This is a genomic window from Streptomyces sp. RLA012, assembly GCF_056270325.1.
In genome coordinates this window covers 4,809,303-4,922,536 of record NZ_JBWDPA010000002.1, presented here as the reverse complement: position 1 = coordinate 4,922,536, position 113,234 = coordinate 4,809,303, and the positions used below count along the sequence as shown (strand labels likewise).

The 113,234-nt window shown below is 70.1% G+C and carries 108 protein-coding genes, 6 pseudogenes and 1 riboswitch (1 of these 115 only partly in view); of the genes and pseudogenes, 66 read left to right on the top strand and 48 right to left on the bottom strand.

Features of this window, described 5'->3' with window-relative positions; translation table 11 throughout:
* On the bottom strand, positions 1–354 hold the start of the coding sequence (locus tag RV986_RS22395; RefSeq protein ID WP_475919103.1) for an NAD(P)-dependent oxidoreductase. The gene continues 510 nt to the left of window position 1, outside the view; 354 of the gene's 864 nt are visible here — the first part of the coding sequence; its start codon is at positions 352–354; its stop codon lies beyond the left edge, outside the window.
* Between the two features lie 183 nt (positions 355–537).
* Here RV986_RS22395 and RV986_RS22390 point away from each other — a divergent pair, with 183 nt between their 5' ends.
* Positions 538–1,374, top strand: coding sequence for a helix-turn-helix domain-containing protein (locus RV986_RS22390; protein ID WP_475919102.1), 837 nt, complete (start codon positions 538–540; stop codon positions 1,372–1,374).
* Here the strand turns inward: RV986_RS22390 and RV986_RS22385 are convergent.
* Positions 1,337–1,534, bottom strand: a complete 198-nt coding sequence (locus tag RV986_RS22385) for a DUF397 domain-containing protein (protein WP_475919101.1) — start codon at positions 1,532–1,534, stop codon at positions 1,337–1,339. The two genes, RV986_RS22390 and RV986_RS22385, sit on opposite strands and share 38 nt — an antisense overlap.
* Positions 1,535–1,544: 10 nt before the next feature.
* Positions 1,545–2,390 carry a helix-turn-helix domain-containing protein gene (locus tag RV986_RS22380; RefSeq protein WP_475919100.1) on the bottom strand — a complete coding sequence of 282 codons (846 nt, stop codon included), beginning with the start codon at positions 2,388–2,390 and terminating at the stop codon, positions 1,545–1,547.
* Positions 2,391–2,674: 284 nt separating this feature from the next.
* Here RV986_RS22380 and RV986_RS22375 point away from each other — a divergent pair, with 284 nt between their 5' ends.
* A complete protein-coding gene (locus tag RV986_RS22375; protein ID WP_475919099.1) occupies positions 2,675–3,085 on the top strand; it encodes an ATP-binding protein in 411 nt (136 codons plus the stop codon).
* Positions 3,086–3,572: 487 nt separating this feature from the next.
* Positions 3,573–5,291 carry a multicopper oxidase family protein gene (locus RV986_RS22370; RefSeq protein WP_475919098.1) on the top strand — a complete coding sequence of 573 codons (1,719 nt, stop codon included), beginning with the start codon at positions 3,573–3,575 and terminating at the stop codon, positions 5,289–5,291.
* 99 nt (positions 5,292–5,390) lie between these two features.
* Here the strand turns inward: RV986_RS22370 and RV986_RS22365 are convergent, their stop codons facing one another.
* Both RV986_RS22365 and RV986_RS22360 read right to left on the bottom strand, forming a co-directional pair.
* Positions 5,391–6,062: a class F sortase gene (locus RV986_RS22365; protein WP_475919097.1), complete on the bottom strand. Its 672-nt coding sequence runs from the start codon at positions 6,060–6,062 to the stop codon at positions 5,391–5,393.
* Between the two features lie 236 nt (positions 6,063–6,298).
* Positions 6,299–7,120 (bottom strand): hypothetical protein, encoded by an 822-nt coding sequence (locus RV986_RS22360; protein ID WP_475919096.1) that lies wholly within the window; start codon positions 7,118–7,120, stop codon positions 6,299–6,301.
* 495 nt (positions 7,121–7,615) lie between these two features.
* Here RV986_RS22360 and RV986_RS22355 point away from each other — a divergent pair, with 495 nt between their 5' ends.
* Positions 7,616–9,430: an APC family permease gene (locus RV986_RS22355; protein WP_475919095.1), complete on the top strand. Its 1,815-nt coding sequence runs from the start codon at positions 7,616–7,618 to the stop codon at positions 9,428–9,430.
* A 34-nt stretch (positions 9,431–9,464) separates the two neighbouring features.
* Here RV986_RS22355 and lysA read toward each other — a convergent pair whose 3' ends face one another.
* The 3 genes from lysA to RV986_RS22340 form a co-directional block, all read right to left on the bottom strand.
* Positions 9,465–10,880, bottom strand: coding sequence for a diaminopimelate decarboxylase (lysA, locus tag RV986_RS22350; protein ID WP_475919094.1), 1,416 nt, complete (start codon positions 10,878–10,880; stop codon positions 9,465–9,467).
* Between the two features lie 8 nt (positions 10,881–10,888).
* Positions 10,889–11,251, bottom strand: a complete 363-nt coding sequence (locus tag RV986_RS22345; protein ID WP_475919093.1) for an SAV_915 family protein — start codon at positions 11,249–11,251, stop codon at positions 10,889–10,891.
* 210 nt (positions 11,252–11,461) lie between these two features.
* A complete protein-coding gene (locus RV986_RS22340) occupies positions 11,462–12,004 on the bottom strand; it encodes a universal stress protein (protein ID WP_475919092.1) in 543 nt (180 codons plus the stop codon).
* A gap of 233 nt (positions 12,005–12,237) precedes the next feature.
* Between RV986_RS22340 and RV986_RS22335 the strand changes: the two genes are divergently transcribed.
* On the top strand, positions 12,238–13,347 hold the full coding sequence (locus RV986_RS22335) for a magnesium and cobalt transport protein CorA (RefSeq protein ID WP_475919091.1): 1,110 nt from the start codon (positions 12,238–12,240) through the stop codon (positions 13,345–13,347).
* A 56-nt stretch (positions 13,348–13,403) separates the two neighbouring features.
* On the opposite strand, the pseudogene RV986_RS22330 reads toward RV986_RS22335, so the two are convergent.
* Positions 13,404–13,929 (bottom strand): annotated as a pseudogene (locus tag RV986_RS22330) (flavin reductase family protein).
* Between the two features lie 134 nt (positions 13,930–14,063).
* The gene (locus RV986_RS22325) at positions 14,064–14,501 is read right to left on the bottom strand and encodes a hypothetical protein (protein ID WP_003974483.1); all 438 of its coding nucleotides are present in this window, start codon (positions 14,499–14,501) and stop codon (positions 14,064–14,066) included.
* A 459-nt stretch (positions 14,502–14,960) separates the two neighbouring features.
* Here RV986_RS22325 and RV986_RS22320 point away from each other — a divergent pair, with 459 nt between their 5' ends.
* The 13 genes from RV986_RS22320 to RV986_RS22260 all read left to right on the top strand — a co-directional run bounded on the left by RV986_RS22320 (position 14,961) and on the right by RV986_RS22260 (position 26,935).
* Entirely contained in the window at positions 14,961–15,209 is a 249-nt protein-coding gene (locus RV986_RS22320; protein WP_475919090.1) for a recombinase family protein, read from the top strand.
* 123 nt (positions 15,210–15,332) lie between these two features.
* Positions 15,333–15,797: a recombinase family protein gene (locus RV986_RS22315; protein WP_475919089.1), complete on the top strand. Its 465-nt coding sequence runs from the start codon at positions 15,333–15,335 to the stop codon at positions 15,795–15,797.
* A gap of 228 nt (positions 15,798–16,025) precedes the next feature.
* A complete protein-coding gene (locus RV986_RS22310; protein WP_475919088.1) occupies positions 16,026–16,523 on the top strand; it encodes a hypothetical protein in 498 nt (165 codons plus the stop codon).
* Positions 16,524–16,595: 72 nt separating this feature from the next.
* Positions 16,596–17,957 carry a glutamate-1-semialdehyde 2,1-aminomutase gene (hemL, locus tag RV986_RS22305; protein ID WP_475919087.1) on the top strand — a complete coding sequence of 454 codons (1,362 nt, stop codon included), beginning with the start codon at positions 16,596–16,598 and terminating at the stop codon, positions 17,955–17,957.
* A gap of 71 nt (positions 17,958–18,028) precedes the next feature.
* Positions 18,029–18,730: a histidine phosphatase family protein gene (locus RV986_RS22300; RefSeq protein ID WP_475924377.1), complete on the top strand. Its 702-nt coding sequence runs from the start codon at positions 18,029–18,031 to the stop codon at positions 18,728–18,730.
* Between the two features lie 177 nt (positions 18,731–18,907).
* A complete protein-coding gene (locus tag RV986_RS22295; RefSeq protein ID WP_475919086.1) occupies positions 18,908–20,269 on the top strand; it encodes a polysaccharide deacetylase family protein in 1,362 nt (453 codons plus the stop codon).
* 66 nt (positions 20,270–20,335) lie between these two features.
* Entirely contained in the window at positions 20,336–20,965 is a 630-nt protein-coding gene (locus tag RV986_RS22290; RefSeq protein WP_475919085.1) for a TlpA family protein disulfide reductase, read from the top strand.
* 51 nt (positions 20,966–21,016) lie between these two features.
* Positions 21,017–21,754 (top strand): cytochrome c biogenesis CcdA family protein, encoded by a 738-nt coding sequence (locus RV986_RS22285; RefSeq protein WP_475924376.1) that lies wholly within the window; start codon positions 21,017–21,019, stop codon positions 21,752–21,754.
* 3 nt (positions 21,755–21,757) lie between these two features.
* Positions 21,758–23,755, top strand: a complete 1,998-nt coding sequence (gene resB / locus RV986_RS22280; RefSeq protein ID WP_475919084.1) for a cytochrome c biogenesis protein ResB — start codon at positions 21,758–21,760, stop codon at positions 23,753–23,755.
* Positions 23,752–24,864, top strand: a complete 1,113-nt coding sequence (gene ccsB / locus RV986_RS22275) for a c-type cytochrome biogenesis protein CcsB (RefSeq protein WP_475919083.1) — start codon at positions 23,752–23,754, stop codon at positions 24,862–24,864. Before resB ends, ccsB begins: the two co-directional genes overlap by 4 nt.
* A gap of 84 nt (positions 24,865–24,948) precedes the next feature.
* The gene (locus RV986_RS22270) at positions 24,949–25,563 is read left to right on the top strand and encodes an RNA polymerase sigma factor (RefSeq protein ID WP_475919082.1); all 615 of its coding nucleotides are present in this window, start codon (positions 24,949–24,951) and stop codon (positions 25,561–25,563) included.
* On the top strand, positions 25,560–26,501 hold the full coding sequence (locus tag RV986_RS22265) for a CU044_5270 family protein (RefSeq protein ID WP_475919081.1): 942 nt from the start codon (positions 25,560–25,562) through the stop codon (positions 26,499–26,501). Before RV986_RS22270 ends, RV986_RS22265 begins: the two co-directional genes overlap by 4 nt.
* Positions 26,502–26,539: 38 nt before the next feature.
* Positions 26,540–26,935: an SRPBCC domain-containing protein gene (locus tag RV986_RS22260; protein WP_475919080.1), complete on the top strand. Its 396-nt coding sequence runs from the start codon at positions 26,540–26,542 to the stop codon at positions 26,933–26,935.
* A gap of 99 nt (positions 26,936–27,034) precedes the next feature.
* Here RV986_RS22260 and RV986_RS22255 read toward each other — a convergent pair whose 3' ends face one another.
* The 4 genes from RV986_RS22255 to RV986_RS22240 form a co-directional block, all read right to left on the bottom strand.
* Positions 27,035–28,579, bottom strand: coding sequence for an ABC transporter substrate-binding protein (locus RV986_RS22255; RefSeq protein ID WP_475919079.1), 1,545 nt, complete (start codon positions 28,577–28,579; stop codon positions 27,035–27,037).
* On the bottom strand, positions 28,579–30,711 hold the full coding sequence (locus tag RV986_RS22250) for a hypothetical protein (protein WP_475919078.1): 2,133 nt from the start codon (positions 30,709–30,711) through the stop codon (positions 28,579–28,581). The genes RV986_RS22255 and RV986_RS22250 overlap by 1 nt, the downstream gene beginning before the upstream one ends.
* Positions 30,712–30,853: 142 nt before the next feature.
* Complete coding sequence (locus tag RV986_RS22245) at positions 30,854–31,843, bottom strand: isopenicillin N synthase family dioxygenase (protein WP_475919077.1); 990 nt, start codon at positions 31,841–31,843, stop codon at positions 30,854–30,856.
* Complete coding sequence (locus tag RV986_RS22240) at positions 31,836–32,294, bottom strand: nucleoside deaminase (RefSeq protein ID WP_475919076.1); 459 nt, start codon at positions 32,292–32,294, stop codon at positions 31,836–31,838. The genes RV986_RS22245 and RV986_RS22240 overlap by 8 nt, the downstream gene beginning before the upstream one ends.
* Positions 32,295–32,394: 100 nt before the next feature.
* On the opposite strand from RV986_RS22240, the gene RV986_RS22235 reads away from it, so the two are divergent.
* A complete protein-coding gene (locus RV986_RS22235) occupies positions 32,395–33,642 on the top strand; it encodes a PucR family transcriptional regulator (protein WP_475919075.1) in 1,248 nt (415 codons plus the stop codon).
* A 78-nt stretch (positions 33,643–33,720) separates the two neighbouring features.
* Here the strand turns inward: RV986_RS22235 and RV986_RS22230 are convergent.
* Positions 33,721–34,136 (bottom strand): annotated as a pseudogene (locus RV986_RS22230) (hypothetical protein).
* 122 nt (positions 34,137–34,258) lie between these two features.
* Here RV986_RS22230 and RV986_RS22225 point away from each other — a divergent pair.
* Both RV986_RS22225 and RV986_RS22220 read left to right on the top strand, forming a co-directional pair.
* Entirely contained in the window at positions 34,259–35,203 is a 945-nt protein-coding gene (locus RV986_RS22225) for a helix-turn-helix domain-containing protein (protein ID WP_475919074.1), read from the top strand.
* On the top strand, positions 35,160–35,285 hold the full coding sequence (locus RV986_RS22220) for a DUF397 domain-containing protein (protein WP_475924375.1): 126 nt from the start codon (positions 35,160–35,162) through the stop codon (positions 35,283–35,285). Before RV986_RS22225 ends, RV986_RS22220 begins: the two co-directional genes overlap by 44 nt.
* A gap of 47 nt (positions 35,286–35,332) precedes the next feature.
* Here the strand turns inward: RV986_RS22220 and RV986_RS22215 are convergent, their stop codons facing one another.
* The 5 genes and pseudogenes from RV986_RS22215 to RV986_RS22195 form a co-directional block, all read right to left on the bottom strand.
* Positions 35,333–35,815 (bottom strand): hypothetical protein, encoded by a 483-nt coding sequence (locus tag RV986_RS22215; RefSeq protein ID WP_475919073.1) that lies wholly within the window; start codon positions 35,813–35,815, stop codon positions 35,333–35,335.
* A gap of 61 nt (positions 35,816–35,876) precedes the next feature.
* Positions 35,877–36,572 carry a class I SAM-dependent DNA methyltransferase gene (locus RV986_RS22210; protein ID WP_475919072.1) on the bottom strand — a complete coding sequence of 232 codons (696 nt, stop codon included), beginning with the start codon at positions 36,570–36,572 and terminating at the stop codon, positions 35,877–35,879.
* Between the two features lie 86 nt (positions 36,573–36,658).
* Complete coding sequence (locus RV986_RS22205) at positions 36,659–36,886, bottom strand: hypothetical protein (RefSeq protein ID WP_475919071.1); 228 nt, start codon at positions 36,884–36,886, stop codon at positions 36,659–36,661.
* A 127-nt stretch (positions 36,887–37,013) separates the two neighbouring features.
* Positions 37,014–37,298, bottom strand: a pseudogene (locus tag RV986_RS22200) (cytosine permease); the annotation flags it as partial.
* Between the two features lie 144 nt (positions 37,299–37,442).
* The gene (locus RV986_RS22195; protein ID WP_475919070.1) at positions 37,443–37,940 is read right to left on the bottom strand and encodes a PLD nuclease N-terminal domain-containing protein; all 498 of its coding nucleotides are present in this window, start codon (positions 37,938–37,940) and stop codon (positions 37,443–37,445) included.
* Positions 37,941–38,028: 88 nt separating this feature from the next.
* On the opposite strand from RV986_RS22195, the gene RV986_RS22190 reads away from it, so the two are divergent.
* Together RV986_RS22190 and mqnP are read left to right on the top strand one after the other, a co-directional pair.
* Positions 38,029–39,486, top strand: a complete 1,458-nt coding sequence (locus RV986_RS22190; protein ID WP_475919069.1) for a menaquinone biosynthesis decarboxylase — start codon at positions 38,029–38,031, stop codon at positions 39,484–39,486.
* The gene (gene mqnP, locus RV986_RS22185) at positions 39,483–40,385 is read left to right on the top strand and encodes a menaquinone biosynthesis prenyltransferase MqnP (RefSeq protein ID WP_475919068.1); all 903 of its coding nucleotides are present in this window, start codon (positions 39,483–39,485) and stop codon (positions 40,383–40,385) included. Before RV986_RS22190 ends, mqnP begins: the two co-directional genes overlap by 4 nt.
* Before the next feature lie 16 nt (positions 40,386–40,401).
* On the opposite strand, the gene RV986_RS22180 is transcribed toward mqnP, so the two are convergent.
* Positions 40,402–40,698, bottom strand: a complete 297-nt coding sequence (locus tag RV986_RS22180) for a GntR family transcriptional regulator (RefSeq protein WP_475919067.1) — start codon at positions 40,696–40,698, stop codon at positions 40,402–40,404.
* Between the two features lie 159 nt (positions 40,699–40,857).
* On the opposite strand from RV986_RS22180, the gene RV986_RS22175 reads away from it, so the two are divergent.
* From RV986_RS22175 to RV986_RS22130, 10 genes and pseudogenes are all read left to right on the top strand, one after another.
* Complete coding sequence (locus RV986_RS22175; protein WP_475919066.1) at positions 40,858–41,202, top strand: hypothetical protein; 345 nt, start codon at positions 40,858–40,860, stop codon at positions 41,200–41,202.
* Positions 41,203–41,264: 62 nt separating this feature from the next.
* The gene (locus RV986_RS22170) at positions 41,265–41,627 is read left to right on the top strand and encodes a hypothetical protein (protein ID WP_475919065.1); all 363 of its coding nucleotides are present in this window, start codon (positions 41,265–41,267) and stop codon (positions 41,625–41,627) included.
* Positions 41,628–41,824: 197 nt separating this feature from the next.
* Positions 41,825–41,929 (top strand): annotated as a pseudogene (gene ubiA, locus RV986_RS22165) (4-hydroxybenzoate octaprenyltransferase); the annotation flags it as partial.
* 46 nt (positions 41,930–41,975) lie between these two features.
* Positions 41,976–42,548: a Uma2 family endonuclease gene (locus RV986_RS22160; protein ID WP_475919064.1), complete on the top strand. Its 573-nt coding sequence runs from the start codon at positions 41,976–41,978 to the stop codon at positions 42,546–42,548.
* 31 nt (positions 42,549–42,579) lie between these two features.
* The gene (locus tag RV986_RS22155; protein ID WP_475919063.1) at positions 42,580–43,263 is read left to right on the top strand and encodes a UbiX family flavin prenyltransferase; all 684 of its coding nucleotides are present in this window, start codon (positions 42,580–42,582) and stop codon (positions 43,261–43,263) included.
* Between the two features lie 164 nt (positions 43,264–43,427).
* On the top strand, positions 43,428–43,883 hold the full coding sequence (locus RV986_RS22150; RefSeq protein WP_365225601.1) for an Lrp/AsnC family transcriptional regulator: 456 nt from the start codon (positions 43,428–43,430) through the stop codon (positions 43,881–43,883).
* Between the two features lie 59 nt (positions 43,884–43,942).
* Complete coding sequence (gene mqnE / locus RV986_RS22145) at positions 43,943–45,106, top strand: aminofutalosine synthase MqnE (protein ID WP_475919062.1); 1,164 nt, start codon at positions 43,943–43,945, stop codon at positions 45,104–45,106.
* A gap of 105 nt (positions 45,107–45,211) precedes the next feature.
* On the top strand, positions 45,212–45,766 hold the full coding sequence (locus tag RV986_RS22140; protein WP_475919061.1) for a GNAT family N-acetyltransferase: 555 nt from the start codon (positions 45,212–45,214) through the stop codon (positions 45,764–45,766).
* 95 nt (positions 45,767–45,861) lie between these two features.
* Positions 45,862–46,167, top strand: a complete 306-nt coding sequence (locus RV986_RS22135) for a DUF4229 domain-containing protein (RefSeq protein WP_475919060.1) — start codon at positions 45,862–45,864, stop codon at positions 46,165–46,167.
* 42 nt (positions 46,168–46,209) lie between these two features.
* Complete coding sequence (locus RV986_RS22130; RefSeq protein WP_475919059.1) at positions 46,210–46,923, top strand: TetR/AcrR family transcriptional regulator; 714 nt, start codon at positions 46,210–46,212, stop codon at positions 46,921–46,923.
* An 82-nt stretch (positions 46,924–47,005) separates the two neighbouring features.
* Here RV986_RS22130 and RV986_RS22125 read toward each other — a convergent pair whose 3' ends face one another.
* The 4 genes from RV986_RS22125 to RV986_RS22110 form a co-directional block, all read right to left on the bottom strand.
* Positions 47,006–48,298, bottom strand: a complete 1,293-nt coding sequence (locus RV986_RS22125; protein WP_475919058.1) for a DUF6716 putative glycosyltransferase — start codon at positions 48,296–48,298, stop codon at positions 47,006–47,008.
* Positions 48,299–48,513: 215 nt separating this feature from the next.
* Entirely contained in the window at positions 48,514–49,347 is an 834-nt protein-coding gene (locus RV986_RS22120; protein ID WP_475919057.1) for a MaoC family dehydratase, read from the bottom strand.
* Positions 49,348–49,599: 252 nt separating this feature from the next.
* On the bottom strand, positions 49,600–50,250 hold the full coding sequence (locus tag RV986_RS22115; RefSeq protein ID WP_475919056.1) for a response regulator: 651 nt from the start codon (positions 50,248–50,250) through the stop codon (positions 49,600–49,602).
* On the bottom strand, positions 50,238–51,506 hold the full coding sequence (locus RV986_RS22110) for a sensor histidine kinase (RefSeq protein WP_475919055.1): 1,269 nt from the start codon (positions 51,504–51,506) through the stop codon (positions 50,238–50,240). Before RV986_RS22110 ends, RV986_RS22115 begins: the two co-directional genes overlap by 13 nt.
* Positions 51,507–51,676: 170 nt before the next feature.
* Between RV986_RS22110 and RV986_RS22105 the strand changes: the two genes are divergently transcribed.
* On the top strand, positions 51,677–52,108 hold the full coding sequence (locus RV986_RS22105; protein ID WP_475919054.1) for a hypothetical protein: 432 nt from the start codon (positions 51,677–51,679) through the stop codon (positions 52,106–52,108).
* Between the two features lie 108 nt (positions 52,109–52,216).
* Here the strand turns inward: RV986_RS22105 and RV986_RS22100 are convergent, their stop codons facing one another.
* Both RV986_RS22100 and RV986_RS22095 read right to left on the bottom strand, forming a co-directional pair.
* Positions 52,217–52,471, bottom strand: coding sequence for a DUF397 domain-containing protein (locus RV986_RS22100; RefSeq protein ID WP_475919053.1), 255 nt, complete (start codon positions 52,469–52,471; stop codon positions 52,217–52,219).
* Complete coding sequence (locus tag RV986_RS22095; RefSeq protein ID WP_475919052.1) at positions 52,468–53,331, bottom strand: helix-turn-helix domain-containing protein; 864 nt, start codon at positions 53,329–53,331, stop codon at positions 52,468–52,470. The genes RV986_RS22100 and RV986_RS22095 overlap by 4 nt, the downstream gene beginning before the upstream one ends.
* Before the next feature lie 133 nt (positions 53,332–53,464).
* Here RV986_RS22095 and RV986_RS22090 point away from each other — a divergent pair, with 133 nt between their 5' ends.
* Positions 53,465–53,887, top strand: a complete 423-nt coding sequence (locus tag RV986_RS22090; RefSeq protein WP_475919051.1) for an ATP-binding protein — start codon at positions 53,465–53,467, stop codon at positions 53,885–53,887.
* Positions 53,888–54,078: 191 nt separating this feature from the next.
* Positions 54,079–55,983 carry an AMP-dependent synthetase/ligase gene (locus RV986_RS22085; RefSeq protein ID WP_475919050.1) on the top strand — a complete coding sequence of 635 codons (1,905 nt, stop codon included), beginning with the start codon at positions 54,079–54,081 and terminating at the stop codon, positions 55,981–55,983.
* Positions 55,984–56,017: 34 nt separating this feature from the next.
* Here the strand turns inward: RV986_RS22085 and RV986_RS22080 are convergent, their stop codons facing one another.
* The 3 genes from RV986_RS22080 to RV986_RS22070 all read right to left on the bottom strand — a co-directional run bounded on the left by RV986_RS22080 (position 56,018) and on the right by RV986_RS22070 (position 59,865).
* Complete coding sequence (locus RV986_RS22080; RefSeq protein ID WP_475919049.1) at positions 56,018–57,199, bottom strand: DUF6777 domain-containing protein; 1,182 nt, start codon at positions 57,197–57,199, stop codon at positions 56,018–56,020.
* A 163-nt stretch (positions 57,200–57,362) separates the two neighbouring features.
* On the bottom strand, positions 57,363–58,016 hold the full coding sequence (locus RV986_RS22075) for a response regulator transcription factor (protein ID WP_475924374.1): 654 nt from the start codon (positions 58,014–58,016) through the stop codon (positions 57,363–57,365).
* 43 nt (positions 58,017–58,059) lie between these two features.
* Positions 58,060–59,865: a histidine kinase gene (locus tag RV986_RS22070; protein ID WP_475919048.1), complete on the bottom strand. Its 1,806-nt coding sequence runs from the start codon at positions 59,863–59,865 to the stop codon at positions 58,060–58,062.
* Between the two features lie 120 nt (positions 59,866–59,985).
* On the opposite strand from RV986_RS22070, the gene RV986_RS22065 reads away from it, so the two are divergent.
* Positions 59,986–61,458 (top strand): TRAP transporter substrate-binding protein, encoded by a 1,473-nt coding sequence (locus RV986_RS22065; protein ID WP_475919047.1) that lies wholly within the window; start codon positions 59,986–59,988, stop codon positions 61,456–61,458.
* Between the two features lie 6 nt (positions 61,459–61,464).
* On the opposite strand, the gene RV986_RS22060 is transcribed toward RV986_RS22065, so the two are convergent.
* The 3 genes from RV986_RS22060 to RV986_RS22050 form a co-directional block, all read right to left on the bottom strand.
* On the bottom strand, positions 61,465–63,324 hold the full coding sequence (locus RV986_RS22060; RefSeq protein ID WP_475919046.1) for a sensor histidine kinase: 1,860 nt from the start codon (positions 63,322–63,324) through the stop codon (positions 61,465–61,467).
* Between the two features lie 7 nt (positions 63,325–63,331).
* Positions 63,332–63,685 carry a response regulator gene (locus RV986_RS22055; protein ID WP_475919045.1) on the bottom strand — a complete coding sequence of 118 codons (354 nt, stop codon included), beginning with the start codon at positions 63,683–63,685 and terminating at the stop codon, positions 63,332–63,334.
* 212 nt (positions 63,686–63,897) lie between these two features.
* Positions 63,898–64,101 carry a cold-shock protein gene (locus RV986_RS22050; protein WP_010986243.1) on the bottom strand — a complete coding sequence of 68 codons (204 nt, stop codon included), beginning with the start codon at positions 64,099–64,101 and terminating at the stop codon, positions 63,898–63,900.
* A gap of 343 nt (positions 64,102–64,444) precedes the next feature.
* On the opposite strand from RV986_RS22050, the gene RV986_RS22045 reads away from it, so the two are divergent.
* From RV986_RS22045 to RV986_RS22025, 5 genes and pseudogenes are all read left to right on the top strand, one after another.
* On the top strand, positions 64,445–65,293 hold the full coding sequence (locus RV986_RS22045) for a menaquinone biosynthetic enzyme MqnA/MqnD family protein (RefSeq protein WP_475919044.1): 849 nt from the start codon (positions 64,445–64,447) through the stop codon (positions 65,291–65,293).
* Positions 65,294–65,383: 90 nt separating this feature from the next.
* Positions 65,384–67,204, top strand: a complete 1,821-nt coding sequence (locus tag RV986_RS22040) for a serine/threonine-protein kinase (RefSeq protein WP_475919043.1) — start codon at positions 65,384–65,386, stop codon at positions 67,202–67,204.
* Positions 67,205–67,206: 2 nt separating this feature from the next.
* Entirely contained in the window at positions 67,207–68,106 is a 900-nt protein-coding gene (locus RV986_RS22035; RefSeq protein WP_475919042.1) for a prepilin peptidase, read from the top strand.
* A 72-nt stretch (positions 68,107–68,178) separates the two neighbouring features.
* Positions 68,179–69,412 (top strand): annotated as a pseudogene (gene mqnC, locus RV986_RS22030) (cyclic dehypoxanthinyl futalosine synthase).
* Positions 69,413–69,419: 7 nt separating this feature from the next.
* A complete protein-coding gene (locus RV986_RS22025; RefSeq protein ID WP_475919041.1) occupies positions 69,420–69,866 on the top strand; it encodes an imidazolonepropionase-like domain-containing protein in 447 nt (148 codons plus the stop codon).
* Between the two features lie 113 nt (positions 69,867–69,979).
* On the opposite strand, the gene RV986_RS22020 is transcribed toward RV986_RS22025, so the two are convergent.
* Positions 69,980–71,032: a chitinase gene (locus RV986_RS22020; RefSeq protein WP_475919040.1), complete on the bottom strand. Its 1,053-nt coding sequence runs from the start codon at positions 71,030–71,032 to the stop codon at positions 69,980–69,982.
* Positions 71,033–71,420: 388 nt separating this feature from the next.
* Between RV986_RS22020 and RV986_RS22015 the strand changes: the two genes are divergently transcribed.
* The 4 genes from RV986_RS22015 to RV986_RS22000 all read left to right on the top strand — a co-directional run bounded on the left by RV986_RS22015 (position 71,421) and on the right by RV986_RS22000 (position 76,363).
* Positions 71,421–71,741, top strand: coding sequence for a hypothetical protein (locus RV986_RS22015; protein WP_475919039.1), 321 nt, complete (start codon positions 71,421–71,423; stop codon positions 71,739–71,741).
* A 24-nt stretch (positions 71,742–71,765) separates the two neighbouring features.
* Positions 71,766–74,123 carry a bifunctional polysaccharide deacetylase/glycosyltransferase family 2 protein gene (locus RV986_RS22010; protein ID WP_475919038.1) on the top strand — a complete coding sequence of 786 codons (2,358 nt, stop codon included), beginning with the start codon at positions 71,766–71,768 and terminating at the stop codon, positions 74,121–74,123.
* A 1-nt stretch (position 74,124) separates the two neighbouring features.
* Entirely contained in the window at positions 74,125–75,576 is a 1,452-nt protein-coding gene (locus RV986_RS22005) for an acyltransferase family protein (protein WP_475919037.1), read from the top strand.
* 91 nt (positions 75,577–75,667) lie between these two features.
* Entirely contained in the window at positions 75,668–76,363 is a 696-nt protein-coding gene (locus RV986_RS22000) for a demethylmenaquinone methyltransferase (protein WP_475919036.1), read from the top strand.
* 48 nt (positions 76,364–76,411) lie between these two features.
* On the opposite strand, the gene RV986_RS21995 is transcribed toward RV986_RS22000, so the two are convergent.
* Together RV986_RS21995 and RV986_RS21990 are read right to left on the bottom strand one after the other, a co-directional pair.
* Entirely contained in the window at positions 76,412–76,744 is a 333-nt protein-coding gene (locus RV986_RS21995) for a PASTA domain-containing protein (RefSeq protein WP_475919035.1), read from the bottom strand.
* A 169-nt stretch (positions 76,745–76,913) separates the two neighbouring features.
* Positions 76,914–77,420 (bottom strand): GNAT family N-acetyltransferase, encoded by a 507-nt coding sequence (locus RV986_RS21990; protein WP_475919034.1) that lies wholly within the window; start codon positions 77,418–77,420, stop codon positions 76,914–76,916.
* Positions 77,421–77,518: 98 nt separating this feature from the next.
* Here RV986_RS21990 and RV986_RS21985 point away from each other — a divergent pair, with 98 nt between their 5' ends.
* On the top strand, positions 77,519–78,820 hold the full coding sequence (locus tag RV986_RS21985; RefSeq protein ID WP_475919033.1) for a geranylgeranyl reductase family protein: 1,302 nt from the start codon (positions 77,519–77,521) through the stop codon (positions 78,818–78,820).
* A 54-nt stretch (positions 78,821–78,874) separates the two neighbouring features.
* On the opposite strand, the gene RV986_RS21980 is transcribed toward RV986_RS21985, so the two are convergent.
* Complete coding sequence (locus tag RV986_RS21980) at positions 78,875–79,372, bottom strand: hypothetical protein (protein ID WP_475919032.1); 498 nt, start codon at positions 79,370–79,372, stop codon at positions 78,875–78,877.
* Between the two features lie 44 nt (positions 79,373–79,416).
* Positions 79,417–80,067: a peptide deformylase gene (gene def / locus RV986_RS21975; protein ID WP_475919031.1), complete on the bottom strand. Its 651-nt coding sequence runs from the start codon at positions 80,065–80,067 to the stop codon at positions 79,417–79,419.
* Positions 80,068–80,218: 151 nt separating this feature from the next.
* Here def and RV986_RS21970 point away from each other — a divergent pair, with 151 nt between their 5' ends.
* Positions 80,219–80,806 carry a helix-turn-helix domain-containing protein gene (locus RV986_RS21970; protein WP_475919030.1) on the top strand — a complete coding sequence of 196 codons (588 nt, stop codon included), beginning with the start codon at positions 80,219–80,221 and terminating at the stop codon, positions 80,804–80,806.
* Between the two features lie 179 nt (positions 80,807–80,985).
* On the opposite strand, the gene RV986_RS21965 is transcribed toward RV986_RS21970, so the two are convergent.
* Entirely contained in the window at positions 80,986–81,837 is an 852-nt protein-coding gene (locus tag RV986_RS21965) for a C40 family peptidase (RefSeq protein ID WP_475919029.1), read from the bottom strand.
* Positions 81,838–82,595: 758 nt separating this feature from the next.
* Between RV986_RS21965 and RV986_RS21960 the strand changes: the two genes are divergently transcribed.
* The 15 genes from RV986_RS21960 (at position 82,596) to recQ (ending at position 100,804) form a co-directional block, all read left to right on the top strand.
* Positions 82,596–82,955 carry an NADH-quinone oxidoreductase subunit A gene (locus tag RV986_RS21960; protein ID WP_475919028.1) on the top strand — a complete coding sequence of 120 codons (360 nt, stop codon included), beginning with the start codon at positions 82,596–82,598 and terminating at the stop codon, positions 82,953–82,955.
* A 14-nt stretch (positions 82,956–82,969) separates the two neighbouring features.
* Entirely contained in the window at positions 82,970–83,524 is a 555-nt protein-coding gene (locus tag RV986_RS21955; RefSeq protein WP_003998928.1) for a NuoB/complex I 20 kDa subunit family protein, read from the top strand.
* Entirely contained in the window at positions 83,521–84,282 is a 762-nt protein-coding gene (locus tag RV986_RS21950) for an NADH-quinone oxidoreductase subunit C (RefSeq protein ID WP_475919027.1), read from the top strand. The genes RV986_RS21955 and RV986_RS21950 overlap by 4 nt, the downstream gene beginning before the upstream one ends.
* Entirely contained in the window at positions 84,279–85,631 is a 1,353-nt protein-coding gene (locus RV986_RS21945; protein WP_475919026.1) for an NADH-quinone oxidoreductase subunit D, read from the top strand. The genes RV986_RS21950 and RV986_RS21945 overlap by 4 nt, the downstream gene beginning before the upstream one ends.
* Before the next feature lie 29 nt (positions 85,632–85,660).
* Positions 85,661–86,470, top strand: a complete 810-nt coding sequence (nuoE, locus tag RV986_RS21940; RefSeq protein WP_475924373.1) for an NADH-quinone oxidoreductase subunit NuoE — start codon at positions 85,661–85,663, stop codon at positions 86,468–86,470.
* Complete coding sequence (gene nuoF, locus RV986_RS21935) at positions 86,470–87,852, top strand: NADH-quinone oxidoreductase subunit NuoF (protein ID WP_475919025.1); 1,383 nt, start codon at positions 86,470–86,472, stop codon at positions 87,850–87,852. The genes nuoE and nuoF overlap by 1 nt, the downstream gene beginning before the upstream one ends.
* Positions 87,849–90,353, top strand: coding sequence for an NADH-quinone oxidoreductase subunit G (locus RV986_RS21930; RefSeq protein ID WP_475919024.1), 2,505 nt, complete (start codon positions 87,849–87,851; stop codon positions 90,351–90,353). Before nuoF ends, RV986_RS21930 begins: the two co-directional genes overlap by 4 nt.
* Entirely contained in the window at positions 90,350–91,723 is a 1,374-nt protein-coding gene (gene nuoH, locus RV986_RS21925; RefSeq protein WP_475919023.1) for an NADH-quinone oxidoreductase subunit NuoH, read from the top strand. The genes RV986_RS21930 and nuoH overlap by 4 nt, the downstream gene beginning before the upstream one ends.
* Positions 91,716–92,318 (top strand): NADH-quinone oxidoreductase subunit NuoI, encoded by a 603-nt coding sequence (nuoI, locus tag RV986_RS21920; RefSeq protein WP_475919022.1) that lies wholly within the window; start codon positions 91,716–91,718, stop codon positions 92,316–92,318. The genes nuoH and nuoI overlap by 8 nt, the downstream gene beginning before the upstream one ends.
* The gene (locus RV986_RS21915) at positions 92,315–93,133 is read left to right on the top strand and encodes an NADH-quinone oxidoreductase subunit J (RefSeq protein WP_475919021.1); all 819 of its coding nucleotides are present in this window, start codon (positions 92,315–92,317) and stop codon (positions 93,131–93,133) included. Before nuoI ends, RV986_RS21915 begins: the two co-directional genes overlap by 4 nt.
* A complete protein-coding gene (gene nuoK, locus RV986_RS21910; protein WP_121405432.1) occupies positions 93,130–93,429 on the top strand; it encodes an NADH-quinone oxidoreductase subunit NuoK in 300 nt (99 codons plus the stop codon). Before RV986_RS21915 ends, nuoK begins: the two co-directional genes overlap by 4 nt.
* A gap of 14 nt (positions 93,430–93,443) precedes the next feature.
* Positions 93,444–95,357: an NADH-quinone oxidoreductase subunit L gene (nuoL, locus tag RV986_RS21905; RefSeq protein ID WP_475919020.1), complete on the top strand. Its 1,914-nt coding sequence runs from the start codon at positions 93,444–93,446 to the stop codon at positions 95,355–95,357.
* Between the two features lie 5 nt (positions 95,358–95,362).
* Positions 95,363–96,934 (top strand): NADH-quinone oxidoreductase subunit M, encoded by a 1,572-nt coding sequence (locus RV986_RS21900; RefSeq protein ID WP_475919019.1) that lies wholly within the window; start codon positions 95,363–95,365, stop codon positions 96,932–96,934.
* Entirely contained in the window at positions 96,931–98,580 is a 1,650-nt protein-coding gene (gene nuoN, locus RV986_RS21895; protein ID WP_475919018.1) for an NADH-quinone oxidoreductase subunit NuoN, read from the top strand. The genes RV986_RS21900 and nuoN overlap by 4 nt, the downstream gene beginning before the upstream one ends.
* Before the next feature lie 229 nt (positions 98,581–98,809).
* Positions 98,810–100,804 carry a DNA helicase RecQ gene (recQ, locus tag RV986_RS21890; protein ID WP_475924372.1) on the top strand — a complete coding sequence of 665 codons (1,995 nt, stop codon included), beginning with the start codon at positions 98,810–98,812 and terminating at the stop codon, positions 100,802–100,804.
* A 33-nt stretch (positions 100,805–100,837) separates the two neighbouring features.
* Here recQ and RV986_RS21885 read toward each other — a convergent pair.
* From RV986_RS21885 to fahA, 6 genes and pseudogenes are all read right to left on the bottom strand, one after another.
* Positions 100,838–101,626 (bottom strand): annotated as a pseudogene (locus tag RV986_RS21885) (ABC transporter ATP-binding protein); the annotation flags it as partial.
* On the bottom strand, positions 101,610–102,467 hold the full coding sequence (locus RV986_RS21880) for an ABC transporter permease (protein ID WP_475919017.1): 858 nt from the start codon (positions 102,465–102,467) through the stop codon (positions 101,610–101,612). The pseudogene RV986_RS21885 and the gene RV986_RS21880, both read right to left, overlap by 17 nt.
* Positions 102,464–103,813, bottom strand: coding sequence for an ABC transporter substrate-binding protein (locus tag RV986_RS21875; protein WP_475919016.1), 1,350 nt, complete (start codon positions 103,811–103,813; stop codon positions 102,464–102,466). The genes RV986_RS21880 and RV986_RS21875 overlap by 4 nt, the downstream gene beginning before the upstream one ends.
* Before the next feature lie 16 nt (positions 103,814–103,829).
* The gene (locus tag RV986_RS21870) at positions 103,830–104,057 is read right to left on the bottom strand and encodes a 4Fe-4S dicluster domain-containing protein (protein ID WP_010986276.1); all 228 of its coding nucleotides are present in this window, start codon (positions 104,055–104,057) and stop codon (positions 103,830–103,832) included.
* Between the two features lie 158 nt (positions 104,058–104,215).
* A complete protein-coding gene (locus RV986_RS21865) occupies positions 104,216–104,995 on the bottom strand; it encodes a GntR family transcriptional regulator (protein ID WP_475919015.1) in 780 nt (259 codons plus the stop codon).
* A 371-nt stretch (positions 104,996–105,366) separates the two neighbouring features.
* Positions 105,367–106,590, bottom strand: a complete 1,224-nt coding sequence (fahA, locus tag RV986_RS21860) for a fumarylacetoacetase (RefSeq protein ID WP_475919014.1) — start codon at positions 106,588–106,590, stop codon at positions 105,367–105,369.
* A gap of 261 nt (positions 106,591–106,851) precedes the next feature.
* On the opposite strand from fahA, the gene RV986_RS21855 reads away from it, so the two are divergent.
* From RV986_RS21855 to RV986_RS21845, 3 genes are all read left to right on the top strand, one after another.
* Positions 106,852–108,123, top strand: coding sequence for a carboxylate--amine ligase (locus RV986_RS21855; RefSeq protein ID WP_475919013.1), 1,272 nt, complete (start codon positions 106,852–106,854; stop codon positions 108,121–108,123).
* 28 nt (positions 108,124–108,151) lie between these two features.
* Positions 108,152–109,354: an FAD-dependent oxidoreductase gene (locus RV986_RS21850; protein WP_475919012.1), complete on the top strand. Its 1,203-nt coding sequence runs from the start codon at positions 108,152–108,154 to the stop codon at positions 109,352–109,354.
* A gap of 302 nt (positions 109,355–109,656) precedes the next feature.
* Positions 109,657–110,568: an HAD family hydrolase gene (locus RV986_RS21845; RefSeq protein WP_475919011.1), complete on the top strand. Its 912-nt coding sequence runs from the start codon at positions 109,657–109,659 to the stop codon at positions 110,566–110,568.
* Here the strand turns inward: RV986_RS21845 and RV986_RS21840 are convergent.
* The 3 genes from RV986_RS21840 to RV986_RS21830 all read right to left on the bottom strand — a co-directional run bounded on the left by RV986_RS21840 (position 110,552) and on the right by RV986_RS21830 (position 113,042).
* On the bottom strand, positions 110,552–111,277 hold the full coding sequence (locus tag RV986_RS21840) for a transglycosylase SLT domain-containing protein (protein ID WP_475919010.1): 726 nt from the start codon (positions 111,275–111,277) through the stop codon (positions 110,552–110,554). The genes RV986_RS21845 and RV986_RS21840 overlap by 17 nt on opposite strands.
* A 4-nt stretch (positions 111,278–111,281) precedes the next feature.
* Positions 111,282–111,445: riboswitch (cyclic di-AMP (ydaO/yuaA leader) on the bottom strand.
* Positions 111,446–111,714: 269 nt separating this feature from the next.
* A complete protein-coding gene (locus tag RV986_RS21835; RefSeq protein ID WP_475919009.1) occupies positions 111,715–112,038 on the bottom strand; it encodes a hypothetical protein in 324 nt (107 codons plus the stop codon).
* Positions 112,039–112,715: 677 nt separating this feature from the next.
* Positions 112,716–113,042 (bottom strand): hypothetical protein, encoded by a 327-nt coding sequence (locus tag RV986_RS21830; protein WP_475919008.1) that lies wholly within the window; start codon positions 113,040–113,042, stop codon positions 112,716–112,718.
* Positions 113,043–113,234: the final 192 nt, after the last annotated feature.

Here is a 113,234-nt window from a genome sequence, read left to right as displayed (position 1 = left end):
AAGGCCGCGCAGGGACTCGGCGATCTTCACGTTCTCGGCCGGATCTCCGGTGCCGTGATTGACGACCACCGTCCCCGGCCGGAGGTGCTCGCGTACGCCCGGGGTGTTCAGAACGTCCCAGATGTCGCTGTCGTCGCGCAGGCACAGCGCCAGGATGTCGCCGGCGGCCACGAGATCGACGACCGTGGCGTGCGCGGTGTGCGGTACGTCGGCCACCGCGTCCAGCGACTTCGGGTGCCGGGCCCACACATGGAGGTCGAAACCGCGGTCCCCGATCGCCCGGGCCATGGGAGCGCCCTGGTCTCCCAGACCGATGAAGCCGACGGCCGGACGTTGCTGTGCGGGGCTGCTCACTGCGCCCCCCTTCCAGACGGAGTCTTGTGCACGGAAACAGGAAGGACCATTCCGTATCCGTATCCGTATCCGTATCCGTGTCGCTGTCATCGTCATCGTTGCTCCGCGCCCCGACTCCAGCCAGGGCCGTGTCAACACTGGTAGTGCCAGGACCAGGAAAGAATGCCTCGTACCGTGGGGCATGTGAGCGCCAACCACCTCGGCAACTACCTCCGAGCGCGTCGTGACCTCGTCGATCCCAAGGACGTCGGCCTGTCCGGTGGGGGTCGCCGCCGTGTGCCCGGCCTGCGCCGCGAGGAAGTCGCCCTGCTCGCCGGTATCAGCAGTGAGTACTACCTGCGCCTGGAGCAAGGGCGCGACCAGAACCCCTCACCGGCCGTCCTCGACGCCCTCGCCCGCGCGCTCCGGCTCGACCCGGACGCGACCCGGCACCTGCACGCCCTCGCCACCCCCGCTCCGCGCCGCGGCGGCCCGCCTTCCGGCGCCGAGCGGGTTCCTCCCGGCATTCAGCAACTGATCACCACGTCCTGGGCGAGCACCCCTGCCGTGGTCCTGAACCGCTACATGGACGTCCTGGCGGCCAACCCCCTGGCTGTCGCGCTGTCTCCCGGCAACCAGCCGGGCACCAATGCCATACGGTCCGCGTTCCTCGACCCGCGCATACGTTCGCTCTACCTCAACTGGGGCGAGATGACCATCCGCGCCGTCGCCGGCCTGCGCGCCCTGATCGGCCCGGACGCCAGTGATCCACGCGTCGTGGAGTTGGTGAACGAGCTCTCCGCGGCCAGCGAGACCTTCCGCCGCCTGTGGGCCCGCCACGACGTCAGCCCCCAGGGCACCGGCGCGTCACAGATGGACCATCCGCAGGTGGGACGGCTGGAGCTGCGCTACGAACGGCTCCTGCTCGCCGGTGCGGAGGGTCAACTTCTCGTCGTCCACCACGCCGAACCCGGCAGCCCGTCCGCCCGCAAACTCGACGAACTCACCGGCGTGCCGCCGGCGCCCGTTTCACGAGGGTGAGCAGGGCGTGGAGGGCGACGGGGGAGGGGGCGAGGAGGGTGGTGGGGTGGTCGCTTTCGCGGAGGTGGAGGGTGGTGGGGGAGGCGGCTATCTCCAGGCAGTCTTCGTCGACGTCGCCCGAAGAGAAGGACGACTTCTGCCAGTGGAGGGTCGAGGACATGGTCTGCCTTTCAGAGTTCCTGGGCGATGCTGCGCATGAGGTCGCGGGACGGCGCAGGCATGAGGGCGGTGCTGTCGATGCGTTCCAATCGGGTCCGGTAGCGCTGGAGCTTGGCGCTGGCATCCACGAAGAGGCTTCCGTTGCCGGTGTCGACCTGCGCCGTGTCGAGCTGGGGCGCCTTGCCGCCGATGTACAGCATCGACTGGCCCGCGCCCGCGAAGTCGTCTGCTGCGAACGGAATGACCTTGATGGTGACCGACCCCCGCTCTGACTCCTGGAGAATGCGCTCCATCTGGGCGCGGGCCACCTTGGGGCCGCCGACGCGCATCCGTAGGGCCGCCTCGTGAATGACGGCTTCGTACGGACGTCCGGTGTCGAGAACCTGCTGACGGCGTAGGCGGAACGCGATGAGGTTGCCCCGATCGCTCTCCGGCAGCTGCGGTTCGACGAACAATGAAGCCGCCCGGATGTGGTCCTCCGTCTGGAGGAGTCCCGGGATGTGCGCGACCTGAAAGGTGCGGATGTACGTGCCGTGGTGCTCCAGTTCGGGGAGGTCAAGAGCTTTGGCGGGCAGTAGGTCCCGGTATTCCTCCCACCAGCCCTTGGCCCGATCGTTCGCCATGCCGACGAGTGCCTCGATGAGTTCGACGTCATCACAGGCGTAGTGCTCGGCGAGTTTGCGAAGTCGCTCCTCGCTGATTCCGTGCTTACCGGCCTCGATGTTGCTGATCTGCGCCTGGCTCGTGCCCAGCCAAGCCGCGACGTCGCGGGACACCACGCCTGCCGCCTCGCGCAACTTGCGCAGTTCCGCACCAAGGCGCCCCTGACGTGCGGTGGGGTTGGCCCTTGGGGGCATGGAGTCCTCCTTGCGATCACCCCTGAGTCTGCCGCTTCGTCAACTCAACCACCACGGAGTTCAGGGCAATTCCATCGACGCGGTTGCGGTGTTGCAAATATACCGGCTACCGTCGTCTCGTCCTCACGGAGAGTGTCCGATCGGTCACTCGTCCGCAACTCTCCCCTGCCTGCCACCCGTTGGAAGTGCCACCGCGGACCGTCGGCGTCCGGGGCGAGGCCACCGACCCGGCAGGGAACTGACCGAACCCCAAGCCACTGTCAGCGCGACGGAGTTGATGACCCGTGCCCGAATGCACCCTCTTCTGTCCACCCCTCGAAACCTCCCCCCACATCGCCCGCGACTTCGTCGCCTCCGTCCTGCGTGCTCAAAGACTCGACGCGCTGATCGACGCGGCGACCCTGTGCACCTCCGAGCTCGTCACCAATGCCTGTGTGCACGCCAAGGGGGACGGCTCGGCGCTGTGGCTGTCGGTGGAGCCGACGGGCGTACGGGTCGTCGTGTACGACGGGGACAAGAACCCGCCGGTGATGAGGGAGTTGGCGCCCGAGGCGTGGGAGAAGGGTGGGCGGGGGCTGTACTTGGTGGACGCCTTCACGGACGGGCGCTGGGGGACCGACCCCACCGTCCCGTATGGCGGACTGGTGCGGCCGGACGGCAAGGCGGTGTGGTTCGACCTGGCCGTGCCGGGGTGAGGCCCGTGATCCCCGCGCCGGGAACCACCGGTACCAAGGGGAGCGCTCTGGGTGTGACGCCGCGCGGGCCTCGTTCTCGAAGAGAATGACGGCCGTCGAGCTGATGTTCGAGTGCTGCGGCGCGGGAGGCGCCCTTCGGTGGGATCGGCCGCGCGGAGGCCTTGGGGGCAAGGCCGTGGAGGCGGTGCTCGACGGTGACCGGCGGGGACCTCCTCGGTTCCGGGCCGGCCCGCTCGCCCGGCTCGGTCGAGGGGATGAGTGCGCCCCGATCGCCACTCTCACCGCCCTGCTGACCCTGTTGGCAAATCCGCAGCAGGGCCATCCTCCGTGGAAGTCGTGAGCACTAAATCGATTTAGTGTTCACGACTTCTGGCACACATGCTGGGCAGCCGACATGGCCGACCGGATTCGCCAACAGCATCCCTGCTACGGGGACACGCCGCTCCAGTTCTCGTACAAATCACTACAAAACGTGTGTTATTCATTCATGCACACACATACGCGGCGCACCTTGCTCGGTGCCTCGATCGTGGCAGCAGGCTCGGGAGCCCTGGCCGCCTGCTCAGGATCCGGCTCCTCCTCAGAGCCCGGCTCCCACGCGGGGGCCGACCCCCACGCGGGACCCGGCACACAGACCGAGTCCGGCTCCCGCTCGGGGTCCGGCTCCCATCCCGGGTCCGGCTCGCACGCGGAGACCGGGGCCCCCGGCCACGGCCGCCGCGGCTTCGTTCCCAAGGGGCCCCGGGGATACGTGAATCCGTCCGATCCCGAGGTCATCGCCGCCGAGAAGGCGCGCGGGCCCGGTCCCGTCCGCCGGTTCCGGCTCACGGCCACCGAGACCACCCTCGACCTGGGCGGACGGACAGTCAGATCATGGGCGTACGGCGACGCACTGCCCGGAAAGGAGGTGCGGATCAACGCCGGCGACATCCTCGATCTCACGCTGGCCAACCACCTGCCGGTGTCGACGACACTGCACTCGCACGGCGTCCGTATGCGCTGCGACATGGACGGCGTACCGAGCCTGACCCAGTACTCCATCCGGCCCGGCGCGGACTTCACCTATCGCTTCGCCGTGTCGCACCCGGGCACGTACTGGCTGCATTCGCACTCGGGACTGCAACTGGACCGCGGCCTGTACGCCCCGCTGATCGTCGAGGACCCCAGGGAGCCGTTGTCCTACGACAGGGAGTGGGTGGTCGTCCTGGACGACTGGCTGGACGGAGTGGGCGGCTCCACCCCGGACGAGGTGCTCACGCAGTTGCGCCACGGCAAGAGCGCCATGGATATGGACGAGGGCCTGAGCGGCGGCATGGGCATGGGGGGCGACGCCGCACACGACCGTTCCGACCACGACAGGCCCAAGGGTCCCTCCCGCGTGCTGCGGCACTCCCACAGCCGCCTGCTGCACAGCGAGGGCGGCAGTGTCGACTACCCGTACTACCTGATCAACGGGCACCTCGCGCACACTCCCTCGATCTTCCGGGCCCGTCCCGGGGACCGCATCCGGCTGCGGATCATCAACGCCGGAGGAGACACCGCCTTCCGGGTGGCGCTGGGCGGCCACAAGATGACGGTGACCCACACCGACGGGTACCCGGTCGAGCACCGGGAGACCGACGCGCTGCTGCTCGGCATGGCCGAGCGCTACGACGTGCTGATCACCGCCCAGGACGGGGTGTTCCCGCTGGTCGCGCTCGCCGAGGGCAAGAACGCGAAGGCGCTGGCCGTGCTGCGCACCGGCGGCGGGAGCCTGCCCACGCCCTCCGTGCGTCCGGATGAGCTCGACGGCCGGATCGTGCCGGCCAGACGCCTGGTACCGGACGATTCGGTGGCCCTCTGCGAGCGCGAACCGGACCGCGAGATGCGGATCACCCTGACCGGCAACATGAAGAAGTTCAACTGGGGCTTCGACCACCGGCCCTACTCCATCGAACAGCGCCACCCGGTCCGTGAGGGCGAACGCGTCCGGCTGACCCTCATCAACGCCACCAACATGTGGCACCCCATGCATCTGCACGGCCACACCTTCGCGCTCACGGGCATCGACGCGGCCGGAGCCCGCAAGGACACCGCCTACGTACTGCCGCACCGCAAACTCGTCGTCGACTTCAACGCAGACAATCCCGGCCTGTGGATGCTCCACTGCCACAACCAGTACCACTCCGAGTCCGGCATGATGACCATCCTCGGCTACCGGAAGTGACATCGTCGGCTCCCCGGCCATCCGTTCACGGCCATCCGTTTGGACGAGCGTCGAGACGAGCGTCGAGACGAGCGTTGAGACGAGCGTTGAGACGAGCGTTCAGACGAGATGGGCGAAGACCACCAGGTTCTCGGTGTAGTCCTTCGCGCTGTGGTCGTAGTCGCCGGCGCAGGTGATCAGGCGCACTTCGGCGTCGCGAGTGTCGGCGTACACGCGCTGGTCGGGGAAGTCGTCCTTGGCGAAGGTCTCGGCACTGTCGACCACGAAGGTGGCCGTACGCCCGTCGGCCCGCTTGACGCGGAGGCGGTCACCCTTCTCCAGCTCCCTGAGGTCCGCGAACACGGCCGGGGACGTCTTCGTGTCGACGTGCCCGGCGATGATCGAGGTGCCCGCCTCCCCGGGGGACACGCCCTTGGCGTACCAGCCGACCATGTTCGTGTCGTCGGCGGGCGGCGGGCTGAGCTTGCCCGAGGTGCCGATGGAGAGGGCGGTGAACGGCGCGTCCACCGAGATCTTCGGGATGAACAGCCGGGTCGGCTTGGACCGCGGCAGATGTCTGCCCGGCGGCCGCGAGACCGCGGACGACGGCGCGAGCGCCGCGGAGGTGTGGGGTTTGGAGGAAGGGTCGGACTGTTTGTCATGGCTGCCGAACAGACTCAGGGCCATGACCAGGATTCCGGCGATCCACACGATCATGGGCACGCCGGGGCGGGGGCTCTGCCCCTGCGACATGGATTCGAGCTCGACAGGGGAAGACAGCCGGGCTGCCATCGGGCACCACCTCAATAGGACACAACAGCGGAGCGGGTACGGCGCTAAGGGGGTACGGCGGGAAGGGGTAGGGCGGGAAGGAGTACAGCGGAAAGGGGTACGGCGGGAACGGAACCGCCGGGAACGGAAACGGCGAGAAGGGGTACCGCACGAGGAGGTACCGCAGGAGGGGGACCAGCCGGGCCGCCACGCTGTGCGCAGGCGGCGGCCCGGGCTGCTATGTCGTCAGGCATCGGTCAGGACACGCCGCCGGCCGCACTTCTGCGGCGCACCGTGTACACACCCGCGGCGCCGAGCGCCAGAACCGCCAGACCGCCGGCCGTGACACCCGGCGAGGCGAGCGCACCGCCACCCGTGTGGATGCCACCGCTCGGCTTGCCGCGGCCTGAGTCCGAATCGTCGCCCTTGTCGTAGTCCGAGGAGCCCTTTTCCTTGTCCGAGCCCTTGTCCTTGTACGTCTCCGGGTCGAACTTCTCGTCGTCCTTGTTCCAGTCGTCTCCCTTGACGGCGGAGAGGGCGCCGCCGCCGGTGTGTACGCCGCCCTTCGGCCTGCCGCCGCGGTCGGAGTCGTCGTCGCCGCGGCCGGAGTCGGAATCGCCCTTGCCGTGGTCGCCGCCCTTGCCGCGGTCGGAGTCGGAGTCGGAGTCGCCCTTGCCGCGGCCGGAGTCCGAGTCGCCCTTGCCGCGATCCGAGCCGGAGTCGCTCTTCTCCTCGTCGTCCTTGTTCCAGTCGTCTCCCTTGACGGCGGAGAGGGCGCCGCCGCCGGTGTGTACGCCGCCCTTCGGCCTGCCGCCGCGGTCGGAGTCGTCGTCGCCGCGGCCGGAGCCGGAGTCGCCCTTGCCGTGGTCGCCGCCCTTGCCGCGGTCGGAGTCGGAGTCGGAGTCGCCCTTGCCGCGGCCGGAGCCTGAGTCGCTCTTGCTCTCCTTGTTCTGCTCCTGGCTGTAGGAAGAGTCGTCGCTGTCCCAGTCACTCGCCGCGGCGGCGAAGGCGCCTGGGCCTGCGATCGCGAGAGCGGCCGTAGCCGTCGCGGTAGCGAGGAGCATGCGGGCAGATCGCATCGTCGGAGTCCTTCCGTCGTGGCCGCGCGGCTGACACCACGTCAGCTCGTGAGAACACGGTCCCGACGTGAACCACCGTCGGGCCGTCCTGCCCCACGCACCACTTGAGCCGCTCACCTGGCTCACCGCTGAGGTCACGCCCACCGGGCGGCCATTCACCTGAACCGGGCTGAGAAGACCCCTCTGACCTGGCATTTCGCCATGGCCGAGGAGTCGCGTCCCGGCCCGCTCCACACCGCTGGCATAACCCGATCGGTCGCAACACGACTGCGCGCCCTTCGCCTCCGGCCGGTGGCGCAACGCCCGCCCGCCGCACCTTCCAGCACGGCGAACTGAGGGTGACTCAGCCGCCGCTCCCGGCCCCTGGCGCGTCCTTGACGCCCTGGAGCGTGGTGGTCCGGTCACACTGTCGTCGGAACCCTCCCGCACCCAGCCCCTCCCGCCCCCAGCCCCCGGCACCCAGCCCCTCCCGCCCCCTGCACCGCGAGGTCCCCCATGGCGTACGGCCTGGCCCGCCGCGAACTGCGGCCGAGAGTCCCGCTCCGGCACGGGGAGGGCGACAAGTACCACCTGACCAGCGTCGAGGGGCTCGCCGCGCTCTCCCTGGACGCGCTGAGCTCGGTGGCCTACGGGCCCGAGGCGATCGTGCTCGTCCTGATCGCCGCCGGCACCGGCGCGCTCGCCGCCACGCTCCCGGTGACGCTGGTCATCGCCGGGCTGCTGGTGGTGCTCGTCGTGTCGTACGGACAGGTGATCGCCGTTCATCCGGACGGGGGCGGCGCCTACGCGGTGGCCAAGAAGGACCTCGGCCCGACCGTCAGCCTGCTCGCGGCCGCCAGCCTGGTCGTCGACTACGTGCTGACGGTCACCGTCAGCCTGGCGGCCGGCGCGGCCAGTCTCGCCTCCGCGTTCCCCGCCCTCGGCTCGCACCTGCTCGTCATCTGCCTCATCGGCCTCGCCCTGCTCACGGCCGTGAACCTGCGGGGCGTGGCCGAGAGCGCGCGGGTGCTGATGCTGCCCACCGCGCTGTTCATCGTCAGCATCCTCGGCATCGTCGTGCTCGGCCTGCTGCGCGACCACCCCGCGGCCGTCGTCGGCACCCCCCAACCCGTCCACGTCACCGAGGCGTTGGGCGTCTTCCTGCTGCTCAAGGCGTTCTCCTCCGGCTGCTCCGCCCTCACCGGAGTGGAGGCCATCGCCAACGGCGTGCCCGCCTTCCGCGAACCCCGCGTCAAACGCGCCCAGCGCACCGAGCTGATGCTCGGCGCGCTGCTCGGGACCATGCTCGTCGGCCTGGCCGTGCTGATCCGCCGGGACGATGTGGCCCCGCGCGGCGGCGTGACCGTACTCGCGCAGCTGACGGCGGGCGCGTACGGGACGGGATGGCCGTACTACGCCACCAACCTCATCGTCACCCTGGCCCTCGCCCTCGCCGCCAACACCAGCTTCGGCGGACTGCCCGTCCTGATGAGCCTGCTCGCCAAGGACCACCGGCTGCCGCACCTCTTCGGACTGCGCACGGAACGGCCGGTGTACCGGTGGGGAGTACTGACCCTGGGTCTGCTCGCGGCGGTTCTCCTGATCGCCGTGAACGCAGACACCCACCGGATGATCCCGCTGTTCGCGATCGGCGTGTTCATCGGCTTCACCATCAGCCAGATCGGGCTCGTCCGGCACTGGGCGGGGCAGCGGCCGCCCGGCTGGCTGCGGCGCGTGCTGCTCAACGGGCTCGGCGCGGTACTGACCGCCGTGGCCGGTGTCGTCCTGCTGGCCACCAAGTTCCTGGCGGGAGCCTGGGTGGTCGTCGTCGCCATCCCGCTGCTGATGCTGCTGTTCTCCCGAATCCAGCGCTACTACACGGCGGTCGGCCGGGAACTCGGGCTCGGCCGGATCCCGCCCCCGCCGAGCGTCACCGACTCCCTCGTCATCGTGCCGGTCGGCGAGGTCAGCAAACTCACCCAGCACGCGCTGACGGCCGCCCGCTCCCTCGGCCACGAGGTGGTCGCGGTCGCCGTGCACGCCGATCCGCTCAAGGCCCGTGCCCTCGACGAGAGTTGGGACCGCTGGAATCCGGGCGTACGACTGGACGTCATCGACAGCCCGCAACGCTCCCTCGTGGAGCCGATCGTCGACTACGTCCAGCGGGCGGCCGAGGGCGGCCGGCAGATCGCCGTCCTCATCCCCGAGGTGGAGCCCCTCCACCGCCGCTACCAGATCCTGCAGAACCAGCGCGGCCTGCTGCTCGCCGCCGCGCTGCGGGCCCGTACCGATGTGGTGGTCTGCGTGGTGCCGTACCGACTGAGCCTCTGAAACGGCCCGGCGTCCGGACCGGCTGGGGCCTGGGCTACAGCCCGATGTCCCGGCGGTTCATGTCGTCGAGCGATTCACGGCGTACGAGAACGCGTGCGATCCCGTCGGACACCGCGACCACCGGCGGTCGGCCGACCAGGTTGTACCCGGAGGCCATGGACAGGTGGTAGGCGCCGGCTGCCGGGACGGCGAGCAGGTCGCCGGGGTGTACGTCGCCCGGGAGCGCCGCCTCCTCCGCGAGGATGTCGCCCGCCTCGCAGTGCCGGCCCACGACGGTGACGAGGCGGGGCGGTACGGAGGAGAGGCGGCCGATGAGCCGGGGCGCGTACCGCACCCCGTACAGCGCGGGCCTCGGGTTGTCGCTCATGCCGCCGTCGACGGCCACGAAGGTGTGCTCGGCGGTGCGTTTGACGGCGAGGACCCGGTAGACGGCGACCCCGGCGGGGCCGACGATCGCGCGGCCGGGTTCGAGGGTGAGCCGGGGCACGGGCAGTCCGGCACGGGCGCAGCCCTCCTCCAGCTCGGCGCGGACCCGGCCGGCCAGCACGCTGACGTCGAGGCTCTCCTCGCCGGGCCGGTAGGCGATGGCGTGGCCGCCGCCGATGTTCAGCTGGGGGAGGACGACGCCGTGCTGCTCCTTGATGCGGGCCATCAGTCCGATCACGCGGCGCACCGCGGCGACGTACGGCTTCACGGCGGCGATCTGCGAGCCGATGTGGCAGTGCAGGCCGACGAGTTCGAGGTGCGGCTGGTCGAGTATCCGGGTGACGGCGTGCTGTGCGGAGCCGTCGGTGATCGACAGGCCGAACTTCTGGTCGTCGGTGCCGGTCTGCACCTTGGTGTGGCCGCCGGCCGCGATGCCGGGCACCACCCGCACCATGACCTTCTGGCGGGTGTCGGCGGGGGTGATCGCGGCCAGCCGGGCGATCTCGGAGGTGCTGTCCACGACGATGCGTCCGACGCCGAGGCGCAGCGCGGTGCGCAGGTCCTCGGGGCTCTTGGCGTTGCCGTGCAGCACGATCTTCTCCGGCGGGAAGCCGGTGGTGACGGCGAGTGCGAGCTCTCCGGCGGAGCAGACGTCCAGGCCCAGGCCCTCTTCCTGCACCCAGTGCGCCATCGCCCGGCACAGGAAGGCCTTCGCCGCGTAGACGATGTCGGCCTCGGGGAACGCGGTGCGGTAGGTACGGCAGCGTTCGCGGACTTCTTGCTCGTCGAGGACGTAGACGGGGGTGCCGAAGCGGTCGGCGGCCTCGGTGAGGGAGACGCCGCCGACGGAGACGTCCCCGTCGGGCTCGGGGCGGGTGGAGCGGGGCCAGACGGAGAGACCGTCGGCGTCGCGGTGGTCCGCGTCGTCGGCCTGGATGACCTGGTGCAGGTCCTGAACCGACAGTTCCTGAAGGGGCAGTTCCTGAACGGACAGGTCCTCAACGGGGGCGTCCTGAATGGACATGGCGTCTCCTAGCCGATCAGCAGGTTCGGACGCACGACGACGGCGGCGGCGGAGTTCTCGCGCCCACGGTCGGCGGGGACGACGGCGGGGGCGGAGAGCTGCGGGTCGATCGTGAGGGCGGTGACGCCCAGGGGCGCCGCGAGGGCGCGCAGCGCGGATTCGGAGAGCCGGATCCGGGTCTGGTCCGGGCCGAGCGTGGCGGTGAGTCGGGCCGCCGAGGTGAAGCCGACGGCCGTACGGCCGCCCAGGGGGGTGCGGAAGAACCGGGCCGTGCAGCCCGCGGGTCCCGGCCGGACGGGTACGTGCAGAAGAAGTCCGGCCGGGAAGCGTTCGGAGGGCTCGGGATCCTCGGAACGGTCGAATGCATACATGGTGGTGCTCCTCGCGGAAGGCGATGTGCGCCGCCGGGCCGGGTCGGCCGGGCGCCTCGTTGTGTCGTTGTCTCGTTTTCGAGTTGACTCGTCGTTTGTTGCTTCGATGAAGCTATGCCCGCCGGGCCGGGGCCGGGGTCCGGCGCTGACGGATGCCTGACGCGCGGCCCCGGACCCGTAACGCGCTCCTGACGTGGGCACTTCGGTCGCTCAGGACCGGCCCTCCGTCAGCTCCCGTGCGTCGAGCGGCAGCCGCAGCCGGATCCGGCGGTGCACGGAGGCGAGTTCGCGGGACAGCGGCGAGGGCGGCAGGGCCAACACCGGGCAGACGGCGTGCGCGAGGCAGTATCGGGCGACGGACGGGAACAGTGCGCGGCGCATCCCGCTCCGGCATCCCGGGCCGATCACCAGCAGGTCCTCGGCCCGGTCGGCGGTCGCGACCAGCGCATGGCCGACCTTACCCCGTACGACCAGCCCCTGATACGGCACACCGGGCCCCGCGTCGCCGAAGGCGGTGTCGAGCGCGGCGAGCAGCCGCCGGCCCGCGTCCCGCCGGAACTCGTCCACCGGCAACGGGCGGATGGACCGTCCATGGGTGAGGTCGCCGCCGGGCGGTTCCCAGGCGAGGACGACCAGCAGCTCGGCTTCCGCGCCGCGACGGGCCTCGTCGGCGGCCCGGCGCAGGGCCGCCAGGCTCCCCGGCGAACCGCTCACTCCGGCGACCACGCGTCGCCGCCGCTCTCCCTCACCCATCACCCGTTCACTCCTCGGCGCAGGTCCACACGGATACTCACCTACTCACCTGCCATGGAAGAGCCGGAGGGCGGCCGCCGACCCCTGCGTTGGCGTTCACCTGACGGCGCGGGCGTGATTCATGACGCTCCCCTGACACCGCCGGGCGCCGGCTGTCCGCTCGAACCGTGACCTGACCTCGGCTTTACCCGTTGCTGGCACACTGGCCGTCCGTTCCGGGGAAGGAGTACCGCATGTCGATGGTCGGCAACCTGCGCAAAGTCGCACGCCTGGCACGCGGCAGGCACCGTGTGGACCTCAGCCACCCGGCCCGCTCCCCGCTCGGTTCCACCGTCGTCAACTGTGTGATCTACCAGGACGGCATCCGCCAGGAGGCGGCCCCCAGCGTCGAGGAGTCGGTGGCCCGGGTACGGAAGCGCGGCGGCCACGGCCGGAGCCACGGCTTCGTCTGGCTCGGCCTGCACGAGCCCTCCAAGACGGAGTTCGCGCGGGTCGCGGAGCTGTTCGGCCTGCATCCGCTCGCCGTCGAGGACGCCGTCCAGGCCCATCAGCGACCCAAGGTCGAGCACTACGGCGATGTCCTGTTCGCCGTCTTCAAGACCGTCTCGTACGTCGAACACGCCGAACTGACGGCCACCAGCGAGGTCGTCGACACCGGCGAGATCATGGTCTTCGCCGGCCCCGACTTCGTGGTGACCGTACGGCACGGGCGGCACGGCTCCCTCGGCCCGCTGCGCGAAGACCTCGAAGGGAATCCGCGGCAGTTGGCCAAGGGCCCGGCCGCGGTGCTGCACGCCATCGCGGACCATGTCGTCGACGACTACCTGACCGTCACGGACGCCGTCCAGAACGACATCGACCAGGTGGAGACGGCCGTCTTCTCACCCCAGGGGGCGAAGGGCGCCGACGCCGGCCGCATCTACCAGCTCAAGCGTGAACTCCTGGAGCTCAAGCGGGCCGTGGTCCCCCTCGGCCGCCCCCTCCATCTGCTGGCCACCGAGCCGATGCCGCTGCTCCACCCCGGGATACAGGCGTACTTCCGCGACGTCGCCGACCATCTGGCCCGGGTCACCGAGCAGATCACCGGCTTCGACGCCCTGCTCGACTCCATCCTCCAGGCCCACCTCGCCCAGGTCACCGTCGGCCAGAACGAGGACATGCGCAAGATCACCGCCTGGGCCGCGATCATCGCCGTACCGACCATGGTCTGCGGCGTCTACGGCATGAACTTCGAGCACATGCCCGAACTCCACTGGCGCTACGGCTATCCGCTCGCCCTGGCGGTCATCGCGACGGCGTGCTCCGTCATCTACCGGGGCTTCAAACGCAACGGCTGGCTGTGAGCCGAGGGCCCGGTGGGCCAGGGGTCGGCCCGGTGGACCAGGGGCCGGCCGGTCGGCTAGGGGCCCGGTTCCTCGTAGGGGATGCGGCTCAGATGCAGGACCTTTCCCAGCGTGCCCCACTCGTCGCCGCCGAGCTTGGTGAGCGGCAGCAGCCGTTCGGAGCTGGGCCGGTCCTCACCCATGCAGTCCTCGGCCACCGCCGCGTGCAGCACCCGTCCGAAGACGAGGGTGGAGTTCCCCATCCGCAGGGTGGTGTGCGAGCGGCACTCCAGGACGACGGGGGAGGCCGCCACCCTGGGCGGCCGTACGTACAGGCTCGGTTCGCGGTCGATCCCCGCGAAGTCGAACTCGCTCACCGTCCTCGACATTGCGCAGGGAGTCCTTGCGGCCGATCGAGGTGAACTGCACGATCGGCGGGTCCGTACTGGCGATGCTGAAGAAGGAGTGCGGGGCGAGGTTCTCGGTGGAGCCGTCCGAGGTGACGGTGGAGACCCATGCGATCGGACGAGGGATGACGACCGAGGTCAGAAACCTGTAGAAGGCGGCCCCGCCCATGATCTCCGGGTCGAAGTCGACACGCATGACACTCAGTATTTACCGGTCCCGCGCGCCGCGCTCACCGTCCGGCCGCCGCCGCGACCGACGAGGGTCACTTGCGAGGGCCACCGGCGAGGGCGGGACCCGAAAGCCCCGCCCGTGTCCCGGAAAACCGAAGCTCAGGGCCACACCAGGCAGTACGGCTGATGCCCCGCCTCATGCAGACGATGGCTGAAATCCTGCCATTCGTGGAGAAGCTGGTAGACGTTGAACGCGTCCCGGGGGCCGCCCCGGTCCGGAACCGTCGACCAGATGAAGGCAGCCGCGCCGACCGCCTCCTCGCCGATGCCCCGGAGCGGGTCGACGACGGTCATGGGGAGTTTCACGACGGCGTAGTCGGGGTGGAGGACGACCAGTTCCAGCGGCGGGACCTTGTGGAGAGGGACGCCCTCGATACCGGTGAGGACCATCGCCGCCATCGTCTCCGGCTTGATCTTGGTGAACATGCCGTTCATGCCGAGCTCGTCGCCGCCGAGTTCCTCGGGGCGCATCGAGATCGGCACCCGGGCGGCCGTCGCGCCGTCCGGCGCGCCGAAGTATTTGTAGGTCACCCCCACCCGGCCACCATTCCCGCTTCCTGCCCTGAGCCGGTCTGCGCCGCGGTCCGTGTAGTCCATACCGTCCATACGGCCCGACGGGTCGATCCGCTCAGGATCGCCCTGTGATCCTTGCGACCCGGGTGACCCGGGCGAGCCCGGAGAGCCCTGTGCCTGCCGTGCCTCGGCCGCTTCTTCCGCCTCGCGCCGGTGCTTGCCCCGCCGGGCACGCCGAGGACCGAGGTCATCGGTCCCCTCGCCCAGTCCGCCACCGCGATGCATATCTCCACCCGACTGCTTTTCCAAGGCGCGCGACCCCCGCCACGCAACCCGATCATCGTGACAGTGACCTCCCCCACGGCCGCACGCCGAAACGTACGCTGAAACACTTGTCCGTCGCCGACGGCCGGCCCCAACCCTGCGGGGTGAACTATCCCCGAGAACGCCGTCTTCAGGGATTTTAGGTAGTTCGTTCCCGCCATGACCAGCGAAGAAGGGGGAGCGGCGCGGAAACGCCGCGTGGCAGCAGGGTATACCCGGCAGTCGAAGCTCAAGGCGGACAAATCCGAGGCCGGCCCGCAAGCCCAGGACGAGGCTACCAAGGCCGGAGCGGTGGAGCGCGGCTGCGCGTTCCTGGGCCACTACCGCGACATCGGGGTGTCCGGGTACGCCTCTGGTGCCGAGCGTCCGGACTTCGCCCGCCTCCTGCATGACTGCATGACTGCATGACTGCAGGACCGGCAGGATCCAGGAGATCGTTGTCTTCGACGTCAGCCGCCTCTCGCGACGGGGTTCGACGGAGACGGGCCCGATCGTCACCGAACTCTTCGACCTGGGTGTCACCATCACGTCGTGCACCGAGGGTGTGTTCTCACCGGACAGCGCGGCCGACCGGGGCCGACTGCTCTCCCGACTGGACAGTGCGCACCAGGACAGCAGGAACCGGGGCGATGCCGTCTCTCAGAGCAAGCGCGTAGCACGTTGCGGCCCAGCGCACCCGACAGTGCGTGTACGGACGAAGCGAGCGTGGTCCGGGGCATGGTGGAACAGGTCCTGCGCCACAAAGGCCGACCTCACGAGGGGAAGAAGAGGGCGCGGCCGGGTTCCATCAATTCGGTACGGGCTTGGCTCAACCAACGGGAGGTTCCGGCCCGGGGCGGCGGTCCCTGGCGATCCGCGACGGTCAAGCGTGTCCTGTCGGATCCGCGCATCGCCGGTTTCGCGGCGGAACCGCTGTACCGGGTAAGGGGGAGTCGCGCGTCCAGGCCCTGCTCAGCGGCCTCGGGCTCCTGTTCTGCGAATGCGGCAGGCCGATGACCCGCTCAGGTGACTGGTACAAGTGCTCGCGCCCGCCGGGGATGGTGGAAGCGGGGCAACATGCGGGTGGATGCACCATTCGGCGGGAGGCACTCGACGCCCACGTGGTGCGTCGCATCCTCGACGTGTTCGCCGCCGGTGCCGAGGCCTCTGACGCACAGGACGTGCTGCGGGAGGCCGCCCGTCGTTTCGCCCAGCCCACCGACCACGCGGCCCACGCGGCGCGACGTGGCGCGACGTGGCGAGCGGGGTGTCCTACTGTCCGAACGCGTCCTTCTGACGGATGGGTTGGAGCGCCTCTACGACGACCTGAACTGTGGGATCTACAGCGGGAGCGTCGGACGTCGGAGGTTCCTCGCCGACAAGAGGGCGCTCGAAGAGCGTCTGGACACACTGGATTCGTGTATCGCCGGCACGGACGCCTCGGGCGCGGACGGGGCCGAACCACGATCCGAGCAGTTCTCCGACTGGCTCTCGCGGGGTGGCGACATGGACTCCTCGGAGCCGGGCTCGTGGTGGCACGGCTCCTCCGTGGAAGACCGGCGCAGACTGATCACCCTGGTCGTGGACCGGATCACCGTCACCAAGGCCGCCTGTCGCGGAGGCGTCCGGCGTGGCTGCCGGGTCACGGAGCGAGCTACGGTCACCTTCGCGGGAGCAGAGCCGACCGCGCGGGCGAACTCGGTCCGGGTTGCTCCGCGGCAACGCCGTACGGTGCGGGCCTGACCCGGTACGGCCTTGTTCCGGCGCCCCGGGGCAGGGCCGGAGTGGCGGCCGCCGGGCCGTACGCTGAACGGTATGGCAGAGGCGAACAACATCTCCGGCGGTACGTCACCCCAGACAGGGGAGAGCGCGCCGTATCCCTATGAGGCGCCGGTCTCGCAGGCCCTCTTCGACCGTGCGGCTCTCGTCACGCCCGGCGGCGTGAACTCTCCGGTGCGAGCGTTCCGCGCCGTGGGCGGTACGCCCCGCTTCATGGTGTCCGGAAACGGTCCATACCTGACCGATGCCGACGGGAGGGAATACGTCGATCTCGTGTGTTCATGGGGACCGATGATCCTCGGGCACGCGCATCCCGACGTCATCGGCGCCGTTCAGGAGGCCGTCGCCCGTGGTACCTCCTTCGGTACGCCGGGTGAGGGCGAGGTCGCGCTCGCCGAGGAGATCGTCGCCCGTGTCGAGCCCGTCGAGCAGGTCCGGCTGGTGTCCAGCGGGACCGAGGCGACCATGTCCGCCATCCGGCTCGCCCGCGGGTTCACCCGGCGGTCGAAGGTGATCAAGTTCGCCGGGTGCTACCACGGGCATGTCGACTCGCTGCTCGCGGCGGCGGGGAGCGGAGTGGCGACCTTCGCCCTGCCCGACACCCCCGGCGTCACCGGTGCCCAGGCCGCCGACACCATCGTCCTGCCCTACAACGACCTCGAATCCGTGAACGAGGCCTTCCACGCGCACCCCGGTGAGATCGCCTGCGTCATCACCGAGGCCTCGCCGGGCAACATGGGCGTCGTACCGCCGCTGCCCGGGTTCAACCAGGGACTCAAGGACGCCTGCGCGCGCAACGGCGCCCTGTTCATCTCCGACGAGGTCATGACCGGGTTCCGGACCAGCAAGGCCGGTTGGTACGGGATCGATGGAGTACGCCCCGATCTCATGACCTTCGGAAAGGTCATGGGCGGGGGCTTCCCCGCCGCCGCCTTCGGGGGGCGCAAGGACATCATGGGGCACCTGGCTCCCGCCGGGCCCGTCTACCAGGCCGGCACGCTCTCCGGGAACCCCGTCGCCACCGCCGCCGGGCTCGCCCAGCTGCGGCTGCTCGACGACGCCTCGTACGAGAAGGTCGACGCGGTCTCCGAGCAGATCCGCGCACTGGTCACGGAGGCGCTCAGCAAGGAGGGCGTGGCGCACCGGCTGCAGAACGCCTCCAACATGTTCTCGGTCTTCTTCACCGGGCGTGAGGTGCGCGACTACGAGGGCGCGAAGGCGCAGGAGTCCTTCCGGTTCACCGCGTTCTTCCACGCGATGCTGGCACAGGGCGTCTATCTGCCACCGTCGTCCTTCGAGTCGTGGTTCGTGTCCACGGCCCACGACGAGCGGGCCGTCCAGCGGATCGCCGACGCACTTCCGGCGGCGGCACGGGCAGCGGCGGAGGCCACGGCATGAGCGGCGCGGAGACGAGCGATGCGGGCACGAGCGACGCGGGCATCGGGAACACGGGCATCGGGAGCGGGGACATGGGGAATTCGGGCATCGGGAACACGGACGGCGACATCACCGTCGTCCACCTCATGCGGCACGGCGAGGTCGCCAATCCGGACGGGGTGCTCTACGGGCGGCTGCCCGGCTACCACCTGTCCGAGCTCGGCCGGCAGATGGCCGACCGGGTCGCCGAGCACCTGTCGTCGCGGGACGTCACCTACGTCGTCGCCTCCCCGCTGGAGCGGGCGCAGGAGACCGCGACGCCCATCGCCAAGGCGCACGGGCTCGACCTCGACACCGACGGGCGGCTGATCGAGGCCGACAACGTCTTCCAGGGCAAGACCTTCGGGGTGGGCGACGGCGCGCTGCGCAGGCCCGAGAACTGGAAGCACCTCGTCAACCCGTTCAAGCCGTCCTGGGGCGAGCCGTACGTGGAGCAGGTCGTACGGATGATGGGGGCGCTGGACGCGGCCAAGGACGCGGCCCGCGGGCATGAGGCGGTGCTGGTCAGCCACCAGTTGCCGATCTGGACCGTGCGGTCCTTCGTGGAGAAGCGGCGGCTGTGGCACGACCCGCGCAAGCGGCAGTGCACGCTGGCGTCCCTGACGAGTTTCACCTACCGCGGCGACAAGATCGTCTCGGTGGGTTACAGCGAGCCCGCCCGGGATCTCGTCCCGTCCCATCTCCTCGCGGGCGCCAAGCCGGTGAAGGGGCAGGGCAAGGCGTTCGGGGCGTAGGCCCTGCCGCTGCTCGTGGGCGTTGACACAAAGCGTCTGTATCTCCCGCTATCCGAGCGGTTCTTCGTAAAATATGATCAATGTCTGCGCGTTTGGCGGAACCTATCCACTTGTCGTGCCCTCTCAATGTGTGCCAGCTGGGAGCCAGCTGAGAGGGCGCGATGAGATGGGGACCGAATGCGGGACATCAGCCGGAGGGGAATGATCGGCCTCGGGGCGGGTGCCGCGGCGGCGGTGGGACTCGCGGCGTGCGGTACCGCGCAGGAGGACGGTCCGCACAGCGGCGGCGGCTCCCCGTCGGGCAAGCCCGGTCCGTCCGGCAGGCCCCGTGCCTCCTCGCATCCGGCCCGCCCGATCGGCGACGGCTCCACCGCCTACACGGGCAAGCAGCCCCGCCAGCCCGCGAAGCCGGTCCCTCTTGAGCCGGGCCAGACCCCTCCACAGTTCGTGATCTTCTCCTGGGACGGTGCGGGCGAGGTCGGGACCGGTCTCTTCTCCCGCTTTCTCCGGCTCGCCCGCGAACACGACGCGCACATGACCTTCTTCCTCTCCGGGCTGTACCTCCTGCCCGAGTCGAAGAAGCGCGTGTACCTGCCGCCCAACAACCCCCGGGGCGCCTCGGACATCGGCTACCTCACCGACGATCACGTCAAGTTGACGCTCGGGCTGGTCCGGCAGGCCTGGCTCGACGGCCATGAGATCGGCACGCACTTCAACGGCCACTTCTGCGCCGGCGGGGGCTCCGTCGCCAACTGGACGCCGGCGCAGTGGCGCAGCGAGATCGACCAGGCCAAGTCCTTCGTCAAGGAGTGGCGGACCAACACGGGCTGGAGCGATCTGCCCGCGCTGCCCTTCGACTACGAGAAGGAACTCATAGGCGGACGCACGCCGTGTCTGCTGGGCCAGAACAACCTGTTGCCCACCGCCAAGGAACTCGGCTGGCGCTACGACGCCTCCTCGCCCGGCGGCCGCCAGACCTGGCCCACCCGCAGCCATGGGCTGTGGGACCTTCCGCTGCAGGCGGTGCCCTTCCCGGGGCACAGCTTCGAGGTCCTGTCCATGGACTACAACATGCTCGCCAACCAGTCGGTCAACTCGACGAAGGCGCCGTCGTACAACTACCCGCACTGGCGGGAGCAGGCGGCCGAGGCGTACATCGCCGGATTCAACAGGGCATACAAGACAAACCGCGCCCCGTTCTTCATAGGCAACCACTTCGAGGAGTGGAACGGCGGCATCTACATGGATGCCGTCGAGCGCGCCTTCAAGTACATAGCCAAGGAGAAGGAGAAGGGCGAGGACGTACGCCTCGTCTCCTTCCGGCAGTTCGTGGACTGGCTGGATGTGCAGCGGCCCGAGGTGCTGGCCAAGCTGCGGACCCTGGATGTGGGACAGCAGCCGACGGGCGGCTGGAAGGCGTTCCTCGGCGAGACCGACCCGGCCGGCGGGGCGGGCGGGTCGGACGGTGCGAACAACGACGGGAAAGCCGGCGAGCCGGGCGCCGAGGAGTCCGGTCAGGGCTCCGGGGCGGCCACGTGAAATGGGGTTTTCCGCCCACAAGGGGGGTGCGGAAGATCCCCGAAACGGGCATGCGAAACTTTTCACATGAGTGCCGCCTGCCGCGCAGAACAGCGTTCGAACCGCACCCGCAGCCGTAGCCGCGCCGCCCTGCTCACCACTGGGGCCGCCGTCGCCACGCTCGTTCTGTCCGCGTGCAGCTCCGGAGGTACCTCCGGAGGGTCGGGCGACAGCAACTTCGTGGCGGGCAAGGACGGCATCTCGACCGTCGCCAAGGGCTCCCGGACCGACGCGCCCGATCTCTCCGGCCCGACCGTGGACGGCAAGCAGCTCGACGTCGAGGACTACAAGGGCAAGATCGTCGTCCTGAACGTGTGGGGCTCCTGGTGCCCGCCGTGCCGCGCCGAGGCCCCGAACTTCGTCAAGGTCGCCAAGGCCACCGCGGCGCAGGGCGTGCAGTTCGTCGGCATCAACACCCGGGACGCGAACATCGGTCTGGCCAGGGCGTTCGAGAAGCAGCAGGGCGTCACCTTCCCCAGCCTCTACGACCCGACGGGCAAGCTGCTGCTCCGCTTCAAGAAGGGCACGCTGAACCTGCAGACGATCCCCTCCACGATCGTCATCGACCGGGACGGGAAGATCGCGGCCCGTACGCTGCAGCCCCTCAGCGAGGAAAAGCTCCGCGAGATGCTCAACCCCGTTCTCGCGGAGAAGTGACCTGAGGTGTCCCTTCTCGCCGCGTCCACGAACCTCGCCGCATCGACCGACATGAACACCACGGTCTACAGCGGGGCCCTGCTGATCGCGCTGCCGATCGCCGTGCTCGGCGGGCTCGTCTCCTTCTTCTCGCCGTGCGTGCTGCCGCTCGTACCCGGTTATCTGTCGTACGTCACCGGAGTCAGCGGTACGGATCTGGCGGAGGCCAGACGGGGGCGGATGGTCGCCGGCGCGAGCCTGTTCGTGCTGGGCTTCACCGCCGTGTTCGTCTCCGGCGGTGCGCTGTTCGGGTTCTTCGGGTCGACCCTGCACGAGTACCAGAGCACGCTCAGCAGGATCCTCGGCGTCCTGATGATCGCGATGGGCGTGTTCTTCATGGGGCTGATGCCCTGGCTCACACAGCGTGAGTTCCGCTTCCACCGGCGTCCGGTGACCGGTCTGGTCGGTGCGCCGATACTCGGTGCGCTCTTCGGCATCGGCTGGACGCCCTGCCTGGGGCCGACGCTCACCTCCGTCAACCTTCTGTCGATGGATCAGGCGAGCGCCGGGCGCGGGGCCATACTGACCGTCGCGTACTGCCTCGGTCTGGGCATCCCCTTCGTCCTCGCCGCCGTCGCCTTCCGCAAGGCGCTCGGCGCCTTCGCCTGGGTCAAGCGGCACTACGTGTGGGTGATGCGGATCGGCGGCGGCATGATGATCGCGACCGGCCTGCTCCTGCTCACCGGTGCCTGGGACAGCATCGTGCAGCAGATGCAGTCCTGGTCCAACGGCTTCACGGTAGGGATCTGATCGATGAGCACGACTGACACCGACACCGGCCAGGCGAAGGAGCCGGCGGCCGCCAAACGGCATGTCGGGGTGAGCGCCGACGGCGAACTCGGCGCAGCCGGATCCCAGTTGTCCACCGCGCCCGTGGAGACGGCCGTGCCCGGCTCGTTCGGCGGGATGCGGGCACCCGGTGTCGTCGGGGGGCTGGCGTGGACCGGGCGTGAGCTCGTCGGCTGGGTCCGCTGGTTCTGGCGGCAGCTGACCTCGATGCGGGTCGCGCTGATCCTGCTCTTCCTGCTGTCGCTGGGGGCGATCCCCGGCTCGCTGATCCCGCAGTCCGGGACCGACGCCCAGAAGGTGGCGGACTTCAAGGACGCGCACAGTGTGCTCGGGACGGTCTACGACAAGCTCGGCCTGTTCCACGTCTACAGCTCGGTGTGGTTCTCCGCGATCTACATCCTGCTGTTCGTCTCGCTCGTCGGCTGCATCATCCCGCGGACCTGGCAGTTCGTCGGGCAGCTGCGCGGCCGTCCGCCGGGCGCGCCCAAGCGGCTGAACCGGCTGCCCGCGTACGCGACCTGGCGTACCGACGCCGAGCCCGAGCAGGTCCGCGAGGTCGCCCTCAAGGTGCTGGGGCAGCGGCGCTTCCGGGCCCACATCGAGAAGGACGCCGTCGCCGCGGAGAAGGGCTATCTCCGCGAGACCGGCAACCTGATGTTCCACATCGCGCTGATCGTGATGCTCGTCGCCTTCGCCTGGGGCCAGCTCTTCAAGTCCGAGGGCAACAAGCTGATCGTCGAGGGCGACGGCTTCTCCAACACGATCTCGCAGTACGACGACTTCAAGTCCGGCAACCTCTTCAGCACCGACGACCTCACGCCGTTCAGCTTCAACCTCAAGAACTTCACCGGCACCTACGAGCGGACCGGCCCCAACAAGGGCACCGCGCGCACGTACCAGGCGGCCATCACCTACAGCGTGGGCGCCTACGGCAAGGACAAGAAGACCACCGTCAAGGTCAACGAGCCGCTGAGGATCGGCGACTCGAAGGTCTATCTCACCGCCCACGGCTACGCGCCCGTCGTCACCGTCCGGGACGGCAAGGGCAACGTCGTCTACCACGACGCCGTGCCGATGCTGCCGCTCGACTCGAACGTCACCTCGCAGGGCGCGATCAAGATCATGGACGGCTACAGGAACGCGCAGGGGACGAGCGAACAGCTCGGCTTCCTGGCCGTCTTCGTGCCGACCTTCGCGGGTGCGGGCAAGGGGGACATGTTCTCCCAGTTCCCCGCGCTCGACTTCCCCGTGCTCGCGCTGAACGGGTACCACGGCAGCCTGGGGGTCGACTCGGGCATCCCGCAGAACGTGTACCAGCTCGACACCTCGAAGATGAAGCAGTTCAAGGACGCGAAGGGCAACATCGTCAAGGCGCGCCTGCTGCCCGGCGAGACCATGAAACTGCCGAACGGCGCCGGCTCCATCACCTTCGACAAGGGCATCAAGGAGTGGGCGAACTTCCAGGTCACCCAGCAGCCCGGCAGTGACTGGGCGCTGGTCGGAGCGTTCGCCGCGATCTTCGGGCTCGCCGGTTCGCTCTTCATCCAGCGCCGCCGGGTCTGGGTGCGGGCGACGACCGGGACCGACGGTGTCACCGTGGTGGAGATGGCGGGCCTCGGCCGCAGCGAGTCCGCGAAGCTGCCCGAGGAGCTGGGGGACCTGGCCGCCCTCATCCACGACGAGGCTCCCACCCGGCCCGACAGCCCCGACAGCCCCGACAGCCCCGACAGCCCCGACAGCCCCGACAGTGAACCCTCCACCGCGGAAGCCCCCGACGGCGACCTCGGCACCCAGACTCAGGCTGCCGACGCCTCCACCGCCAAGGCTTCCGACGGAGAAGTTGTCCCCGACGCCGACGCCGACGCCGACGCCGACGACCCCGACGCCGAGCCGGACGCCGATTCGGACATTCCCGACCCCGACCCGCACGCCGTACCTGCCGCCGAAGGGGCTGAGAAATGACTCTCGCCACCGCAACCGATCTGGGCGCCGTAACCGATCTGGCCACGGCCACCAACGAGCACCTCGCCAACGTCAGCAACACGCTGATCTACTCCGCGATGGCCGTCTACACCCTGGCCTTCTTCGCGTACATCGCCGAGTGGATCTTCGGCAGCCGCAGCAAGGTCGCCCGTACGGCCGCCGCGCTCACCACCACCGAGAAGGCGAAGGCCCCCGCGGTCACCGTGCAGTCGGCGGGCGGTACGGCCGTCCTGGAGCGGCCGAAGGTCGTCACCCGGTCGGCGGCGGGCGCCCGTGACGTGCCCGACGGGCCCGGCGCACACGGCGGTGACGAGCAGGGCGACCTCTACGGCCGTATCGCCGTCTCCCTCACCGTGCTCGCCTGGGCCGTCGAGGCGGCCGGTGTGGTCGCCCGCGCGCTGTCGGTGCAGCGGGCGCCGTGGGGCAACATGTACGAGTTCAGCGTCACCTTCTCCACGGTCGCCGTCGCCGTGTACCTGGTGATGCTCGCGCTGAAGAAGAACATCCGCTGGCTGGGCCTGCCCCTGGTCACCACGGTCCTCCTCGACCTCGGCCTCGCGGTCACCGTCCTGTACACCGCGAGCGACCAGCTGGTGCCCGCGCTCCACTCGTACTGGCTGTACATCCACGTCTCGACCGCGATCCTCTGCGGCGCCGTCTTCTACGTGGGCGCGGTCGGCACCCTGATGTACCTCTTCAAGGACTCGTACGAGAACAAGCTCGCCACCGGCGGCCGGCCGGGCCGTTTCGCGACCTCCGTCATGGAGCGGCTGCCCTCGTCGGCCTCCCTCGACAAGTTCTCCTACCGCGTGAACGCCGCCGTCTTCCCGCTGTGGACCTTCACGATCATCGCGGGCGCCATCTGGGCGGGCGACGCGTGGGGCCGCTACTGGGGCTGGGACCCCAAGGAGACCTGGGCGTTCATCACCTGGGTCGCCTACGCCTGCTATCTGCACGCCCGTGCCACGGCCGGCTGGAAGGGCCGCAAGGCCGCGTACATCGCGCTGATCGCCTTCGCCTGCTTCCTCTTCAACTACTACGGGGTCAACATCTTCGTGACCGGCAAGCATTCGTACGCCGGGGTGTAGGTCCCTGAGTCCCTTGCGCCGAAGGCCGGTTCCTGTGACGTGAGTCACGGGAACCGGCCTTCGGCGTACGGACAGGAGAGGGGTGTGGATACGAATCTGCGGAGACGCATCCGCGCGGGGGACCACGACGCCTTCGGCGAGCTCTTCGACGCGTACGCGCGCTCCGTCTACAACCATGCCTTCCGGCTCACGGGGGACTGGGCGCAGGCCGAGGACGTGGTGTCGCTGACCTTCCTGGACGCCTGGCGGCTGCGCGGCAGGCTCGACGAGGAGGGCGGTTCGGTACGGCCCTGGCTGCTCGGGATCGCCACCAACGTCACGCGCAACAAGCGCCGCGCGGCCCGAAGACACGCGGCCGCCGTCGCCCGGCTGCCCCGCGACGAGTCCGTGGGCGACTTCGCGGACGAGGTCGCCGGGCGCATCGACGACGCGGCGCAACTGGCCCTCGTACGGGCGGCCCTTCAGGAACTGCGGCGGGCCGAGCGGGAAGTGCTGGCCCTCTGCGTCTGGTCCGGGCTCGACTACGCGGCGGCGGCCGAGGCGCTCGGGGTGCCCGTCGGCACCGTACGGTCGCGCCTCTCCCGCGCGAGAACAAAGCTCGCGAAACATCTGAAAACCTCGGAACTCCCCGCAGAACGCGGACAGATGAGAGGTGACCGCATCACCGCGGTCGGGCCCAAGAGGGAGGGGAAACGATGAACCAGCTTCCCGAGCAGGACCTTCCGCCGGGCCGTCACCGACTCCTCAAGGAGCATCTGATGACCGAGATCCGGCGCGAAGACCCGACACCTGCCCGGAGCGGCGGCAAGTGGCTGCGGCCCGCGATCGCGGCGGCAGCCGTCGCCACCGCCGCAGCCGTCACCTTCGTGCTCCTTCCGTCGGCCGGCGGGGGCACCGCGAGCGCGCCGCCGAGCCAGGCGACCGTGGCGTTGCTGGAGGACATCGCGCTGGCCGCCGAGCACGATGACGCGCTCGGCGCGATCCGCGACGACCAGTGGGTGTACGTCGATTCGAAGGTCTCGTACTCGCAGACCGTGGTGGGCGGGGGGAGTGACAAGACGACGATTCCGCCGCTGCACCGGTTCGAGAGCTGGGACTCCGTGGACGGAACCCGGGCGGGGCTCTACCGGGAGACGGGCCGCGGGGAGTGGGCCGGAGAACCCGCCCCCAAGCCCGGCGAGCGCGGCTACGAGGTGTCCACCAACTACCGCCATCTGTCGACGCTGCCCACCGACGCGGACGAGATGTACGACTGGCTGCGCGAGACCGCCCCGAAGTACAGCGGACAGGAGATCGACCAGGCCATGTTCGTCCTCGTCGGTGACCTGATCCGCCAAGCCATCGTGCCGCCGGAGGTGAGTGCCGCGCTCTACCGGGCCGTCGCGAAGATCCCCGGCGTGATGGTGATCGACAATGCGGTGGACGCCGCCGGGCGCCCCGGGATCGCGATCGCGCGCAACGACCCGGACAATCCGAGCCGCGATGAGTGGATCTTCGACAAGAAGACCCACGAATTCCTCGGTGAGCGCGCTGTCGCCACCAGCGCCCGGTCGGGCGGGGTGGAGAAGGGCGATGTCACCAGCAACACGGCGATCCTGGACCGCGCCGTCGTCGACAAGGCGGGTCAGCGCCCCTAACAGGTGCAAAACCCCCGCTCACGGGCCACGCTGGTGTCATGAACCAGCCCATCGAGCCCATCGAAGAGGGCGCCGCCGAGACGCGGGGGGACACGCACGTCCTGCACTACCTGCTGCACCTTCCCCAGCCTGTGGAGAACGTCTGGACGGCGGTGGCCACCCCCGAAGGCCTGCGGGGGTGGCTGGCCGCCGCCGAGGTGTTCGAGCCGCGGCTCGGCGGGGCGGTCACGCTCCGCGGGATCGGCAGCGGCCGGATCACGGCGTGGGACGTCGAGCGGATCGCCGAGTACACGGTGGAAGGGCGGGGGCGGGTCCGGTTCCATCTGGAACCGGGCCGCCCCTCAGGCACGACGGTCCGTTTCACCCACGAGAGCCCTGAGGGCGAGAACCCGGGCTGGCGCCGGCGCTTCGAGCGACTGATGAGCGCCCCGTAGGGGCGCGGGGCCCTGACATTGTGCGGCTCCGCCGCGTGGGCGCGCCCAGCCACGAACAGCCCGCACGCACCACATCACCGATCCCCCACGGCGCCCGCATCAAGCCGGCGGCAGACACTCCGCAGAGGGCGGCTTCCCCTCCGGCCAGGCGATCTTCACAAAGCGGGCCCGGGACTCGGGAGTCAGCTGCACGATCGGCACCGCCTTGTCGTACGGATTGCCGTGGGCGTCCAGACAGATCCACCCGCTCGCCCCGTTCACCCGCAGCTGCTTGCCCTTGACCTGCGGCCACTGCAGCCCCACGTCCGCGAGGGAGGGGATCAGCCCGGTCGGCGAGGCCCCGCGGATGCCGCGCACCGCGAGCCGCATGGCGTCATAGGCGATGATCAGCTGGCCGTCGTCCAGGGCGACCGGGCCGACGGGCCCGACCGGCTCCTTGGCGGTGCTCTCCAGCAACTGCCGCAGCACCTTCGCGTCGGCCGCGCTGCCCCCGGTCTTCGCGGTGTCCTTCAGCCAGGCGTCCGGGTGCGCGAGGGCGGTGTAGCGGACCGTCAGCAGTGGGTCCTTGAGGGCGGCCGGGTCGAGGTCCTTGTCCCCGGCGAGGTAGGAGCCCTCGTCGCCGGTGAGCAGGGTGAACCGGCGGTCGTGGCAGCCGCGCTGGCCCAGCGTGTTGATGAACTGGCGCAGTTGGGTGTGGCGCCCCGCGAAGAGGATGGTGTTCGTGGTGGCGGGGGTGTTGCACAGGATGTTGGTGATCTGCATGAAGACGTTGGAGGTGGTGCCCTCCTTGCTGCGGTCGGCGGGCGGGGTGAACGGCTGGGCCTCGTAGCGCGAGCCCGTCAGCATCTTCTCGAAGGACGCCTGGAGCGTACGGGTGTACGGGTCGCCCGTGCGGTCGTAGACCAGGAACGCGTTGACGGCCGAGACCTTGGCGAAGGAGGCGAGGGCGCGCGCCTCGTCGGTGTTGGTGGGGGAGACCCGGGCGAGCCCGCGGAAGGGGTCCTTCCCGCCCTGCCCGTTGGCCAGGTCGTCGGCGGTGATCGAACTCCCTATCACCGGGATGCCCCGGCCGGTCAGCTCCTTGACCGCCTTCTTGTTGTTCTCGGTGCTCAGGCCGACCCCGGTCACCGCGCGCAGCCGGTCGGAGCCCCCCGTCATGCCCGCCAGCCGGTCGACGGTGTGCTGCCAGTACGTGCCGGTGGAGCCGGGGTTGGCCAGCACCAGGCGGATCTTCGGCTTCAGGTCGGTGGTGTCGTGGTTGGCCTGGTACTGGGCCAGATAGGCGCCCTGGAGCTCGTGCAGCACATCGGCCAGGTTGTCGGCGTCGGTGGCCGTGAAGGGTTCGAGGAGCGCGACGGTGACGTAACTGCCCGGCTGGAGGCGGGAGTTCTCGCGGTGGATGGCCCGTACGGTGTCGGCGAACTGCGGACGCCCGAAGGCGTACGTGGTCCAGGAGACGCCCACGCATTCCTCGCTGTCCTTCGGCCGGACGACGCCGGGCGCGCAGGAGCGATTCTCCCTGGTGGCCGTCATACCGCCCCAGATGCCGAGGCCCGCGAGAACGACCGCGAGGGTCAGCGCGACATACCTGCGGAAACGAATCTCCCAGACGTCCTCGCGCAGCCATGTCCACACACGCGCCATCACAGGTCCCCGCCCCCGTCCCCGTTGTCGTCGTCGTGGTCGTGGTCGTTGTCGTCGCCCGTGATGCGGAAGGGGCGGCCGGCGAGCGCGTCCGAGGGCCACTCCCGCGAGGCCCGCCAGAGCGCCGGATTGCCCGCGGGCCGCAGGTTGGAGAGCTGCTCCAGCTCGAAGCGGAGCCGGTCGGACACCTTCGGGTCCGGCAGCACCAGCGGATCGGTCAGCTGCCAGACGGCGTGCAGCAGCCGGCGTACCCGCAGATGCAGTACGGCGTCCACGCCCTCCGGCGGCTGCTGGGCCGCGTCGGTGCGTCCGAGCGCGACAGCGGCCCGGTGGTCGTGACCGCCGTGACCGTCGAAGTCGCGGCCGTCCGGGTCGTGCGCGTGGTAGTACGGCGCGGACGCGATGAAGACCAGGGACGACAGCCAGGTCCTGGTGTCGGTGCGGAGGAAGGTGTCGCGCAGGTGCGCCACCGCGAAGTCGGCCTTGCCGAGCGCGAGTTCGTGGTGCAGCCGGTAGCGGGCGCCGTCCGGGGCGCCGGCCTCGCCGTAGTGGTCGACGAGGGTGCGGTGCACGGCCCGCCAGCGTGCGTGGTCCGCCTCGCCGTGGTGCAGCCGGAGCAGGAGCAGCGCGCGCAGGAACGGGTCGCCCACGAACTGCCCGGCGGCGCTCGCCCAGCCCTCCTGCGCGAGCCGTTCCTCCAGCGCCAGGACGCCCGACGTGCCGAAGTCGTCGGGGAGCTGGACCTCCGCGAGCGCGCACGCCGAGTCGTGGTCGTGGGCGGCGGCGAGCACGGTCAGTTCGTCGAGCCGGCCGCCGGGCACGAGCCGGTCGAGGAGTTCCTGATAGGTGGGGCGGCCGTCGTGGTCCTCGTGGACGGCGACGTCGGCCGTGAGCAGCGCGCCCAGGGACCGGGCCCCCTGGGGGAGGTTCTGCCGGGCGGACTCCGCGAGCAGGGTGACGCCGAGCGGGCTGCCGCCGGACAGCCGATGGGTGGCGTGCGGGAGCTGGGGCGGGATGTTCAGGCCCTGGGAGGCGCCGCCCACGAGGTGCAGGGTGTCGTCGGGGGTGAGCGGCGGCAGCGCGACCAGCAGCGCCCGTGAGGACGGCGAGGTGCCCGGCTCCCAGCCGGTGTGCCGGGCGACCTCGGGCAGCGCGCGGCGCCCCGCGTTGCGCAGCGCCGGATGGGTGTATCCGCGCAGCGTGGCGAAGAGGACGACCTGGTCGGCGATGCCGTCGGCGCGGTCGCGCAGCACCGGCTCCATGAGGCCGAGGCCCGCCCGTTCCTGCACGTTGTCGATCAGGACGACCGGGCGGCCGAGCCGGTGCGAGCGCTGCATGACCCCCGCGTACGCGTCGTCGAGGTCGGCCAGCAGGGCCCGTACGAGATAGCGCTCGGCGTGGGTGCGGGAGTCGCCGCCCGCCCGGAAGTGCGCGGAGAGCAGGATCAGGCCCAGCTTGGGGTTGCCGCCCGCGTTCGGATAGTCGCGGTACCAGCCGGCCGCCCTGCGCAGCCGCCGGTGGGCGGGCGCGATCCCTTCCGCGAAGGCCTCCAGGGTCGCCTCGATGATCGGCTCGACCACCGGTCCCGTACTGCTCATGGAGGCGATCAGTTTGGCGACGACCTTGCTCACCCAGCGTCCCGCGAACCCCGAGAGCCGCCCGCCCGTCTCGTTCAGCAGCAGGATCCGCTCCGCCTCCTGCCGGATGCGCGGCACGTCACGGTCGCTCCAGCCGCCCGCCGCGACGGCGAGCAGGCCGGACGCCAGCCGGGGAAAACCGATCCGCGCGGCGCCGGTCACGGGCTCGGCGAGCTGCTCGGCGACGGTGGTGAGCGCCTGTCCCACCGGTGACCAGGACTCCGTGGGGCGCTCGGCCGGCGGCCCGGCGAACTGCCGCTCCTCGCCGTCGATCAGCGCGACCGGTGTGTGCCCGCGATAGGCGTCCCGCAGCTCGCGCAGCACCGCGCTCTTCCCCAGCCCGCGCCCGCCCGCGAACACCACGAACGGCAGTTCCTTCGGATGTTCGTACGGGGACGAGCGGTGCTGGTAGGGCCGCAGGCCGATGAGACGCGGCGCGAGACCGGGCGGATCGGTGTCGAACAACGCTCCGCGTCCGTGCAGCCCTCTGTGCACCGCATCTCCCCCTGGCGCGGTCCGGTCCTGCTCTGTACTGCTGTGAGGTCTATCAACACCAGTGTAAAAAGGGGGAGTTGATTCGGACTAGGGCGTCGGATGTCCGTTTGGTTACGAAAATTTTCCGCACTCTTACCGTCGGCTACCCCACGGTGATCGAATCCAGCTTCTCGCGCAGATAGGCGTGGGAGTCCACGGGCGGGTACGCGACCCGTCCCACCGGCGCGGGGACCGACTCCACGACCGTCCCCGGTGTGCACTCGCCGAAGTAGACGAGGGACATCAGCTCCTCGGCGGGTGCGTCGGCGGGTGGCGGCAGTACGCGGTGCCGTCCGGACCGCCACCTGTCTCCCGTCCAACGGGCCATCAGATCACCGATGTTGATGGTGAAGGCCGCCGGGTCGAAGGGCGCGTCCTCCCAGCCGCCCTCGTCCGTGTAGACCTGCAGCCCGCCCTTGCCGGCCTGGCGGTCGAGGATGGTGACGGTGCCGAAGTCGGTGTGCGGGCCGATACGGAACTGGCCCGGCTCGGGCTCACCGACGACCTCCGTGCCCGGGTACCAGTTGATGTTAAAACCGTACGTTGGATGGCCCATGTGCTTCGTGAAGAAGTCCGGTTCCAGGCCGAGGGCCTCACCCAGGAGGGCGAGCAGGTGGTTCTCCAGCTCGCCCATCCGCGTCAGGTACTCCGCGCACAGTTTCTGGAGTTCCGGGGCCTCGGCGGGCCAGATGTTCGGCGCGTACCACTCCGCGTTGATCTCCGGGTCCTCGAACGGCTCGTGCGTCGCGAAGGTCAGCGACTCCTTGAGGTCCGGGGGCGTCTCCGTACCCTCCGAGTAGCCGTTCGCCTCGGCGCCCGGGCCGAGCCAGCCGCGCCCGCCGACCTGGACGGCGTACGGCTGCTTGGTCTCGGCGGGGAGGGTGAAGAACGCGCGGGCGGCCTCGCGGATGCCGGCGCGGAGGGCGGGGTCGACGCCGTGGCCGGTGACGAGGAGGAAGCCGGCGGTCTGGAGAGCCTCGTCCACGGTGCGCGCGGTCCGGGCGCGGGCGTCCGGGTCGCCGTCCAGCCAGGGCCGCAGGTCGATGGTGGGGATGCGGGGGCGGGTCGGGGTCTTGGGCTGGGGGTTACTCACCGATGTCCTCGTTCCACAGGGCCGGGTTGTTCTTGATGAAGTCGCGCATCAGCGCGGTGCACTCGGGATCGTTCAGCTGGATGATCTCCACACCGTGTTCCGCCAGCCAGTCATGACCGCCATGGAAGGTGGTCGCCTCCCCGACGACGACGCGCGAGATGCCGAACTGGCGCACCAGGCCGGAGCAGTACCAGCACGGCGAAAGGGTCGTCACCATGGTCGTACCGCGGTACGAACGCTGTCGTCCCGCGTTGCGGAACGCCGACGTCTCCGCGTGCATGGACGGGTCGCCGTCCTGGACCCGGCGGTTGTGTCCGCGCCCGAGAAGGGTGCCGTCCGCGCCGTACAGCGCGGCGCCGATGGGGATGCCGCCCTCCGCCAGCCCGGCGCGGGCCTCCGCGACGGCGGTCGACAGCCACACCCGTGCCCGTGCCTGATCAATGCGCTCCATGACTCCACTCTCCTGTGGCCGAAACACGAGGGCAACGTGCGGAAAGTACTCTCCCGGCAAACCGCACCCGGACGGACTGTCAGCGCCTCTGGAGGTCCCCGTGCCCGTACTCACCCTGCGCGAGATCCTGGCCCTCGACCCGGTCCGCGACAGCGAACCCGAACTCCTCGCGGGCGAGGGAGCCCTGGACCGGCCTGTCCGCTGGGTGCATTCGAGCGAGGTGTACGAGGGGGCGAACTTCCTCGACGGCGGCGAACTGCTCCTCACCAACGGCTTCGGGCTGACCGACGCCGACGACGGGACCCGGCGCCGGTACGTCCGTGAGCTGGCCGCGCGCGGGGCGGCGGGCCTGGCCGTGGAGGTCGGGCGGTCGCTGGTGCGGATGCCCGAGGAAGTCGTCGACGAGGCCCGGCGGCTGGGGCTGCCACTGCTGGCCCTGCACCGCGTGGTGCCGTTCGTCCGCGTCACCGAGGCGGCGAACCGGGCGATCGTGGCGCGCGGACTGTCGGGGCGGGCGGCACGGCCCTGGGGCGGTGACCACACCGCCGCCCTGCTCGCCGACCTCGCCGACGGGCAGGCCCTCAACCAGCCCGAGGTGGAGGCACGCGCGGCGCTCGCCGGTTTCCATCCGGGGCCGGGGACGCGGCTGGTCGGGGTGTCGGCGCACGGGGTGCGCGACCTGGGCGTGGTCGACCGGGCGGCACGTTCCCTGGGCGGGGTCGCGGTACTGCGGGCGGCGTTCCCCGGAGACGTACTGGCACTGGTGGCGATGCCCGCGCCGCCCGGCGCGCGGGATGTCGTACGGGCCGTGCAGGAGGCGTTCACAGCGGTCGCCGCGGCCGGAGCGACCGTGGCGGTCGGGCACGCGGTCCTCGCGGGCGGCGGCTGGCTGCGCTGGAGCGAGACACTGCGCGCGGCCCGCACGACCCTGGAACTGGCGCTCACCGCGCCGTCCGCCGAACCCGGCCCGACCGGCGGCCCGGTCGTCACCTCCTCGCGCGCCCTCACCCTGGAGCGGGAGCTCACCCGCGGCGGCGTGGACGCCAACCGCGACCGCCTTGCCCGCCTGGTCCAGCACGCCCTGGGCCCCCTGCTGGACTGGGAGGCAGCCCACCCCAGCGACCTCGTCCGCACCCTGGAGATCCACCTCCGCCACGGCTGCTCGCCCACCCGCACGGCCGCCCTGCTCCACATCGGCCGCCAGTCCCTCTACCAGCGCCTGGAACGCATCCAATCCCTCCTCGGCCTGGAGATCGACGACCCCGACCTGCTCGCGGCACTCTGCGCCCACCGGATCGTGCGCGGGATCCCGGCGTCCGCGGGAGGCGGGCTGCGGACGGTGGCCTGACCGGGCAGTGGCTTGACCTGGCGGTGGCTTGACCTGACGGTCAGCAGGTGTGCGTGCGCGTGCGTACGGCAGCCGCTGTCACCCCGGGGGCACGGGGTGTCCGTGGCTGCCCGGGTGGCGCTGGTGGCGACGCAGAAGGACGTTGGCGTCGGTCTCCGCGCTGGCGTCCGAGCGGGCGCGGGCCTTGTCGCGCAGTACGGCGAGTTCCGTGCAGACGGGGCAGCCGGGGACGGGGACGGGTGGGCGGCTGATGTCGTTCTGTGGCTGCTGGTTCGTCACCGTGTCCGTCCCGAACGCTGGTTGGCCGCCTTCACTTCCGCGCTGAGCCGCTCCTCCGCGGTCGCCGGCCGGATCGACTCCGGGTCCGCCTGCCACTCCCGGCCCCCGCCGACGGGACGGAGCATCGCATACGGACCTGCTTTGTCCCGGTATTCGCCCACCTTGCACCTCTGTGGGTCATACACCAGTGTCCCCGGCTCCCACTGCTCGGGCATGCTCACTCCGTACACTCATGATTACTCTGGGTGTATCGAGCATTGCTGAGGGGAATGGTCCGTATCAACGCCCGACGCGTGCGCATGGGGTTTTGGCACGGAGGGGGACGGAGGGGGACGGTGTGACGCGACGCAATGCCGAGGCGGGATCGGGGGTCAGCAACGCGGTGTTGTTCGGGGAGATGCTGCGGCACTTCCGCGAGACGGCGCTGCTGACGCAGGAGGGGCTGGCGAGGGGGATCCCCTGCGATCGCTCGCACGTGGCGCGGGTGGAGGCGGGGACGCGGGTACCGCAGGACACGTTCGCGAAGAAGTGCGACGAGGTGCTCCGCACGGGTGGGGTGTTGGTGCGGTTGTGGGGGCGGATCGACTGGTATCCGCAGGTCCAGCATCCGGATTGGTTCGAGCGGCGGGCCGAGATGGACGCGGTGGCAGTTGCCCTGCGGGCGTATCAAGAGCGGGTCGTCCCCGGGTTGTTGCAGACGGAGGACTATGCGCGGGCACTCTTCTCACCAGTCACGAGTGTCGAGGAGGTCGAGGAGCGGGTTCGGGCGAGGATGAGTCGGCAGCGACGTTTCCTGGCGGATGACGGACCGCTGTACATCGCTGTACTCGATGAGAGCTGCCTGCGCACCGTGGTGGGTAGTGGGGCTGTCATGCGTGACCAGTGCGCCCGGCTGCTGGCCGTCGGTCAGTGCCCCAACGTCCGTATCCAGGTGGTCCCGGCGGACCGCCCCGGGCTCGACCGACCCAACGCTTCGATGTCGCTCATCAAGCTGCCCGACGGACACGAGTGGGTCTACTCGGAGTCGTTGGACTGTGGCCATTTCAACGATGATCCGGCCGTCTATACGCGCCACAGCCAGACCTATGATGTGCTCAGGGCTGACGCTCTGTCGGCACGTGAGTCTGCCGCTCTGATCAGCGAATTGATGGAAGGGTACGGCCACCATGGACAGGCACCAGCTGAGCGCGGCGACGTGGATCAAGAGCAGCTACAGCGGCTCCAACGGCGGCGACTGCATCGAAATAGCCCCCGGCATCCCCGGCGTCGTCCCCGTCCGTGACAGCAAGAGCCCCCACGGCCCGGTGCTGCTCCTCGGTCGTACCGCCTGGTCTGTGTTCGTGTCGGCGCTCCAGCCCTCGTGAGAAGGCCCGGGACACGAGGTCCCGGGCCCTTCAGACGGACGCGTGGACTACGCGGCCGGTGGTGTTCCCACGGTCTCCCGCAGCCACGCGTGGTCGCGCAGTTCCGGATGGGCGGTGCTGATCAGCCGGAACGCCTCGGTCTTCGCGCGGGCGGTCAGCTGCTGCAACTCGGGCCACGTCAGCCTGGCCACGCGCGGGGGCCAATCCGTCGTGAGGGTGATGGAGTCCCCGTCCCGATTGAAGGCGTACACGTGTTGCGTCAGGCTGGCCTCGACCGCGATGTCATTCTGGGTCTCCAGCATCGTCGTGGCGTAGTGCAACATCAGCGCGAAGTCGACCACGGGTAGTCCCGACAGGCGCACGCTGAGGTCCACGCCGTGGACGACGAGCCGCAGATCCGCCTGGAAGAGTTCCAGACAGAAATCGGAGTTCGTCAGTTCCGGGTGCTCCGGCCGGTCCGGTTTCTCCGTCGGCCAGCTCGGGTCCCAGGAGGGGTCCTCGGTGCGAGGCTCGAAGGCGAAAGTGATCATCTTTTCTTCCTGCTTGGCGGCCGGCTGGGTGCCGATACCGGGGTCCCGTTGCGCCAGAAGTTCAGATCCCCGCATCCGGCTTGCGCGCCAGGACGAAGGCCTGGGGGGTGTTCTCGCGGGAGTCGGCCTCGCGGACGAGGCGGGCGACCTCCGTGAGCCCGGCCTCGCGGAGGAGTTCGGCGACGCGCTCGGGCGGGAAGCGGTAGACGTCGAGGTCCAGGTCATGGCCGTACGCGTGATCGAGGTGGACGCGTTCGTCGCCGACCTTGTAGGCGAGGAGGAGGTGGCCGCCCGGGGTCAGCACGCGGTGGAACTCCGCGAAGAACACCGGCAGTTCCTCCAGCGGTGTGTGCACGGTGGAGTACCAGACTAGGGCCCCGGCGAGTGAGTCGTCCTCGATGTCGAGGCCGGTCATCGTGCCCACCTCGAACCGCAGACGCGGATGGCTGCGGCGGGCCACGGCGATCATCTCCGGCGACAGATCGATCCCGTACGCGTCCAGCCCGAGTCCCTCCAGGTGAATCGTCACCCGTCCCGGTCCGCACCCGAGGTCCGCGACCTGCCCGCCCCCACCGGCCCGCACCTTCTCCGCGAAGGCGGCGAGCATGGCCCGGTCGAAGGGCTTGTTCTCCAACTCGGCCTCGAGGAGCTCGTTGTAGTCGACGGCGACGGTGTCGTACGACGCCCTGGTGGCGTCCGGACGAGAGGCGATGGGGTGAGAGGAGGTGGAGTGAGAGGAGGTGAGGTGAGAGGTCATGGCGGTGGAGACTAGCCGTGGGGACCGACACTCCGGTCGGCGTCCGTGACCGTGGTCGCAGCGGGACCTTCGAGCCGTGCGGGCTGCTACGCGACGTTGGCTTCCTTGGCCAGTCGGCGGGCTCGTAGCGCGCGGGCCACGGTGTGCACGCGTATGGCGGTGAAGACGAGGACCAGGGCGCCGAGGCCGGCCATGGCCCAACTCCCGTCCCGGGCAGCCGCGTAGAAGAGGAAGCCGCTGAAGGGGATGCCGAGGGCGATGTACACGGGCTCGCGGACCCAGAACGGGAGGGTGCGGAGAAGGAGTCCAAGCATGCGGGCCACTTCATCAGGTTCATGCCAGCGAGTGCTGTGACGGAGGCCACAGTTCCGGCAGTGGGAGTCCCCTTCGGCTCGGTGTTCGCAGACACGTCAGCCGCCTGCGACGCGAGGGGCGAACCGTTCAGTCCGTACGAGGCGCCCGTCGCAGCAGCGCGTACAGGCCCGCGCCCACCGCGAAGCCCACCAGGCAGGTGATGTCGCCGAAGGACGCCCAGTGCTTCGGCACCCAGCCCACGTACTTCTCCTGGTTGGAGAAGAGGGGGACCGAGACGGCGACGCCGATCAACAGGGCCGCGATGCCCGGCCAGTTGGTGAAGGCGCGGTCGCCCAGCCGCTGGGTGAGGTCGCCGTCCGGCGTACGCGCCCGCAACCACCGCTCCACCAGCACCACCCCCAGCCACGGGCTTGTCGGCGTACACCTTGTACGGGGCTCCTACGGTCTTGTACCAGCGGCGGCAGGCCTGGACAGGTGTGTGACAGGCGCGTATCGGCGGAGCCGATGGGGTCGTCGGCGGGACGCCCCGCCGGGCTGTGGCTCGGCCCCGACCCCTCAGGACTCGTCTTCGGACGTGCTCCGCTGTTCGCGCCGGCGCAACTCGTCCTCGCGGCGCCGCAGGTCGGCCTCCCAGTCCTTCAGGAGCGCCTCGTCCGTGGAGGCTTTGGTGTCCTCGACGTCCTCGATGTCTTCGATGCCCTTGGCGTCCTTGGCATCCTTGGCATCCTTCGTGTCCTTGGTGTTCCTGGCGGACGCCGTGTCGGTCTTGAGGGAGTTCAGGAACTCGGGGTTGTCGTCGGGAGCGACGTACTGCGTGCGCTGGTTGTCGCGGTGTTGCTCGGAGGGCGTGGCGCCGCGGGTCAGGCCCCTGCCGACCTTGCCCGCGACGAGCCAGGCGACCGGTCCGACCAGAACTTCGCCGAAGAGCAGGATGATGATCACCCACACCACCTTCGGCAGGCCCCGGACCTCTTCCTCAGGCGTGTTCAGACAGTCGATGAACGCGTAGATCCACAGCGCCAGGAGCAGCAGGAACGGCAGATACCTGAGCATCGCGGATCGATCCCCCAGTGAACGACGGCGGGGCGGCACGGGCCCCCGGTGACGGGCACAGGGTAGCGGGTGGCCGATACTTGGACCCATGGCTTATGACGATCTTCGATCCCTGCTGAGGGCGCTGGAGCGCGAGGGCGACCTCAAGCGCATCAAGGCCGAGGTGGACCCGTATCTGGAGGTCGGGGAGATCGTCGACCGGGTGCAGAAGGCGGGTGGGCCCGCGCTGCTTTTCGAGAATGTGCGCGGGTCCTCCATGCCGCTCGCCATGAACGTGTTCGGAACCGACCGGCGGCTGCTGAAGGCCCTCGGCCTGAAGTCGTACGGCGAGATCAGCGAGAAGATCGGCGGCCTGCTCAGGCCCGAACTCCCGCACGGCTTCGTCGGCGTCCGCGAGGCCTTCGGCAAGCTCGGCGCCATGACCCACGTACCGCCGAAGAAGGTGAAGTCCGACAACGCGCCCGTGCAGGAGGTCGTGCTGCGCGGCGAGGACGTCGACCTGGACGCCCTTCCGGCCCTGTTCACCTGGCCCCAGGACGGCGGTTCCTTCTTCAACCTCGGGCTCACCCACACCAAGGACCCCGAGTCCGGGATCCGCAATCTCGGGCTCTACCGGCTCCAGCGCCACGACAGGCGCACCATCGGCATGCACTGGCAGATCCACAAGGACAGCCGCAACCACTACCAGGTGGCGGCGAGGAGGGGAGAGCGGCTGCCGGTCGCGATCGCCTTCGGATGCCCGCCCGCCGTGACGTACGCCTCCACCGCCCCGCTGCCCGGTGACATCGACGAGTATCTCTTCGCCGGGTTCATCCAGGGCAAGCGGATCGAGATGGTGGACTGCAAGACCGTTCCGCTGCAGGTGCCCGCGCAGGCCGAGGTCGTGCTCGAAGGGTGGCTGGAGCCCGGGGAGATGCTTCCGGAGGGGCCGTTCGGCGACCACACCGGGTTCTACACACCGCAGGAGCCCTTCCCGGCACTGACCATCGACTGCGTCACCATGCGGAGGCGGCCGTTGCTCCAGTCGATCGTCGTAGGCCGCCCCCCGACGGAGGACGGACCCCTGGGGCGTGCGACCGAGCGGTTCTTCCTCCCCCTGCTGAAGATCATCGTGCCGGACATCGTGGACTACCACCTCCCCGAGGCAGGCGGTTTCCACAACTGCGCGATCGTCGCGATCGACAAGAAGTACCCCAAGCACGCCCAAAAGGTGATGCATGCCGTCTGGGGGGCGCACATGATGTCCCTCACGAAGCTCATCGTGGTCGTGGACTCCGACTGTGACGTCCACGATCTGCACGAGGTCGCGTGGCGGGCCCTCGGCAACACCGACTACGCCCGTGACCTGACGGTCGTCGAGGGCCCGGTCGATCATCTCGACCACGCCTCCTACCAGCAGTTCTGGGGCGGCAAGGCAGGCATCGACGCGACGAGGAAGTGGCCCGAGGAGGGCTACACCCGGGACGGGGGATGGCCCGAGATGGTCCTCTCCGACCCGGAGACGGCGGCGACGGTCGACCGCCGTTGGAAGGAGTACGGGCTGTGAGTTCAGCTTCCGCGGCGCTCCCGCAGCCGGGCCGCACCAAGGCGTTTCTGCGCCTCGTCATGATCGAGCACTCGGTGTTCGCGCTGCCTTTCGCGTACATCGCCGCCCTGACCGCGATGTTCGAGACGGACGAGAACATCCACTGGTGGCGGCTGCTCCTGGTGACCGTCGCGATGGTCGGCCTGCGCACGTTCGCGATGGCGGCGAACCGGATCATCGACCGCGAGATCGACGCCCGCAATCCCCGCACGGCTCATCGCGAGCTGGTCACCGGCGCGATGAGCGTGAAGCACGCGTGGACGGGCGCGCTGGTCGCGCTCGTCTTCTTCCTGGGCGCCGCGGCCCTCCTGAACCCCCTGTGTCTGGCCCTCGCCCCCATCGCGGTGATCCCGATGGTGGTGTACCCGTACGGCAAGCGGTTCACGAACTTCCCGCAGGCCATCCTGGGTCTCGCCCAGGCGATGGGCCCGATCGGAGGCTGGCTGGCCATCTCCGGCGAGTGGTCGTGGGACGCCGTCGTCCTGGGCCTCGCGGTCGGGATCTGGATCGGCGGCTTCGACCTGATCTACGCCTGCCAGGACGTCGACACGGACCGCGAAGTCGGGGTCATGTCGGTACCGGCGCGCTTCGGCATTCCGGCGGCGATCTGGGGGGCGCGCGGCTGCCACGTCGTCACCACCGCCCTGTTCGCCTGGTACGCCGTCGCCACCGACGCGGGCGCGTTCTTCTGGTTCGGCCTGCTGATCGTCGCGGGCGCGTTCCTCTACGAGCACTCCATCGTCAAGCCGCACGATCTGTCCCGGCTGAACCGCGCGTTCTTCCAAGTCAACGGATTCATCGGTATCGCCCTGTTCGTGTGTGCCCTGCTCGATCTGCTGGTCCGCGGGCTGACTGTGTAGACGACGACGCCATGCGTCAGTCGGTGCTCTCGTTCTCTTCGGGGATACCGGCTGGCGGCTGCTCTACAACGAACGAACCCTTGCCGCGCACGGTGACGATGAGCCCTCGCTCACGGAGTTCCTGTGCGGCACGTCGTGCGGTGAGCCTCGCCACGCCGTACTCGTCGGCGAGGTGGTTCTCCGAGGGGATCGGCCTGTCCGGTGCAAGCTCCCCGGACCTGACCTTGCCGGCGATGATGTCGGCCAGCTGGACATAGAGCGGTCTTGCGCTCATCGGGTCCAGGGGAGACTCGGTTTCCTCTGCATCGCTCATGTGTCCAACGTAGGCATGCCTGGACCTGCACGATTGAGTGGATCCCTCTGCACTTGTATGTAGAGGGCTGCATTCAGGTGTAGCCTCGCAAACGACAGCACCCCGGCGAGGCGGTCCAGGCCTCCCGGGGCATGGCCAACGCTTACGAGGAGCGTCGACATGCGCAACCTTATCCGCCGTACCGCCCGCCGACTGAGTCGTCTGCTCGCCCCGGGCACCGGAACCCATCGTGCGGGCCCCCGGCCCACCCGACGGCCGGCCCTCTCCCGCCTCGCCGCCGTATCGCACCACCCCGCATGGCCCTCCCTCCCCCTCCACCGCTCCCCCTACGGCCTCGACCTCCCCCTCGACGGCACCGCGACCCGTCTCGTCCGCCCCTACCTCACCGCCCACGAACAGGAACGCGCCCGCCAACGGCGCCGCCGTGCCGCCCTTGTGCTCGCCGCCGACTTCGGGATCGACCTCGACCAGCATCTGATCGGCGCGGGGCAGGCGGCCGCCTGATGGAGCGCACGGAACCGACACGGCAGATGAAGCCGACGAGGTCGCCGGAACCGGTGGAGCCCGTGGAACCGGCCCGAGCCCTGGCCGCGCTTCGCCTCCTGCCCTGGCTGTCCCCGGAAGGGAAGCCGTGCCATCTCTCGCCCGGCAGCAAGGGCGGGTACCTCTCGCGTCTCGCAGACGCGATGGAGGCGCAGCAGTTGGCCGCGGGCGCGGAGGTCATCGGGCAGGCCCGACAGGTACTGGACGACCCCATGTCTCCGTACGCAGAGGTGCGGTACGCCGCTCTCCGGCTCACCGAGTGCCTCGGCGACGTCCTGCGCGTTGCCGAGTCCCGCGGCCTGCGCCTTCCCGCACCGGACACCGAGGACGCGGGAGAGGCAGGCACCGGCGGCGGGGAACCGGACGCGCCGGGGACGGGCCGGTGAGCCCGCGTGCCGTGTACCAGCGCGTGGGGCACACCGTCCGGCACGCCCCGGAGGGCGGGGTGCGCGGTCGGGTCCCCGGGGTGTGCGGGAAGCGGCCCAAGACCGGGCGCTGCGGCACACCGGGCTGACCGGGCACGACCGGTTCCGCCGGGCTGTGACGACCAGGCCTGCGTGACCCGCGAGGAGTGGCGCGCGCCCTGTCCCGCCTGAACAGGGCGCTTTTCAGCGTCAACGGGTTCATCGGGATTGCCCTGTTCGGGTGTGCGCTTCTCGATCTTCTGGTTCGGGGTCTCACCGGGTGATTACGGTGCGGCCTACCATCGAGGGCAGGACACCAGGGAGGCCGCCGTGACCGTCTCGGACCTTGACCGCCTGCACTCACAGCTCAGCAAGCTGGAGGACATCTTCCCCGGCTATGTGACGGAGATTGTCGAGGGAAGCATCGTGATGAACCCGGTCAAGCCGTTCCACGGGAAGACCATTCAGCGGCTGTGGGCCCTCGTGGAGGACCAGTTGCCGTCCGGGTGGGCCCTGGTGAGTGATGTGGCCTTTCCGTTCGACGACGACAACGAGTTCTGCCCCGACCTCGCAGTCATCCCAGCCGAAGCGGAGGCCGAGAACCGTAGCGCGTACCCGCCCGACCTGATCGAATTCGTCGCCGAGGTGGTGTCTCCGAGCAGCATCCGCCGTGACTACGAGGTGAAGCCCCGCTGGTACGCCTCCCGTGGCATCGCCAACTACCTGGTCCTCGACCCGCTCAAGGGCCACTGTGTGACGATGTGGAACCCCGGCCCCGACGGTTACCGAGGCCGCGACACGGTCCCGTACGGCACCGACCTGACCGTCGACTCGCCGCTGGGAAAGCTGACGCTGGCCACCGCGCGGCTGCCCGTGGACCCGACGGTGCGCGACCAGTCCTGAGTCCGCGTCGGCCCGCCGGTAGGCTCAGGGTGTGAACGCAGGAGAAACACAGCGTCGGCCTTGGATCGTGGGGGTGTCCGGCGCGTCCGGTACGCCGTACGCCGCCGCCGTACTGCGTGCGCTTCTGGCGGCGGGGGAGAGCGTGGACCTGGTGGTCAGCCGGGCCTCGCGGCTCACGCTGCTCGACGAGACGGGGATCTCGTTCCGCGACGCCCACTGGCAGGGCGACCTGCGGGAATGGCTGGCGCGGGGCGCGGACGGCAAGCCCGGCACCTTCGACGCCTTCGAGGGGCGCCTGGACGCCGTACGGCACTGGAGCGCCGGTGACCTGGCGGCGGGGCCGTCCTCGGGCTCGTACCCCTCGAAGGGCATGCTGATCGTGCCGGCCTCGACGGCCTGCGTGGCCGGAGTCGCCCTGGGGCTGTCGAAGGATCTGCTGCAGCGCGCGGCGAGTGTGACGCTCAAGGAGGGGCGCAAGCTCGTCGTCGCCGTCCGCGAGACCCCGTTGAGCGGGCAGACGCTGCGCCACCTGGTCTCCCTGGACGACGCGGGCGCCACCGTACTGCCCGCCTCGCCGGCGTTCTATGCGGGGGCGACGCACATCCAGGACCTGGTGGACTTCGTCGCCGGGCGGGTGCTGGACGCGGCGGGTGTCGAGCACACGCTGTACCGCCGGTGGGAGGGCGAACTCGGCGGCGGCTCCCGGGCGACCTGAGGGCCGCCTTGGGTAGCACCTCGGCCGGCACCACTTGAGCACGACGGACGACGACGGACGACGACGGACGACGACGGACTACGACTGAGCACGACCGAGTACGACTTGAGCACGAGCGCACCACACACGACCCACACACACTTCAGCGGAAGGCTAGCGATCGCATGGACGCGGTGGACAGGCAGCTCATCCAGGCCCTGAGAGAGAACGGCCGGGCCTCCTACGCCGAGCTGGGGCGCCTCGTCGGTCTGTCGGGACCCAGCGTCACCGACCGCATCAACCGGCTGGAGGCGGCCGGTGTCATCACCGGCTACCGTGCCACCGTCGACTCCGCCTCGCTCGGCCTCGGCGTCACCGCCCTGATCGGCATCTCGCTCTCCGACGCGGCCGACCACGAAGACGTGGCCCACCGGATGCGGGACCTCGGCGAGATCGAGGACTGCTGGTTCATCGCGGGCGACGACTCGTTCATGCTCAAGGTGCGCGCGAGTGATGTCGACGGCCTGGAGAAGACCATCCGGCGGCTGTCCGGGACGAAGGGCGTCTCCCGGACCCGTACGACGATCGTGCTCTCCACGAAGTGGGAGAACCGGGTCGGAGAGCTGCCCGAAGAGGGTTAGAGGGGTGGGCGTACGGTTTATGAAGTCCGTCTTGGTCTGTCGTGGAAAGAGGTAGAGGCATGGACGTCGGGCTCAAGCGCGAGCTGGAGCAGAAGGTTCGAGCCGGTGAGCGGCTGACCCGCGAGGACGGCATCGCGCTGTACGAGTCGGACGACCTGGCCTGGCTGGGGGGGCTCGCCCACGAGGTGCGGACGCGGAAGAACGGCGACGTCGTCCACTTCAACGTCAACCGTCACCTCAACATGACGAACGTGTGCACCGCGTCCTGCGCGTACTGCTCGTTCCAGCGCAAGCCGGGCGAGAAGGACGCGTACACGATGCGCATCGAGGAGGCCGTCCGCCTCGCCAAGGCGATGGAGAACGACAGCCTCACCGAGCTGCACATCGTCAACGGCCTGCACCCGAACCTTCCGTGGCGGTACTACCCCCGGTCGCTCAGCGAGCTGAAGAAGGCCCTGCCGAACGTCTCCCTGAAGGCCTTCACGGCGACGGAGATCCACCACTTCGAGACGATCTCCGGGCTGAGCGCGAGCGAGATCCTCGACGAGCTCATCGACGCGGGGCTCGAATCCCTCACCGGCGGCGGCGCGGAGATCTTCGACTGGGAGGTCCGTCAGCACATCGTGGACCACCGCACGCACTGGGAGGACTGGTCCCGCATCCACCGGCTCGCGCACTCCAAGGGGCTCAAGACCCCGTGCACGATGCTGTACGGGCACATCGAGGAGCCCCGCCACCGGGTGGACCACGTGCTGCGGCTGCGTGAGCTGCAGGACGAGACCGGCGGCTTCCAGGTCTTCATCCCGCTGCGCTACCAGCACGACTTCGTGGACATGAAGGACGGCAAGGTCCGCAACAAGCTCCAGGCGCGCACCCAGATGGCGACCGGCGCCGAAGCCCTGAAGACCTTCGCCGTCTCCCGCCTTCTCTTCGACAACGTGCCGCACGTCAAGGTCTTCTGGGTGATGCACGGCGTGCAGACCGCGCAGCTCGCCCTGCAGCACGGCGCCGACGACATGGACGGCTCGGTCGTCGAGTACAAGATCACGCACGACGCGGACAACTACGGCACGCCGAACAAGCTGACCCGCGAGGACCTGCTCGACCTGATCCGCGACGCCGGGTTCCGGCCGGTCGAGCGGAACACGCGGTACGAGATCATCCGCGAGTACGAGGGCCCGGACCCGGCGCGCCGGGAGGCGCCGCAGCCGATGCGGGTCTGACGCTCCGCGGCCGATGCCGGTCTGCGGCTCCGCGGCCGATGCCGGTCTGCGGCTGCGCGGGCCGGCTTCGGTGGCCCCGACGGCCACGTTCTACCCTCGGTGGCTGTGCCACTGACTTTCACCCTGTTCACCGAGGCCCGTTCCGCCGAGGGCGCGAAGCCGGCCCACCCCCTGCCCGACCAGTTGCTCACCCTCTGGACGGATGTCACCAACGCGGGCGGTGCGGTCGGCTTCGTGCCGCCGGTGACCCCCGCCGACATACGCCCCCGCGCCGAGGCCCACCTCGCCGCGATGGCCGCGGGCCGCACCGAACTCCTCGCCGGGTTCACCGCCGACGGCCGGCTCGCCGCCACCGCGTTCCTCGCCCTGAACGACCACCCCCTGATGGGCCACTGGGCCTGGCTCTACACCGTCATGGTCGACCCCGCCCTCCAGGGCCGGGGCCACGGCGCCGACCTGCTCCGCGAGGCCGAGGACCGGGCCCGCGCCCGTGGTCTGGAGGGCCTGCGCCTCACCTGCCGGGGCGGGGAGGGGCTGGAACGCTTCTACGCCTCCCGTGGCTACAAGGAGATCGGCCGGGCGCCCGACGCGCTCCGTGTCGCGCCGGGTGACGACCGCGACGAGATCACGATGCTGCTGCCCCTGCCGCGGGGCGGCTGAGGCCCCCCTGCGTGATGCGCCGTACCGGCGTGCTTCACTGGACGGTGCCCTTTGGGAACGTTCGAAACGGATTCGGAACGGAAGAGTGGATTGACATGGGCCGCTACACACTGATGCGCCTCGGCGTCTTCGCAGGCTGCCTCGTGGTCGTCTGGGGCCTCGTCTACTCGGGTCTCGCCCCGCGCGGTCTGGGCGACTCCAACTACATGTGGGTCGTCCTGCTGGCGCTCGTGATCTCCGCGCCCATCAGTTTCGTCGTCCTGCGCAAGGAGCGCGACCGGGCCTCCGCCCAGGTCGTCGCGCGCGTGGACCGCATGAAGTCCAACCTGGAGGAGAACCGCAGCCAGGAGGACGGCGTGGACGACGCCGCCCGCGGCGGCGTGCAGGGCCAGACCTCGTAACGCTGTGCCTGGCCGACGGCGGCCGATCGTACGCTTGCCTGTATGGGTGCTGTGAAGAACAAGCGGATGCCGCGCGCGGTACGCGAACAGCAGATGCTGGACGCCGCCGTGCGGACCTTCGGGCAGCGCGGTTACCGGTCCGCGTCGATGGACGAGATCGCCGATCTGGCGGGCGTGTCCAAGCCGTTGGTGTATCTGTACCTGAACTCGAAGGAAGACCTCTTCACCGCCTGCATCCGGCGCGAGGCGGCCGCGCTGACCGCGGCGGTCCGGGCGGGCGTCGAGCCGGGCCTGCCCGCCGACCGCCAACTCTGGGAAGGCCTGCGGGCGTTCTTCACGCACACGGCGGGGAATCCGGACGGCTGGTCCGTGCTGCACCGTCAGGCGCGTACGCACGGCGAGCCGTTCGCGGCGGAGGTCGCCGTGATGCGCGAGGAGCTCGTCGCGTTCGTCACCCAGCTGATCGTGGTCGCCGCGCGCGATGGGGGTACCCCCTGCTCGAACGGAGTTGAGAGCTTGGCGGAGCACCGCGACCCGTCCTTGCCCGAGCGGGAGGTCGCCGGGCTCGCCGAGGCCCTGGTCGGCGCCGCCGAGTCCCTCGCGGCCTGGTCCAACGCCACGCCGGGCGTCACGGCCCGACAGGCCGCCGCCACCCTGATGAACTTCGCCTGGGCCGGACTCGGCAACCTCATGCAGGGCCGGCCGTGGTCCCCGTCGGCCACGGAGATCCCGCCTCAGCCCTCCGCGGAGGTCTGACACCCGACCGGCACGGGGGTTCTCTCCGCGTCGGTCGGGGTCGGTCGGGGTCGGTCGGGGTCCGGTCGGGGTCCGGTCGGGGTCAGTTCTGGCCCCAGCGGCGCAGGGCGGGGGCGACCTTCTCGCGGCCCACGCGGTAGAGGGACTTGGCGCTGCTGCGTGCGGCCCGGCGGACGACCGCCCGCAGCGGGCTCGCGCCGCCCCCGCCCGGCGCGAGGGCCAGCGGCCTGCCCTTCTCGTCGAGACCGTTGCGCTCCAGGATGCCGCAGAGATACGCCCCCGCGCGCTGCAGCGAGTAGTACGGCCGCAGCGCGGGCAGCCGCCCTGCCGCGCTCAGCGCGGCGACCCGGGCGCGGGCGGCTGCGTACGGATCGGTCTTGCCGATGCCCTGCCGTGCCGCCCACACCGGGTCGACGCGGGGCAGCCCGCCCGCGTCCAGGTCGTCCCAGGACGCGAGGCAGCCGGAGTGCACGAAGTAGTGGTTGCCGTGCGCCTCGCGGACCCCGAAGTCGGTGAGGATCGCGGTCGGGATGCCGCGGTGCATCGACTCCAGGGCGGCCGTCGAGCTGACCGTCACCAACAGGTCGGTGCGGTCCAGGACTTCGCCCATGTTGCCGTAGACCAGCCGCAGGTTGGCCGGGGCCGGCTCGGTCAGCTTCTCGATGAGCACCTGGTACGGATCGGCCTCGACGTGCGTGGTGTGTTCGCCCGGGAGGCTGCGCAGTTTCATCAGCACCTGTCGGTCGGGATGCCGTCGCGCGTGGGCCGCCGCCCGCTCCAGCAGCTTGAGCCGGGACTCCCGGCCCTTGGGGACCGACGGCTGGACGGCGAAGGTGAGCGTGAAGGGCCGTTCCGTGGACGGCACATACGGCTCGCCGCCGAGGAAGGGCAGCGCGCACTCGACCACCGAGTCCGGATCGACTCCGACACTCGCGAACGCGGAACGGAAACGGTCCGCGTCGTACGCGCTGTTGGCGAGTACGAGATCGGTGCCGGCCCGGGTCATCAGCCCGTCGACCATCTTCTCGTACACGACCCCGACATACCCCGTGACCGTGACCGGCCGCCGCTCCCGCCCCTCCCACGCGATCCCCAGGCTGTGGGCGAGTGCGAGTGTCGTACCGCCCACGGTGGCCAGGACGACCACGTCGGCCGCGGCGAGCTCCTCGTCGTCGACCAGTTCGGCCGCCGTGACCTCGCGCCGAGTGTCCGGCACGATCCCGATCTCCGTCAGCTGGCGCTCCGTCGGGGTGGCCCGGGTGCGCAGGAAGACCGCGTCGAGGGCGTGCTCGGGAGCGATCTGCCGGGCGACGGACGCGCCCCACTTCCAGCGGGTGTCGGAGTCGGCGAGTACGGCGATACGTCTGGGGGGCATGGTTCAGGAGCCCTTCCTGGCGACGGTCGGGGGGTGGACCGAGGCTAGGAAGGGTGTCTGAGGGTGGGATGAGGGGCTGCTTGAAGGCACCTTGGGTCACTGGGTGCGCCCTGTGAGAGCATTCTCAACGTGGCTTTTTCACCTGGGAGTTGATGACGACGGGTGTCCGCGGCGAGGCCTTCCGTCATGCGGTGTTCGCCCGAAGTTCACTTGTTTCACGCGCGGAGCGGCCGTACGTCGCCGGTCAGATGGACCCGGTCGCCCGTGCGGAGCTCGAACGAGGGGCCCCGTGCGGCGTACGTCACCGTCCCGGGCAGCAGCACCGGCGTCCTGAACTCGGCCCGCACTCCCACCGCTTGCTGCGGCCCGTACTCGGCCAGGCAGCGGGCGACGGTCCACATGCCGTGCGCGATGGCGCGCGGGAAGCCGAAGAGGCGGGCGGTGAGGGGGTGCAGGTGGATGGGGTTGCGGTCCCCCGAGACGGCACCGTACCGCCGCCCGACGTCACCGCCGAGCCGCCACTCGGCACGGAAGGGGAGGGGCTTGGCGTCGTCTGACTCCGGCGGGGCCTTGGACGTCGACTCCTCGGTCGCCCGGTGCCGGGCGAGATAGGTGCTCCTCGACTCCCACACCGGCTCGCCGTCGACCCTCGCCTCGGTCAGCACGACGGCTTGTGTCCCCCGGCGGTGGGGCGCCAACTCCGCGACGCGTACGCCGAGTTCGTACGTCTCCGCGGCGGCCGGTGGCTGCCGCTGGGTGATCTCGATCGAGGTGTGGACGAGCCCGAGCAGCGGTAGCGGGAACGAGCGGCTCGCCATGATCCGCATCGCGAGCGGAAACCCGAGAACGTGCGGATACGTCACCGGCAGCGCGTCCGCCCCCGTCGCGAACCCACAGACCCGCTCGTACGTCGCGAGCCGCGCGAGGTCGATACGGACACCGGGCAGCGTGAGACGGGTCGGGGGGACGGGGGCGTCGGGGCGGGGCCGTTTGAAGGGGGAGAGGAGTGCGCCTCGGGCGAGGACAGAGGTCAGGTGGCGGTCGGCCATGGTCCAACTCCCGGCTCGGATGTATTTACTCCGGAGTCAGGTTACCCAGGGTAAGAGCACGTCAATACCTGCCCGGGTACAGGGTCACCACGGCCGGCGTGGCCGCTGTGATGAGGAGCGCGACGGTCAGGCGCAGGAGGTGCATGGTGTTCCCTCGCTCGGTGTGTCCCGTCATCACGGTGACGGGTGCCGAGACGTCGAGGTATCCCGAGAACTAAGGGGGTGTCCGAACGAGCCTCTGCGGTCGCGGCATCAGGTCTTCGCCACGTCGAGGAAGCGAAGGACAGCCAGCACTCGGCGGTGGTCGGCGTCCGCCTTGGGCAGGTCGAGCTTGGTGAAGATGCTGTTGATGTGCTTGGCGACCGCGCTCTCGCTGACCACGAGTTCGGCCGCGATCCCGGAGTTGGACCGGCCGCCCGCCATCAGCTCCAGCACCTCGCGCTCGCGCTGCGTCAGCCGGTCGAGTGGATCGCTGTGGCGACGCATCAGCAGTTGGGCGACGACCTGCGGGTCCAACGCGGTGCCGCCGGCCGCCACCCTGCGTGCCGACTCGGCGAACTCCTCGACGTCGGCGATCCGCTGCTTGAGCAGGTAGCCGACGCCGGACGTGTGGGCGGCGAGCAGATCGGCCGCGTACCGCTCCTCCACGTACTGCGACAGCAACAGCACGGAGGTGTCCGGCCACTGCCGGCGGATCATGAGGGCGGCCCGTACGCCCTCGTCGGTGAAGCCGGGCGGCATGCGGACATCGACCACGGCGATGTCCGGCCTGTGCTCTTCGACCGCCGCCAGCAGCCGTTCCGCGTCGGCCGCCTCGGCGCACACCTCGAAGCCGGCCATCTCCAGCACCTTGACCACCCCGATCCGCAGCAGGACGGAATCCTCGGCGATCACGGCGCGCACGGCAGCTCCACGGTGACAACGGTCGGGCCCCCGAGGGGGCTGCGGCAGGAGAACGTGCCGTCGACGGACGCGACGCGCTTGGCGAGTCCGGTGAGCCCGGTGCCCGAGGCACCCGAAGGATCCGCGCCTCCCACGCCGTCGTCCGTGATGGCGATCAACAGTGTCCCCCTCGTCTGCTCGACGGTCACGTCGGCCCGGGACGCCTGGGCGTGCTTGACCACGTTTGTCAGGGTCTCCGAGATCACGAAGTACGCAACTGCCTCGACGGTGGGCGACGGACGCCGCCGCAGGCTCACCGACAGACGCACCGGTATGGGGAGGCGCGCGGCGACGCCGGAGAGGGCGGCGTCGAGCCCGCGGTCCTCCAGGACCGCCGGATGCAGGCCACGCACCAGGTCGTTCAGCTCGGAGATGGCCTCCTTCGCCTCGCGGTGCGCCTCGTCGATCACCTTGCGGGCCTCCTCCGGCAGGTCGCCGAGGGTGGCCTTGGCGAGGCCGAGGTTGACGGCGAGCGCCACCAGGCGCTGCTGTGCGCCGTCGTGCAGGTCGCGCTCGATCCGCCGCCGCTCGGCGTCGGCCGCGTCGACCACGCCGGCGCGACTCTCGGCGAGGTCCGCCACCCGTCGGGTCAGTTCCTCCTCGCGGCTCGGCCCGAGCAGCGCGTTCGCGGCGCGGGTGTCGACGCGGGTGAGTGCCTTCGCCAGCCAGGCGGTCGCGTAGAGCAGGGCGACGCCGGCGGCGGTGACATACGCCGCCTTCACCGAGTGTCCCGCGTTCTCCCCCCGCCACTGCCACGGGGTCACCCAGAGCCACACGTAGATCGAGGCCGCGGCGGCCCCCGCTGCCCACAGCACCAGCACCGCCAGACCGCCGAGCGCGCACAGCGGGCCCGCGAGCAGGTGGTAGCGCAACTGGCGGCGCCCCAGGGCCGAGCGCAGCCACTGCCGGATGCCGTGCCGTCCGGGCCGCTCCGCCAGGCCCGCGGGCGCGGGCACGACCACGCCGAGCCGCTCGCGGAAACGGGCCCGTTGCACCCGGGTGAGCAGCGGGCCGGCGAGCACCACGGCGGCTGACGGCACCACGACGGCCACCGTCACGGCCCACAGCGCCGCCGGCACGAAGTAGATCCATGGCAGCGCCAGGACCAGCAGCACTCCGAACTGGATCGCGATGCCGGCGGAGTGGAACGCGATGGCGCGGCCCGCGTCCCCGAACGGCCGCAGCAGGAAGTCCGGTTGCCACCTTTTGAAGAGCATGCCCGAACAGTAGAACCGCTGGTCACCGCCGGGCCATGACGTTTCTGCCCGGGGCCGGGGTGCACTTTTCTTCACCCCAGGTCGGATATCTGGGTGACTGACGACGCCTGGGTGCGCGGCGGAGGCTGGAGGCCGTGAAGCGGAGAGCACACGGGAAGGGGAGCGAGAGCATGCGACAACTGGCCTCACACACGGAGCGGGAGGAGGCCGGGGCTGAGCCGGGCTCGCGGCTGGTCGGCCGGGTCGGGTGGCTGCTGGTGGTGTGCGGAGTCGCTCTGCTGCCCTGGCTGTACGTGCTGGCGACCGGGCTGCCGGACACCGCGACGGCAGCGCACTGGCCTGTCGCCTGGGTGGGCCTCGACGCGCTGGAGGCGGCCGGCCTGATCGCCACCGGCGTCCTCGCTGCCGGCGGCGACCTACGGCACCCCGTGACGGCCACCGCGACTGCCACCCTGCTCGTGATCGACGCCTGGTTCGACACCACGACCGCGACCGCGGGGAGCGACCTCGCCACGGCGGTGGCGATGGCGCTCTGTGCCGAGCTGCCGCTGGCCACGCTGTGCGGGTGGCTGGCGCTCCGGGCGCTGGGGGAGCGGGCATGAGGACCGCGTCAACGGGCATCCTGCCCGAAAACGAGGTGCGGGACCCAGCGCCCGATCTGGGCGGACAGGGCCGCGCCGAGTTCCGCCGCGTTGGTCGCGTCGTCCGCGTCAGGGGCCCGCAATCCCGGGCCCGGCGGTGAGGAAGGCGGACCAGGTGGTGGGGGAGAGGGTGAGGTGGGGGCCGGTGGGGTTCTTGGAGTCGCGGAGGTGGATGGTGTGGGGGCAGACGGCGACCTCCACGCATTCACCGCCCTCGCCGTCGCTATAGCTCGACTTGCGCCAGGCGTAGGCGACTTCGAGGCATTCGCCGCCTTCGCCGCCGCTGTGGCTGGACTTGAACCAGTTGAGTTGTTGGCTGCTCATCGCTCCCCCAACTTTTTTTCGATCAGGGCCCGGGACTCCGTAGGCGGGAGGGCCATCGCCCGCATGATCCCATAGCGGTCGGCGATCTTCCGGACCTCTTGTACGTCGGTGATGAGCCTGGGATACCCCTGAACCTCTGTGTAGGCCACCTGCGGGTGCCGTTGAGGCGTCAGCAGATTGAACGCGCCGCCCATGTTGGGGTGGTCCTCGATGCCTGTCGGCATCACCTGGATCTCCACGTTCCGCATGCTGCCGATATGCAGCAACTGCTGCAACTGCCCTTGACGTACGGCGCGACCACCGGTCGGCCGGTCCAACACCACTTCCTCCAGCACGTAGCTGCACATGGGGGCGGGCCACTTGGCGAAGATCTGCTGACGTGCCAGCCGGTCGGCGACGCGCTTCTCGATGGTCGCCTCGTCGAGCAGCGGCCGTCGGCGGGAGAACATCCCCCGCGCGTAGTCCTCCGTCTGCAACAGCCCCGGCACCCCCTGGTTGGCGTAGAAATGCAGCTCGACCGCCTCCGCCTCCAACCCCGCGTAGCTCCGGTACCACTCGGGATGACGCGTCCGCGCCTTCTTCATCGCCTCCCTGACCTCGGGGATCGCCTGCTTCAACAGGCCCCCGGCGTCGAGGAGTTCGTCCGCCTTTTCCAACAGCTCGGGCCGAGTCACCCGTACGCCCCGCTCCATGGCGGAGATCGCGTCGGGCCCGTACCCCACCGTCTGCCCGAACTCCTTCTGCGTCAGCCCCGCCCGCTCGCGCAAGAGCTTCAGCATCTTGCCGAGCGCGGTGAACAAGCCCGTCGTCCCCTCGGCCTCCGCCGGTGTCTCCGGCCTCCGGTCGGTCTCTTCCGTCACGTACGCCACCGCCTTCACACGCTCACCGCCACGGCCGACAACCCGCACACCCCGCGCACCGTACCCGTACGGCTACACAGCGTCGCCGGGTCGCTCCTGGTCAGGGTAGGACGAGCCGACCACGCTCGGTGAGGTGAACTCTCGAATCTCCACCCCCACCGGCGAACTGAGCCAGCGCCTCAGCTCCACCCCGCGCGGCGCCCGCCTGGCCCGTCACCTCACCGCACACCAACTCGCCGAGTGGGGATTCCCGCACGGCAGCGACGTGAACGACACCGCGCAGCACGTCGTGGCCGAACTCGCCGCCAACGCGGTCACCCACGGCCGCGTACCCGGACGCGACTTCGAACTCCGCCTGCTGCGCCTCCCGGAGGACACGCTGCGCATCGAGGTGAGTGACACGCGCGGTGACCGGCGGCTGCGGTTCGGTGCGGAGGGGGTGGACGGTGAGGGAGGGCGGGGTCTGGTCATCGTGGCCCTGCTCGCCCCCGCCTGGGGCGTCGCGGACCGTCTCGTCGGTAAGACGGTGTGGGCCGAACTGTCCTTGGAGATTTAAGTTTTACCCTGGGTAACTCGCACCCCGCCCGCCCCGAAGACCCACAAACCCCACACTCCGGCCCCGTACGATCCGGTCACCCCCACCCCGTACAGAACTCGTATGAACCCCTCACACCCCCGGCCCGTATGAGACATAGCGTCCCCAATCCGCCTCATGCCGCCCGGGTCCGGCAGCCAAGGAGCCGCCCCATGTCCAGTCAGTCCGGCCTCTACCCCTCCGAACCCTCCCTCGTGGAGCCCGAGATCAGGCGGCTGGACGGAGTCGTGCGAGAGGTGTCCGTGCCGCCCCTCGTCGGGCAGGTGACCCACGGCTCGCTCGCGGACATCCCGTTCGACAACGCGGCTGTGGCCCCCGAGGAGGTGGTCCTCAGCCGCAAGGACCCCGACGGCGACTGGGCGGACGTGAGTGCCGCCGAGTTCGCCGCGCAGGTGCTGGCGGTCGCGAAGGGACTGATCGCCGAGGGCCTGGTCCCGGGCGACCGCATCGCGATCATGGCGCGGACGACGTACGAGTGGACGCTCCTGGACTTCGCGGCCTGGGCGGCCGGCCTCGTCACCGTCCCCGTCTATCCCACCTCCTCCGCCTTCCAGGTCCGCTGGATCCTCCAGGACTCGGGAGCCGTCGCCCTCGCCACGGAGTCCGTGGCCCAGGCGGCCGCGCTCGGCCCGGAACGCGACCGCATCCCCGACCTGCGGCACATGTGGGTCTTCGAGAAGGGGCACGTGGAGCGGCTGGCCGAGCTGGGCCGGGACGTCCCGGACTCCGAGGTCGCCGTACGCCGCGGGGTGCTCGGCCCCGACACGCTCGCCACCCTCATCTACACCTCGGGCACGACCGGCCGCCCCAAGGGCTGCGCGCTCACCCACGGCAACTTCTTCGCCGAGATCGACAACGCGATCGAACTGCTCTACCCGATCTTCAAGGCGAAGACCTCCGACGCCGCGTCCATGCTTCTCTTCCTGCCCCTCTCGCATGTCTTCGGGCGGATGGTCGCGGTCGCCTGTCTGCGCGCGCGGGTGAGACTCGGCCACGCGCCGAGCCTGCGGACGGAGGATCTGCTGGCCGACCTGGCGAGCTTCAGGCCCACCTTCCTGCTGGCCATCCCGTACGTCCTGGAGAAGGTCTTCAACACCGGCCGGGCGACGGCCGAGAAGATGGGCCGCGGGTCCTCCTTCGACCGGGCGGCGCGCATCGCCTGCGGCTACGGCGAGGCGGTCGAGGCCAAGCAGCACGGCACCGGCTCCGGACCCTCGCGCTCGCTGCGCGCCGCCCGCGCCGTCTACGACCCGCTGGTCTACCGCCGTATCCGCAACGCGCTGGGCGGCAGGGTCCGTTACGCGATCTGCGGCGGCTCCCCGCTGGGCCGCCGCCTCGCCGCGTTCTACGCGGGCGCCGGCATCGAGATCTACGAGGGCTACGGCCTGACCGAGGCGACCGCCGCCGCCACGGTCACGCCCCCGCTCAAACCCCGCCTGGGAACGGTGGGCTGGCCGATCCCCGGCACCCGGGTACGGATAGCCGGGGACGGCGAGATCCTGCTGAGCGGGGAGCAGATCTTCCGCGGCTACTGGGAGCCGAACGCGGGCGGAGTCGTCGACGCGGCCCCGGACGGCTGGTTCGCTACCGGTGACATCGGCGAACTGGACGACGGCGGCTACCTCACCATCACCGGCCGCAAGAAGGAGATCCTGATCACCGCGGGCGGCAAGAGCGTGGCCCCCGCACCCCTGGAGAACTGGCTCCGCTCCCATCCCCTGATCGCCCAGTGCATCGTCCTCGGCGACCGCCGCCCCTATGTGACCGCCCTGATCACCCTCGACCAGGACGGCATCACCCACTGGCGCCAGATGATCGGCAAACACCCCGTCCCCCCGGAGCTCCTCCTCGACGACCCGGAGCTGACGGAGATCATGCAGCGCGCGATCGACGAGGCCAACAAGCTCGTCTCCCGCCCCGAGTCCATCCGCCGCTTCGCCGTCCTCCCGGTGGACTTCACGGAGCAGGCGGGCCATGTGACCCCGACCATGAAGCTCAAGAGGGCGGCGATCGAACGCGACTTCAGCGCGGAGATCGAGAGTCTGTACGTGCGGTAGCCGCCCGTGCGGCGCGGGCGGGGACCATGAGGGGCTAGGGGGTCGTACCGCCGAAGAATTCACCGCCGTTGGTCCCACCACCGTTGGTCCCACCGCCGTCGGCGCCCGGAGTGGTCACACCGTCGGTGGGTGTGCCGGTCACTTCGCCGCTCGGGCCCCCGCTGCCCGCGGTCGAGGTGTCGGACGGCGTGGACGAGGGGGTCGTGTCCGTCGGCTCCGCGGTCCCGTCCGTGGCCACCGTGACGGTCACCTGGGAACCCTGCTCGGCCGGCTCGCCCGCCGCCGGACTCTGGTCGAAGACCGTGCCCTGCTCGGCCGTGTCGGACACCCCGTCGGTCACCAGCACGGTGAAGCCGGCCGCCTCCAGGATCTGCTGCGCCTCCTCGGGAGACTTCCCCGCCACATCGGGTACGTCGACCGTGCCGTTCGAAGGCTCGATCGGTACGGACTTGTCGGCCCCGCCTTCCGAACCGGCCTCCCGCTCCACCCCCTTGTCCGGGTTCTCGACGTCGACCAGCACGTACGTGTCGACCTTGTCCTCCTTCGGCGTGGGATCGACCTTGACGGACTTGCCGGAGTCGTACGACGTCCACTTCTTGACCCGGCCCTCGAACTTGACGTCGGCCTCGTCCACCTGGTGCTCGAACGCGCCGAGCGGGTTGCCGCAGCTGCACTGCACGACCGGCTGCCCGTGCAGGTCGACCAGCACGGCGATACCCGCTTCGAGCAGGGCGTCGAAGACGGTCGCCCTGCCCTTCTTGGAGCTGTAGTCGTGGTTCTTCACCAGGGTGTCGTTGCGCAGCAGCACCGGCGTGAGATCTTTGACGAAGCCTTTGATCATGTTGAGGTCGATGCCTTGTGCGTCGGCCCATGCCAGGGCCTTCTTGCGGTTCTCGGGCCGCAGGAGGAAGTCGATCAGCTTGCCCTTGTCGCAGCTCGACTTGTTCCGCGTGCCTCCGTAGAGGCCTTCCTGGTTGCCCTTCTTCACCCCGCCCGCCAGGGCGTCCAGCGCCTCCCCGCCCAGGAGGTCCAGGCCCAGCTTGAGCCCCTCCTTGAAGAAGGGGGAGGCGGTCGGGACTCCCCGGGCCACCGCCCTGACCGCGACCCTGCTGCCGGCCTTGGCGGCGAAGCTGCACCCCGTGGCCACCAGCCCCATGCACATCAGTATCGCCGTGAGCAGCACGGCTCCGCGCCTGATCCCCCGTACACGCTTCATTCGCGTTCTTCTCTCCTCGTCGCGACGTCCCCCGGGCGCAAGGGTGTTGAGCCCATCAACCGACTGTCGCGCGGCGGGCGGGCTGCGCACATCGGGGCTGGCACGGGCGCGGTGTTGTGGACAGCACGGAGGCGCGCGGCGGCCGTGGTCGCTGTGCTGGTTGCTAGGACCGGGTGGACCGCAGATAGGTGAGCGCCGCCAGCACCCTCCGGTGGGCGTCGGGTTCGTCGCGCAGGCCCAGCTTGTCGAAGGTGTGGGTGATGTGCGCCTCGACGGTGCGCTCGGTGATCACCAGGCGGGCGGCGACGGCCTGGTTCGACAGGCCTTCGGCGACCAGGGCGAGGACCTCGCGCTCGCGCGGGGTGAGCGCGGCGAGCGGGTCGGCCGCGCGAGGGCGGTTCATGAGGCGCGCGACGATGGTCGGGTCGACGACCGTCTCGCCGTCCCGGATGCGGCGCAACGCGTCGATCAGGACGACCACGTCGAAGACACGGTCCTTGAGCAGATAGCCGACCCGTTCGGGCCGCTCCGCGATCAGCCGCAGGGCGTAGGCCGGTTCGACGTAGTGGGAGAGCACCAGGACGCCGGTCTCGGGGTGTTCCTCAAGGATCCGCTGGGCGGCGACGAGCCCCTCGTCGGTGTGGGTGGGCGGCATCCGGATGTCGACGATGGCCGCGTCGGGGCGGGTCGACCGGACGCTTCTGAGGAGCCCGTCCCCGTCCTCGCTCTGGCCGACGACCTCGATCCCGGCCTCGTCGAGCAGCCGTACGATGCCCTCCCGCGTCAGCATCGAGTCGTCCGCGACCACGACCCGCATGGCACCCCCGTCACGTATGCGCATGGCACCTCCGTCCTGTCCGTCACCCGTAGGGAATCTCCGCCCGCAGCAGACCCGCCTCCGACACGATCCGGCCGCCGAGGGCGCCCACCCGGTCGGCGAGGTGGACATAGGGAGCGCGGGCCGCCCCGTCGACCGTCACGGTCAGCCGCCCCCGCTCCTCCTCGTGCTCCAGGGTCACGGTCAGCGGGCCGCGCGCCCGCTCCGCGGCCCCGGCCACCACGAGGTAGGCGGCCCGCTCCACCGGCTGCGGCAGCCGGGTCCCGGGGGACCGCGCCAGTTCCAGCGGTACGGGCGCGGTGTCGGCCAGCGTCCACAGCGCCGCGTCGAGCCCCGCCTCGTCGAGGACGGCCGGGAAGATGCCGTGCGCGAGCTCCCGCAGTTCGCCGAGCACGACCCGGGTCTCCTCCGCGAGCTCCGTGAGCACCTCGGCCCGCTCCTGGGCGCCCCGCGCCCTCGCCGCCGACCCGGCCATGCGGAGCTCGAACATCAGGGCCAGCAGGCGTTGCTGGGCGCCGTCGTGCAGGTCGCGTTCGATGCGGCGCCGCTCGGCGTCGGCGGCCTCGACGACCCGGGCCCGGGAGAGGCGCAGCTCCTCGACGCGGGCCGGCGTCTCGGCGCGCAGCCGTTCGTTGTCGATGGCGAGCCGGGCCGCGGAGCCGATCCGCCGGGCGAGATCCTGGTCGCTGTGCAGCCCGCGCCGGTGCACCACGACCGCGACGCGCTCACCGCCCCGTCGTATCTCCGTCACCGCGTGCTCCCGGTCGGAGCGCGGCAGGACGGGCCGGCCGGCGGCGTCCACGTACTGGGCGCGGCCGGGCAGCCAGTACGCGACCCGCAGTCCGGGCTCGCCCAGCGCCCCGGCGAGGACGGACTGGAGCGAGCCGAGCGGTGGCGCGTCCCCGAGCTCCTCCATGAGCCGGGCGAGCAGCGCCCCCTGCCGGCCCCGGCGCAGGGTCTCCCGGACGAGCGCGCCCGCGAGGCAGACGTACGCCGCGGCGCGGACGTGGAACAGGGTCGCGTAGCCGGCGTGGTCGGGCAGTTCGGCCGGTACGAGGGCGAGCGCCGTCCCGTACGCGGCCTCGGCGGCGGCCGTCAGCGCCAGTGGGAGGAGCAGCGTGGACCGATTGCCCCGGCCGCCGCGTACGACGGCGGCGGTCAGGGCACCGAGGGCCGGCACCACGAGCAGCCAGGGCCGTACGGCGTCGAGCGCGGGCCCGAACGCGGGCAGCGCCCTGACCATGAGGACGTTGTCGGTGCAGTTGCTCCAGCAGTTCGGGTCGTAGTACGGGTCCTGGGTGGCGGCCCGCAGACCGCTGTAGAGCGCCGTGGCGGTGTATCCGGCGCCGACGAGCGCGCGGGACACCGAGCGGGACACCGAGCGGGACACAGCGCGGGACACGGAGCGGGACACAGCGCGGGAAGCGGGCGGCGGGGCGAGGCGTCCGCCGGGGTGCGCCAGCGCGAGATGGAGGAGCAGGGCGGCCCCGAAGGGTACGGCGACCATCGCGAGGCTGCGTGCCAGGGCCGGGCCCGTCTGCCAGCCCACCCACGCGGGCGCCAGCCAGACCGCGCCCAGCAGCACGGCGACCGGGCCGGTCGAACCGGTGGGCCGCTGCAGCCGACTGGCCGCCCCCGCCAGGAGCATGCCGCAACCGGCCGCGAGGAACACCGCCGAGGCGAGCGGCGAGACCCCGGCGTACGTCGTGCCCCAGCCGTGCACGCGCGCCACCACACCCGTGGTCGCGACCGCGCAGGTCAGTGCCGCCGAGGGGAGGGCGTACCCGGCCCAGGGGCGGCGGTGGTACGGAGCGGCGATGTCCGACACCAGAAGATTGTGGCAGGTGTCCTGCTTGCGCATACTGTGGTTGGCCGCAATATCGCGGTACCGGTTCGCCGCACTGCCGTGAGGACACGAGTGCGCGGACTCGTCCTCGGGGGAGGCACGATGCGACGACCGACCGGGTACGGGTACGCGGGCGCCGTGTCGGCGGCCTTCGCCGCTCTCCTCCTCGTCCCGGCGTGCGGTGTCGCCCCGGGTACCAAGGCGGGCGGCGGACCGGCCCCGGTGACCCTGCGGATGGCCGATGCCTACGCCGCCCTGCGCTACGAACCCGCCGTGGCGGACTTCGTGACCCGTCTGGAGAAGAGCTCCGGAGGCCAATTACGCGTGCGAGTCGCCCACAGGTGGGGGAACTTCGCGCCCGACGCGGAGCAGCAGGTCGTACGGGCGGTCGCGGCCGGCCGGGTCGATCTCGCCTGGGTCGGCACCAGGGCGCTGGACACCCTGGGCGTCCGCGACTTCCGGGCCCTCGACGCGCCGCTGCTGATCGACAGTTACGCCCTGGAGCGCGAGGTCGTCGCGAGTGATGTGCCGGGGCGCATGCTCAAGGGGCTCGACCGGTTGCAGGTGACCGGACTCGCCGTCCTCGCCGGCGGCCTGCGCAAGCCGATCGCCGTCGAGGGCCCGCTGCTCGGGCCGGCGCAGTGGCGCGGGGCGCGCGTCCAGACGTTCGCGTCCGAGGTACAGGCCGACACGATCCGCGCCCTGGGGGCGACCCCGGTCCAGGTCGGTCCGCTGGACCGCGACAAGGGCCTGAAGGCGGGCACGATCGACGGCTTCGAGAACTCCCTGCACATCTACGCCATCAACTCCATGGAGCCGCTGGCGCCGTACATGACACTGAACGTCAGCCTCTGGCCGGAGACCGCCGTCCTCATCGCCAACCCGCGGCGGCTCGCCGCGCTGGACGGCACCGACGCCGACCGCATCCGGGCGGCGGCGGCCCGGACCGCGGCCCGCTCCACCGGTCTGGTGGATCTGGACGACGACGCCCTGGTGGCCGAACGCTGCCGCAGCGGCGCCCACTTCGCGCAGGCCTCCGCGGCGCAACTGCGGGCGCTGCGGGCGGCGGTCGAGCCGGTGTACCGGCGGCTCGAACAGGACCTGGACACCCGGGCGTATCTGGCGGACATCCGCGCGCTCAAGAGCCGGACCACCCCCGAACCCCCCTTGACCGTGCCCGTGTCCTGCGCCCGTACCGACTCCCGGCCAGGGACGGCCGACGGCGCGACGACCTCCCCGAAGCAGCTCGACGGCACCTACCGCTGGACGCTGACCAAGGACGACGCACGCACGCACGGCCCCCAGGGCGAGGACCTCGCCTTCTATCCGAGCACCTTCACCATGACGCTCAGCGGCGGCACCTGGACCATGAAGCAGACGGCGTCACCGGAGTCGGGCACCGGTACCTACACGGTCGCGGCCGACCACATCACGTTCCTCTGGCCCGACCACCCGTCCGTCGCCCTCACCGCCTCCGCGGACGCGCGGGGCGACCTGATCATGTCCCCCGTCGAACCCATGGACGCGGGCGACCGCTTCGTCTGGTCCACCCGAGTCTGGACCAAGGTGGGCTGACGGGAGTCACCCGCCGCTGTCCTCGACCGGAATCCTCGCCACCAGCCGCGTACCGGCCCCCGGCGGCGAATGGACGCTCAACTCGCCGCCCAGCGTCGCGATCCGGTCGGAGATCCCCACCAGTCCGCTGCCCCGCGCCGGATCCGCGCCGCCCTCCCCGTCGTCCTCGATCTCCAGCGTGACCACCGCGCCCGCCCGCCGTACGGCGATGGACACGCAGCCCGCCCCGGAGTGCTTGACCGCGTTGGCCACGGCCTCGGCGCAGATGTAGTAGACGGCCGCCTCGACCTCGGCGGGGAACCGCTCCGGCCGGGTGTGCAGCCGGACCTCGACGGGGCCGGTCCCGGCCAGCGAGGCGAGTGCGGGACCTGTGCCGTCCGCCAGTTCACGGGGCCGCAGCCCGTGCGCGGTCGCGCGGAGTTCGTCGAGGGAGCGGGCCAGATGGTCCGCGGCCCGGGCCCGGTGCGGCTCGTCGACGGCGGGATCGTCCGGTGCCGTGGCCGCCAGCGCCGCCCCGATCGCGCGCAGCCGCCGCTCCGCGCCCTGCCGCAACCGTTCCTCCAGCCGGGCGCGTTCCTCGTCGGCGGCCACCACGAGCCGCCGCCGGGACGCGGTCAGCTCCTTCAGCCGCGCGTGCACCTCCGCCTGCAGGGCGGCGTGGGACGTGGTGAGCCGGGTCGCGGCGGCCACGGCGGCGACCAGCCGCGGCTCCTCCCGTACGGCGATGTCGTGCACGACCACCGCGAACGGCCGGCCCTCGCGCTCGATCCGGGTCGCGCACCGCCGCGCGCCCGGCGGTGGCACCGGCACCGGCCGTCCTTCCCCGTCCACATAACTCCGCGCCGCGGGCACCCAGTAGCCGACCTCCAGGTCCGGGTCGCCCAGCAGCCGCGCCAGCCGGCTCGACAGCGGGACCCATCGGCTCTCGCCCAACTCGACGACCAGATCGGTGACGGGCGCGGCCGCCGGCCGCCGCAGCCCCGCCATCAGCAGTACGGCGATCGCGCAGAGCACCACCTCGAAGGCCAGCAGCGCCGGGCGGACCGCCTCCCGCATCGGCACCGCCGACCGCGCCGCCGACCCGCCGACCAGCACCAGCGCGAGCGCCACGCCCGACTGCAGCGCGACCGTGCGGTACCGCCGCTGCCGCCCGACCGACGTGGCGCGCAGCCGGACGAGCACCCCGACCAGGGCCAGGGCGAGCAGGGCGGAGGAGAGTTCGCCGCGCCAGGGGGCGTACAGCAGCGCGGCGCCGTATCCCGCGAGGACGGCCACGCCCGCGAGCCGGGACTCCGGCTTCCAGCCCGGGTAGGTGACCAGTAACTGCACCAGAACCCCACGGTGCCAGTAGGTGGCCGCGGGCAGATACCCCCCGAGAAACCAGACGACCCCGACGGCCCCGGCCAGCACCCCCGCCCGCCGCCCGACCCCACCGGCCTGCGGTGGTGCGCCGGTGGGAGCGTCGTCCTGGTCGGCCTCCGGCGCTGCTCCGGGCGGGTGGCCGTTCAGCCCGACCGCCGGCGGTACTTCGGTCGGATGGTCGGCCAAGTCGGCCTCGGGCGGTACTCCGTTCGGGTGTGCGTCGGCGTCGGCGTCGGCGTCGGCGTGAGATGGTGCGTGGGCCGATCCTTCGCGCCGGCGATCGCCCCCGACCGCCCCGGTCGTCCCGACCGCCCCGGTCGGCACCTCCGTACGGCGGTCGAGTCCCCATGCCCACAGGCCGCAGCCGATCCACACCAGTCCGACGGCCAGGTCCGGGCCCCAGTCCACCGGGGACATGGGGCCGTACCCGTACCCGGCCCACTCCGAACCGGCCCCGAGGGCCAGCCCCAGGGTCAACCCGCCGATGAGCAGACCGAACCGCATCCCCGCCTCACCCCAGCAGCCCGCGCAGCGCCGCACCGCTCAGTTCGCTCTTCGGCAGGAACCCGCGGGCCGCGGACTGCCGCAGCCGGGCCCCGTACGCCGTGGCGTCCCGGCTGGAGACCAGCACCACGACGGGCGGCTCGTCGAGCTCCGCCAGCCGCGCGGCGACCGTGATCCCGTCCGTGTCGGGCAGCCGCACATCGAGCAGGACCAGCCCCGGCCGGAGCCGCCCCGCACTGACCAGGGCCTGCGCCCCGTTCGCCGCCTCGCCCACGACCTCGAACCCGTCGGCCTCCAGCAGGGCCCGCACCGCGGCACGGAACCCCGCGTGATCGTCGACGACCAGCACGGTGGGCGGCATGGGCCGATGGTCGCACGGGTGTTGGGGCGGCGGCATTGGTGCTGGCCGCAAGGTTCCAGCGGTATCCGTTCCTGCGGTATCCGTTCCCGCCGTATCCGTTCCCGCGGTTTCCGTGCGCACAAAGGCAGGAGCCCCGCGACCGGCTGGCGCGGGGCTCCTTGGGTACTGCTATCCGTTCCGGATCAAAGCATTGGGCTCATGGAGCCGAAGGCTTAGAGCGGGGTGACGTTCTCCGCCTGCGGGCCCTTCGGACCCTGCGTGACGTCGAAGGAAACCGACTGGTTCTCTTCGAGAGAGCGGAATCCGCTCGCGTTGATCGCGGAGTAGTGGACGAAGACGTCCGGGCCGCCGCCTTCCTGGGCGATGAAACCAAAGCCCTTTTCGGCGTTGAACCACTTCACGGTTCCGGTAGCCATAAGCCCTCCTTGGGCCCAAAGGGTTGCCCTGCTCCAGAACCTGCGATTGTGTAAACAACTGCATACGTCTGAAAACGACGAGAGCCCGCGGTCACATGCTCCGCAGGCTCTGTACTGCAAGGGAAACCAAACTGCAACTTGCGGCGAGCCTAGCACGCAGGCAGCCGAAAGCAATAGGGGGCAAGATCACGTCACCCGGATGTTTGAACCGGGCGCCGTACGGGTTGACATCGGGGTGTCGACTTGCCGTCGAAAGGGTTGACACAGACGGCCTGAAGGGTTTCAGAAACCGCGCCGGGACCCTGGAGAGTGCACCGTACCTCATGGGGTCTAGCCTCGCGATGTGGACAATTACCGCACCCGGCCGCGCGTCGGCCACATCCAGTTCCTGAACTGCCTGCCCCTGTACTGGGGGCTCGCGAGAACGGGCACGCTCCTCGACTTCGAGCTCACCAAGGACACCCCGGAGAAGCTCAGCGAGAAGCTGGTGCGGGGCGATCTCGACATCGGGCCCATCACGCTCGTCGAGTTCCTCAAGCACGCCGACGAGCTGGTCGCTTTCCCCGATATCGCGGTCGGCTGCGACGGACCGGTGATGTCCTGCGTGATCGTCTCGCAGGTCCCGCTGGACCAGTTGGACGGCGCCAGGGTCGCCCTCGGTTCGACCTCTCGTACATCTGTTCGACTCGCGCAGCTGCTGCTCGCCGAGAGCGTGGGCGTCCAGCCGTCGTACTACACCTGCCCGCCCGACCTCAGCCTGATGATGCAGGAGGCCGACGCCGCCGTACTCATCGGTGACGCCGCACTGCGCGCCAACCTCCTGGACGGCCCGAAGTTCGGCCTGGAGGTGCACGACCTCGGCACGCTGTGGAAGCAGTGGACGGGCCTGCCGTTCGTCTTCGCCGTGTGGGCCGTCCGCCGCGACTATCTGGAGCGCGAGCCGGTCGTCACCCGCAAGGTGCACGAGGCCTTCCTCGCCTCCCGGGACCTCTCCCTCGACGAGGTCGCCAAGGTCGCCGAGCAGGCGGCCCGCTGGGAGGCCTTCGACGAGCGGGTCCTGGAGCAGTACTTCACCACGCTCGACTTCCGTTTCGGCGCCCCGCAGCTGGCGGCCGTCCGCGAGTTCGCCCGGCGGGTCGGCTCGACCACCGGCTTCCCCGCCGATGTGAAGGTCGAACTGCTGGCACCCTGAGCCCGCAAGGGTGTTCGGAACCCACAGGGCGCGTACGGAACTACCCTGCTGGGCAGTGCGTCCACTGCGTACGGGGGAGGTGTGAGCGCCATGCAGCCGCTCGGAGTCGACGAGCCCACGGTCGTGGGGCCCTACCGGTTGCTCGGCCGGCTGGGCTCCGGCGGCATGGGGCGGGTGTACCTGGGCCGCAGCGCGGGCGGCCGTACGGTCGCGGTCAAGATCGTGCACCCGCACTTCGCGCTCGACGAGGAGTTCCGCGCCCGGTTCCGCCGCGAGGTCGACGCCGCGCGGCGGGTGGGCGGCGCCTGGACGGCCCCGGTCCTGGACGCGGACCCGGAGGCGTCGGTGCCGTGGGTCGCGACCGGGTACGCGGCCGGTCCCTCGCTCGCCGCCGCCGTCGCGGACGCCGGCGGTCCGCTTCCGCCGCATTCGGTACGGGTGTTGGGCGCGGGCCTCGCCGAGGCGCTCGCGGCGGTGCACGCGCTCGGCCTCGTGCACCGGGACGTCAAGCCCTCCAACGTCCTGCTGACCCTCGACGGCCCCCTCCTCATCGACTTCGGCATCGCCCGGGCCACCGACGGCACGGCCTCGCTCACCTCGACGGGCGTCTCCGTCGGCTCCCCGGGCTATATGTCGCCCGAGCAGATCCTCGGCAAGGCGGTCACGGGGGCGGCCGACGTCTTCTCCCTCGGCGCGGTGCTGGTGTACGCGGCGACGGGCGAGTCCCCGTTCCCCGGCGACTCCTCGGCCGCCCTCCTCTACAAGGTGGTCCACGAGGAACCCCGGCTCGGCTCGCTGGAGGGGGAGTTGCGGGAACTGGCGTCGGCGTGTCTGGCCAAGGACCCGGGCGGCCGGCCGGCCCCGGGCGAGGTGGCCGCGCGGCTGGCCCCGGAGGGAGCGGCCCGGCTGGTGGCGGCGGGCTGGTTGCCGGGGCCACTCGTGGAGCAGGTCAGCCGTAGCGCGGTGCGGCTGCTGAACCTGGAGGCGGCGGACGCGACACCGTCCGGGCCGGTGGGGTTCAGCAGCCCTTCGGTGGGCACGGCCGCCGGGGCCGGGCCGTCGGTGGCAGCCGGGGCGTTCGGCCCGCCGCCGACGATGCCTCCGTCCGCCGTACCTCCGTCCGCGACGCCTTCCTCCGCTGTGCCTTCCTCCTCCGCGCCCTCCTCCACCGCGTCTCCGTCCGCCATGCCGACGTACGTACCTTCGAGCTACGGACCGCCGACCCACGTACCGGGGCAGAGCGAGGCGCGGGCGCAGGAGCCGCAGGACGCCGTGGTACCTCCTTCGGACCACCCGGATCCTCAGAGCCGGCCCGGCAAGCTCTCCGTCAGCATGGCCGCGACCTCGGCGCCCGCCGTGAACGGCCGCGGCCGCAAGGTGAGTTGCACGGTCGCGCTGGCGGTCGCGGGAGCGCTGGCGGCGGTGACCGTGGGCTCGGTGTTCATGCTCCACCTGCTCCCGGGCGGCGGGGACGACGACACCTCCGGCGGCTCCGACTCCGCGGCGAGCCCTCCGGCGGCGACATCGAGCGCCTCCGGCTCGGCGGACACGCCGCTCGCCTCCGTGCCCGCGCACTACCTCGGCACCTGGTCGGGCGACGCCTTCGCGCTGGGCGGGAAGCTGCCCGCGGGCACGTTCCGCGTCACTCTGCACCAGGCCGCCGTGGGCAAGGAGCTGGGCACGTTCCGCTCGACCGACCTGATCGGCGGTGTCTGCGACGACGTACTCGTCCTGAAGAAGGTCACGGACAAGCTGCTCACCGCGACGAGCATCGCCAAGCAGTCCAACCCCAGCACCTGTACGACGGGCAGCCACGAAGTACGGCTGACCCCCGCCGGGGGCGACCTCAAGTACGAGACGGACAACCCGGACGCGGGGGATCCGGTGGCGCGCATGTCGAAGGTCGAGTAGCCGTGGACCTCGAACTCTGGTCGGTCCGGCCGCTGTGGCTGACCGTCCTCGCCGCCCTCTGGGGCGCCGCCGCGGGACTGCTGGTGCCGCGGGCCGCGTACCGGCTCGCGGTGCGGCCGGACGAGGCGTGGCGGGACCGGTGCCCCGAAGGGCACACGATCACCGGCGCCGCGGGCGGCTGGCTGGGCCTCGCCCGCTGCGCCGTCTGCGCCGACTCCGTTCGTACGGCTCTGCCGGCATCCGGCGGCACACCGTCGCCGGGGCCGGGGCCGGGGCCGGGGTCGGGGTCGGGGTCGGGTGACAGGCGGTCGTCGGGGGGCGGCACCGGGCGCGGGGTCCGTGACCTTGCCCGGCCCTCGTACGGCCCCGGCACCCCTCTCGTCGCCCTCACCACCGCGTTGGCCTGCGCCGGACTCGCCCTCGCCACCGGCGCCCGCCCCGAGTTGGCCGTCTGGCTGCTGCTCGCGCCCCTCGGGGTGCTGCTCGCGGTCGTGGACTTCCGGGTGCAGCGGCTGCCGGACGTGCTGACCCTGCCGATCGCGGGCCTCGCACTCGTGCTGCTGGGCGCGGTGGCCGTCGTACCGGAGCACGCGGGGGACTGGCGGACCGCGCTGCTCGGATCGCTCGGGCTCGGCGGCGCGTATCTCCTCCTCTTCCTCGTCCCTCCGCACGGGCTGGGCTTCGGTGATGTGAAGCTCGCGCTGGGGCTGGGGGCGGTGCTCGGCTGGTACGGGTGGGGGACGGTGGTGCTCGGGACCTTCGCCGGGTTTTTGTTCGGCGGGCTCTACGGGCTGGGACTCGTCCTCGCGCGGCGCGCCGGGCGCAAGACGTTCATCCCCTTCGGACCGTTCCTGATCGCGGGGGCGTACGTCGGGCTGCTGATCGGGGCGTACGCGGCCTGACGTCGGGCCGCGGGCGGGGCTGGCGTAGGCTGGCCGGGTCCGTCCAGAACCCTTACGAAAGGGACGCTCCCGGTGACCGAGAAGGCCGACCTCACGTCTTTTGATGTCACAGCCGTCCTCGACCGTGCCGCCGCGGGCGGGCGGATCACTCCCGAAGAGGCCCTCGTCCTCTACCGCGACGCCCCGCTGCACGCGCTGGGCGCCGCCGCCGACGCTGTGCGCCGCCGCCGGTACGCGGGCACCGAGCACATCGCCACGTACATCATCGAGCGCAACATCAACTACACCAACGTGTGCGTCACGGCGTGCAAGTTCTGCGCCTTCTACGCGGCTCCCAAGGACACCGCCAAGGGCTGGACGCGCGACCTCGACGACATCCTGCGCCGCTGCGCGGAGACCGTCGAACTCGGCGGCACCCAGATCATGTTCCAGGGCGGCCACCACCCGGACTACGGCGTCGAGTACTACGAGAAGCACTTCGCCGCGATCAAGGCCGCCTATCCGCAGCTGGTCATCCACTCCCTCGGCGCGTCCGAGGTCGAGCACATGGCCCGGATCTCCAAGGTGAGCGTGGAGGAGGCCATCCAGCGGATCCACACCGCCGGCCTCGACTCCTTCGCCGGTGCCGGTGCCGAACTCCTCCCGGAGCGCCCCCGCAAGGCGATCGCCCCGCTCAAGGAGTCCGGCGAGCGCTGGCTGGAGATCATGGAGACCGCGCACGGGCTGGGCGTGGAGTCGACGTCCACGATGCTGATGGGCACCGGGGAGACCAACGCCGAGCGCATCGAGCATCTGCGGATGATCCGTGACGTACAGGACCGGACCGGTGGCTTCCGGGCGTTCATCCCGTACACCTACCAGCCCGAGAACAACCACCGAGCCCGAGAACAACCACCTGAAGGGCCGCACGCAGGCCACGCTCTTCGAGTACCTGCGGATGATCGCGATCGCCCGGCTGTTCATGGACAACATCGCCCACATCCAGGGCTCCTGGCTGACCACCGGCAAGGAGGTCGGCCAGCTCTCCCTGCACTACGGCGCGGACGACCTGGGCTCGATCATGCTGGAGGAGAACGTGGTCTCCTCGGCGGGCGCCAAGCACCGCTCCAACCGTATGGAGATCATCGATCTGATCCGCAAGGCGGGCCGGGTGCCCGCCCAGCGGACCACGACGTACGAGCACATCGTCGTCCACGACGACCCGGCGAACGACCCCGTCGACGAGCGCGTCATGTCCCACATCTCGTCCACCGCGATCGAGGGCGGCACGGCGCACCCCGAGCTGAAGCTGCTCGCGTCCAACTAGCCCCGCCGTGCTGACGATTCACACCGCCGACGAACTGCGCCTCAGCTGGGACGCGGATCCGCTGCGGGACGGCGCGGTGGCCGTGGAGGGCGACCGCGTCGCGGGCACCGGGCCACTGGACGTGCTGCGGGAGCGTTTTCCCGGCGCGCGGGTACGCAGGTGGCCCGGGGTGCTGGGGCCGGCGCTCGTCCATGAGGGGGCCCTGCCGGAGGCGCCGTCGCCACGGGAACGCGTCCACGCCGTGCTGAAGTCGGGCGCGGTGGCGGTTCTTCAGGCTCACGTCCACACGCCGGAACTCCGGGCCGCGGCCCAGCGAAACGATGTCGTGGTCCTGCCTCGCTCCCGGTCCACGGCGATCGTGGACCGGGGCCGGGCGGACCTGGCGGTCTTCGACGCGGACGGCACGTGCTTGGCGACGGTGTGCGCGGGCCGATTGGTACATAGGCGCCGCTGAACTTCTTCACTCCGGGTAGGGGAGCGCCCTGCTTTTAGGGGCGCGGGGCTGTGTACATATGCGGCTCCGCCGCGTGGGCGCGACCAGCCCCCACTCACCCGCACCCGACGAACTCACCCCGCGAACGCCTCCGCAAACGCCCCCGAACTCTGCGAAACCCCACTGCAATTGGTCGCCGCATTGTCCGAGGAAGCGTCATCGCTCGAACACTGCTGATCCCGGAACGTCGACCACATCGACACCCAGGCGATCTCCTTCGACTCGGCGAACGCCCGCACCTGCGCCGCGTCCGAGAGGCTGAACGTCTCGTCGGCCACGTCGTTGTCCCCGATCATCGAGGTCAGCGCGAGTCCCTGCCAGGCCCCCGAACTGGACAGCCCGAAAACCTTCTGCAATTGATCATGGGTCGCCTCGGCGGACTTCTCGGCGTAGTCGCCCATGTCCCCGGTGTACGAACTCCCGTAGTTCATCGTCATGATGTTGACGGTGGAGACCGCCACGGAGTTGTCGTTGGCGGACTCCAGCAACGCCAGACCGTCGGAGTCGAGCCCCGACGGCATGACCGGCAGCGTGAAGGACACCTCCAGGTCACCGCGCTCCTTCTGGAGCAGCGCGATCGCCTCGGACCGCAGCGCGACCGACGCGGAGTCGGTCAGCGCGTCCCCCTCGATGTCGAAGTCGGCCTGCGTCGACCCGGCCGCGTCGAGCGCGGCCCCGTACGCCGCCGCGAGCGCGCTCGCGCTGCCGCACACCTCCGCCAGCTCCTTGCCGGACGCCCCGCCGAAGGAGACCCGTACGCTCGCGCCGGACTCCTTCAGCGCCGCGATCCGGGACTTCGCGGCGGCCTTGTCGATGGCGTCCGTCCCGTTCCACTTGGCCGTACAGGTGCTGCCGTCCGAGATCACGAAGGCCAGGTTGTACGTCGTGGGGGACCCGCTCGCGTCTGTGGCGGAGGCTTCCGTGGCGCTTACATAGGGCGCGTACGAGGTGCTCGACGAGGTGCTCGAAGAGGACGCGGTCCCGGAGGGCGCCGCACTCGTCGGCGGGGCCTGCGAGGGCTGCGCGGGTGCCGAGTCCGAGGCGTTGTCGCCGCCGGAAGAGCACCCCGCCGCCGCCAGGGCAAACAGGCAGGTGAGCCCGGCAGCCGGCCTCAGAAAACCCCTCATTGCGCATGCACCCGCTCTCGTGATTTCTGTCTCAGGAACGAAACAAAGTGCGATTCAGGAGTTACAAGGTGGCACATCCGCCGGTGATTCATGAATACAGGAAGCGCATGGGTAACTCATGAGTAGGGACGCTCGAACCGGATAAGTCGGGCCCGTAAATGGGTCATATCGTTCATATGTATCCACCCTCGGCTGCGTGGATGTTCAAGGATTCTCTCAGGGAACGGACAGCTTGGGCCAAGTTTCATGGCCGCCTCACATGAGAAACAGAGAATTGGCCACATAAAGGAGCCCTAATATCCGGGGAATGCAATCCGAGTCAGCCATCGAAAACCACAGTCAAGGGCACGGCCGCAGGCGCAAACGCGGCGGGTCCGAAGACGGTCCCGTGTTCGTTGACAACTCCGGGCGCAGAGCACGCCTGCTGCGCAGGTTCGGCATGCTCGTCGGCGCCGTCTGCTTCGGTTACGCGGTCGTCCTCGGGATGGCCTTCATGGGCTGGGGCACCTCGCTGACCCCGTCCTCACTGTTCCCGTTCAGCGGCGGCCAGGCCGGCTCCGCGCCCGGCGGCGGTCTGCGTCCGCAGGGCGGCGGGGGCCCCAGCGGCGGGCCCACCGGCACCCGGCCGTCCGGTCTGCCCGCGGGCGCGGTCCCCTCCTCGGCCGCCTCCCCGGCCTCGATCGCGTCCGCCTCCACCGGCGCCCACTGACCTGACCGGAACGGACCCACCTCCATGACTTCGACGACGCCCTCGCGCGGCCGCCGGCGGGCCCCCTCCAAGATGGAGCGGGCGGCCGGCAAGGCCGCGGCGCTGCAGAAACCGCGTGTGATCCTCGCCCTGTTGCTCCTGCTGGGGCTCACCAGCGTGATGCTGCTCGACGGCTATCTGCGTTCCGAGATCGGCAACGACGCGCGGGTGCGCGACGGCGCCGCCTACGACAAGGTGCCGCAGAAGGTCCTCGACGGCGGCCCGCTCCTGACCTTCGCGGGCGGCACGGCGAAGACCCAGTCCATCCCGACGAAGACCATCGTGCTCACCTTCGACGACGGCCCGACCCCGACCTGGACTCCGCAGATCCTCAAGGTGCTTGAGGACAACGACATCGAGGCCACGTTCTTCATGGTCGGCTCGATGGTCTCCCGCTACCCGAGCGTGGTGAAGGACCTCGTGGACCAGGGCAACGAGGTCGGCATCCACACCTTCACGCACGTCGACCTCTCCTACCAGAGCACGAGCCGGCTCCAGCGCGAGCTGAAGCAGACCCAGCTCGCACTCGCGGGTGCGGCGGGGATCACGACGACGCTGTTCCGGGCCCCGTACTCCTCGGAGATCGACGCGGTCGACAACTACAGCTGGCCGGTCTACCAGGACATCGGCAACCTCGGCTACACCAGCGTCTTCGTCGACACCGACAGCGACGACTGGAAGCGGCCGGGCGTCTCGAAGATCGTCCAGTGGGCCACGCCGAAGGACAACAAGGGCGCCGTCGTCCTCATGCACGACGCGGGCGGCGACCGCTCGGAGACCGTCAAGGCGCTGGACACCTACATCAAGAAGATGAAGGCGAAGGGGTACTCCTTCACCACGGTCAGCGGCGCGATGGCGAAGCTGAACGGGGGGCGCGGCGGCGCCGGTCAGACGGGGACCGGGGCCGGGACCGTGGGTTCCGGCCAGACCGTCGAGGCCGGGGTCGGGCAGACCGGTACCGGCGCGCCGGGCGGGCAGCCGGGCGGCGCGCAGTCCGTGCCCGGTTCGAGCTCCGCCACCAAGGTGAACGTCGAGCAGTCCGGCCAGCGGAAGGCCACCGGCGCCACCCTCTACGAAGGCAAGGCCCTCATCTGGGCGGTCGCCGTCGCGGAGTGGGTCCTGCCGCTGCTGTCCTGGTTGCTGATCGTCGTCGGCGTCTCCGTCATGGGCCGGTTCGGGATGATGCTGATCCTCGCCCGCCGTCACTACGGACAACGCAACCGCAAGCGCGGCAAGGGCGGGACGTTCAGCTGGGGACCGACGATCACCAGGCCGGTGACGGTGATCGTGCCCGCGTACAACGAGAAGGAGTGCATCGCCAACACGCTCCACTCGCTGGCCAAGAGCACCCATCCGATCGAGATCATCGTCGTCGACGACGGCTCCACGGACGGCACCAAGGAGATCGCCGAGTCGCTGGGCCTGCCCAACGTCCGGGTCATCCGCCAGGAGAACGCGGGCAAACCGGCCGCCCTCAACAACGGCGTACGCAACGCCAGTTACGACATCGTCGTGATGATGGACGGCGACACCGTCTTCGAACCGGACGCCGTGCACCAGCTCGTGCAGCCCTTCGCGGACCCGGAGATCGGCGCCGTCGCGGGCAACGCCAAGGTCGGCAACCGCAACACCATGATCGGGGCCTGGCAGCACATCGAGTACGTGATGGGCTTCAACCTCGACCGCCGCATGTACGACCTGCTGCGCTGCATGCCCACCATCCCGGGCGCGATCGGTGCGTTCCGCCGGGACGCCGTGCTTGGGGTCGGCGGCATGAGCGAGGACACGCTCGCCGAGGACACGGACATCACCATCGCCATGCACCGCGCGGGCTGGCGGGTCGTCTACCAGGAGCACGCCAGGGCCTGGACGGAGGCGCCCGCCTCGCTGAAGCAGCTGTGGAGCCAGCGCTACCGCTGGAGCTACGGCACCATGCAGGCGCTGTGGAAGCACCGCAAGTCCCTGACCGACAAGGGCCCTTCGGGCCGCTTCGGCCGCATCGGCATGCCGCTCGTGGTCATCTTCCAGATCGTCACGCCGGTCCTCGCACCGCTCATCGACGTGTTCACCGTCTACTCGATGATCTTCGTGGACTTCTGGGCCTCCCTGCTGGCCTGGCTGGCCGTGCTGGTCGTCCAACTGATCTGTGCCGCCTACGCGTTCCGCCTCGACCGTGAGAAGTACCGCTACCTCGCGATGCTGCCGCTGCAGCAGCTCGCCTACCGCCAGATGATGTACCTCGTTCTGATCCACTCCTCCGTCACGGCACTGACCGGCGGCCGGCTGCGCTGGCAGAAGCTGAAGCGCACGGGTGAGGTCGGGACCCCGGCAGGAGTGAGCTGACATGAGCTGGGGCTCGGAACAACAGGGGCAGCAGGGATACGGCTACGGGTACGAGCAGCAGGTGCCGCCGCAGCCGTACGGACAGGGGTACCCCCAGTACGACCAGGGGTACGGCCAGCCCGTGCAGCCCGTGCAGCCTGTGCAGCCTGTCCAGTACGAGCAGCCCTGGCAGTACGGTGCCGAAGGACCGCAGGCGGCGGCCTCGCACACCATCCGGATGGACCCGGTCCCGGCCGGGCCCCGGATGGAACCGCAATCGGAACCGCAATCGGAACCGCAATCGGAACCGCAACCGGAACGGCAATCGGAACCGGCAGGGGAAGCGGAGGCGGATCCGGCAGCGGATCCTGCGGCGGAACCGAAGGCGGTGCCGGCACCGGAGCCGGCACCCGAACCGGATGCCGGGCCCAGGCCGAAGGGTGGCGGACGCGACCGCTACTTCGACGCGCTGCGCGCCGTCGCGCTCGTCCGTGTCGTGGCGTACCACACCTTCGGCTGGGCCTGGGCCGGCCTGGTCTTCCCGTCGATGGGCGTGATGTTCGCGCTCGCCGGCTCGCTGATGGCCAAGTCCCTGGAGCGCTCCGCGTTCAAGGTGGTCAAGAGCCGGATGCGACGGCTGCTGCCGCCCTTCTGGTTCTGGGGACTCTTCGTCGTGCTGGCGATGCTGGTCCACGACTGGATGCCGGGCTGGCAGATCGTCTTCTGGATCGTGCCGGTCGGTGACCCGCCGGGCAACCAGTGGGGCGTCCAGGCCTGGGAGATCCTCTGGTACCTGCGGACGTACCTCTGGTTCGTCCTGATGTCCCCGCTGCTCCTGAAGGTCTTCCGCAAGGCCCCCCTCCCCGTCCTGCTTCTCTCCCTCGTCCCGATCCTGGTCTTCCAGTACGCCTGGCAGCCGCCGGACAACCGCTTCGGCAGCGGCCTGACGGACTTCGCGACCTTCCTGTTCTGCTGGCTGGCCGGCTTCGCGCACCGCGAGGGCGTGCTCCAGCGGCTGAAGCCGGCCCTGGTGATCCTGGCGTCGCTGGCGCTGCTGGCGTACGGCGGCTGGTACACCTTCGCGCACCAGGCGGAGTTCGGCACCTACGACCTGGACGAGGTGCCGGTCGCGCAGACCTTCTGGTCGGCCGGCTTCGTGACGCTCCTGATGTACTTCAAGGCGTACTACCACGTCGACTTCGCCTGGCTCGCCCGCTTCAAGCGGCTCGACCGGACGGTGACGATCTTCAACGGGCGGGCGGTGACGATCTATCTCTGGCACGAGATCGCCCTCGTGCTCGCCGTCCCGCTGATCGACCAGTTCTGGAAGGTGCCCGCCTTCGAGAAGTGGCTGCCGCTGGAGAGCCAGTGGTTCATGTTCGGCATCGGCTGGTTGCTGATCTGGGTCGCGATCCCGCTGGTCGGCTGGGTCGAGGACGTGGCCGCGAAGAAGAAGCCGAAGCTGTTCCCCTGAAGCCGAAACCGCTCCTGCGAGGGGGCGCGAGAGACCGGCGTACGGGCCGGGCGCTGGAGAGTCGCCCGGCCCGTGCTGCCACAATGGGGGCGTGACCCGCGCATCTCTGGACAAGCAGCCGCACGAAGTCGCCTCGATGTTCGACGACGTGGCGGAACGGTACGACCTGACGAACGACGTGCTGTCGCTCGGCCAGGACCGGGTGTGGCGCAGAGAGGTCGCGAAGGCGGTCGACGCACGCCCCGCGCAGAAGATCCTGGACCTGGCGGCCGGTACGGCGACCTCGTCCCTCCCCTTCGCCCGCACCGGCGCGTACGTCGTGCCCTGCGACTTCTCCCTCGGCATGCTCCGGGTCGGCAAGAAGAACCACCCCTGGCTGCCCCTCACGGCGGGCGACGCGACGAAGCTGCCCTTCAAGGACGACACCTTCGACGCGGTCACGATCTCCTTCGGCCTGCGCAACGTCCAGGACACCGACACGGCGCTGAGCGAGCTGTACCGGGTGACCAAGCCGGGCGGCCGGGTCGTGATCTGCGAGTTCTCGCACCCCACCTGGGCGCCGTTCCGCACGGTCTACACCGAGTACCTGATGCGCGCGCTGCCGCCGGTGGCGCGCGCGGTGTCCTCCAACCCCGACGCGTACGTCTATCTCGCCGAGTCCATCCGCAGCTGGCCCGACCAGCCCGCCCTCGCCGAGCGGCTGCGCGAGGCCGGCTGGTCGAAGGTGGCGTGGCGGAACCTGACGGGCGGCGTCGTGGCACTGCACCGGGGCTTCAAGACCGCCTGACGGCTCGGCCGGGCAAGCTGCCGCACCCGGCTCTCGCGAGTGCCCGGCTCACCTGAGCACCTCGAAGGGATTTCCGGGCTCGTCGAGCTCGCGGCGCATTCCGCCCGACGGCGGACGAGGCAGGCGCGGCTCGCGCACTCCCGCACCGCCCTCCGCGTCACCGAGGTCGAACCACACGGTGACCACGGCCCCGCGCGGCACCTCGGAGCCGGGCGGCGGAAACTGGCGTACGACGTAGTCGACGACCGTGAGATGGAAGTCGGGCCGGTCGGGCGCGACGAGCAGCACACCTCGCGCCTCGGCCGTCTCACGTGCGTCCACGGCCATCAGTCCGATGAGCCGCGGCACGCGCACTTCGGGTGTCTCGGGTGTTATACGCACAGACGTCACCCCCAGCGGTACCGGAAGGGTAAGCCCGTGCCGGGCCCTTTCGGAAGCCGTCAGCGGCCTTGAGGAGAGCCGGTGAAGGCCTTCGCGGAAGTCGGCGGAGGCCTTCGCGGAAGTCGGGGAAGGCCTTCGCGGGAGTCGGCGGAGGCCTCCGCGGGAGCCGTCAGAGGGTGAGCCGGTAGCAGTGCGCGGTCTCGGCGGACGTGGGATGGGTGAAGACCTCGGCCAGTTCCATGCCGACGCGGCGGGTCACGGCGATGGACCGCTCGTTGCCGGGTCTGACCATCGCGACGACATGGGGGACGCCCGCCGCGCGGACCCGCTCCAGCGTGGTGAGCGCCGCGGCGGTGGCGTACCCCTTGCCCCAGTGCGCCCTGCCGAGCCGCCACCCGATCTCGATCTCGCCCGTCGGCCCCCACTCGCGCGGCCACGGCTGCGCACCGGTGAAGCCCAGCACCTCACCCTCCGCGTCGACCATGGTCCACAGACAGAACCCGAGCTCCGCGTCGTGCCGGCGCTGTCGCGCGGTCAGCTCCTCGTACACCGACAGTTCGGCCGCCTTTCCGCCGTGGAACTCCATGACGTCGGGGTCGGCGAAGATCCGGTGCCAGGCGAACGCGTCCTCGTCGGTGGGGACACGGAGCCGTACGTCGGGGAGTGCTCGGTTCACGGGGCAGCCCTTCAGCCAGGTGATCAGTACCGCTGCATAGACTGCCCATGTCCAGTGCCCGTCAGCACGCAGATTTCGAGTCTTGGGGAGACCCCGCCGTGACCGAGCCCCAACCCCTCTCCGAAAACACCGCAGATGTGATCGTCGTCGGGGCGGGACCAGCCGGTTCCACGACCGCGTACTACCTGGCGAAGGCCGGACTCGACGTCCTGCTCCTGGAGAAGACCGCTTTCCCGCGCGAGAAGGTCTGCGGCGACGGTCTGACCCCGCGCGCCACCAAGCAGCTCGTCTCCATGGGCATCGACATCTCCGAAGAGGCCGGCTGGCTGCGCAACAAGGGCCTGCGCATCATCGGCGGCGGCGTCCGACTCCAGCTGGACTGGCCGGATCTCGCCTCCTTCCCCGACTACGGCCTCGTCCGCAAGCGGGACGACTTCGACGAGCAGCTGGCCCGGCAGGCGCAGAAGGCGGGCGCGCGGCTGTACGAGCGCTGCAACGTCGGCGCCCCGATCGTCGACGACCGCACCGGCCGCATCACGGGCGTGCGCGCGAAGCTGGGCGACGCCGACTCGAAGGAGAAGCGGGAGGTGACCTTCCACGCCCCGCTGGTGGTGGCCGCGGACGGCAACTCCACCCGCCTCTCCCTGGCGATGGGCCTGCACCGCCGCGAGGACCGCCCCATGGGCGTCGCGGTCCGTACGTACTTCACGTCCCCGCGCCACGAGGACGACTACCTGGAGTCCTGGCTGGAGCTGTGGGACCGCCGGGGCGCCGAGGACCGTCTCCTGCCCGGCTACGGCTGGATCTTCGGCATGGGCGACGGCACGTCGAACGTCGGCCTCGGTGTGCTCAACACCTCCGACTCCTTCAAGGAGCTGGACTGGCGCGAGGTCCTGAAGGCCTGGTGCGCGTCCATGCCGGAGGACTGGGGCTACACACCCGAGAACATGACCGGCCCGATCCGCGGTGCCGCCCTCCCCATGGCCTTCAACCGCCAGCCGCACTACACGAAGGGGTTGTTGCTGGTCGGCGACGCCGGCGGCCTGGTCAACCCCTTCAACGGCGAGGGCATCGCCTACGCCATGGAGTCCGGCCAGATCGCCGCGGACGTCATCGTGCAGGCCCACGCCCGCTCCACCCCCACCCAGCGCGAACTGGCCCTCCAGCGCTACCCCCGCGTCCTCAAGGACACCTACGGCGGCTACTACACCCTCGGCCGCGCCTTCGTGAAGCTCATCGGCAACCCGAAGGTCATGAAAATCGCGGCCCAGCGCGGCCTGACCCACCCGCTGCTCATGAAGTTCACCCTGAAGATGCTCGCCAACCTGACGGACCCGACCGGCGGCGACGCGATGGACCGGATCATCAACGGCCTGTCGAAGGTGGCACCGAAGGCCTGACGCCGCCCCGGGGCGCGCCGAGCGCCGGCTGGTGACTGCCGGGTCGCTGTCCGGTCACTGCCCGACGGACAGCGACCAGCGCACTTCCGCCCCGGCCGTGACCGTCACCGTGGCCTCCGGGTGGGCCTCCCGCACAGTGATCTGATTGAGGACGCTGCTCACGTCCCCGGCGGCGCACATCAGCGGGAAGGTCATCCCCAGGGGCTTGAGTTCGACGGTCACCTTGCCCTTGCCCTGGCAGTTCACCGCGACCGAGACGGGACGCCCCGCCTGTACTCCGCCCTTCAGGGACATTTCGCGGCTGCCCCGGGCGGAGGCCACCGAGGCGAGCACCTTTCCGTCGGTGATCCGCGGTGCCTCGGCCACGGAGTCGCCGTCGGCGCGCTCGGCCGCGGGTTCCACGACCGGAGCGGAGGGGGCGGGGGAGGCGGAGGGGGCGGGGGACGCCGTGGCCGTGCGCTGTGTGCCTCCCTGCACGCCGCTTCCGGCCGTACAGCCACCGACCAGCGCCACAGCCGCCCCCGCCGCCACCATCGCCACTACGGGCGACACAGGCACCACTGGTCCACGACGAACACGAACACGCACCACGGCGGTTACCCCCTCAGCTCGGCCTCTACGGTGACCCTACGGGCGAAGACGTCCTCGCGCCGCTCCTTCATCTGCCTCAGCGCGTCCCTGCGGTCGCGCTTGGAGAGCCGGTCCAGGTAGAGGTGACCGTCCACGTGGTCGGTCTCGTGCTGCAGACAGCGCGCGAAGTAGCCGGTCCCCTCGATGACGAGGGGGTTCCCGTCCTTGTCGAAGCCGCGCACGACCGCGCGGTCGGGACGCGGTACGTCCATGACCGCCCCCGGCACGGACAGACATCCCTCGCCCTCGTCGAGGAGTCGCCGACCGGCGGGGGCGAGCGGGTCCAGTACAGGGTTGGCGATATGGCCGATGTGCCGCACTCCATCATCATCCGGGCAGTCATACACAAACAGCCTCAGATCGACGCCGACCTGATTCGCGGCGAGCCCCGCACCTTCGGCGACGTACATCGTCACGAACATGTCGTCGACGAGCGCGCCGAGTTCCGCGCTACCGAACCGCAGCGCGTCCGCACCGGCCCGGGGCACCTCCCGGCTCGGCCGATGCAGCACCTCCTCGCCCACCTCGGTGATCCTCCGCACCGACCCCCGCGCGGCCTCCGGCGGCAACGCGGGATACGACTCGACGGGCTCTCCCTGTACGAACACAGCGCGCATGACGGACATAACGCCCCTTCGCTCATCCGGCCAACTCCACTACTTGCCAAGCGCTTTGCAAAGTAGCAGGCTTTGCAAAGTGACTGAAGACGATGTGGACCGCGAGAGCGGGCGTGCCGGTGACCGCGTGGATGACCGCGTGGATGACCGCATGGATAGCCGTGTGGACGGTCGCGAGCACGTTGGCGCCGACGGTCGTGAGGGCCGCCGTGATCGCGACCGGCTGCCGGAGCACGAGGTACGCACGGCCTTGTTGGGGCTCCTCGCGGAGGCGGGGGCCGTGACGGCCACGGAAGCGGCGGCGCGCCTCGGATACAGCTCCGGCCTCTGCTCGTTCCATCTGCGGCAGTTGGCACGCTATGGGCGGATTGAGGAGATCCCGCAGAGCGGCGGACGCGCTCGACCGTGGCGGCTGCGACAGGAGACGGCCGACTCCGACGTCGACTCCGGTGCCGGCCCGGACACGGCCTCGGTCTCCGGCTTCGGGGAGTTGGCGCGCGGGCTGGAGGACGAGAGCTACCAGCAGTGGCTGGCCCAGAAGGAGCAAGCGCCGGAGGAGTGGCGGCTCGACGAGGCCTTCAGTGCGGTCGTGTACCTCACGCCGGAGGAGCTGGCCGCGGTCGCCGCGACCGTACGGCGCACCCTCGCGCGCTACCAGGACCGGGAACAGCGACCGTCGATACGCCCCGCGGGCGCCCGCCCGGTCGCAGTCGTCAGCCGACTGTTCCCGCTGGTGTGACGACGCCCGGGGTGGCGACGGCCGGGCGCGCTCGATATGACGACGGGGCCGCCACCCACAGGTGGCGGCCCTCAAGCCGTATGACTCAAAGCCGACTCAGAGCCGACTCGTCAAAGCCGACCCAAAGCCGTAGGCCCTCAAAGCCGAGTGGCTCGGAAGGCCGGTCCGGCTCCGGCGACTCAGAGAACGCGCACCGCGCCCGTGGCCGGATAGCCCGAAAGGTTCTGAATCACCACACCCTTGGAGGGGTTGGCCGCGTCCAGGTACTGGCCGTTTCCGATGTACACACCCACGTGGTACGCCGAACCCGCCGAACCCCAGTACAGGATGTCGCCAACCTGGACATTGGACAGCGAAACCGGCGTACCGGACGTCGACTGGTCCTGCGAGACGCGCGGCAGATCGACACCGACCTGCCGGAACGCGGCCTGCACGAGGCCGGAGCAGTCCCAGGCGTTGGGGCCCGTACCGCCCATCACATACGCGTCGCCGACCTGCGCCTTGAGGAAGGAGATGACGGTGGCCACGCTGCCGCTGGCCGGGGCGGAGACGTTCGAACTCGCGGAGGCCGAGCTGGACGTGGAGGTGGAGGTGGACAGCACGCTCCGAGTGGAGGACCGCGAGACGGCCTCGGCGGCCGCGGCCTTCCGGGCGGCTTCGGCCTTCTTCTTTGCGTCCGCCTTCTTCTTGGCGTCCGCAAGGTCCGCCTTGGCCTGCTTGGCGGCCTTTGCGGCGGCCGCGTCGCGCTCGGCCTGGAGTTCGTAGCTGGCCGCGACTTGCTGGGTGGCATCCGCGGACTGCGCGAGCTGTGTGGCCAGGTCGGCCGTCAGCGTGGGCAGTTCGAGGGTCTGCGTCACGGGCTCGGCGGCGTTCGCCGAGCCGGCCGCACCGGCCACGGCCAGGGTGCTGAGAACGCCACCGGCAACTCCGGTGCGCATCGCGAGCGTCGACGCGTTGCGGCGGGGCTTCCGGTGGCTGCGTATGTGAGCGGTGTGGGACATGAGAACAACGGGTACCAGGGACTCCCTCATACCTTCAAGAAACGTGTGGTGCGCCACAGTTGTTCAATCGGCGGCCGAATCCGAGGCGCGTGACTCTTTATTGACGCCGTAACGGGCATTGCGGACAGCGGTGATCAAGCCCTTGATCATGCCCTTTCCGTATTACGTCCGAATTGCCCTCCGCGTACCACTGGTTGCAGCAAGTGGCCAAGCCCCGCTTATGTGACCCATAGGTAGATGTGGCGCAGGTCACGGAACGGCCGTCGCGGCGGTCGCGTCTCGCGCGTACATCTCGACTGTGTCTCGGCCGCGCCTCGGCGGTGTCTCGACGGCCCGCGCTCGTGAATGTGTGCACGCGCCCGACGGTCGTCCACACCCGTCCACACCTCTCCCCCTGATGTGTGAATGAGCTCCACTATCAAGCCGTCCTGTCCAATGCGAATTTGCATGCAGCGGAAGTCTCTTGATATTGAGACGCCACCCCGGACCTGTGGTGACTGGCGGAAATGTCACGTCTGGTGATCGCGTGGACGCTTCTAGTGTGAAGATCACCGCTCATCCGGCTTCATGATCCTTCGTCAGGTGGTGGAGATCACAAAGCTAGTGCAATACCCCGTGTCGCAGATCACAGACCGGCGGGCATAAGATGCGAGGCAGTTGGGCTTGTGACCTGCTTCACATGTACGCGATCTTCGTCGGGACGCACGGGGTTCGTGGGGCGTATGGGGCGGGAGTGCTTGCCTGACGCAACCGCCAGCAGTCAGTGCCGACTGAGAGGAGCGAGGAGCGTGAACGCGTATGCGCCGATCCTCGTACTGGGAGCCCTCGGGGCAGGCTTTGCGATCTTCTCCGTGGTCATGGCCACGCTTATCGGTCCAAAGCGATACAACCAGGCCAAGCTCGAGGCCTACGAGTGCGGTATCGAGCCGACCCCCACGCCGGCCGGCGGCGGGCGCTTCCCCATCAAGTACTACCTGACGGCGATGCTCTTCATCGTCTTCGACATCGAGATCGTCTTCCTCTACCCCTGGGCTGTCACCTTCGACGCCCTGGGTGTTTTCGGGCTCGTGGAGATGCTGCTCTTCGTGCTCACCGTCTTCGTCGCGTACGCGTACGTATGGCGGCGCGGCGGCCTGGAATGGGACTGAGGGGCCTTTAAGACATGGGACTCGAAGAAAAGCTGCCGAGCGGATTCCTGCTGACCACCGTCGAGCAGGCCGCGGGCTGGGTGCGCAAGGCGTCCGTCTTCCCCGCCACATTCGGACTCGCCTGCTGCGCCATCGAGATGATGACGACCGGCGCGGGCCGCTACGACCTGGCGCGCTTCGGCATGGAGGTCTTCCGCGGGTCGCCGCGCCAGGCCGACCTCATGATCGTCGCCGGCCGCGTCAGCCAGAAGATGGCGCCGGTGCTGCGGCAGGTCTATGACCAGATGCCCAACCCCAAGTGGGTGATCTCCATGGGGGTCTGTGCCTCATCGGGCGGAATGTTCAACAACTACGCCATTGTGCAGGGCGTCGACCATATCGTCCCGGTCGACATCTATTTGCCCGGCTGTCCGCCGCGGCCCGAGATGCTGATGGACGCCATCCTCAAGCTCCACCAGAAGATCCAGACCTCGAAGCTCGGCGTGAACGCCGAGGAGGCGGCCCGCGAGGCGGAGGAAGCGGCGCTCAAGGCGCTTCCCACCATCGAGATGAAGGGTCTGCTGCGGTGAGTGACGCGAACGGCAACGGGGCGAACACGCCGAGCAACGGCGTCAACCCCGAGAAGGACCTCGGCGCCTCGAACCTTCCTGGCCAGCGCGGCGAGGGAGGCGAGGAGATCCGCGTCCAGCGCGGCATGTTCGGCGCCAACAACGGAGGCGACACCACCGGCTACGGCGGACTGGTCCGCTCCGTCCGGCTCCCCGGCCCGGCCGCCCGCCCCTATGGCGGCTGGTTCGACGAGGTCGCCGACGAGCTGGAAGGCGCCCTGGAGGAACAGGGACTCGTCCCCGACAACGCCATCGAGAAGACGATCGTCGACTGCGACGAGCTCACCTTCCACATCGAACGCGAGTACCTGGTACGCGTCGCCCAGACCCTCCGCGACGACCCGGCCCTCCGCTTCGAACTGTGCACGGGGGTGAGCGGAGTGCACTACCCCAGCGACAAGGGCCGCGAGCTGCACGCCGTCTACCACCTGCGCTCGATCACCCACAACCGGCTGATCCGCCTCGAAGTCAGCGCCCCCGACGCCGACCCGCACATCCCGTCGCTCGTCTCCGTCTATCCGACGAACGACTGGCACGAGCGCGAGACGTACGACTTCTTCGGCCTGATCTTCGACGGTCACCCGGCGCTGACGCGGATCATGATGCCGGACGACTGGCAGGGCTTCCCGCAGCGCAAGGACTATCCCCTCGGTGGCATTCCCATCGAGTACAAGGGCGCCCAGATCCCGGCTCCGGACCAGCGGAGGTCGTACTCATGAGCACGCAGACCCCTTCTTCCGGTTCTTCCGGCGCGTCCGCCGCGGCGGCGCGGGAGACGACCGAGGGCACCGTATATACGGTCACCGGTGGCGACTGGGACGAGATCGCCCAGTCCGCGGCGAGGTCCGACGACGAGCGCATCATCGTCAACATGGGCCCGCAGCACCCGTCCACCCACGGGGTGCTCCGGCTCATCCTGGAGATCGACGGCGAGACGGTCACCGAGGCCCGCTGCGGCATCGGCTACCTCCACACCGGCATCGAGAAGAACCTCGAATTCCGCACGTGGACGCAGGGCACCACGTTCGTGACGCGCATGGACTATCTGACGCCGTTCTTCAACGAGACGGCCTACTGCCTCGCCGTCGAGAAACTCCTCGGCATCACGGACCAGATCCCCGACCGCGCCACGATCATCCGTGTGCTCCTGATGGAGCTGAACCGGCTCTCCTCCCACCTGGTGTGCATCGCCACCGGCGGCATGGAACTCGGCGCCACCACGATCATGATCTACGGCTTCCGTGATCGTGAACTCATTCTCGACATCTACGAGCTGATCACCGGCCTGCGGATGAACCACGCGTACATCCGCCCCGGCGGACTCGCCCAGGACCTGCCCCCGGGGGCGGTGGACCAGATCCGCGAGTTCGTGAAGAAGATGACGAAGAACCTTCCCGAGTACGACAAGCTCGCCACCGGGAACCCCATCTTCAAGGCCCGTATGCAGGACGTCGGCTACCTCGACCTGGCCGGCTGCATGGCCCTCGGCGCCACCGGCCCGATCCTGCGCTCGGCGGGCCTGCCCCACGACCTGCGCAAGACCCAGCCGTACTGCGGCTACGAGACGTACGACTTCGAGATCCCCACCGCCGACACCTGCGACTCCTACGGGCGCTTCCTGATCCGCCTGGAGGAGATGCGTCAGTCGCTGCACATCGTCGAGCAGTGCCTGGACCGGCTGCAGCCCGGCCCGGTCATGGTCGCCGACAAGAAGATCGCCTGGCCCGCCCAGCTCGCGCTCGGCCCCGACGGTCTCGGCAACTCCCTCGACCACATCAAGAAGATCATGGGCACCTCCATGGAGGCCCTGATCCACCACTTCAAGCTGGTGACCGAGGGCTTCCGCGTCCCGCCGGGACAGACGTACGCGGCGGTCGAGTCGCCCAAGGGTGAGCTCGGGGTGCACGCCGTTTCCGACGGAGGCACCCGCCCCTACCGGGTCCACTTCCGGGACCCGTCCTTCACCAATCTGCAGGCCATGGCGGCGATGTGCGAGGGCGGCCAGGTCGCCGACGTCATCGTCGCCGTCGCGTCCATCGACCCCGTGATGGGAGGCGTCGACCGGTGACCACCACCCCCGAGGGCGTCAGCCTGGGCATGCCCCAACTGCCGGCGCCCGACTATCCGGACGACGTTCGAGCCCGGCTCGAAGCGGACGCGCGCGAGATCATCGCCCGCTACCCGGACTCCCGTTCGGCGCTCCTTCCGTTGCTGCATCTCGTGCAGTCGGAGGAGGGCCATGTCACGCGCACGGGGCAGCGGTTCTGCGCGGACGTACTGAACCTGACCACGGCCGAGGTCACCGCCGTCGCGACCTTCTACTCGATGTACCGGCGCAAGCCGAGCGGTGACTACCAGGTGGGTGTCTGCACCAACACCCTCTGCGCGGTCATGGGCGGCGACGCGATCTTCGAGGCCCTCCAGGACCACCTGGGCGTCGGCAACGGCGAGACCACCGACGACGGCAAGGTCACCCTGGAGCACATCGAGTGCAACGCGGCCTGCGACTTCGCGCCGGTCGTGATGGTCAACTGGGAGTTCTTCGACAACCAGACCGTGGCCTCCGCGAAGCGTCTGGTCGACGACCTGCGCGCGGGAACCGAGGTCGAACCCACCCGCGGTGCCCCCTTGTGCACGTTCAAGGACACCGCCCGGATCCTGGCGGGCTTCCCCGACGAGCGGGAGGGGGCCGTGGAGGCGGGTGGCAGCGCGGGCCCCGCCTCGCTGATCGGTCTCCGCCTGGCCAAGGGAGAGAGCGGCCCCGCGCGCGTGGTGCATCCGCGAGGCGTCGGAGTACCTCAGGGCCAGCCGCCGGCCGAGCATCTGAGCTCGCACGACGCGCCGCAGGACACATCGGCCTCCGATCCGTCACACCCGGCGGGTCCTGTTGCCGAGGAGGGGGAGTGATGACGTTGGCACCCGAGAACGGGGGCACCGCCCACGCGAGCGAATTCGAGCGTGGGGGAGAGACCGGCCCCGAGAAGTTGCTCGCACCCGTGCTGTCGGCCTTCTGGGACGAGGAGAAGTCCTGGACGCTGGACGTCTACCGAAGGCACGAGGGGTACGAGGGGCTGCGCAAGGCGCTGGCCATGTCGCCGGACGACCTGATCGCGTACGTCAAGGACTCCGGTCTGCGCGGCCGTGGCGGCGCGGGATTCCCCACCGGAATGAAGTGGCAGTTCATTCCCCAGGGTGATGGCAAACCTCACTATCTAGTTGTCAACGCCGACGAGTCGGAGCCGGGGACCTGCAAGGACATCCCGCTCCTCTTCGCGAACCCGCACAGCCTCATCGAGGGCATTGTGATCGCGTGTTATGCCATCCGGTCTTCGCATGCCTTCATCTATCTCCGTGGTGAAGTCGTCCCCGTATTGCGACGGTTGCACGAGGCCGTCCGAGAGGCCTACGCGGCGGGCTACCTGGGCGAGAACATCCTGGGCAGCGGGCTCGACCTCAAGCTCACCGTGCACGCGGGCGCGGGCGCGTACATCTGCGGTGAGGAGACCGCACTGCTCGACTCGCTCGAAGGCCGCCGTGGTCAACCGCGGCTTCGTCCCCCCTTCCCAGCCGTCGCGGGCCTCTATGCGTGCCCGACTGTGGTGAATAACGTCGAGTCGATCGCGTCAGTTCCCGCCATTCTGCAAAAAGGCAAGGAATGGTTCAGGTCGATGGGCAGCGAGAAGTCCCCGGGCTTCACGCTCTACTCGCTCAGCGGCCATGTCACCAGCCCCGGCCAGTACGAGGCCCCACTCGGCATCACACTCCGTCAACTCCTCCAGATGAGCGGCGGGATGCGCCCCGGCCACCGGTTGAAGTTCTGGACGCCGGGCGGCTCCTCGACCCCGATGTTCACCGACGAGCACCTCGACGTCCCTCTTGATTACGAAGGAGTGGGTGCCGCGGGTTCCATGCTCGGCACAAAAGCACTCCAGTGCTTCGACGAGACGACCTGCGTCGTCCGGGCGGTCACTCGGTGGACCGAGTTCTACGCCCACGAGTCCTGCGGCAAGTGCACACCGTGCCGCGAAGGAACGTACTGGCTCGTGCAGTTGCTGCGCGACATCGAGGCCGGCAAGGGCGTCATGTCCGACCTCGACAAGCTGAACGACATCGCCGACAACATCAACGGCAAGTCGTTCTGCGCCCTCGGCGACGGCGCCGCCTCGCCGATCTTCTCCTCGCTCAAGTACTTCCGCGAGGAGTACGAGCAGCACATCACGGGCCGCGGCTGCCCCTTTGACCCTGCCAAGTCCACGGCTTGGGCCGACCGCACGGAGGTGAACGCATGACCGTGACCACCAGCGCTCCCTCGGGCGGGGGAGAGGCGGCGGTCCCGCCGGAGGATCTCGTCTCGCTGACGATCGACGGCGTCGAGATCAGCGTGCCCAAGGGCACCCTGGTCATCCGCGCCGCCGAGCAGCTCGGCATCGAGATCCCCCGGTTCTGCGACCACCCGCTGCTCGACCCGGCAGGCGCCTGCCGCCAGTGCATCGTCGAGGTCGAGGGCCAGCGCAAGCCCATGGCGTCCTGCACGATCACGTGTACGGACGGGATGGTCGTCAAGACTCATCTCACCTCGCCCGTCGCCGAAAAGGCCCAGCACGGCGTGATGGAGCTGCTGCTCATCAACCACCCGCTGGACTGCCCCGTCTGCGACAAGGGCGGCGAGTGCCCGCTGCAGAACCAGGCGATGTCGCACGGCAACGTCGACTCCCGCTTCGAGGGGAAGAAGCGGACGTACGAGAAGCCGGTCCCGATCTCCACGCAGGTGCTGCTCGACCGCGAGCGGTGCGTGCTGTGCGCCCGCTGCACCCGCTTCTCCAACCAGATCGCGGGCGACCCGATGATCGAGCTGATCGAGCGGGGCGCGCTCCAGCAGGTCGGCACCGGCGAGGGCGACCCCTTCGAGTCGTACTTCTCCGGGAACACCATCCAGATCTGCCCGGTCGGCGCGCTGACCTCGGCGGCGTATCGCTTCCGCTCCCGCCCCTTCGACCTCGTCTCCTCGCACTCGGTGTGCGAGCACTGCGCGGGCGGCTGCGCGACCCGCACCGACCACCGGCGCGGCAAGGTCATGCGGCGCCTGGCCTCCCCCGACCCCGAGGTCAACGAGGAGTGGCTGTGCGACAAGGGGCGGTTCGGGTTCCGGTACGCGCAGCAGCGGGACCGGCTCGACACCCCTCTGGTACGCGGTGCGTCGGGTGAGCTGGAGCCCACGTCCTGGCCGGAGGCACTTTCGATCGCCGCCGAGGGACTGTCGGCGGCCCGCGGCCGCACCGGCGTTCTGACCGGTGGGCGCCTCACCGTCGAGGATGCCTACGCGTACAGCAAGTTCGCGCGCGTGGCCCTCGACACGAACGACATCGACTTCCGCGCGCGCGTGCACAGCGCCGAGGAGGCCGACTTCCTGGCGGCCCGGGTCGCCGGACGCGGACGGGACCTCGACGGCACGGGCCTCACCTACACCGCTCTGGAGAAGGCGCCCGCCGTCCTGCTGGTCGGATTCGAGTCCGAGGAGGAGGCGCCCGGCGTCTTCCTGCGGCTGCGCAAGGCCTGGCGCGGGCACGGGCAGAAGACCTTCTCGCTCGCCACGTACGCGACGCGCGGTCTGGAGAAGGCGGGCGGCACGCTGCTGCCCGCCGCGCCCGGCACCGAGACCGAGTGGCTGGACGCCCTCGCGAGCGGCGCCGGTCTGGAAGGCGACGGCGCCAAGGCCGCCGAGGCGCTGCGCACCGAGGGCGCGGTGATCGTCGTCGGCGAGCGGATCGCGGCCGTGGCGGGCGGGCTCACCGCCGCCGTACGGGCCGCGTCCGCGACCCGCGCCACGCTGGTGTGGATCCCACGCCGGGCCGGGGAACGCGGCGCCATCGAGGTGGGCGCACTGCCGTCGCTGCTGCCGGGCGGGCGTCCGGCCACCGACCCGCGCGCGCGGGAGGAGGTCGCCGCGGAGTGGGGCGTGTCCGAACTTCCGCACCGCTACGGCCGCGACACCGGCCAGATCGTCGAAGCCGCCCTCGGCGGGGAGCTGCGGGCCCTGGTGGTGGCGGGTGTGGAGGTCGCCGACCTTCCCGACCCGGCACGCGCGCGTGCGGCCCTCTCCGAAGTCGGCTTCCTGGTGTCGCTCGAACAGCGGCCCAGTGAGGTCACCGAGCACGCCGATGTCGTCCTCCCGGTGGCCGCGGTCGCGGAGAAGGCGGGCACCTTCCTCAACTGGGAAGGCCGGGTCCGTTTCTTCGAGGCCGCGCTCAAGCCCGACCAGATGACCCGCAGCCTGGCCCCCACCGACGCGCGTGTCCTCCAGATGCTGGCCGACGCCATGGACGTACATCTGGGTCTGCCCGATCTGCGCACCACGCGCGGGGAACTGGACCGGCTCGGGGCCTGGGACGGGCTGCGGGCCACCGGGCCGGTGGAGATCGCGGCATCGCTGCCGCGTCCCGCCGCCGGGGAGGCCGTGCTCGCGGGCCACCGGCTGCTGCTCGACCAGGGCCGCCTCCAGGAGGGCGACGACGCGCTGGCCGGCACCCGGCACGCCGCACGCGCGCGTGTGTCGGCCGCGACGGCCGCCGAGGCAGGCGTCAAGGAAGGCGATCTCCTCGCGGTCACCGGCAGCGCCGGGACCGTCGAACTCCCGCTGCAGATCACCGAGATGCCCGACCGCGTGGTCTGGCTCCCGCTGAACTCCACCGGGGCCGGTGTCGCCTCCGACACGGGGGCGCTGCCCGGCGCACTCGTCCGCATCGGCCCGGCGACGCTCGCCACCGAGGCCCCCAAGGAGGTGGAGGCATGAGGCTGTACCTCGCCACGGAAGACCTCTCCATGTTCGGCCGCGACCCCTGGTGGCTGGTCGTCGTCAAGGCGGTCTTCTGCTTCGCCTTCCTGATGGTGACCGTGCTCTTCTCCATCGTGTGGGAGCGCAAGGTCGTCGCCTGGATGCAGCTGCGCATCGGCCCCAACCGGCACGGCCCCTGGGGCATGCTCCAGTCGCTCGCCGACGGCATCAAACTGATGCTCAAGGAAGACCTCGTCGTCAAACGCGCGGACAAGGTGGTCTACATCCTCGCGCCGATCGTCGCGGCCATCCCGGCCTTCATGGCGATCGCGGTGATCCCCTTCGGGCCGGCCGGCAACGAGGTCTCGATCTTCGGTCACCGCACCACCATGCAGCTCACCGATCTGCCGATCGCGATGCTGTACGTCCTCGCGGTCGCCTCGGTGGGCATCTACGGGATCGTGCTCGCGGGGTGGAGTTCCGGATCCACCTACCCGCTGCTGGGCGGTCTGCGGTCCTGCGCCCAGATGATCTCCTACGAGATCGCCATGGGAGCCGCGTTCGCCTCGGTGTTCCTGTACTCCGGGTCGATGTCGACCTCGACGATCGTCGAACAGCAGCACGACCGCTGGTACATCATCCTGCTGCCGGTCTCCTTCGTGATCTACATCATCACCATGGTCGGCGAGACCAACCGCGCCCCCTTCGACATGCCGGAGTCCGAGGGCGACCTCGTCGGCGGCTTCAACACCGAGTACTCGTCGATCAAGTTCGCGCTGTTCATGCTCGCCGAATACGTGAACATGGTGACGGTCTCGGCCGTGTCGACCACCCTCTTCCTGGGCGGCTGGCGGGCCCCGTGGCCCATCAGCACCTTCTGGGAGGGCGCCAACCACGGCTGGTGGCCGATGCTCTGGTTCGTGGTGAAGGTGCAGCTGCTGCTGTTCTTCTTCATCTGGCTGCGCGGCACGCTGCCACGCGTCCGCTACGACCAGCTGATGAAGCTCGGCTGGAAGGTCCTCATCCCGGTCTCCGTGGTCTGGCTGATGCTCGTCGCGACCGTACGGACCCTGCAGAACGAGAACTACGACTTCGCCGACATCGCCCTGTACGTCGGTGGAGGTGTCCTCGTCCTGCTGCTCCTGTCGTTCGCCGTGGACATCTTCCGCGACAAGCAGGGGGCTCCGCAGACGCCCGCCGAGCCCGCCGCCTTCGACCCGATGGCCGGTGGATTCCCGGTGCCTCCGCTGCCGGGACAGGAGCTGCCGCCCGTGCCACGGCGCCGCCCGCGCCGGGAGCGGGAGCTGATTGTCAGTGGTGGGTCCGATACTGCGAGTGACGGATCAAATGGCGGATCTCGTGACGGAAAGGAGGGGTCCGATGGCTGAGGAGCCGAAGGAGACCAAACCCGGTTTCCAGAACCCCGTCGCCGGCTTCGGCGTGACCTTCAAGGCCATGTTCAAGAAGCGCCTGACGGAGCAGTACCCGGAGCAGCAGAAGACCACCGCCCCGCGGTTCCACGGCCGGCACCAGCTCAACCGCCACCCGGACGGCCTGGAGAAGTGCATCGGCTGTGAGCTGTGTGCCTGGGCCTGCCCCGCGGACGCCATCTATGTGGAGGGCGCGGACAACACCGACGAGGAGCGCTACTCGCCGGGCGAGCGGTACGGCCGCGTCTACCAGATCAACTACGCCCGCTGCATTCTGTGCGGTCTGTGCATCGAAGCGTGCCCCACGCGCGCGCTCACGATGACGAACGAGTTCGAGCTCGCCGACTCCAGCCGCGCCAACCTCATCTACACCAAGGAGCAGCTGCTCGCCGGTCTCGACGAGGGCATGGTCGACACACCGCACTCGATCTTCCCCGGGACGGACGAGCAGGACTACTACCGGGGCCTGGTCACGGAGGCCGCGCCCGGCACCGAGCGCCAGGTCGCCGTCTCCAAGGGCGAGAAGCCCCATGAAGAGGGGGCCGAGGCATGAGCACGCAGTTCGCCGCCTACTCCACCTCCACGGGAGAGGCCTTCCAGTTCTGGGTCCTCGGCACCGTCGCCGTGATCGGCGCCCTGTGCACCGTCTTCATGAAGAAGGCCGTGCACAGCGCGCTCTGCCTCGCCGCAACCATGATCATCCTGGCGGTGTTCTACCTCGCCAACGGCGCGTACTTCCTGGGCGTCGTGCAGATCGTCGTCTACACCGGCGCGATCATGATGCTGTTCCTCTTCGTGGTCATGCTCGTCGGTGTCACCGCGGCGGACTCCCTGAAGGAGACCATCAAGGGCCAGCGCTGGCTGGCCCTGGTGTGCGGGCTCGGCTTCGGTGTCCTGCTGATCGCGGGCATCGGCAACGCCTCCCTCAAGGACTTCAACGGCCTCGGCAAGGCGAATGCCAACGGGAATGTGGAGGGCCTCGCGACCCTCATCTTCACGAAGTACGTGTTCGCCTTCGAAATCACCGGTGCCCTGCTCATCACGGCCGCCGTCGGCGCCATGGTGCTCACGCACCGCGAGCGCACCGAGCGCGCCAAGACCCAGCGCGAGCTGTCCGAGCAGCGCATCCGGGAGGGCAAGCACGTACCGCCGCTGCCGGCTCCCGGTGTCTATGCCCGGCACAACGCGGTGGACATCCCGGGTCTCCTCCCGGACGGCACCCCGTCCGAGCTGACCGTCAGCAAGACGCTGCGGGACCGCGGCCAGATCCGTGATGTGTCCACCGAGGCACTGAGCGATCTGAAGGCCCTGGAGCAGCGCGCCGAAGAACGCCTGGAGCGCACGAAGACGGAGGAGGCGTCCAAGTGAACCCGGTCAACTACCTCTATCTCGCCGCCCTGTTGTTCACGATCGGCGCCACCGGTGTGCTGATCAGGCGCAACGCGATCGTGGTGTTCATGTGCATCGAGCTCATGCTCAATGCCTGCAACCTCGCGTTCGTCGCCTTCTCCCGCCTGCACGGCAATCTCGACGGCCAGATCATCGCCTTCTTCACGATGGTCGTGGCCGCCGCGGAGGTCGTGGTCGGGCTCGCGATCATCGTGTCGCTCTTCCGTTCCCGCCACTCGGCCTCGGTCGACGACGCCAGCCTGATGAAGCTGTAAGGGGTCGCTGAATCGTGGAGAACCTGATTGCGCTGCTGGTAGCGGCGCCTCTGCTCGGAGCGGCCGTACTGCTGTGCGGCGGCCGGCGGCTCGATGCCGTCGGCCACTGGATCGGCACGGCGCTCGCGGCCGCCTCCTTCGTGATCGGCGTGATCCTCTTCGTCGACATGCTGGGCAGGAGCGCGGACCACCGGGCCATGAGCCAGTACCTGTTCAGCTGGGTCCCCGTCGCGGGCTTCCAGGCGGACGTCTCCTTCCAGCTCGACCAGCTGTCGATGACGTTCGTCCTGCTGATCACCGGAGTCGGCTCACTGATCCACCTGTACTCGGTCGGGTACATGGAGCACGACGAGCGCCGCCGCCGCTTCTTCGGCTATCTGAACCTGTTCCTTGCGGCGATGCTGCTGCTCGTCCTCGCCGACAACTACCTGCTGCTGTACGTCGGCTGGGAGGGCGTCGGCCTCGCCTCGTACCTGCTGATCGGCTTCTGGCAGCACAAGCCCAGCGCCGCCACCGCCGCGAAGAAGGCCTTCCTGGTCAACCGCGTCGGCGACATGGGCCTGTCGATCGCCATCATGCTGATGTTCACCACCTTCGGGACCTTCGCCTTCGGGCCGCTGCTCGGCACCGAGGAGCACCCGGGACTCGTCGGCGGCGCCACCGAGGGCAAGCTCACCGCCATCGCCCTGATGCTGCTGCTCGCCGCCTGTGGCAAGTCCGCCCAGGTGCCGCTGCAGTCCTGGCTCGGGGACGCGATGGAGGGCCCGACCCCGGTCTCGGCCCTCATCCACGCCGCGACCATGGTGACCGCGGGTGTGTACCTGATCGTCCGCTCCGCCGCGATCTTCAACGCCGCGCCCGACGCACAGCTCGTCGTCACCGTGGTCGGTGCCGTCACGCTCCTGTTCGGTGCGATCGTCGGTTGCGCGAAGGACGACATCAAGAAGGCGCTCGCCGGTTCGACGATGTCGCAGATCGGCTACATGGTGCTGGCCGCGGGCCTCGGCCCCATCGGCTATGTCTTCGCGATCATGCACCTGGTGACGCACGGCTTCTTCAAGGCCGGGCTCTTCCTCGGCGCCGGATCGGTCATGCACGGCATGAACGACGAGGTCGACATGCGCAAGTACGGCGGCCTCAGGAAGTACATGCCGGTCACCTTCGTCACCTTCGGCCTCGGCTACCTCGCCATCATCGGCTTCCCGGGCCTGTCCGGCTTCTTCTCCAAGGACAAGATCATCGAGGCGGCCTTCGCCAAGGGCGGCACCGAGGGCTGGATCCTCGGCGGCGCGGCCCTGCTGGGCGCGGCCATCACGGCGTACTACATGACCCGCGTGATGCTCATGACCTTCTTCGGAGAGAAGCGCTGGCAGCCGGACGCCGAAGGCCACGAGCCGCACCCGCACGAGTCGCCCAGGTCCATGACGATCCCCATGATCGTGCTGGCCTTCGGATCGGTCTTCGCGGGTGGTTTCTTCAGCATCGGCGACCGCTTCCTGCACTGGCTGGAGCCGGTCACCGGGCACTCGGAGGGCGACTCGCCCGTCAGCGCCCTCACGGTCACGCTGGCCACCATGGTGCTGCTCGTCGTCGGCGCCGGAATCGCGTACGCCCAGTACGGGCGCAGCCCCGTGCCGGCCGTCGCCCCACGCGGCTCCCTGCTCACCCGGGCGGCCCGCCGCGACCTGCTCCAGGACGACTTCAACCACGTCGTGCTGGTGCGCGGCGGGGAGCACCTCACCCGCTCCCTGGTGTACGTCGACCACACCCTGGTCGACGGGGTCGTCAACGGCACCGCGGCCTCCATGGGCGGCCTCTCCGGGCGGCTGCGCAAACTGCAGAACGGCTATGCGCGCAGTTACGCGGTCTCGATGTTCGGCGGTGCGGCGATCCTCGTCGCCGCGACCCTGCTGATGAGGGCGGTCTGATACCGATGTCCTTTCCTCTGCTGACAGCGACGGCGGCGCTCCCGGCGATCGGGGCGATCGCCACGGCCGCCGTGCCGGCCGCGCAACGCGTCGCCGCCAAGTGGCTGGCGCTGCTCGTCTCGCTCGCCACGCTCGTCCTGGCCGCGATCGTGCTCGTACGCTTCGACCCCGGCGGCGACCGCTACCAGCTCACCGAGTCCCACGCCTGGATCAAGGACTTCGGGGTGCGGTACGAGCTGGGCGTGGACGGCATCGGGGTGGCGCTCGTCGCGCTGACCGCGCTGCTGATCCCGTTCGTGATCCTGGCGGGCTGGCACGACGCCGACCCGCAGGAGACAGGAAGCAAGCGCTGGCGGCCGACCCAGGGCTTCTTCGCCCTGATCCTGGCCGTCGAGGCGATGGTGATCATCTCCTTCGAGGCCACCGACGTCTTCCTCTTCTACATCTTCTTCGAAGCCATGCTGATCCCGATGTACTTCCTCATCGGCGGCTTCGGGGACCGTGCCCACGAGCACGGCGACGAGGCCGCGGCGACCCAACGCTCGTACGCCGCGGTGAAGTTCCTCCTCTACAACCTGGTCGGCGGCCTGATCATGCTGGCCGCCGTCATCGGCCTCTACGTGGTGGCCGGGAACTTCTCGCTCCAGGAGATCGTGCAGGCGCGCGCCAGCGGCTCGCTGCACATGGCGACCAACACGGAGCGGTGGCTGTTCCTCGGCTTCTTCTTCGCGTTCGCGGTGAAGGCGCCGCTGTGGCCGCTGCACACCTGGCTGCCCAACGCCATGGGGGAGGCCACGGCCCCGGTCGCCGTACTGATCACGGCGGTCGTCGACAAGGTCGGCACCTTCGCGATGCTCCGCTTCTGCCTCCAGCTCTTCCCGGAGGCGAGCAAGTGGGCGACGCCGGTCATCCTCGTCCTCGCCCTCATCAGCATCATCTACGGGGCGCTGCTGGCGGTCGGCCAGCGGGACATCAAGCGGCTGGTGGCGTACGCGTCGATCTCGCACTTCGGGTTCATCATCCTGGGCATCTTCGCGCTGACCAGCCAGGGCCAGTCGGGCGCGACGCTCTACATGGTCAACCACGGGATCTCGACCGCCGCCCTGATGCTGGTGGCGGGGTTCCTGATCTCGCGGCGCGGCTCGCGTCTGATCGCCGACTACGGAGGGGTGCAGAAGGTCGCTCCGGTGCTGGCCGGCACCTTCCTGATCGGTGGCCTCGCGACCCTCTCGCTCCCCGGGCTCGCGCCCTTCGTGAGTGAGTTCCTGGTCCTGGTCGGCGCGTTCGAGCGCTACCCGGCCGTGGGTGTCGTCGCCACCTTCGGCATCGTCCTCGCCGCGCTCTACACACTCGTCCTCTACCAGCGGACGATGACGGGCCCGGTGAAGGCGGAGGTCGCCGAGATGCCCGACCTCAGGGTGCGTGAGCTCCTGGTGGTCACCCCGCTGATCGCCCTGTTGATCTTCCTGGGCGTCTATCCGAAGCCGGTCACCGACATCGTCAACCCGGCGGTTCAGCAGACCATGTCCGACGTCCATAAGACGGACCCCCAGCCCGAGGTGGAGGCGGCCAAGTGAGCGCAGCAGCCGTCCACAGCCTGTGGACAACCGCGGCCGAACCGATCTCCAAGATCGACGCGCCGAAGATCGAATACGGGCAATTGTCGCCCACCCTGATCGTCATCGGGGCGGCGCTCGTCGGGGTACTGATCGAGGCCTTCGTGCCGCGCAAGTCCCGCTACTACGCACAGGTGTTCGTGTCCGTCGTCGCGCTCGCCGCCGCCTTCGCCGCGGTGATCGCGCTGGCGGCGGGCGGATACGGCACCACGAAGGCGCACATCGCGGCCATGGGCGCGATCGCCGTCGACGGGCCCGCCCTGTTCCTGCAGGGCACGATCCTGCTGGCGGGCATCCTCGGCGTCTTCACCTTCGCCGAGCGGCGGCTCGACCCGGAGGCGCACGGCAACCGCGTCGACTCGTTCGCCGCGCAGGCCGCGTCCGTGCCCGGCAGTGACAGCGAGAAGGCCGCGGTGAAGGCCGGGTTCACCACCACCGAGGTGTTCCCGCTGCTGCTCTTCGCGGTCGGCGGCATGCTGGTCTTCCCCTCGGCCAATGACCTGCTGACCCTGTTCGTCGCCCTGGAAGTCTTCTCGCTCCCGCTGTACCTCCTGTGCGCCGTGGCCCGCCGCAAGCGGCTCATGTCGCAGGAGGCCGCGGTCAAGTACTTCCTGCTCGGCGCCTTCGCCTCCGCGTTCACCCTCTTCGGCATCGCCCTGCTCTACGGCTACGCGGGCTCGGTGTCGTACGCGACGATCGCGCAGGTCGTCGACGGCACCATCCCGAGCGTCGACCCGGCGCTCGTCGGCACCATGGGCAACGACGTGCTGCTGCTCATCGGCTCCGCGATGGTCGTCATGGGCCTGCTCTTCAAGGTCGGCGCGGTGCCGTTCCACATGTGGACCCCGGACGTCTACCAGGGCGCGCCCACACCGGTCACCGGCTTCATGGCCGCGGCGACGAAGGTGGCAGCCTTCGGGGCGCTGCTGCGGCTGCTGTACGTCGTCCTGCCGGGCCTGCGCTGGGACTGGCGGCCGGTCATGTGGGCCGTCGCGATCGTCACCATGCTGGGCGGTGCGATCGTCGCGATCACCCAGACCGACATCAAGCGGCTGCTGGCCTACTCGTCCATCGCGCACGCGGGATTCATCCTCGCGGGCGTCATCGCGACCTCGCCGGACGGAGTCTCGTCGGTCCTCTTCTACCTGGCCGCGTACTCGTTCGTGACGATCGGAGCCTTCGCGGTCGTCACTCTGGTCCGAGACGCGGGCGGCGAGGCGACGCACCTGTCCAAGTGGGCGGGCCTCGGACGCCGCTCACCGTTGGTGGCGGCGGTCTTCGCGGTCTTCCTGCTGGCCTTCGCGGGCATCCCGCTGACCTCCGGCTTCGCCGGGAAGTTCGCCGTCTTCAAGGCGGCGGCGGAGGGCGGCGCGGGCGCGCTGGTCGTGGTCGGTGTGATCTCGTCGGCGATCGCGGCGTTCTTCTACATCCGGGTGATCGTGCTCATGTTCTTCAGCGAGCCACGACCGGAGGGACCGACGGTCGCCGTGCCCTCGCCGCTGACCATGACGGCGATCGGGTTCGGTGTGGCGGTCACGCTGGTGCTGGGTGTGGCGCCGCAGTACTTCCTGAACCTGGCCAGCCAGGCGGGGGTCTTCGTCCGCTGAACCACGCATGGGCCGGGCCCCGCTCCCTCCTCTTGAGGAAGCGGGGCCCGAGCCATGTCCGGTCGGCCGCGTGCCCCGTGTGTCCCGAGTGCGTCGGGGGGCTGTGCGGGCCGGGCGCCGGTGCGTAGGGAAGTCGGCCGGTCGCAGCCTGTGGATAACTCCGAGACTGTCGGCGCGGACCCCTATCGTGGACGCAGTGGTCGAGGCGCGACGTACGGGGGACAGGACGATGGGCGGGACGGGTGTGATGACCGAAGCGGACGCGACGGAGAAGCTGGGGGAGAGCGAGGCACTGGCCACGCTGCACCGGGTCTTCGGGTACGACGCCTTCCGCGGCGAGCAGGAAGCGATCATCGAGCACGTGGTGGCGGGCGGTGACGCCGTCGTCCTGATGCCGACCGGTGGCGGCAAATCGCTCTGCTACCAGATTCCGGCCCTGGTCAGACCAGGTACAGGAGTGGTGGTCTCCCCCCTCATCGCGCTGATGCAGGACCAGGTGGACGCGCTGCGTGCGCTCGGCGTGCGCGCCGGGTTCATGAACTCCACGCAGGACTTCGACGAGCGGCGTGTGGTCGAGGCCGAGTTCCTGGCCGGGGAGCTCGATGTCCTCTACCTCGCTCCGGAGCGGCTGCGCCTGGACCCCACGCTGGATCTGCTGTCACGCGGGAAGATCTCCGTCTTCGCGATCGACGAGGCGCACTGCGTGGCCCAGTGGGGCCACGACTTCCGCCCCGACTATCTGGCGCTCTCGCTGCTCGGCGAGCGCTGGCCGGACGTTCCGCGTCTCGCGCTGACGGCCACGGCCACGCGCGCGACGCACAAGGAGATCACCCAGCGCCTGGCCATGCCCGCCGCCCGCCACTTCGAGGCGAGCTTCGACCGGCCCAACATCCAGTACCGGATCGTCCCCAAGGCCGACCCCAAGAAGCAGCTGCTGTCCTTCCTGCGCGAGGAGCACGCGGGCGACGCGGGCATCGTCTACTGCCTCTCGCGCAACTCGGTCGAGAAGACAGCCGAGTTCCTCTCCCGCAACGGTGTCGAGGCGGTGCCGTACCACGCGGGTCTGGACTCGGGGACCCGTGCCACCCACCAGTCGCGCTTTCTGCGCGAAGAGGGCCTGGTCGTCGTCGCGACCATCGCCTTCGGCATGGGCATCGACAAGCCGGACGTACGGTTCGTCGCCCACCTCGACCTGCCCAAGTCGGTCGAGGGCTACTACCAGGAGACGGGGCGCGCGGGCCGCGACGGCCTGCCGTCCACGGCCTGGATGGCATACGGGCTCCAGGACGTCGTCCAGCAGCGCAAGATGATCCAGGGCTCGGAGGGCGACGAGGCGTTCCGCCGCCGGGCCGCCGCCCATCTGGACTCGATGCTGGCCCTGTGCGAGACGGTCCAGTGCCGGCGCTCCCAGCTCCTTGCCTACTTCGGCCAGGACCCGCACACCCCGGCCTGCGGCAACTGTGACACGTGCCTCGCGCCGCCCGAGACCTGGGACGGCACGGTCGTGGCGCAGAAGCTGCTGTCCACGGTGGTGCGATTGCAGCGCGAGCGCGGACAGAAGTTCGGCGCGGGCCAGATCGTCGACATCCTGCTGGGGCGGCGCACCGCCAAGGTGATCCAGTTCGACCACGACCAGCTGTCCGTGTTCGGCATCGGCGAGGAACTGGCCGAGGCCGAGTGGAGAGGCGTCGTACGGCAGTTGCTGGCGCAGGGACTGATCGCGGTGGAGGGCGAGTACGGGACGCTGGTCCTGACCGAGGAGAGCGGTACGGTGCTGCGGCGCGAGCGCGAGGTACCGCTGCGCAAGGAGGCGCCGAAGCCCGCTGTCTCCCGCTCGTCCTCCTCTTCCTCGCGGGGCGATCGCAAGGCCAAGTCCGCCGCGGCCGAGCTGCCCCAGGAGCTCGTGCCCGCCTTCGAGGCGCTGCGTTCCTGGCGCGCCGAGCAGGCCAAGGAGCACGGCGTCCCGGCGTACGTCATCTTCCACGACGCCACGCTCCGGGAGATCGCCACGGTGTGGCCCACCTCGGTGGAAGGCCTCGGCGGCATCAGCGGGGTGGGCGAGAAGAAGCTGGCGACGTACGGGGAGGGCGTGATCGGGGTGCTCGCCTCGCTGGCCGGCGCCCCCGGAGCGGCGGCGCCGGCCGCTGCGGCACCGGCTGCTGCGGGGCCGGATCCGGACTGGCCCGAGATGGACGCGGAACCGGAGCCCGAGGACTGGATATAGGACCTGGCCCTGCTCCTGCTCCTGCTCCTGCATGAGGACCTCGCGGCGCAGGGACAGCCGCGCCGGATCGTCGAGTGCGGATCGCTCGCGAGGCGGCGGGACTTCGCGTACGGCGAGAAGTCGGCCGGGGCTGCCGGGGTCGTCGCCGTCGGCCGGGTGCCCGGAGCCGAGGAGTGCGACCCGGTCGCCCAGGAACAGCGCCTCGTCCACGTCGTGGGTGACGAAGACGACGGTCGCTCCGGTGCCGTGCAGTACCTCGACGAGGAGGTCCTGCATGCCGGCGCGGGTCTGGGCGTCGAGGGCGCCGAAGGGTTCGTCCATGAGGACGGCGCGAGGCGCCCCGGCGAGGGCGCGGGCGAGTTGGACGCGTTGGCGCTGGCCGCCGGAGACGCGGTGTGGCAACTGCCGTTCACGGTCGGCGAGTCCGACGCGGGTGAGCCAGGCCGAGGCCTGCGCACGCCGCTCGGTTCGGGACGAGCCCTTGATGGTCAGCGGGAGTTCGACGTTGGCACGCAGGGTGCGCCAGGGGAGGAGGGCGTCCTCCTGGAAGACGAGCGCGCGGTCGGCACCGGGGCCCACCAGGGGGTGGCCGTCCTGGGCGACCGTTCCCGCGAGCGCGGGCAGCAGCCCGGCGAGGGTGCGCAGGAGGGTCGACTTGCCGCAGCCGGAGGGACCGACGACGGTGAGGATCTCGCCGGGAGCGATGTCCAGGTCGACGCCTTCGAGGGCGGGGGCGCCGGGGCGGCCGAGCGAGGCGTGTACGAGGGACAGCCGGGTGCCGCGCGCGGTGACGGGAGTCCCGGTCTCAGACGAGGTGCGCATCGCGCACCCCCTCCTCACGGACAGGTTCCGGGACGGGCGAGACCGTGGCGGGGGTCCTGCGCACGCGCGCCCCGGCGACGTACTCGGTGCGCGGCAGCCACCGGGTGAGCCATCGCCCCACCCTCTCGACGGCCGTGGAGGTGACCCAGCCCAGCACACCGATCGTGACCATGCCGACGAAGACACCGGGATAGTCGACGACGGTGTAGTCCTGCCAGGTGCGGTAGCCGACGCCGTACTGCCCGGAGATCATCTCGGCGGAGATCACACAGATCCACGAGACGCCGATGCCGACCGAGAGACCGCTGAAGATCCCGGGGAGGGCGCCGGGCAGGACGACCGAGCCGAGGATCCGCCATCGGCCGCCGCCCATGGTGCGCACCGCCTCCTCCCACACGGGGGTCAGGGCCCGTACCGCGTGCCGGGTGGAGACCAGGACCGGGAAGAAGGCGGCGGCGCAGGTGATGAAGACGATGCCCTGTTCGTTGCTGGGGAAGAGGAGGATCGCCACCGGGACGAGCGCGATCGCGGGGATCGGCCTGACCACCTCCACCAGGGGGCCGAGCAGGTCCTCGGCGAGGCGCGAGCGGGCCACCAGCACGCCCGTGGCCACCCCGAGGACGGCCGCCAGCAGGAAACCGGTGAGGATCCGGGTGAGGCTGTCGGTGAGGTCCGTCCAGTAGTCGTGGCCGCCGAGGCGGTCTCCGAAGGCACGGGCCACGTCCGCGACGGTGGGGAACTGCGAGAAGCGCAGCCAGAGGTCGACGTTCAGGCTGGTCAGCAGCTGCCAGGCGGTCAGGGCCGCGGCGAGCGACGCGGCCCTGACGAGATACCGGGTCATGACGCCCGCTCCAGCGCGGAGGCGTACGAGATCGTGCGCGCGCCCTGGTGGTCGGCGAGGTACGCCTGGGCGGTCGCCGCCGTCACGAACGGACGCAGGTCGCTGCCGTCGGCCACCCATACCGCCCGGTCGGCGAACCACAGGGTGCCGGTCGTGGCGTCGGGGACGTACGCGGCGCGGACGGAGTCGCGATGGGCGGACACGCAGTGGAGGAGGGAGGAGGGGGAGGAGAAGGTACGGGTCGAGGCGGCGCCCTTGGGCCACACCTCGCTCGCGGCCGGTGGAGGTGGCGCGGCGAGCTGATCGGCGTATGCGGTCGGGCCGAGGGCGCGCTTGACGTACTGGTCGTCGACGAAGGCGTCCACGTCCACGTCGCCGACGAGCTTCGCCAACTTCAAAACGGAGACGTCCTTCTTCAGCGCGAAGATCAACTGGGGCTTGAGGGCCGGGTCGAAGGTGGCGATGCCGTGAGCGCCGTTGTAGAGGTAGACGACCTCGGCGGGCAGATCGGTCGCCTTCGCGACCTTCTGGGCGGTGGCCACAGGGCGGTCGCGCAGGTAGGTCGTCGCCTCGGACTGCGCCCGGAGGAAGGCCTCCAGCACGGCCGGGCGTTTCTTCGCGAAGTCCTCGCGGGCGGTGACGCCGTGGAAGGTCGGCAGATCGAGTGCGGCGCCGTCGTACAGGGCCTTCGCCTTGCCCTGGAAGGCGAGCAGGCCGGGCCAGGCGACGAACTGCGAGAGTGCGTCGGTGCTGCCCGCGGCGAGGGCCGAAGCGCCCACCGCGGGTTGCTGGTTGAGCTTCTGGATGTCCTTGTCCGGGTCGATTCCGGCGCGCTGCAGGGCTCGTACGAGGGTGCCGTCGGCCGCCGAACCGATACTGGTCGACACCTTCTTGCCGCGTAGGTCGTCGAGGGTGGCGAGCTTCGAGTCCGGCGCCGTGACGATGGTGTTGAGGCCGCCTCGGAGGTTGTAGCCGGTGACGGAGACGAGGCGGGTGGGGCGGCCGAGCTGTTTGCCGCGGGCCGCGTTGATCCGCAGCGGGAAGTCGCCCATCGAGCCGATGTCGATCTTCCCGGCGGTCATCTGGGCGGTGATGGGGGCGCCGGTCGCGTAGTCCTGCCAGTTCACCTCGTACGTCGTGCCGTCCCCGAGGGCCTTGAGCTCCCTCTCGAAGTAGCCGAGCGAACGGAGGAGGGTGCCGGCCGTGACGGTGTTGATGGTCTTGGACTGGTAGCCGACCGTGATGGTGACCGTGGAGCCGGCGCCGGTCGTGGTGCCGCTGCCGCAGGCGGTGAGGGGGAGCGCGAGGGCGGCCGTGGCGAGGGCGGCGAGTGCCTTGAGTTTCATGGGGAGTTCGGTCCTCTCACCGGAGGAGGTAGGGCATGTTGACGGTGACGGCCCCGGTGGGGCAGCGGGCCGCGCAGGGGCCGCAGTACCAGCACTCGTCGACGTGCATGTACGCCTTGCCGTTGCTCTCGTCGATGGCGAGTGAGTCCAGCGGGCACATGTCCACGCAGAGCGTGCAGCCGTCGATGCACTTCGACTCGTCGATGGTCACGGGCACGTCGGCCCGCTGGGGCGCCAAGGGCATGGCTGTCTCCAGAAAAGTCGTGCGTGGGATGAACCGGAAGGGCCCTTCGAAACGATGAAGGGGTGAAGGGGCGCGGTGGTGGAGCGGTTGGGCGGCGGAGCGGCGAGGGTTCGGCGCAGTGGGGAAGGGAGGTGACGGTGAAGTGGTGAAGAGAGGCGTCAGAGTGTGCGGCGGAGCAGGCCGCTCATCGTGATGCGGTCGCCGCGGAAGCGGATGAACTCCAGGTCCACGGGGCGCCCGTCGGCGAGGTGGGTGAGCCGTTCCAGCATGAGGACGGCCGCGCCGCGGGGCGCCTGCAGGACGGCTGCCGAGTGCGCGTCGGCGTTGACCGCCTCCAGGGTGATGTCGGCATGCCCGAGCGGCTGGCCGGCGATGGCTTCCAGGAGGCGGAAGACATCGGTGTTCTCCAGGTCGGCTCCGAGCAGGGCGGTGCCGAGGTCGAGTGGGATGTAGGTGAGGTCGAGGGAGAGGGGGAGGCCGTCCAGGCGGCGGAGGCGTTCGATGTAGAGGACGTCGGCGCCGGGGGCGATACGGAGTCGGTCGGCCACGGGGGTGGGCGCGACCACGGGGCCGACCGTGCGGACCTCGTTGGTGACCTGGCCGTGTTCGCGCAGGGTCTCCGCGAGTCCCATCAGCCGGTCGAGTCCGTGTGGGTACTTCTGGGCGACGACGACGGTGCCGACGCCGGGGAGGCGTTCCACCAAGCCCTCGGCGCGGAGCAGGTCGAGGGCCTGGCGGACGGTGTTGCGCGAGGCGCGGTAGTCGGTGCCGAGGGCGGCTTCGTGCGGCAGGGTGCCGTCCGGGAAACCGCCGGTCAGCACCTGGCGGCGGAGCAGGTCGGCGAGTTGCCTCGCCCGGTCCGCGCGCAGCCGGCGCCGGTGGGCCGCGACGGTGGTCGCGCCGGGGCCGGCGTGCTCTCGGATGCGTTCGGTGGGCATGCGACGGACCCTACCGACGGGGTGAGGGTGGTGGTGTTGCTGGAGTGTTGCGCCACCTGCCGATGGTGAGGGGTGGGGGCTGGCCTGCGGTTTTGGACGGGAGGAGGGAAGATCTGCCACCGGTGGGGGCGCGGTGTGGGGCAGGGGTGCGTTAGTGGGTGCGGCGTGCGGCGTGCGGCGTGCGGCGTGCGGGGTGCGGGGTGCGGGGCCGACGGGGTAGGGGGTTCGCCCCCGCCGCCCTTACCCGTCCCGTCCCAGGGGCTCCGCCCCTGCACCCCGCGCCACCGAAACTGCCGTCCCGGCACCCCCCCCGCTTCGACCCGACCGACATCTCCCCCAAACCTCGGACGGTCCGAGGCTGGGGGTTGGGATCAGTGGAGGTTCGGTGCTGGGGTGATGCGGCCGCTTACCTCGCCCAGTGCCACGCGTGTGTCGCCGGGGCCCGGGGCCCAGGCTGTCAGGGTGACCTCGTCGCCGTCCTCCAGGAACGTTCGCTTGCCGTCGGGGAGTTCGAGGGTGTCGCGGCCGTTCCAGGTGAGTTCCAGGAGGGAGCCGCGCTCGCGCGCCGAGGGGCCGCTGACCGTGCCCGAGCCGTACAGGTCGCCGGTGCGCAGGGAGGCTCCGTTGACCGTCATGTGGGCCAGTTGCTGGGCGGCCGTCCAGTACATGGTGGAGAAGGGGGGTTCGGAGACGACGTGGCCGTTGACGGCGACGGAGATGCGGAGGTCGTAGCCGCCGGGCTCGTCCTCGGAGTCGTCCAGGTAGGGGAGGAGGGGGTGCGTGCGGGCCGGGGGTGAGACCCGGGCGTCGTCCAGGGCGTCGAGCGGGGTGATCCACGCCGAGACCGAGGTGGCGAAGGACTTGCCGAGGAAGGGGCCCAGGGGGACGTACTCCCAGGCCTGGACGTCGCGTGCCGACCAGTCGTTGAGGAGGCAGAGGCCGAAGACATGGTCGCGGAAGGAGGCGAGGGGGACGGGTGCGCCCATGGCCGAGGGGGCGCCGACCACGAAGCCGACCTCCGCCTCGATGTCGAGCCGGACGGAGGGGCCGAAGACGGGGGTGGCGTCGGAAGGGGCCTTGCGCTGGCCCGACGGGCGTACCACCTCCGTGCCCGACACCACGACCGTGCCGGAGCGGCCGTGGTAACCGATCGGCAGGTGCTTCCAGTTGGGCGTGAGGGAGTCGGCGGCGTCGGGGCGGAAGATCTGTCCGACGTTCCGGGCGTGGTTCTCGGAGGCGTAGAAGTCGACGTAGTCCGCGACCTCGAAGGGGAGGTGCAGGGTCACCTCGGACAGGGGGTGCAGATGGGGCGTGATGGTCTCTCGGTGGGCCGGGACCGTCACCCAGGCCGTGAGCGCGCGCCGTACGTCGGACCAGGCCGTGCGGCCCGCCGCGAGCAGCGGGTTCAGGGTGGGCCGTGCGAGCAGTTCGGCGTACGGGGAGCCGAGCGCCCGGGCGGTCGCGCCCGCGTCGAGGACGTGGTCGCCGAGCCGCACGCCGACACTCCGCTCGGACGCGTCGGCCCGGGAGAAGACGCCGTAGGGGAGGTTGTGCGGGCCGAAGGGATCGCCCTCGGGGACATCGAAGGGGGGCATCGGGTGGTGCCTCGCTTTCCGTGTGGTCGCGGCAAACGTTACGGGGGAGTGACGTGCGGTGGCAGCGCCCGAAGCGGCGCAGTGAGGTGGAGTGAGGCGCAGTGGGACATCGTGGCGGTACCAGAACAGTTGCCCTGCCCGTGCCTAAAGAGTTCGCAATGTCCGAATAGGCCTTGTCGGACGTGGCAATTCCGGCTTAGCGTCCTTTGGGGACACGGACGGGGTGGGTCCGGTCCGTAGGGGGGACACGTGGGGGAACCCGTGGCCAGGAACGCCAGCAGGGTGTCGATCGACGCCGACCGGGACGTTCCGGGTCTGATCGTGAAGTTCGGCGACTATCCGCTGCACCACGGCGGGGTGGGCGCCATCCGAAGCCTGGGCCGCCTCGGCATACCGATGTATGCGATCACCGAGGACCGTTACACGCCTGCCGCGGCCTCGCGCTATCTGTGCCGTGCCTTCGTCTGGCCGACGAAGGGCACGGAGGAGCCGGAGCGTCTCGTCGAGGGGCTGCTGCGGATCGGTCGCGGCATCGGGCGGCCGACGGTGCTCGTCCCGACGGACGAGGAGGCGGCCGTCCTGATCGCCGAGCACCAGGAGGAGCTGGGGGACCTTTTTCTCTTCCCGCGGGTGGACGCCAAGCTGCCCAGGAACCTCGCCAGCAAGCAGGGGCTGCACGAGCTCTGTGTGGAACACGGCATCCCCAGCCCGGCGGCGGCCTTTCCGCAGTCGTACGAGGAGATCGTCGCGTTCGCCGAGAGCGCCCGGTTCCCGGTCGTCGCCAAGAACCGCGAGGCCTTCGTGCGCCGCAGCCGGCCGGCCGTGAACGGGACGACGAGGATCGCGACCCGGGAGGGGCTGCTGACGCTCGCCCGGGACTGGGGGGATCAGCCGGGCGTGATCCTCCAGGAGTACCTGCCCAGGGAGGAGGCGGAGGACTGGATCGTGCACGCGTACTTCGACGCGGACTCGACGCCGCTCGCGATGTTCACGGGCGTGAAGGTCCGCTCCTGGCCGCCGCACGCGGGCATGACGGCGAACGCGTACGTCGTCGACAATCCGGAACTCGCGGACCTCGCCGCGCGTTTCATCAAACAGATCGGCTTCAGCGGCGTCATCGACCTCGATCTGCGCTTCGACCGGCGCGACGGACAGTACAAGCTCCTCGACTTCAACCCCCGGATGGGCGCGCAGTTCCGGCTCTTCGAGAACGAGTCGGGGATCGACGTCGTCCGGGCCATGCACCTCGATCTGACCGGGCGCACCGTTCCCGAGGGGGAACAGCGGGCCGGTCACCGATACATCGTGGAGAACATCGACCTGCCGGCCCTGCTCGCCTACCGGCGCAGCGGCTATACGACCCCGCACGCGCCGGCTCGCGCGAGTGGTACGGAGCTGGCCTGGCTCGCGGGTGACGACCTGCGGCCGTTCTTCACGATGCTCGCGCGCTTCGTGCGGCCGGGCGCGAAGCATCTGTATCAGCTGTGGCGGACCAACCGCCGCGGCAGCAGCACCAGTACGACCACGAAGTGACGGAAGAACGTCCTGGGGAGGGGACTTCGTGATTCATCCGGTAGCAGTCATCGGTGCCGGCCCGTTCGGCCTGTCCACCGCCGCCCATCTGCGGGCGCGCGGCATCCCGGTGCGCGTGTTCGGCGAGCCCATGGTGAGCTGGCGTGACCACATGCCCGAGGGGATGCTCCTCAAATCGACCCCGGCCGCGTCCAGCCTCGACGCCCCGCAGCGCGGACACACGCTCCTCGACTACTGCGACGCCGCGGGCATCCCCCGGCTCGTCACGGACGAGGACATCATCCCGGTCGAGACGTTCATCGCGTACGGCGAGTGGTTCCAGCAGAAGCTGGTGCCCGGGCTGGAGCGGGTGCGGGTCGTCTCCGTCGACCGCCAGGGCGGCGCGGGCTTCGAACTCAAGCTGGACTCCGGGGAGTCGTTCACGGCACGGGCGGTCGTCGTGGCCACCGGGCTGTACGGACTGGCCCATCTGCCGCCCGAGCTGCGCGGCGCGGCGGCGGACGGGCCCACACCCACCGGCCCCGTCTCGCACAGCTCCCAGCACCACGACCTCGGGCGGTTCTCCGGCAAGGAGCTGATCGTCGTCGGCGCGGGCCAGTCCGCCCTGGAGACGGCGGCGCTCGCGGCGGAGGCGGGCGCGCGGGTGCGGGTGGTGTCCCGGGGCCGGGGCAGGGTCGCCTTCGGCGCACCGCCCTGGAAGCAGCCGAAGCTGCGCCCCGAGTCGCCCTTCGGGCGTGCCTGGTCGTTGTGGGCGCTCAGCTACTACCCCCACCCCTACCGCTATCTGCCCGCCGAGGCCCGGCACTACCTGGTCCGCCGGGTGCTCGGTCCTCTCGGCGCGTGGTGGCTCCGTGACCGCTTCGAGGGCAAGGTCGAGGTCAGCGAGGTCTCCGGAATCGTCCGCGCCGACGTCTCCGACGGGCACCCCGTCCTGACCGTCCAGAGTCCGGACGGCCGGGCCGAGGAGCTCTCCGCCGACCATGTCATCGCCGCGACCGGCTATCGCGTCGACATCGCCGCGATGGACTTCCTGGGACATGAGCTGCGTACGGCGCTGGCGGTGAGCCGTGGCACCCCGAAGCTCGGCGCCGGGTATCGGTCCTCCGTGCCCGGGCTGTACTTCACGGGATTGCCGGCGGCGGCCTCGTACGGGCCGGTGATGCGCTTCGTGTGCGGTACGGAGTTCGCTTCGCCGCGGCTGGCCAAGCACTTGGCGGGCGCGCACGGGTGAGGCGACCGGGGCTGGTACGGCCGAGGGGCGAGGGCCTGCGGGCCACGCCCCGGGCCGGGCCCAATCTCGCATGGCATAGGTCGAGTTGGGATTCGGGCGGTCACGGTCGGTGGAGCCGCGTCATCCTCTGGAGTGACATCCCGCTCGGTTTTCCTCCGTACCGCCGGCTTCGCCGCGTGGGGGCGGAACGGGACCTCGTACGCCCGGTACGCCCCGTACGGTGAACGGAATTGCCGACGGGATACCGGACGTCGTCCGGTTCGCGCGGGGCCGAAGGGGCGTTCCATCCGTATTCTCTGATCATGGCCGCTCCCACCGCATATTCACTCATCGCCACTGACCTGGACGGAACGCTGCTGCGCGGCGACGACACCCTCTCCGACCGGTCCCGGGCCGCGTTGGAGAGGGTGACCGAGGCGGGCGCCCGGCACCTGGTCGTGACGGGGCGCCCGGCGCCGAGAGTACGACCGTTGCTCGACGAACTCGGCGGTGTGGGAATGGCGGTGTGCGGGCAGGGGGCGCAGCTGTACGACGCGGGGGCGGACCGTCTGCTCTGGTCGGTGACCCTGGACAGGGAACTCGCGGAGACGGCCCTCGGCAAGATCGAGGCCGAGGTCGGGCTGCTCTACGCCGCGGTCGACCAGGACGGCGTGGACGGGCTGACGCTCATCGAGCCGGGGTATGTGATGCCGCACCCCACGCTCCCGGCGGTGCGGGTGCGTCGCCGCGACGACCTCTGGACCGAGCCGATCAGCAAGGTGCTGCTCCGGCATCCCTCGCTGTCCGACGACGAGTTGGCCTCCGCGGCCCGGGGAGCGGTGGGCTCCCTGGCCACCGTCACCATGTCCGGGCCCGGCACTGTCGAACTCCAGCCATGTGGCGTGACCAAGGCGACGGGCCTTGCTCTCGCGGCGGCCCACCTCGGTCTGACGCCCGATGCCACGATCGCCTTCGGCGACATGCCCAACGACATCCCCATGTTCGACTGGGCCGCCCATGGGGTCGCCATGGCCAACGCCCATCCGGAGCTGAAGGCGGTGGCCGACGAGGTGACCCTGTCGAACGAGGAGGACGGGATCGCGGTGGTGCTGGAGAGGCTGTTCCCCATTGGATCCATCAGCCCCATCAGCCCCATCAGCCCCATCAACCCCATCAGCCCCCTCGCCCCTGTCCTCCCCGTCCACCCGGTCAGCACCGTCAGTAAGGCCCGTTGACGTTGTCGATCGAGCCGTAGACCTTCGCCGCGTAGTTGCAGGCGGCGGTGATGTTGGCGACCGGGTCGAAGGGGTTATTCGATGTTCCCGGCACGTGGTAGGCCTTGAATGTCGGGTCGATGACCTGGAGGAGGCCCTTCGAGGGGATTCCGGCCTTGGCGTTGGAGTCCCAGTTGTTGATGGCCAGCGGGTTCCCGGAGGACTCGCGCATGACGTTGCGGTGGATGCCGTTGTAGGTGCCGGGTATTTTGGCCCGGGCCATGATGTCCAGCGACTGCTTGATCCAGCCGTCGAGGTTGTTCGTGTACTTCTTCGCGGAGGCGGTCGTGGACCCCGCCGACTTGGTGCTCGGCTTTGTCGTCTTCTTGGTGCTTTGGATGGTTTTCGTACCCACGGTCAGGGTGAGACCCGGGCGGAGTGTCGTCGGGTCGGCGCCGATGACCGCGCGGTTGGCCTGGTACAGCTTCAGCCAGCCGCCGCTTGAGGGGTACTTCTTCGCGATCGAGCCCAGCGTGTCGCCCGCGACCACCTTGTACGTGATGAGCCGGACGTCGGTCGTGGTACTGGCGGCGGTGACGGTGGCGGCCTGGGCGCAGGTGGCGCCCAGGATCGGGAGAGCGAGTGCGACTCCGCCCATTCCCGCGGCGAGGATGCCGCGGTAAAGGAAGGTACGGGTCTTCGGGCAGCGGTCATTACCAGGTGCGGCCATGTCGGATTCCTCTCCGGCGCCTGCGAGGTGAGCTGTCGGGTTCGGACGGGAGCTGCCCGGCCGCACGGTGTGCGACTTAACCCCTAGCCGTTCCGGAGTCCGGATCGGCGGCTTACCTGGGTCCCCCGCTCCTGCCGCGCGTGTGTCTGGGTCGGGTGGGATTTCTCCGGGCGGCGGCAGGATTGGGCGGTCCGTCCGGATCGACGTGAACGTATGCGAGAGCACATGTCCGGAACAAGCCCTGATTTCCCGGTGTAGATCGCTATCACCTGCACAAACCGAGGGGGGAATTGCCCGATTCTTCCGGAAGGTGACGCTCAACTTGCCTTATGTAAAGGGAGAGTCATTAAGTGGGGGTGGGTCGGTCATGATGTTCGCGCGTGACCCAACTCACACAACCGGGCAGGAATAAAGCGGCAATGGCGGCAACTCGGGCATTACGGTTCGAGCGTCCAGGCCGCCGGGCCTTCGGGCGGGGCCGGGCGCACCACCCACACGGACAGATCCGTGTCGGGGTCGTCGTCGGGGAGCCGGCCCGCATTGGGCTTGAAGTAGAGGCCGTAGGCCCAGTATTCGGGTAGCTCGTGGCACATCCGGTCGGGATACGGGCCGAACTCGTGCCCCGCGTAAGCCCTGTTGATCCTCGCCACCGCTTCGGCCCGTGAGATCCCGAACCGGGTGACCATCTCGTCGGCCATCTCGCGGAAGTACGCGAGCATCCCCTCGTCGAGAGCCATCAGGAACTCACCGGTCCGCGCCATGCTTCTCAGGGTCGCCCATGGCGCCGGCAGAAGACCACCTCGTGGCCGTCTCGTGGCCGTCCTCGCGGATCAGTTCGTCGAAGGTGACGAACTCCCGTGCGCCGCGGCCGATTTCGGGGCGCGTCTCGACCCTCGCGTCCCAGGAGAGTTCAGGGCGGGTGCGGATGGATCGACCGCGTCGAGCGGGTGCTGTTGCGGTGGGGAGCTCACCCCGAGGGGCTCGGACTGCTCCGGCATCCCGAGGTGTTCGGGTGGTCCGGCTCCCCGAGGTGTTCGGGTGGTCCGGCTCCCCGAGGTGTTCGGGTGGTCCGGCTCCCCGAGGTGCTCGGGTGGTCCGGCTCCCGAAGGCGATGCCGGGGTCCGACTCCCTTGCCTGCAAAGGGAGTTCGAGGGAGCCACCGCCGGCCGGGTCCCAGGGGAAGCACGCCTTCGGGCCGGGTTGGGGCCAGATCCAGGGCCAGTACGCCGAGGGTGGAGTACTGAGGGTCGAGTGCCGAGGGTGGAGTGCCGAGGGTCGAAGGGCGTCGGGGGAGGGCCGGACCGTGTCGGCCACTCGGCGGCCGGGAAGGGAGGGGTACGTCGTCGCCGGAGGGCGCGCGTCAGCGTCTCGTGGGGGAAGCCGATCGGCGGGCTCGGAGGGGGACCTCGGTTCGGGTGCTGGTGCGGCCAGGGGTCGATCAGGGGTCGATCAGGGGTCGATCGGGCCGCGTACGTGATCCGGGAGAGGTGCTCGACCAGGCGTCGCGCCGTGCCGCGATGTGCGGGTCGTGTCGGCCGCCCACCGTCAGGACGGCCGCCCGGATCCCGTCGTACTCCTCGTACTCCTCGGTCTCCTCGTACTCCCGGGTCGGGTGGAGCAGCCACGTATGGATGAACGGGTTCCGGCGGGCGGGCGACGTGGGCGAGCGCCTTGGCGGCCCGGCCGTGCAGACGAAGGCCTTGAGCGGTTCGGGCGCGAGGGCCGCGATTCGCAGGGAGGTGAGGCCGCGCTCCCGCTGTACCAAGGGCGGGCGGTCTGCCCGTGGGCGTCCACCCGGATGGAGGCGTCGCCGTGGCCCGCGTATCAGGGGTGGCGTTGCCGGTCGTGGGGCGCGGTCGCGTCGGTGAGGCGGTCCGGACGAGCGATCCAAAGGTCGTCGTGAGTCGTCTCGTGGGGAAAGGACGTACGGATGTGCATGCTCATCGCGGTGTCCTCG

Bases quoted from the DNA above. Each gene is read 5' to 3' on its own strand.
- RV986_RS22385 (WP_475919101.1), bottom strand. From the start codon at position 1,534: ATGTCCTCGACCCTCCACTGGCAGAAGTCGTCCTTCTCTTCGGGCGAC.
- RV986_RS22380 (WP_475919100.1), bottom strand. From the start codon at position 2,390: ATGCCCCCAAGGGCCAACCCCACCGCACGTCAGGGGCGCCTTGGTGCG.
- RV986_RS22370 (WP_475919098.1), top strand. From the start codon at position 3,573: ATGCACACACATACGCGGCGCACCTTGCTCGGTGCCTCGATCGTGGCA.
- RV986_RS22365 (WP_475919097.1), bottom strand. From the start codon at position 6,062: ATGGCAGCCCGGCTGTCTTCCCCTGTCGAGCTCGAATCCATGTCGCAG.
- RV986_RS22360 (WP_475919096.1), bottom strand. From the start codon at position 7,120: ATGCGATCTGCCCGCATGCTCCTCGCTACCGCGACGGCTACGGCCGCT.
- RV986_RS22355 (WP_475919095.1), top strand. From the start codon at position 7,616: ATGGCGTACGGCCTGGCCCGCCGCGAACTGCGGCCGAGAGTCCCGCTC.
- lysA (WP_475919094.1), bottom strand. From the start codon at position 10,880: ATGTCCATTCAGGACGCCCCCGTTGAGGACCTGTCCGTTCAGGAACTG.
- RV986_RS22345 (WP_475919093.1), bottom strand. From the start codon at position 11,251: ATGTATGCATTCGACCGTTCCGAGGATCCCGAGCCCTCCGAACGCTTC.
- RV986_RS22340 (WP_475919092.1), bottom strand. From the start codon at position 12,004: ATGGGTGAGGGAGAGCGGCGGCGACGCGTGGTCGCCGGAGTGAGCGGT.
- RV986_RS22335 (WP_475919091.1), top strand. From the start codon at position 12,238: ATGTCGATGGTCGGCAACCTGCGCAAAGTCGCACGCCTGGCACGCGGC.
- RV986_RS22320 (WP_475919090.1), top strand. From the start codon at position 14,961: ATGACCAGCGAAGAAGGGGGAGCGGCGCGGAAACGCCGCGTGGCAGCA.
- hemL (WP_475919087.1), top strand. From the start codon at position 16,596: ATGGCAGAGGCGAACAACATCTCCGGCGGTACGTCACCCCAGACAGGG.
- RV986_RS22300 (WP_475924377.1), top strand. From the start codon at position 18,029: ATGGGGAATTCGGGCATCGGGAACACGGACGGCGACATCACCGTCGTC.
- RV986_RS22295 (WP_475919086.1), top strand. From the start codon at position 18,908: ATGCGGGACATCAGCCGGAGGGGAATGATCGGCCTCGGGGCGGGTGCC.
- RV986_RS22290 (WP_475919085.1), top strand. From the start codon at position 20,336: ATGAGTGCCGCCTGCCGCGCAGAACAGCGTTCGAACCGCACCCGCAGC.
- RV986_RS22285 (WP_475924376.1), top strand. From the start codon at position 21,017: ATGAACACCACGGTCTACAGCGGGGCCCTGCTGATCGCGCTGCCGATC.
- resB (WP_475919084.1), top strand. From the start codon at position 21,758: ATGAGCACGACTGACACCGACACCGGCCAGGCGAAGGAGCCGGCGGCC.
- ccsB (WP_475919083.1), top strand. From the start codon at position 23,752: ATGACTCTCGCCACCGCAACCGATCTGGGCGCCGTAACCGATCTGGCC.
- RV986_RS22265 (WP_475919081.1), top strand. From the start codon at position 25,560: ATGAACCAGCTTCCCGAGCAGGACCTTCCGCCGGGCCGTCACCGACTC.
- RV986_RS22260 (WP_475919080.1), top strand. From the start codon at position 26,540: ATGAACCAGCCCATCGAGCCCATCGAAGAGGGCGCCGCCGAGACGCGG.
- RV986_RS22255 (WP_475919079.1), bottom strand. From the start codon at position 28,579: ATGGCGCGTGTGTGGACATGGCTGCGCGAGGACGTCTGGGAGATTCGT.
- RV986_RS22240 (WP_475919076.1), bottom strand. From the start codon at position 32,294: ATGGAGCGCATTGATCAGGCACGGGCACGGGTGTGGCTGTCGACCGCC.
- RV986_RS22215 (WP_475919073.1), bottom strand. From the start codon at position 35,815: ATGATCACTTTCGCCTTCGAGCCTCGCACCGAGGACCCCTCCTGGGAC.
- RV986_RS22210 (WP_475919072.1), bottom strand. From the start codon at position 36,572: ATGACCTCTCACCTCACCTCCTCTCACTCCACCTCCTCTCACCCCATC.
- RV986_RS22205 (WP_475919071.1), bottom strand. From the start codon at position 36,886: ATGCTTGGACTCCTTCTCCGCACCCTCCCGTTCTGGGTCCGCGAGCCC.
- RV986_RS22195 (WP_475919070.1), bottom strand. From the start codon at position 37,940: ATGCTCAGGTATCTGCCGTTCCTGCTGCTCCTGGCGCTGTGGATCTAC.
- RV986_RS22190 (WP_475919069.1), top strand. From the start codon at position 38,029: ATGGCTTATGACGATCTTCGATCCCTGCTGAGGGCGCTGGAGCGCGAG.
- RV986_RS22180 (WP_475919067.1), bottom strand. From the start codon at position 40,698: ATGAGCGATGCAGAGGAAACCGAGTCTCCCCTGGACCCGATGAGCGCA.
- RV986_RS22175 (WP_475919066.1), top strand. From the start codon at position 40,858: ATGCGCAACCTTATCCGCCGTACCGCCCGCCGACTGAGTCGTCTGCTC.
- RV986_RS22150 (WP_365225601.1), top strand. From the start codon at position 43,428: ATGGACGCGGTGGACAGGCAGCTCATCCAGGCCCTGAGAGAGAACGGC.
- mqnE (WP_475919062.1), top strand. From the start codon at position 43,943: ATGGACGTCGGGCTCAAGCGCGAGCTGGAGCAGAAGGTTCGAGCCGGT.
- RV986_RS22135 (WP_475919060.1), top strand. From the start codon at position 45,862: ATGGGCCGCTACACACTGATGCGCCTCGGCGTCTTCGCAGGCTGCCTC.
- RV986_RS22130 (WP_475919059.1), top strand. From the start codon at position 46,210: ATGGGTGCTGTGAAGAACAAGCGGATGCCGCGCGCGGTACGCGAACAG.
- RV986_RS22125 (WP_475919058.1), bottom strand. From the start codon at position 48,298: ATGCCCCCCAGACGTATCGCCGTACTCGCCGACTCCGACACCCGCTGG.
- RV986_RS22120 (WP_475919057.1), bottom strand. From the start codon at position 49,347: ATGGCCGACCGCCACCTGACCTCTGTCCTCGCCCGAGGCGCACTCCTC.
- RV986_RS22110 (WP_475919055.1), bottom strand. From the start codon at position 51,506: ATGCTCTTCAAAAGGTGGCAACCGGACTTCCTGCTGCGGCCGTTCGGG.
- RV986_RS22105 (WP_475919054.1), top strand. From the start codon at position 51,677: ATGCGACAACTGGCCTCACACACGGAGCGGGAGGAGGCCGGGGCTGAG.
- RV986_RS22100 (WP_475919053.1), bottom strand. From the start codon at position 52,471: ATGAGCAGCCAACAACTCAACTGGTTCAAGTCCAGCCACAGCGGCGGC.
- RV986_RS22085 (WP_475919050.1), top strand. From the start codon at position 54,079: ATGTCCAGTCAGTCCGGCCTCTACCCCTCCGAACCCTCCCTCGTGGAG.
- RV986_RS22080 (WP_475919049.1), bottom strand. From the start codon at position 57,199: ATGAAGCGTGTACGGGGGATCAGGCGCGGAGCCGTGCTGCTCACGGCG.
- RV986_RS22075 (WP_475924374.1), bottom strand. From the start codon at position 58,016: ATGCGGGTCGTGGTCGCGGACGACTCGATGCTGACGCGGGAGGGCATC.
- RV986_RS22065 (WP_475919047.1), top strand. From the start codon at position 59,986: ATGCGACGACCGACCGGGTACGGGTACGCGGGCGCCGTGTCGGCGGCC.
- RV986_RS22060 (WP_475919046.1), bottom strand. From the start codon at position 63,324: ATGCGGTTCGGTCTGCTCATCGGCGGGTTGACCCTGGGGCTGGCCCTC.
- RV986_RS22055 (WP_475919045.1), bottom strand. From the start codon at position 63,685: ATGCCGCCCACCGTGCTGGTCGTCGACGATCACGCGGGGTTCCGTGCC.
- RV986_RS22050 (WP_010986243.1), bottom strand. From the start codon at position 64,101: ATGGCTACCGGAACCGTGAAGTGGTTCAACGCCGAAAAGGGCTTTGGT.
- RV986_RS22040 (WP_475919043.1), top strand. From the start codon at position 65,384: ATGCAGCCGCTCGGAGTCGACGAGCCCACGGTCGTGGGGCCCTACCGG.
- RV986_RS22020 (WP_475919040.1), bottom strand. From the start codon at position 71,032: ATGAGGGGTTTTCTGAGGCCGGCTGCCGGGCTCACCTGCCTGTTTGCC.
- RV986_RS22010 (WP_475919038.1), top strand. From the start codon at position 71,766: ATGACTTCGACGACGCCCTCGCGCGGCCGCCGGCGGGCCCCCTCCAAG.
- RV986_RS22005 (WP_475919037.1), top strand. From the start codon at position 74,125: ATGAGCTGGGGCTCGGAACAACAGGGGCAGCAGGGATACGGCTACGGG.
- def (WP_475919031.1), bottom strand. From the start codon at position 80,067: ATGCGCGCTGTGTTCGTACAGGGAGAGCCCGTCGAGTCGTATCCCGCG.
- RV986_RS21970 (WP_475919030.1), top strand. From the start codon at position 80,219: ATGGATAGCCGTGTGGACGGTCGCGAGCACGTTGGCGCCGACGGTCGT.
- RV986_RS21965 (WP_475919029.1), bottom strand. From the start codon at position 81,837: ATGAGGGAGTCCCTGGTACCCGTTGTTCTCATGTCCCACACCGCTCAC.
- RV986_RS21955 (WP_003998928.1), top strand. From the start codon at position 82,970: ATGGGACTCGAAGAAAAGCTGCCGAGCGGATTCCTGCTGACCACCGTC.
- RV986_RS21945 (WP_475919026.1), top strand. From the start codon at position 84,279: ATGAGCACGCAGACCCCTTCTTCCGGTTCTTCCGGCGCGTCCGCCGCG.
- nuoE (WP_475924373.1), top strand. From the start codon at position 85,661: ATGCCCCAACTGCCGGCGCCCGACTATCCGGACGACGTTCGAGCCCGG.
- nuoF (WP_475919025.1), top strand. From the start codon at position 86,470: ATGACGTTGGCACCCGAGAACGGGGGCACCGCCCACGCGAGCGAATTC.
- RV986_RS21930 (WP_475919024.1), top strand. From the start codon at position 87,849: ATGACCGTGACCACCAGCGCTCCCTCGGGCGGGGGAGAGGCGGCGGTC.
- nuoH (WP_475919023.1), top strand. From the start codon at position 90,350: ATGAGGCTGTACCTCGCCACGGAAGACCTCTCCATGTTCGGCCGCGAC.
- nuoI (WP_475919022.1), top strand. From the start codon at position 91,716: ATGGCTGAGGAGCCGAAGGAGACCAAACCCGGTTTCCAGAACCCCGTC.
- RV986_RS21915 (WP_475919021.1), top strand. From the start codon at position 92,315: ATGAGCACGCAGTTCGCCGCCTACTCCACCTCCACGGGAGAGGCCTTC.
- RV986_RS21900 (WP_475919019.1), top strand. From the start codon at position 95,363: ATGTCCTTTCCTCTGCTGACAGCGACGGCGGCGCTCCCGGCGATCGGG.
- recQ (WP_475924372.1), top strand. From the start codon at position 98,810: ATGGGCGGGACGGGTGTGATGACCGAAGCGGACGCGACGGAGAAGCTG.
- RV986_RS21880 (WP_475919017.1), bottom strand. From the start codon at position 102,467: ATGACCCGGTATCTCGTCAGGGCCGCGTCGCTCGCCGCGGCCCTGACC.
- RV986_RS21875 (WP_475919016.1), bottom strand. From the start codon at position 103,813: ATGAAACTCAAGGCACTCGCCGCCCTCGCCACGGCCGCCCTCGCGCTC.
- RV986_RS21870 (WP_010986276.1), bottom strand. From the start codon at position 104,057: ATGCCCTTGGCGCCCCAGCGGGCCGACGTGCCCGTGACCATCGACGAG.
- RV986_RS21865 (WP_475919015.1), bottom strand. From the start codon at position 104,995: ATGCCCACCGAACGCATCCGAGAGCACGCCGGCCCCGGCGCGACCACC.
- fahA (WP_475919014.1), bottom strand. From the start codon at position 106,590: ATGCCCCCCTTCGATGTCCCCGAGGGCGATCCCTTCGGCCCGCACAAC.
- RV986_RS21845 (WP_475919011.1), top strand. From the start codon at position 109,657: ATGGCCGCTCCCACCGCATATTCACTCATCGCCACTGACCTGGACGGA.
- RV986_RS21840 (WP_475919010.1), bottom strand. From the start codon at position 111,277: ATGGCCGCACCTGGTAATGACCGCTGCCCGAAGACCCGTACCTTCCTT.
- RV986_RS21835 (WP_475919009.1), bottom strand. From the start codon at position 112,038: ATGGCGCGGACCGGTGAGTTCCTGATGGCTCTCGACGAGGGGATGCTC.